The organism is Microbacterium sp. NPDC089186, assembly GCF_040685115.1.
GTDB classification, from domain to species: Bacteria; Actinomycetota; Actinomycetes; order Actinomycetales; family Microbacteriaceae; genus Microbacterium; species Microbacterium galbum.
Map to the genome: position 1 here is coordinate 481,982 of NZ_JBFBHJ010000001.1, position 114,520 is coordinate 596,501.

At 71.6% G+C, this 114,520-nt stretch carries 105 protein-coding genes (1 of these 105 only partly in view); 53 read left to right on the forward strand and 52 right to left on the reverse strand.

Features of this window, described 5'->3' with window-relative positions; all coding sequences use genetic code 11:
• The 3 genes from AB0N82_RS02280 to AB0N82_RS02290 form a co-directional block, all read right to left on the reverse strand.
• Positions 1-302: the 5' end (the start) of a DHA2 family efflux MFS transporter permease subunit gene (locus AB0N82_RS02280; protein ID WP_363387600.1), read on the reverse strand. Its footprint begins 1,276 nt before the window's first position; the window shows 302 of its 1,578 coding nt (coding positions 1-302); it begins with the start codon at positions 300-302; its stop codon lies beyond the left edge, outside the window.
• Positions 299-919, reverse strand: coding sequence for a helix-turn-helix transcriptional regulator (locus AB0N82_RS02285; RefSeq protein WP_363387603.1), 621 nt, complete (start codon positions 917-919; stop codon positions 299-301). Before AB0N82_RS02285 ends, AB0N82_RS02280 begins: the two co-directional genes overlap by 4 nt.
• Positions 920-1,173: 254 nt before the next feature.
• Positions 1,174-2,940 carry a BCCT family transporter gene (locus AB0N82_RS02290; RefSeq protein ID WP_363387606.1) on the reverse strand — a complete coding sequence of 589 codons (1,767 nt, stop codon included), beginning with the start codon at positions 2,938-2,940 and terminating at the stop codon, positions 1,174-1,176.
• Positions 2,941-3,061: 121 nt separating this feature from the next.
• Here AB0N82_RS02290 and AB0N82_RS02295 point away from each other — a divergent pair, with 121 nt between their 5' ends.
• The 3 genes from AB0N82_RS02295 to nhaA all read left to right on the forward strand — a co-directional run bounded on the left by AB0N82_RS02295 (position 3,062) and on the right by nhaA (position 7,019).
• The gene (locus AB0N82_RS02295; RefSeq protein WP_363387609.1) at positions 3,062-3,994 is read left to right on the forward strand and encodes a phosphoribosylaminoimidazolesuccinocarboxamide synthase; all 933 of its coding nucleotides are present in this window, start codon (positions 3,062-3,064) and stop codon (positions 3,992-3,994) included.
• A 139-nt stretch (positions 3,995-4,133) separates the two neighbouring features.
• Positions 4,134-5,471, forward strand: coding sequence for a solute carrier family 23 protein (locus AB0N82_RS02300; RefSeq protein WP_363387612.1), 1,338 nt, complete (start codon positions 4,134-4,136; stop codon positions 5,469-5,471).
• 216 nt (positions 5,472-5,687) lie between these two features.
• Positions 5,688-7,019: a Na+/H+ antiporter NhaA gene (nhaA, locus tag AB0N82_RS02305; RefSeq protein ID WP_315993839.1), complete on the forward strand. Its 1,332-nt coding sequence runs from the start codon at positions 5,688-5,690 to the stop codon at positions 7,017-7,019.
• 10 nt (positions 7,020-7,029) lie between these two features.
• Here nhaA and AB0N82_RS02310 read toward each other — a convergent pair whose 3' ends face one another.
• Both AB0N82_RS02310 and AB0N82_RS02315 read right to left on the reverse strand, forming a co-directional pair.
• The gene (locus AB0N82_RS02310; RefSeq protein WP_363387617.1) at positions 7,030-7,161 is read right to left on the reverse strand and encodes a hypothetical protein; all 132 of its coding nucleotides are present in this window, start codon (positions 7,159-7,161) and stop codon (positions 7,030-7,032) included.
• A gap of 45 nt (positions 7,162-7,206) precedes the next feature.
• The gene (locus tag AB0N82_RS02315) at positions 7,207-7,635 is read right to left on the reverse strand and encodes a hypothetical protein (protein WP_363387620.1); all 429 of its coding nucleotides are present in this window, start codon (positions 7,633-7,635) and stop codon (positions 7,207-7,209) included.
• 129 nt (positions 7,636-7,764) lie between these two features.
• Here AB0N82_RS02315 and AB0N82_RS02320 point away from each other — a divergent pair, with 129 nt between their 5' ends.
• Both AB0N82_RS02320 and AB0N82_RS02325 read left to right on the forward strand, forming a co-directional pair.
• Positions 7,765-8,277, forward strand: a complete 513-nt coding sequence (locus AB0N82_RS02320; RefSeq protein WP_363387623.1) for a VOC family protein — start codon at positions 7,765-7,767, stop codon at positions 8,275-8,277.
• A complete protein-coding gene (locus AB0N82_RS02325; RefSeq protein WP_363387626.1) occupies positions 8,270-9,061 on the forward strand; it encodes a MerR family transcriptional regulator in 792 nt (263 codons plus the stop codon). Before AB0N82_RS02320 ends, AB0N82_RS02325 begins: the two co-directional genes overlap by 8 nt.
• On the opposite strand, the gene AB0N82_RS02330 is transcribed toward AB0N82_RS02325, so the two are convergent.
• The 5 genes from AB0N82_RS02330 to AB0N82_RS02350 all read right to left on the reverse strand — a co-directional run bounded on the left by AB0N82_RS02330 (position 9,062) and on the right by AB0N82_RS02350 (position 15,006).
• Positions 9,062-10,075 (reverse strand): LacI family DNA-binding transcriptional regulator, encoded by a 1,014-nt coding sequence (locus AB0N82_RS02330; RefSeq protein WP_363387629.1) that lies wholly within the window; start codon positions 10,073-10,075, stop codon positions 9,062-9,064.
• A gap of 34 nt (positions 10,076-10,109) precedes the next feature.
• Entirely contained in the window at positions 10,110-11,564 is a 1,455-nt protein-coding gene (locus AB0N82_RS02335) for a family 1 glycosylhydrolase (protein ID WP_363387632.1), read from the reverse strand.
• A 29-nt stretch (positions 11,565-11,593) separates the two neighbouring features.
• Complete coding sequence (locus tag AB0N82_RS02340; RefSeq protein ID WP_315993845.1) at positions 11,594-12,499, reverse strand: carbohydrate ABC transporter permease; 906 nt, start codon at positions 12,497-12,499, stop codon at positions 11,594-11,596.
• On the reverse strand, positions 12,496-13,581 hold the full coding sequence (locus AB0N82_RS02345; protein WP_363387636.1) for a sugar ABC transporter permease: 1,086 nt from the start codon (positions 13,579-13,581) through the stop codon (positions 12,496-12,498). Before AB0N82_RS02345 ends, AB0N82_RS02340 begins: the two co-directional genes overlap by 4 nt.
• A gap of 150 nt (positions 13,582-13,731) precedes the next feature.
• Positions 13,732-15,006, reverse strand: coding sequence for an extracellular solute-binding protein (locus tag AB0N82_RS02350; protein ID WP_315993847.1), 1,275 nt, complete (start codon positions 15,004-15,006; stop codon positions 13,732-13,734).
• A 390-nt stretch (positions 15,007-15,396) separates the two neighbouring features.
• On the opposite strand from AB0N82_RS02350, the gene purS reads away from it, so the two are divergent.
• From purS to AB0N82_RS02380, 6 genes are all read left to right on the forward strand, one after another.
• Positions 15,397-15,648, forward strand: a complete 252-nt coding sequence (gene purS, locus AB0N82_RS02355) for a phosphoribosylformylglycinamidine synthase subunit PurS (RefSeq protein WP_076673305.1) — start codon at positions 15,397-15,399, stop codon at positions 15,646-15,648.
• The gene (gene purQ, locus AB0N82_RS02360; protein ID WP_315993848.1) at positions 15,645-16,352 is read left to right on the forward strand and encodes a phosphoribosylformylglycinamidine synthase subunit PurQ; all 708 of its coding nucleotides are present in this window, start codon (positions 15,645-15,647) and stop codon (positions 16,350-16,352) included. Before purS ends, purQ begins: the two co-directional genes overlap by 4 nt.
• Positions 16,353-16,364: 12 nt before the next feature.
• Complete coding sequence (locus tag AB0N82_RS02365) at positions 16,365-17,078, forward strand: GntR family transcriptional regulator (protein WP_363387641.1); 714 nt, start codon at positions 16,365-16,367, stop codon at positions 17,076-17,078.
• A gap of 102 nt (positions 17,079-17,180) precedes the next feature.
• A complete protein-coding gene (locus AB0N82_RS02370) occupies positions 17,181-17,675 on the forward strand; it encodes an ureidoglycolate lyase (protein ID WP_363387644.1) in 495 nt (164 codons plus the stop codon).
• 2 nt (positions 17,676-17,677) lie between these two features.
• Positions 17,678-19,150, forward strand: coding sequence for an FAD-dependent oxidoreductase (locus tag AB0N82_RS02375; protein ID WP_363387647.1), 1,473 nt, complete (start codon positions 17,678-17,680; stop codon positions 19,148-19,150).
• Positions 19,147-20,076: a 2-hydroxyacid dehydrogenase gene (locus AB0N82_RS02380; protein ID WP_315993852.1), complete on the forward strand. Its 930-nt coding sequence runs from the start codon at positions 19,147-19,149 to the stop codon at positions 20,074-20,076. The genes AB0N82_RS02375 and AB0N82_RS02380 overlap by 4 nt, the downstream gene beginning before the upstream one ends.
• A gap of 150 nt (positions 20,077-20,226) precedes the next feature.
• Here the strand turns inward: AB0N82_RS02380 and AB0N82_RS02385 are convergent, their stop codons facing one another.
• The 5 genes from AB0N82_RS02385 to AB0N82_RS02405 form a co-directional block, all read right to left on the reverse strand.
• Positions 20,227-21,438: an ROK family transcriptional regulator gene (locus AB0N82_RS02385; protein WP_363387650.1), complete on the reverse strand. Its 1,212-nt coding sequence runs from the start codon at positions 21,436-21,438 to the stop codon at positions 20,227-20,229.
• 123 nt (positions 21,439-21,561) lie between these two features.
• Positions 21,562-22,782 carry a multiple monosaccharide ABC transporter permease gene (mmsB, locus tag AB0N82_RS02390; RefSeq protein WP_315993854.1) on the reverse strand — a complete coding sequence of 407 codons (1,221 nt, stop codon included), beginning with the start codon at positions 22,780-22,782 and terminating at the stop codon, positions 21,562-21,564.
• 5 nt (positions 22,783-22,787) lie between these two features.
• A complete protein-coding gene (gene mmsA / locus AB0N82_RS02395) occupies positions 22,788-24,317 on the reverse strand; it encodes a multiple monosaccharide ABC transporter ATP-binding protein (protein WP_315993855.1) in 1,530 nt (509 codons plus the stop codon).
• A gap of 117 nt (positions 24,318-24,434) precedes the next feature.
• Entirely contained in the window at positions 24,435-25,553 is a 1,119-nt protein-coding gene (gene chvE, locus AB0N82_RS02400) for a multiple monosaccharide ABC transporter substrate-binding protein (RefSeq protein ID WP_315993856.1), read from the reverse strand.
• Positions 25,554-25,787: 234 nt separating this feature from the next.
• Entirely contained in the window at positions 25,788-26,357 is a 570-nt protein-coding gene (locus tag AB0N82_RS02405) for an NTP transferase domain-containing protein (RefSeq protein ID WP_363387655.1), read from the reverse strand.
• Between the two features lie 50 nt (positions 26,358-26,407).
• Here AB0N82_RS02405 and AB0N82_RS02410 point away from each other — a divergent pair, with 50 nt between their 5' ends.
• Genes AB0N82_RS02410 through AB0N82_RS02425 form a run of 4 tightly spaced genes read left to right on the forward strand, consistent with a single transcriptional unit; the run spans position 26,408 to position 30,333 of the window.
• Positions 26,408-27,427: an XdhC family protein gene (locus tag AB0N82_RS02410; protein WP_315993858.1), complete on the forward strand. Its 1,020-nt coding sequence runs from the start codon at positions 26,408-26,410 to the stop codon at positions 27,425-27,427.
• Entirely contained in the window at positions 27,424-28,722 is a 1,299-nt protein-coding gene (locus AB0N82_RS02415) for an amidohydrolase family protein (RefSeq protein ID WP_363387659.1), read from the forward strand. Before AB0N82_RS02410 ends, AB0N82_RS02415 begins: the two co-directional genes overlap by 4 nt.
• Entirely contained in the window at positions 28,719-29,369 is a 651-nt protein-coding gene (locus tag AB0N82_RS02420) for an XRE family transcriptional regulator (protein WP_363387662.1), read from the forward strand. Before AB0N82_RS02415 ends, AB0N82_RS02420 begins: the two co-directional genes overlap by 4 nt.
• 16 nt (positions 29,370-29,385) lie before the next feature.
• Positions 29,386-30,333: a PDR/VanB family oxidoreductase gene (locus AB0N82_RS02425; protein ID WP_315993861.1), complete on the forward strand. Its 948-nt coding sequence runs from the start codon at positions 29,386-29,388 to the stop codon at positions 30,331-30,333.
• Positions 30,334-30,386: 53 nt separating this feature from the next.
• Here the strand turns inward: AB0N82_RS02425 and AB0N82_RS02430 are convergent, their stop codons facing one another.
• Together AB0N82_RS02430 and AB0N82_RS02435 are read right to left on the reverse strand one after the other, a co-directional pair.
• Positions 30,387-31,403, reverse strand: a complete 1,017-nt coding sequence (locus AB0N82_RS02430; RefSeq protein WP_363387665.1) for a glycosyltransferase — start codon at positions 31,401-31,403, stop codon at positions 30,387-30,389.
• 4 nt (positions 31,404-31,407) lie between these two features.
• Positions 31,408-32,655, reverse strand: a complete 1,248-nt coding sequence (locus AB0N82_RS02435) for a glycosyltransferase (RefSeq protein ID WP_363387668.1) — start codon at positions 32,653-32,655, stop codon at positions 31,408-31,410.
• A 233-nt stretch (positions 32,656-32,888) separates the two neighbouring features.
• Here AB0N82_RS02435 and AB0N82_RS02440 point away from each other — a divergent pair, with 233 nt between their 5' ends.
• The 8 genes from AB0N82_RS02440 (at position 32,889) to AB0N82_RS02475 (ending at position 42,195) form a co-directional block, all read left to right on the forward strand.
• The gene (locus AB0N82_RS02440) at positions 32,889-34,082 is read left to right on the forward strand and encodes a glycosyltransferase (RefSeq protein WP_363387671.1); all 1,194 of its coding nucleotides are present in this window, start codon (positions 32,889-32,891) and stop codon (positions 34,080-34,082) included.
• Between the two features lie 282 nt (positions 34,083-34,364).
• The gene (locus AB0N82_RS02445) at positions 34,365-35,630 is read left to right on the forward strand and encodes an amidohydrolase family protein (protein ID WP_363387674.1); all 1,266 of its coding nucleotides are present in this window, start codon (positions 34,365-34,367) and stop codon (positions 35,628-35,630) included.
• Between the two features lie 28 nt (positions 35,631-35,658).
• On the forward strand, positions 35,659-36,435 hold the full coding sequence (locus AB0N82_RS02450) for an ABC transporter ATP-binding protein (RefSeq protein WP_167494159.1): 777 nt from the start codon (positions 35,659-35,661) through the stop codon (positions 36,433-36,435).
• Positions 36,432-37,322: an ABC transporter permease gene (locus AB0N82_RS02455; RefSeq protein ID WP_315993866.1), complete on the forward strand. Its 891-nt coding sequence runs from the start codon at positions 36,432-36,434 to the stop codon at positions 37,320-37,322. Before AB0N82_RS02450 ends, AB0N82_RS02455 begins: the two co-directional genes overlap by 4 nt.
• A 125-nt stretch (positions 37,323-37,447) precedes the next feature.
• Positions 37,448-38,629 (forward strand): ABC transporter substrate-binding protein, encoded by a 1,182-nt coding sequence (locus tag AB0N82_RS02460; protein ID WP_363387679.1) that lies wholly within the window; start codon positions 37,448-37,450, stop codon positions 38,627-38,629.
• 212 nt (positions 38,630-38,841) lie between these two features.
• Positions 38,842-40,173 carry an FAD-binding oxidoreductase gene (locus AB0N82_RS02465; RefSeq protein ID WP_315993868.1) on the forward strand — a complete coding sequence of 444 codons (1,332 nt, stop codon included), beginning with the start codon at positions 38,842-38,844 and terminating at the stop codon, positions 40,171-40,173.
• A complete protein-coding gene (locus AB0N82_RS02470) occupies positions 40,170-40,949 on the forward strand; it encodes a creatininase family protein (protein ID WP_315993869.1) in 780 nt (259 codons plus the stop codon). Before AB0N82_RS02465 ends, AB0N82_RS02470 begins: the two co-directional genes overlap by 4 nt.
• A 34-nt stretch (positions 40,950-40,983) precedes the next feature.
• The gene (locus tag AB0N82_RS02475) at positions 40,984-42,195 is read left to right on the forward strand and encodes an MFS transporter (RefSeq protein ID WP_363387683.1); all 1,212 of its coding nucleotides are present in this window, start codon (positions 40,984-40,986) and stop codon (positions 42,193-42,195) included.
• A gap of 84 nt (positions 42,196-42,279) precedes the next feature.
• Here the strand turns inward: AB0N82_RS02475 and AB0N82_RS02480 are convergent, their stop codons facing one another.
• The gene (locus tag AB0N82_RS02480) at positions 42,280-42,864 is read right to left on the reverse strand and encodes a TetR family transcriptional regulator (RefSeq protein WP_363387686.1); all 585 of its coding nucleotides are present in this window, start codon (positions 42,862-42,864) and stop codon (positions 42,280-42,282) included.
• Positions 42,865-42,932: 68 nt separating this feature from the next.
• On the opposite strand from AB0N82_RS02480, the gene AB0N82_RS02485 reads away from it, so the two are divergent.
• Positions 42,933-43,691: an SDR family NAD(P)-dependent oxidoreductase gene (locus tag AB0N82_RS02485; RefSeq protein ID WP_363387689.1), complete on the forward strand. Its 759-nt coding sequence runs from the start codon at positions 42,933-42,935 to the stop codon at positions 43,689-43,691.
• A gap of 141 nt (positions 43,692-43,832) precedes the next feature.
• Positions 43,833-44,204 (forward strand): hypothetical protein, encoded by a 372-nt coding sequence (locus AB0N82_RS02490; protein WP_363387692.1) that lies wholly within the window; start codon positions 43,833-43,835, stop codon positions 44,202-44,204.
• A 147-nt stretch (positions 44,205-44,351) separates the two neighbouring features.
• Here the strand turns inward: AB0N82_RS02490 and AB0N82_RS02495 are convergent, their stop codons facing one another.
• The gene (locus AB0N82_RS02495) at positions 44,352-45,728 is read right to left on the reverse strand and encodes an amidohydrolase family protein (RefSeq protein ID WP_363387695.1); all 1,377 of its coding nucleotides are present in this window, start codon (positions 45,726-45,728) and stop codon (positions 44,352-44,354) included.
• 269 nt (positions 45,729-45,997) lie between these two features.
• Positions 45,998-47,029 (reverse strand): alpha/beta hydrolase, encoded by a 1,032-nt coding sequence (locus tag AB0N82_RS02500; RefSeq protein WP_363387697.1) that lies wholly within the window; start codon positions 47,027-47,029, stop codon positions 45,998-46,000.
• A gap of 231 nt (positions 47,030-47,260) precedes the next feature.
• Here AB0N82_RS02500 and AB0N82_RS02505 point away from each other — a divergent pair, with 231 nt between their 5' ends.
• The 7 genes from AB0N82_RS02505 (at position 47,261) to AB0N82_RS02535 (ending at position 53,682) form a co-directional block, all read left to right on the forward strand.
• Positions 47,261-47,968, forward strand: a complete 708-nt coding sequence (locus tag AB0N82_RS02505) for an SDR family oxidoreductase (protein ID WP_363387699.1) — start codon at positions 47,261-47,263, stop codon at positions 47,966-47,968.
• A 122-nt stretch (positions 47,969-48,090) separates the two neighbouring features.
• The gene (locus AB0N82_RS02510) at positions 48,091-48,441 is read left to right on the forward strand and encodes a carboxymuconolactone decarboxylase family protein (protein WP_363387702.1); all 351 of its coding nucleotides are present in this window, start codon (positions 48,091-48,093) and stop codon (positions 48,439-48,441) included.
• Positions 48,442-48,453: 12 nt separating this feature from the next.
• Positions 48,454-49,779 carry a M20/M25/M40 family metallo-hydrolase gene (locus AB0N82_RS02515; protein ID WP_363387705.1) on the forward strand — a complete coding sequence of 442 codons (1,326 nt, stop codon included), beginning with the start codon at positions 48,454-48,456 and terminating at the stop codon, positions 49,777-49,779.
• 311 nt (positions 49,780-50,090) lie between these two features.
• A complete protein-coding gene (locus AB0N82_RS02520) occupies positions 50,091-51,119 on the forward strand; it encodes an amino acid ABC transporter permease (protein WP_363387708.1) in 1,029 nt (342 codons plus the stop codon).
• Positions 51,116-51,898: an amino acid ABC transporter ATP-binding protein gene (locus AB0N82_RS02525; protein WP_363387711.1), complete on the forward strand. Its 783-nt coding sequence runs from the start codon at positions 51,116-51,118 to the stop codon at positions 51,896-51,898. Before AB0N82_RS02520 ends, AB0N82_RS02525 begins: the two co-directional genes overlap by 4 nt.
• Positions 51,899-52,097: 199 nt before the next feature.
• Positions 52,098-53,099 (forward strand): ABC transporter substrate-binding protein, encoded by a 1,002-nt coding sequence (locus tag AB0N82_RS02530; protein WP_363387714.1) that lies wholly within the window; start codon positions 52,098-52,100, stop codon positions 53,097-53,099.
• 67 nt (positions 53,100-53,166) lie between these two features.
• Positions 53,167-53,682, forward strand: a complete 516-nt coding sequence (locus tag AB0N82_RS02535) for a GNAT family N-acetyltransferase (protein WP_363387718.1) — start codon at positions 53,167-53,169, stop codon at positions 53,680-53,682.
• A 16-nt stretch (positions 53,683-53,698) separates the two neighbouring features.
• Here the strand turns inward: AB0N82_RS02535 and AB0N82_RS02540 are convergent, their stop codons facing one another.
• A complete protein-coding gene (locus tag AB0N82_RS02540; RefSeq protein WP_363387726.1) occupies positions 53,699-54,997 on the reverse strand; it encodes a SpoIIE family protein phosphatase in 1,299 nt (432 codons plus the stop codon).
• 99 nt (positions 54,998-55,096) lie between these two features.
• Positions 55,097-55,597, reverse strand: a complete 501-nt coding sequence (locus AB0N82_RS02545) for a GNAT family N-acetyltransferase (RefSeq protein ID WP_315993884.1) — start codon at positions 55,595-55,597, stop codon at positions 55,097-55,099.
• 169 nt (positions 55,598-55,766) lie between these two features.
• On the opposite strand from AB0N82_RS02545, the gene AB0N82_RS02550 reads away from it, so the two are divergent.
• Complete coding sequence (locus AB0N82_RS02550; protein WP_315993885.1) at positions 55,767-56,483, forward strand: GNAT family N-acetyltransferase; 717 nt, start codon at positions 55,767-55,769, stop codon at positions 56,481-56,483.
• A 206-nt stretch (positions 56,484-56,689) separates the two neighbouring features.
• Here AB0N82_RS02550 and fbaA read toward each other — a convergent pair whose 3' ends face one another.
• Together fbaA and AB0N82_RS02560 are read right to left on the reverse strand one after the other, a co-directional pair.
• Positions 56,690-57,712, reverse strand: a complete 1,023-nt coding sequence (gene fbaA, locus AB0N82_RS02555) for a class II fructose-bisphosphate aldolase (RefSeq protein ID WP_363387731.1) — start codon at positions 57,710-57,712, stop codon at positions 56,690-56,692.
• Between the two features lie 81 nt (positions 57,713-57,793).
• The gene (locus AB0N82_RS02560) at positions 57,794-58,795 is read right to left on the reverse strand and encodes a LacI family DNA-binding transcriptional regulator (RefSeq protein WP_363387734.1); all 1,002 of its coding nucleotides are present in this window, start codon (positions 58,793-58,795) and stop codon (positions 57,794-57,796) included.
• A 195-nt stretch (positions 58,796-58,990) separates the two neighbouring features.
• Between AB0N82_RS02560 and AB0N82_RS02565 the strand changes: the two genes are divergently transcribed.
• The 5 genes from AB0N82_RS02565 (at position 58,991) to AB0N82_RS02585 (ending at position 63,509) form a co-directional block, all read left to right on the forward strand.
• Complete coding sequence (locus AB0N82_RS02565) at positions 58,991-60,001, forward strand: substrate-binding domain-containing protein (protein WP_363387737.1); 1,011 nt, start codon at positions 58,991-58,993, stop codon at positions 59,999-60,001.
• Between the two features lie 104 nt (positions 60,002-60,105).
• Complete coding sequence (locus AB0N82_RS02570) at positions 60,106-61,104, forward strand: ABC transporter permease (RefSeq protein WP_363387740.1); 999 nt, start codon at positions 60,106-60,108, stop codon at positions 61,102-61,104.
• Positions 61,101-61,910, forward strand: coding sequence for an ATP-binding cassette domain-containing protein (locus tag AB0N82_RS02575; RefSeq protein WP_116537706.1), 810 nt, complete (start codon positions 61,101-61,103; stop codon positions 61,908-61,910). The genes AB0N82_RS02570 and AB0N82_RS02575 overlap by 4 nt, the downstream gene beginning before the upstream one ends.
• Positions 61,903-62,853 (forward strand): PfkB family carbohydrate kinase, encoded by a 951-nt coding sequence (locus AB0N82_RS02580; RefSeq protein ID WP_363387744.1) that lies wholly within the window; start codon positions 61,903-61,905, stop codon positions 62,851-62,853. The genes AB0N82_RS02575 and AB0N82_RS02580 overlap by 8 nt, the downstream gene beginning before the upstream one ends.
• The gene (locus tag AB0N82_RS02585; protein WP_363387747.1) at positions 62,850-63,509 is read left to right on the forward strand and encodes a nucleoside/nucleotide kinase family protein; all 660 of its coding nucleotides are present in this window, start codon (positions 62,850-62,852) and stop codon (positions 63,507-63,509) included. Before AB0N82_RS02580 ends, AB0N82_RS02585 begins: the two co-directional genes overlap by 4 nt.
• A gap of 221 nt (positions 63,510-63,730) precedes the next feature.
• On the opposite strand, the gene AB0N82_RS02590 is transcribed toward AB0N82_RS02585, so the two are convergent.
• The 6 genes from AB0N82_RS02590 to AB0N82_RS02615 are packed head-to-tail and all read right to left on the reverse strand — an operon-like array spanning position 63,731 to position 70,704.
• A complete protein-coding gene (locus AB0N82_RS02590; RefSeq protein ID WP_363387750.1) occupies positions 63,731-64,585 on the reverse strand; it encodes a DeoR/GlpR family DNA-binding transcription regulator in 855 nt (284 codons plus the stop codon).
• Positions 64,586-64,595: 10 nt separating this feature from the next.
• Entirely contained in the window at positions 64,596-65,588 is a 993-nt protein-coding gene (gene pdxA / locus AB0N82_RS02595) for a 4-hydroxythreonine-4-phosphate dehydrogenase PdxA (RefSeq protein WP_363387753.1), read from the reverse strand.
• The gene (locus tag AB0N82_RS02600; RefSeq protein WP_363387756.1) at positions 65,585-66,868 is read right to left on the reverse strand and encodes a four-carbon acid sugar kinase family protein; all 1,284 of its coding nucleotides are present in this window, start codon (positions 66,866-66,868) and stop codon (positions 65,585-65,587) included. Before AB0N82_RS02600 ends, pdxA begins: the two co-directional genes overlap by 4 nt.
• Positions 66,868-68,331, reverse strand: coding sequence for an aldehyde dehydrogenase family protein (locus tag AB0N82_RS02605; protein ID WP_363387759.1), 1,464 nt, complete (start codon positions 68,329-68,331; stop codon positions 66,868-66,870). Before AB0N82_RS02605 ends, AB0N82_RS02600 begins: the two co-directional genes overlap by 1 nt.
• A 37-nt stretch (positions 68,332-68,368) precedes the next feature.
• On the reverse strand, positions 68,369-69,382 hold the full coding sequence (locus AB0N82_RS02610) for a hypothetical protein (RefSeq protein ID WP_363387762.1): 1,014 nt from the start codon (positions 69,380-69,382) through the stop codon (positions 68,369-68,371).
• A 47-nt stretch (positions 69,383-69,429) separates the two neighbouring features.
• Positions 69,430-70,704: an ADP-dependent glucokinase/phosphofructokinase gene (locus AB0N82_RS02615; RefSeq protein WP_363387765.1), complete on the reverse strand. Its 1,275-nt coding sequence runs from the start codon at positions 70,702-70,704 to the stop codon at positions 69,430-69,432.
• Positions 70,705-70,917: 213 nt separating this feature from the next.
• Between AB0N82_RS02615 and AB0N82_RS02620 the strand changes: the two genes are divergently transcribed.
• Positions 70,918-71,928 carry an LLM class flavin-dependent oxidoreductase gene (locus AB0N82_RS02620; RefSeq protein WP_363387768.1) on the forward strand — a complete coding sequence of 337 codons (1,011 nt, stop codon included), beginning with the start codon at positions 70,918-70,920 and terminating at the stop codon, positions 71,926-71,928.
• 136 nt (positions 71,929-72,064) lie between these two features.
• Here AB0N82_RS02620 and AB0N82_RS02625 read toward each other — a convergent pair whose 3' ends face one another.
• The 6 genes from AB0N82_RS02625 to AB0N82_RS02650 are packed head-to-tail and all read right to left on the reverse strand — an operon-like array spanning position 72,065 to position 79,950.
• On the reverse strand, positions 72,065-73,249 hold the full coding sequence (locus AB0N82_RS02625; protein ID WP_363387771.1) for a PLP-dependent aminotransferase family protein: 1,185 nt from the start codon (positions 73,247-73,249) through the stop codon (positions 72,065-72,067).
• Positions 73,246-74,892 carry an ABC transporter ATP-binding protein gene (locus AB0N82_RS02630; RefSeq protein ID WP_363387774.1) on the reverse strand — a complete coding sequence of 549 codons (1,647 nt, stop codon included), beginning with the start codon at positions 74,890-74,892 and terminating at the stop codon, positions 73,246-73,248. Before AB0N82_RS02630 ends, AB0N82_RS02625 begins: the two co-directional genes overlap by 4 nt.
• Positions 74,889-75,797, reverse strand: a complete 909-nt coding sequence (locus AB0N82_RS02635) for an ABC transporter permease (RefSeq protein WP_363387777.1) — start codon at positions 75,795-75,797, stop codon at positions 74,889-74,891. Before AB0N82_RS02635 ends, AB0N82_RS02630 begins: the two co-directional genes overlap by 4 nt.
• Positions 75,794-76,810, reverse strand: a complete 1,017-nt coding sequence (locus AB0N82_RS02640) for an ABC transporter permease (RefSeq protein WP_363387780.1) — start codon at positions 76,808-76,810, stop codon at positions 75,794-75,796. Before AB0N82_RS02640 ends, AB0N82_RS02635 begins: the two co-directional genes overlap by 4 nt.
• 35 nt (positions 76,811-76,845) lie before the next feature.
• Positions 76,846-78,492 (reverse strand): ABC transporter substrate-binding protein, encoded by a 1,647-nt coding sequence (locus AB0N82_RS02645; RefSeq protein WP_363387783.1) that lies wholly within the window; start codon positions 78,490-78,492, stop codon positions 76,846-76,848.
• Between the two features lie 42 nt (positions 78,493-78,534).
• Positions 78,535-79,950 carry an FAD-linked oxidase C-terminal domain-containing protein gene (locus tag AB0N82_RS02650; protein WP_363387786.1) on the reverse strand — a complete coding sequence of 472 codons (1,416 nt, stop codon included), beginning with the start codon at positions 79,948-79,950 and terminating at the stop codon, positions 78,535-78,537.
• Between the two features lie 315 nt (positions 79,951-80,265).
• Between AB0N82_RS02650 and AB0N82_RS02655 the strand changes: the two genes are divergently transcribed.
• The 4 genes from AB0N82_RS02655 to AB0N82_RS02670 all read left to right on the forward strand — a co-directional run bounded on the left by AB0N82_RS02655 (position 80,266) and on the right by AB0N82_RS02670 (position 86,377).
• Positions 80,266-81,471, forward strand: a complete 1,206-nt coding sequence (locus AB0N82_RS02655; RefSeq protein WP_363387789.1) for an LLM class flavin-dependent oxidoreductase — start codon at positions 80,266-80,268, stop codon at positions 81,469-81,471.
• The gene (locus AB0N82_RS02660; protein ID WP_363387792.1) at positions 81,468-82,820 is read left to right on the forward strand and encodes an NtaA/DmoA family FMN-dependent monooxygenase; all 1,353 of its coding nucleotides are present in this window, start codon (positions 81,468-81,470) and stop codon (positions 82,818-82,820) included. Before AB0N82_RS02655 ends, AB0N82_RS02660 begins: the two co-directional genes overlap by 4 nt.
• Complete coding sequence (locus AB0N82_RS02665) at positions 82,817-84,703, forward strand: FAD/NAD(P)-binding protein (protein WP_363387795.1); 1,887 nt, start codon at positions 82,817-82,819, stop codon at positions 84,701-84,703. Before AB0N82_RS02660 ends, AB0N82_RS02665 begins: the two co-directional genes overlap by 4 nt.
• Before the next feature lie 204 nt (positions 84,704-84,907).
• A complete protein-coding gene (locus AB0N82_RS02670; protein WP_315993896.1) occupies positions 84,908-86,377 on the forward strand; it encodes a hypothetical protein in 1,470 nt (489 codons plus the stop codon).
• Between the two features lie 113 nt (positions 86,378-86,490).
• Here the strand turns inward: AB0N82_RS02670 and AB0N82_RS02675 are convergent, their stop codons facing one another.
• The 4 genes from AB0N82_RS02675 to AB0N82_RS02690 are packed head-to-tail and all read right to left on the reverse strand — an operon-like array spanning position 86,491 to position 90,477.
• Positions 86,491-87,531: an ABC transporter ATP-binding protein gene (locus AB0N82_RS02675; RefSeq protein WP_315993897.1), complete on the reverse strand. Its 1,041-nt coding sequence runs from the start codon at positions 87,529-87,531 to the stop codon at positions 86,491-86,493.
• Complete coding sequence (locus AB0N82_RS02680) at positions 87,528-88,364, reverse strand: ABC transporter permease subunit (protein WP_315994594.1); 837 nt, start codon at positions 88,362-88,364, stop codon at positions 87,528-87,530. The genes AB0N82_RS02675 and AB0N82_RS02680 overlap by 4 nt, the downstream gene beginning before the upstream one ends.
• Positions 88,361-89,236 (reverse strand): ABC transporter permease subunit, encoded by an 876-nt coding sequence (locus tag AB0N82_RS02685; RefSeq protein WP_363387800.1) that lies wholly within the window; start codon positions 89,234-89,236, stop codon positions 88,361-88,363. Before AB0N82_RS02685 ends, AB0N82_RS02680 begins: the two co-directional genes overlap by 4 nt.
• A complete protein-coding gene (locus tag AB0N82_RS02690) occupies positions 89,233-90,477 on the reverse strand; it encodes an ABC transporter substrate-binding protein (protein WP_363387803.1) in 1,245 nt (414 codons plus the stop codon). Before AB0N82_RS02690 ends, AB0N82_RS02685 begins: the two co-directional genes overlap by 4 nt.
• Before the next feature lie 73 nt (positions 90,478-90,550).
• On the opposite strand from AB0N82_RS02690, the gene AB0N82_RS02695 reads away from it, so the two are divergent.
• Both AB0N82_RS02695 and AB0N82_RS02700 read left to right on the forward strand, forming a co-directional pair.
• Positions 90,551-91,246: a TVP38/TMEM64 family protein gene (locus AB0N82_RS02695; protein WP_363387806.1), complete on the forward strand. Its 696-nt coding sequence runs from the start codon at positions 90,551-90,553 to the stop codon at positions 91,244-91,246.
• Entirely contained in the window at positions 91,239-91,865 is a 627-nt protein-coding gene (locus AB0N82_RS02700) for a CDP-alcohol phosphatidyltransferase family protein (protein WP_363387809.1), read from the forward strand. Before AB0N82_RS02695 ends, AB0N82_RS02700 begins: the two co-directional genes overlap by 8 nt.
• A gap of 51 nt (positions 91,866-91,916) precedes the next feature.
• Here AB0N82_RS02700 and AB0N82_RS02705 read toward each other — a convergent pair whose 3' ends face one another.
• Positions 91,917-93,374, reverse strand: coding sequence for an NAD(P)/FAD-dependent oxidoreductase (locus AB0N82_RS02705; protein WP_363387812.1), 1,458 nt, complete (start codon positions 93,372-93,374; stop codon positions 91,917-91,919).
• A 38-nt stretch (positions 93,375-93,412) separates the two neighbouring features.
• On the opposite strand from AB0N82_RS02705, the gene AB0N82_RS02710 reads away from it, so the two are divergent.
• Positions 93,413-94,078 carry a methyltransferase domain-containing protein gene (locus AB0N82_RS02710; protein WP_315993903.1) on the forward strand — a complete coding sequence of 222 codons (666 nt, stop codon included), beginning with the start codon at positions 93,413-93,415 and terminating at the stop codon, positions 94,076-94,078.
• Positions 94,079-94,254: 176 nt separating this feature from the next.
• Here the strand turns inward: AB0N82_RS02710 and AB0N82_RS02715 are convergent, their stop codons facing one another.
• The gene (locus tag AB0N82_RS02715) at positions 94,255-95,277 is read right to left on the reverse strand and encodes a methylenetetrahydrofolate reductase C-terminal domain-containing protein (RefSeq protein WP_363387816.1); all 1,023 of its coding nucleotides are present in this window, start codon (positions 95,275-95,277) and stop codon (positions 94,255-94,257) included.
• Positions 95,278-95,385: 108 nt separating this feature from the next.
• Here AB0N82_RS02715 and AB0N82_RS02720 point away from each other — a divergent pair, with 108 nt between their 5' ends.
• The 3 genes from AB0N82_RS02720 to AB0N82_RS02730 all read left to right on the forward strand — a co-directional run bounded on the left by AB0N82_RS02720 (position 95,386) and on the right by AB0N82_RS02730 (position 99,945).
• Positions 95,386-96,000, forward strand: coding sequence for a pyridoxamine 5'-phosphate oxidase family protein (locus AB0N82_RS02720; RefSeq protein WP_363387819.1), 615 nt, complete (start codon positions 95,386-95,388; stop codon positions 95,998-96,000).
• Positions 96,001-96,002: 2 nt separating this feature from the next.
• Complete coding sequence (locus AB0N82_RS02725) at positions 96,003-96,836, forward strand: FAD binding domain-containing protein (protein ID WP_363387822.1); 834 nt, start codon at positions 96,003-96,005, stop codon at positions 96,834-96,836.
• Between the two features lie 85 nt (positions 96,837-96,921).
• Positions 96,922-99,945, forward strand: coding sequence for a molybdopterin cofactor-binding domain-containing protein (locus AB0N82_RS02730; RefSeq protein WP_363387825.1), 3,024 nt, complete (start codon positions 96,922-96,924; stop codon positions 99,943-99,945).
• A gap of 240 nt (positions 99,946-100,185) precedes the next feature.
• On the opposite strand, the gene AB0N82_RS02735 is transcribed toward AB0N82_RS02730, so the two are convergent.
• The 10 genes from AB0N82_RS02735 to AB0N82_RS02780 all read right to left on the reverse strand — a co-directional run bounded on the left by AB0N82_RS02735 (position 100,186) and on the right by AB0N82_RS02780 (position 111,405).
• Positions 100,186-101,046, reverse strand: coding sequence for a PhzF family phenazine biosynthesis isomerase (locus AB0N82_RS02735; protein ID WP_363387828.1), 861 nt, complete (start codon positions 101,044-101,046; stop codon positions 100,186-100,188).
• A 137-nt stretch (positions 101,047-101,183) separates the two neighbouring features.
• Complete coding sequence (locus tag AB0N82_RS02740; protein WP_363387831.1) at positions 101,184-101,390, reverse strand: hypothetical protein; 207 nt, start codon at positions 101,388-101,390, stop codon at positions 101,184-101,186.
• A 104-nt stretch (positions 101,391-101,494) separates the two neighbouring features.
• A complete protein-coding gene (locus AB0N82_RS02745; RefSeq protein ID WP_363387834.1) occupies positions 101,495-102,778 on the reverse strand; it encodes an allantoate amidohydrolase in 1,284 nt (427 codons plus the stop codon).
• Between the two features lie 43 nt (positions 102,779-102,821).
• Positions 102,822-104,054: an alanine--glyoxylate aminotransferase family protein gene (locus AB0N82_RS02750; RefSeq protein ID WP_363387837.1), complete on the reverse strand. Its 1,233-nt coding sequence runs from the start codon at positions 104,052-104,054 to the stop codon at positions 102,822-102,824.
• Positions 104,055-104,286: 232 nt separating this feature from the next.
• Entirely contained in the window at positions 104,287-105,957 is a 1,671-nt protein-coding gene (locus AB0N82_RS02755; protein ID WP_363387840.1) for an AtzH-like domain-containing protein, read from the reverse strand.
• Positions 105,958-105,980: 23 nt separating this feature from the next.
• On the reverse strand, positions 105,981-106,166 hold the full coding sequence (locus AB0N82_RS02760; RefSeq protein ID WP_363387843.1) for a hypothetical protein: 186 nt from the start codon (positions 106,164-106,166) through the stop codon (positions 105,981-105,983).
• Positions 106,163-107,284 (reverse strand): acetamidase/formamidase family protein, encoded by a 1,122-nt coding sequence (locus AB0N82_RS02765; RefSeq protein ID WP_363389416.1) that lies wholly within the window; start codon positions 107,282-107,284, stop codon positions 106,163-106,165. Before AB0N82_RS02765 ends, AB0N82_RS02760 begins: the two co-directional genes overlap by 4 nt.
• 104 nt (positions 107,285-107,388) lie before the next feature.
• Entirely contained in the window at positions 107,389-108,723 is a 1,335-nt protein-coding gene (gene allB / locus AB0N82_RS02770) for an allantoinase AllB (protein ID WP_363387846.1), read from the reverse strand.
• A 10-nt stretch (positions 108,724-108,733) separates the two neighbouring features.
• Entirely contained in the window at positions 108,734-109,720 is a 987-nt protein-coding gene (locus AB0N82_RS02775; protein ID WP_315993913.1) for an aspartate/glutamate racemase family protein, read from the reverse strand.
• Complete coding sequence (locus AB0N82_RS02780) at positions 109,717-111,405, reverse strand: NCS1 family nucleobase:cation symporter-1 (RefSeq protein WP_315993914.1); 1,689 nt, start codon at positions 111,403-111,405, stop codon at positions 109,717-109,719. The genes AB0N82_RS02775 and AB0N82_RS02780 overlap by 4 nt, the downstream gene beginning before the upstream one ends.
• Before the next feature lie 160 nt (positions 111,406-111,565).
• Here AB0N82_RS02780 and AB0N82_RS02785 point away from each other — a divergent pair, with 160 nt between their 5' ends.
• From AB0N82_RS02785 to hpxO, 4 genes are all read left to right on the forward strand, one after another.
• Positions 111,566-112,192, forward strand: coding sequence for an XRE family transcriptional regulator (locus AB0N82_RS02785; protein ID WP_315993915.1), 627 nt, complete (start codon positions 111,566-111,568; stop codon positions 112,190-112,192).
• 214 nt (positions 112,193-112,406) lie between these two features.
• Positions 112,407-112,934 (forward strand): 2-oxo-4-hydroxy-4-carboxy-5-ureidoimidazoline decarboxylase, encoded by a 528-nt coding sequence (gene uraD / locus AB0N82_RS02790; protein ID WP_363387851.1) that lies wholly within the window; start codon positions 112,407-112,409, stop codon positions 112,932-112,934.
• 46 nt (positions 112,935-112,980) lie between these two features.
• Positions 112,981-113,301, forward strand: coding sequence for a hydroxyisourate hydrolase (gene uraH / locus AB0N82_RS02795; protein ID WP_315993917.1), 321 nt, complete (start codon positions 112,981-112,983; stop codon positions 113,299-113,301).
• 8 nt (positions 113,302-113,309) lie between these two features.
• The gene (gene hpxO / locus AB0N82_RS02800; protein WP_363387855.1) at positions 113,310-114,494 is read left to right on the forward strand and encodes an FAD-dependent urate hydroxylase HpxO; all 1,185 of its coding nucleotides are present in this window, start codon (positions 113,310-113,312) and stop codon (positions 114,492-114,494) included.
• Positions 114,495-114,520 lie beyond the last annotated feature (26 nt).

A 114,520-nucleotide genomic window follows, 5' to 3' on the forward strand; every position in this document is an offset into this window, starting at 1 on the left:
ATGTTCTTGGGGCCGAAGCGGTCGCCGAGGCGGCCGGTGATCAGCAGCGGCACCGCGTACGTGAGCAGGTAGGCGCTGGTGACCCACACGACGTTGTCGAGATTGTTGGTGTCCGGATCGAGGGCCGCCTTGATGGCCGGGTTGGCCACCGAGACGATCGTGGTGTCGACCAGGATCATGAAGAAGCCGATGACCAGGGCCCACAGGGCGGGCCAGGGGCTGCGGGCAGGGGTGCCGTGCGACCCGGTGCGGGTCGATCCGGTGGAAGAGGATGCCGCGGATGCGGCGCGGGAATCGGTCATGGGGTGGTCTCCTTCGAGACGCGTTCTTTCGTGAAGTGTTCCGGGATCTCGTCGGGGCCCCAGGCGAGGGAGCCGTCAGCGAGGCGCGCGCGCAGGGCGTCCTGCCACGCGAGTTCGGCGTCGAGGAGCGCGGCCTGCCGTTGGACCTCGACCATGAACTGTTCGGGGACGCCGCGATGGGCCGCCCCGTCCAGGCCCGTGCGGTGCTCGTGCGCCGAGGCGACGAGCAGGGCACGGCGTCGATCGAGCAGGGCGACCACGTCGTCGCGCTCGAGATTGTGCGCCTCGGAGAGCGCGACGCGGAAGTCGGTCGAGCGCTCGATCTGCGGCAGTTCGGTGCGCACCCACTCCTCGACCGCGCGGCGACCGGCGTCGAGCAGCGTGTAGGTGGTGCGTTCGGGACGGTTCCCCTCGCGGTCGACGCCCGCTTCGGCGAGCAGACCGTCGCGCTCGAGCCGGGCGACCGTGTGGTAGATCGTGCCCTTCTGAAGGGGCACGAGCCGGTCGTCCTTTCGCTCGCGCAACAGGCGCACGAGTTCGTAGGTGTGCATGTCCGCCTCGCGGAGGGTGGCGAGGATCATGACCGCGACGGGCGTGAGGCGAGTGCTTTCCGGCATCCGTCTTCTCCTTCGCTCATGTGGTCCGTCTCGACTAGTCCACATGGACTATACGCCTCACGCGCCCGCCGCGCGAGTCCACGCAAGTGAACGTCGAGTGTCCAGAACACGCCGACCCCGCACGCGCGGTGCGGCGTGTCGGGGACAGTCAACGCCCGGCGGTTGCCGTGGCCGGTGGGCTTGCGCACCGCCCACTCACGACGAAGACGCCGCGCCGGCGGACCGGGGCGGCGTCTTCCTGTCGAACAGTCGACTCAGCCTGACGAGGACGGCCCGGACACCGTCTCGGGGGCGTCCTTGTCGGCGACGGGCGCGCCGGCGGCGCCCTCGCCCGGCGCCGCGGCGGACCGGCGGTGGCGCCAGCGGGCCGGCAGGCCGAAGATGCCCCGCTGGTTGGGCTCCTCGACCTCGAGGCCGTAGTGCTGCCCGATCGCGTCGCGCAACTGCGCACGCTCGGCCCTGTCGTACGCCTTCATCTCGCGGCGGAAGGCGACGACCGTCGCCCAGCAGATCGCGAGGAGCACGACGCTGAAGGGCAGCGCGATGCTGATCGCCGCCGTCTGCAGCGCCTGGAGTCCACCCGCGATGAGGAGGGCGAAGGCGATCACGGCGGTGGCGAGGGCGAAGAACACGCGCACCCATTTCTTGGGCTCCTCCTCGCCGCCGGTGGCGATCATGCTCATCACCAGAGCTCCCGAGTCCGCCGAGGTCACGAAGAACACGGCGATGAGGATGAGGAAGCCGATGATCAGCACGGCCGAACCCGGAACCCCCTCGAGCATCTGGAACAGCGCCGTCGAGACATCGACCGACCCGTCCGCACCGGTGTACGAGGCCGTACCGGTCAGTTCGCCGTAGATCGCGGTCCCGCCGAGCACGGTGAACCACAGGATGCCGACGAGCGTGGGCACGAGGATCACACCGACCACGAACTCGCGTACGGTGCGCCCGCGCGAGATGCGCGCGATGAAGATGCCCACGAAGGGGGCCCACGAGATCCACCAGCCCCAGTAGAACGCCGTCCACGCGCCCTGCCAGGCCACGCCGTCGTCGCCCGCGTAGGCGCTGACGGTGAACGACAGGCCGACGAAGCTCTGGATGTAGTTGCCGATGGACTGCACGACGTCGCGGAGCAGGAACTCGGTGGGGCCGACGAAGAGCAGGAAGAGCATCAGCAGCCCGGCGAGCACGAGGTTGATGTTCGAGAGCCACTTCATGCCCTTGCCGACGCCGGACAGCAGCGAGAACAGGACGAAGCCGGTGATGATGCCGATGATCACGGCCTGGCTGATGATGCTGGGCGGTACGACCCCGAGGAAGTCGAGCCCCGCACTGATCTGGATGACGCCGAGACCGAGGGAGGTCGCCACGCCGAAGAGCGTGCCGACGAGGGCGGCGACGTCGACCGCGTTGCCCCAGCCGCCCTGCACGAGGCGCGCACCGAGGATCGGTTCGAGCGCCCACCGGATGGTGCGGGGACGCTTGCGACGGTGGAAGGCGTAGGCCAGCGCGAGACCCAGCACGACGTAGATCGACCACGCGTGCACGCCCCAGTGCAGGAACGTCTGCGACATGGCCTGCTGCGCGAGTTCGCCGGGGGTACCCGTGACGCCGGGGCGAGGAGAGACGAAGTGACTGAGCGGCTCGCTCACGCCGTAGAAGACGAGGCCGATCCCCATGCCGGCGGCGAAGAGGAGCGCGAACCACGACATCGTCGAGAACTCGGGCTCGTCGTCATCCTGGCCGAGCTTGATGTTGCCGAAGCGGCTGAAGCCCATCGCGAGGGCGAAGACGACGAAGAACGCCGCGATCAGCACGTAGTACCAATTGAACGTCGAGACGATGGCCGTCTGCACACTGGTGAAGGTGGCCTCGGCCGCCGCGGGGAAGAACAGCGCGAAAGCGATGAACGCGAGCGCGATCGCAGCGGCGGGCCAGAACACCCAGCCGCGGATGGTCTTGTGCCGGCTGCCCGCGTGAGGATCGATGGCTACCGCGGGTCCGGAGGTGTCATCGGTCATTCCTCCGAGGGTAGTGAACGCCCCCTCCTCGCCCGGGGGGCAGGCGCCGTGAGAGACGTTGTGCGACAATCCGCGCGAGCGCGCCGTGTGGACGCGAGCGTGCACCCGCGATAATGAGCGGGTGACCTCCGCCTCCCCCCTCGAGCTCGCCGGCTGGCGCCACGTCTACTCCGGCAAGGTGCGCGACCTCTACGTGCCCGCCGAGACGGCTCCCGACGCCACTCCCGCACACCTCCTCGTCGTCGCGAGCGACCGCGTGAGCGCCTTCGACCACGTGCTCGAACCCGGCATCCCCGACAAGGGCGAGCTGTTGACGACCCTCAGCCTGTGGTGGTTCGACCAGCTCGCCGGCGGCGACGGCGGGCCGTCGATTCCGAACCACCTCGTCTCCGACCGCCGCCTCGAAGGCGAAGAGACGGTGAGCCTGATCCCGGATGCCGTACAGGGGCGCGCGATGCTCGTGCGCTCCCTCGACATGCAGCCGATCGAGTGCGTCGTGCGCGGCTACCTCACCGGGTCGGGATGGGCCGAGTACCGCGCGTCGGGCACGGTGTGCGGCATCCCCCTCCCCGAGGGCCTGAACGACGGCGACCGCCTCCCTGAGCCGCTCTACACACCGGCGTGGAAGGCTCCGATGGGCGAGCACGACGAGAACATCACGTTCGAACGCTCCGTCGAGCTCGTCGGCGCCGACACCGCGACCGCCCTGCGTGATCTGTCGCTCGAGATCTACCACCGCGCCTCCGCGACCGCCGAGGCCCACGGGCTGATCCTCGCCGACACGAAGTTCGAATTCGGCTTCGACGCCGACGACGTGCTGACCCTGGCCGACGAGGTTCTGACCTCCGACTCGTCCCGGTACTGGGATGCCGAGGCCTGGCGCACCGGCACCACCCCCACCGAGCGCATGGCGAGCTTCGACAAGCAGATCGTGCGCGACTGGTTGTCGGCGAATTGGGACAAGCAGGGCGAGCCCCCCGTCCTCCCCGCCGAGATCGTCGAGCGCACGCGCGAGCGCTACGCGACCCTCCTGCGCCTGCTCACGGCGTCCTGACCCGCCCGCGGAGGCCTCGACGAGTTCAGCCACCGCCCCTGCCGCACGAGGCCCCCGAGCCCCACCCCACCCGGTCCCTGAGCACCACCACACGAGGTCCCTGAGCCTGTCGAAGGGACCGCCCCTCGCAAGGAGACACATGTTCCGCTGGAAGCTGCACGGCGACGGCCGCACCGTCGCACCCGGAGCCGTCGTCGCCCCGGGCGAACGCCTGAACTGGGGCGCGACGGTCGCGATCGGCCTCCAGCACGTCATCGCGATGTTCGGCGCGACCTTCCTCGTGCCGGTGCTCACCGGGTTCCCGGTGTCGACGACGCTGCTGTTCTCGGGCGTGGGAACCCTGCTGTTCCTGCTCGTGACGAAGAACCGCCTCCCCAGCTACCTGGGGTCGTCGTTCGCGTTCATCGCGCCGATCACCGCCGCCACGGCCACCGCCGGCACGGGTTCCGCCCTCGCGGGCATCGTCGCGGTCGGCGTGCTGCTCACGGCGATCGGCTTCGTCGTGCAGTTCGCGGGCCTCGGGTGGGTCGACAAGGTCATGCCGCCGGTCGTCGCGGGCGCCATCGTCGCCCTCATCGGCTTCAACCTCGCCCCGGTGGCGTGGTCGAACTTCCAGGTGCAGCCCCTGCCCGGCACCATCACGCTCGTCGCCGTCATCCTGTTCAGCGTGCTGTTCCGCGGCTTCCTCGGCCGCATCTCGATCTTCCTCGGCGTGATCGTGGGCTACGTCGCGACCGTCATCATCCAGCTGACGACGGGTGAGGTCCTCATCGACTTCTCCGTCGTGGAGCAGGCCCCCTGGGTCGGGCTCCCGACCTTCGAGATCGCCGACTTCACGAAGCCGGCCACCTGGTCGGTCATCGCGATGTTCCTGCCGGTCGTCCTGGTGCTCGTCGCCGAGAACGTCGGACACGTGCGCGGGGTCGCGGCGATGACGGATGCCACCGCCAACCGCTCCACCGGGCGCGCCCTCATCGCCGACGGCGTCGCCACGACGCTCGCGGGAACCTTCGGCGGCTCGGGCACGACGACGTACGGCGAGAACATCGGGGTGATGGCCGCGACCCGCGTGTACTCGACCGCGGTCTACTGGGTCGCGGGTCTCGCCGCGATCGTGCTGAGCCTCTCGCCCAAGGTGGGCGCGGTGTTCAACACCATCCCGCCGGGCGTCCTCGGCGGCGTGACCACAGCCCTGTACGGGCTCATCGGCATCATCGGCATCAAGATCTGGGTCGACAACCGCGTCGACTTCTCACGTCCGGTCAACCAGTACACCGGCGCGGTGGCCCTGGTGCTCGCGATCGCCGGGTTCACGATGCAGTGGGGCGACTTCCAGCTCGGCGCCATCGTGCTCGGCTCGGTCGCGGCCCTGGTGATCTACCACCTCGGCAACGCGATCGCCCGCGCCCGCAAGACCGGCGCCGACGACGGCGGCCCGATCCCCGCGGTCGGCCCGCTGGGCGGCGACCCGAGCTGAGCCGCCGGGGTCGCGGCATCCGGTGCCGAGATCATCCGATGCGCACGAGCGCACACGTTCCGAACCTGCCGGGGCGTGTGCGTTCGTCCGTGACCTGCGATCTCGCGGATGGTCCGGCCCCAGGCGAATGCCGCCCGCACGGCCGATAGAATGGTCGAGGCGTGTCGGGAAGTCTGGTCGACGATCTGTCGATCGACCCCGGAAGGGACCTCCTCCATGACCGAAACCCACACGCGCGCGCCGAGCTGGCCGGGCTACCGCGAAGTCCACCGCGTCACCACACTGCTCCGTCAGGAGTCCGTGGGCGGAATGCTGCTCGTGGTCGCCGCGATCATCGCGATCATCTGGGCCAACTCCCCCGCCGCCGACGCGTACTTCGCGCTGCGCGACTTCCGCTTCGGCTACGAGCCCTGGCACCTCGAGCTGAGCGTCGGGTCGTGGGCGGCCGACGGCCTGCTCGCCGTCTTCTTCTTCATGGTCGGCCTCGAGCTCAAGCGCGAGATCGTCTCGGGCAGCCTCCGCCGATTCGGCACCGCGATCGTCCCCGTGACGGCGGCCTTCGCCGGTGTCGCCGTGCCCGCCCTCATCTACGTCGCGATCGTGCACACGCAGCCGAGTCTGCTGGCGGGGTGGGCCATCCCCACGGCCACCGACATCGCGTTCGCCGTCGCCGTCCTCGCCCTCGTCGGCTCGCACCTGCCCGGTCCGCTGCGCATCTTCCTGCTGACGCTCGCGGTCGTCGACGACCTGATCGCGATCGCGATCATCGCGATCTTCTACACGACCGACATCCAGCTCCTCCCCCTCGGCGTCTTCGCCGTGCTCGTCGTCGTCTATGGCGTCATCGCCCACCGCGCCCGCGCGTGGTTCTCGCGCAACGCGTGGGGTGCCTGGGTCGTGCTGCTGCCGATCGGCTTCGCCGCGTGGGCGTTCCTGCACGCCTCGGGCGTGCACGCCACGATCGCCGGTGTGGCACTGGCGTTCACCATCCCCGTTGCCGCGTCCAAGCGCCAACCGGAGCACCACGGCATGGACCTCGCCGAGCAGTTCGAGCACCGCTTCCGTCCGCTCTCCAGCGGCATCGCCGTGCCGATCTTCGCGTTCTTCGCCGCGGGTGTCGCCGTGGGCGGCGGCGAGGGGATCGTCCGCGCCCTGATGGACCCCGTGACCATCGGCGTCGTCGCCGGCCTCGTGCTCGGCAAGCCGGTCGGCATCCTGCTCGGCGTGCGCCTGCTCACGCTCGTGACGAAGGTGCGCCTCGACCCGGCCCTGAAGTGGATCGACCTCGCCGGGGTGGGGCTGCTCGCGGGCATCGGCTTCACGGTGTCGCTGCTGATCGCCGAGCTCAGCTTCCCGGCCGGCTCCCCGCACACCGACGACGCGAAGATCGCGATCATGGCGGCCTCGCTGCTCGCATCCGTCCTCGCCGCGGCCGTGCTGCTCGTGCGCAACCGGCGCTACAAGCAGCTCGCCCTCGCCGAAGAGGTGGATGCCGACGGAGACGACGTCCCCGACGTGTACCAGCAGCCGGAGCAGCCGCGACGCTGAGGCGTCACCGTCAGCCGAAGATCTGCGACGAGATCTCCGACAGCCACGCGCGCGCGTCGACGTTGACGGTCTCGAGAGAGATCCACACGCCGTCTCGAGCGACCACGACGTCTTCGGTCTGCGCCGTGCCGCCGGCCTTCACGCAGTACTGGGCGCCGAAGTCCTCCGCGGCCTGGCACTCGTACCCCTAGGCGTCGAGCCCGTCGACCCCGGTGGAGACCTCGGCGGCGGACGCGGTGCTGATGAGGAGCAGAACGCCGGCCGACTCCTCCTGGATCCAGTTGCACGACAGCTCGGTCGTCGCGTTCGCGGGTGCCGGCCGCACGAACCCGTCGGCGTGCTGGGCGGTCAGGCCCCCCACCGTCTGCTGCCGTGTCGCCGCCGCGCCGAGATCGTCGCAGGATTTCGGGATGCCGGTCGGGGCGGTCGGCGCGGCCGTCGGGGTCGGGGTCGGGGTCGATGCGGAGCCCGTCGGCGAGGCGCTCGGGGCGGTCGCCGACGGCGAGTCGACGGTCGCGGTCGACGCCGGCGAGGGGGGCTCGGGGACGCACCCCGTCAGAAGGGCCGCGGCGGCGATCAGCAGCGCGCCCGACACGGCGATGAATGCACGGTTCATGGCGAGACCCCCTCCGCGTGACGGCGCTGTCCCGCACCGACCGCTCTCTGCGCTCACCATAGCCCCGAGAGCAGCGCTGCCTCATCACGCTCTTGACCCTCACGCGGCGTGAGGGCCGACGCTGGTGCCATGGACGAGAATTTCGAGGCCTTCGCGGTCAGCCCCGTGCCCCCTCCCGGACCGGATGCCGTCGCGCCCCCGTTGTACCGCGGCATCTACGGCATGCCCATGTTCGTCACCCTCTCGACCGCCGACCTGCCGGCATCCGTGGACTTCTGGACGCGGGGCCTCGGTTTCTTCGAGCTGTTCGCGATCCCCGGGCAGATGGTCCATCTTCGACGATGGGCCTTCCAGGACGTGCTGCTCGTGGTCGGCGAGAAGAGCTCGAGCGCCCCGCCCGCCAGCGTGAGCTTCGCCTGCGTCCTCGACGAGATCGACACCGTCGTCTCGTCGGTGCGCGCCCTCGGCGCCGTTCCCGAGGTGCGCGAGACCCCGTGGAACACCCGGGACGTCGAGGTGATCACCCCCGAGAAGGCGCGGGTCGTCTTCACCGCGGCCAAGGTGTTCGACCCGGCGACCGTCGAAGGCCGCAACCTGCAGTCGGTGGGGATCGGGCGCGACGACAATGGGTCCCATGAGTGAGCAGGGGATGCCGGTGGGCGAGACGGCCGCTCGGCTCGGTCTCACCGTGCGCACGCTCCATCACTGGGACGAGATCGGTCTCGCGCGCCCGGCCGCACGCTCGAGCGCCGGCTATCGGCTCTACACGGACGAGGACCTCGAGCGCCTCCGCCGCATCGTGGTCTACCGCGAGCTCGGTCTCGACCTGGATGCCATCCGCGCGGTGATCGACGAGCCCGGAGGAGACGTCGCCGCACAGCTCCGGGTCCAGCGGGCCCACGTCGCTCAGCGCATCGCGCAGCTGCAGATCGTCGACGACGACCTCGAGCGCATGATCGCGGCGCAGGAGCGCGGCATCCTCCTCTCCGAAGACGAGCAGCACGAGACGTTCGGGCCCGGCTGGGACACGAGCTGGCCCGCCGAGGCGCGAGACGCCTATGGCGGATCACCGCAATGGCAGCAGTACGCCGAGCGCTCGGCATCCCGTTCCGTCGACGACTGGGCGGAGGTGACGCGGGCGGTCTCCGCCGTCGAGGAGGAGCTCGCGGACGCCGTCGCCTCCGGCGTCGAGCCCGGTGACGCGCTGGCCGACGCGCTCGTCGAGCGGCACCGCACGGTGTTCTCGCAGTACTTCCCCCTCACCCGGCAGATGCAGGTGCACCTCGGCCGCATGTACGCAGCCGACCCGCGCTTCGCCGCGCACTACGACGCGATCCGCCCCGGGCTCGCCACGTGGCTGCGCGACGCGATCGAGGCGAGCGCCCGCGCACACGGCATCGACCCCGACACCGCACGCTGGGAGTGATCAGGCGGAGCCGCGCTCGATGACCTCGGTGGGCAGGATCGTCGCGTGCGCAGCCGGCCGCCCGGCGAGGATGTCGAGCAGCACGGATGCCATGTACCGCCCCTGCGTGAGCGAGGGCTGCCGCACCGTGGTCAGGGCGGGGCTGAGGGCCGTCGACACCGCGGAGTCGTCGAAACCCATCACGGCGACGTCGCGCCCGGGCTCCAGGCCCTTTTCGCGCAGCACCGTGTAGGCACCGCGCGCCATGAGATCGCTCGCCACGAAGACCGCGTCGGGGCGCTCGCCCGCAGCGAGCACGCGGGCCATCGCCAGCGCCCCGCCCACCTCGGTGAAATCGCCGTTCTCGACGGCCACGGGCTGCAGCCCCGCCTCGGCCATCGCGTCGCGGAAGCCCTGCAGACGGTCGATGCCGGCGGGCATGTCGGTCGGACCCGACACCGTGGCGATGCGGCGGTGTCCTCGGGCCAGCAGGTACGAGGTCGCGACCCGGCCGCCCTCGACGTTGTCGACGTCGACGTAGTAGTCGTCGGCGCGCACCCGGGCGGGGCGCCCGCCGTAGACGACGGGCACCACGTCGGCGACGCGGTCGAGGAAGGTGTCGCTGGTGTGGTGCGAGGCCACGATCGCCCCGTCGACGCTGCCGCCGCGCAGATAAGCGAGCGCCTTCGCGCTGGCGTCGTCGCTGGCGATCAGCATGTTCATGATGTAGTCGCTGTCGCCGATCACCTCGCCGATTCCGGCCACGATCGAGGCGAAGAACGGATCGCCGAAGAAGCGGTCGGTCTGCTCGGGGATGACCAGTGCGATCGCCCGCGTCTGCCGGCTGGCCAGGGAGCGCGCCGCGCGATTCGGAACGTATTGCAGTTCGTCGATCGCGCGGCGCACGGCCTCGAGCGCGGCAGGAGAGACGGCCGTGGAACCGTTGACCACGCGTGACACCGTCGAGCGGGAGACACCGGCCCGCGCCGCGACCTCTTCGATCGTGGCGGTACCGCGAACGGGTGCGATCTCCATAGCCCTGCCTCCTGGCGTACCCGGCGAGCGAGCTCTAGACCGCGGGGACCGCGGCCAGAGCACGCTCGGCGATGATGCGAGCGTACTGCCGGCCCGAGTCCTTGAGAACGCGCTCCTGGGTCCGGTAGTCGACGTACACGATGCCGAAACGCTTGGCGTAGCCCCAGGCCCACTCGAAGTTGTCCATGAGCGACCAGTAGAAGTAGCCGCGCACGTCGACGCCGCGCTCGACGGCGTCGAGGACGGCCCCGAGGTGGGCCTCGACGAACTCGACGCGGTCGATGTCGTGGACGCGCTCGTCGCCGTCGTCGGCCACCACCTCGTCGTCGTACGCCGCGCCGTTCTCGGTGACGTACAGAGCCACGTCGGCGGGGGCGGCGTACTCCTCGCTCACCCGCTCCAGCAGGCGCGTCAGGCCCTCGGGCTGCACCTCCCAGCCCATGTTGGTGCGAGGGAGGCCGCGGTCGTGCCAGTAGAGCTTCTCGTGCGCCGGGAACGGCACACCGATCGGACGCGTGGTGGGTGCGTCGCCCGCGGGCGGGTCGACCTCGGGCGGCGTGCCGCCCACGAACTCGCCGTGGTAGTAATTCACGCCCAGCGAGTCGATGGGGGTCGAGATGACCTCGAGGTCGCCCGGGTGGACGGCCTCCTGCCAGCGCGCCACGGCCTCGGCGTCGGTGTCGCGGAAGTCCTTGATGATGTCGGCCGGGTACGAGCCGCGGAAGATCGGGTCGAGGAACCACCGGTTGAACTGCCCGTCCACGCGCCGTGCGGCGTCGAGGTCGGCGGGGTCGGCCGGATTCACGGCATCCGCCACCGTGAGGTTCAGCGTGATGCCGAGGTTGAGCGAGGAGTCGCGCGCCCGCAGCTCGCGCACGGTCTGCCCATGACCGAGGAGCAGGTGGTGGGCTGCGAGCATCCCCTCGGCCTGCGAGTAGTGCCCCGGGGCGTGGATGCCCGCGGTGTAGCTGAGGAACGACGAGCACCAGGGCTCGTTCAGCGTGGTCCACACGTCGACGCGGTCGCCGAGGGCGTCGTGCATGTCGAGCGCGTACTCGGTGAAGCGGTCGCTCGTCTCGCGCACGGTCCACCCGCCCCGCTCCTGCAGGGCCTGCGGGAGGTCCCAGTGGTACAGGGTGAGCCAGGGCAGGATGCCGGCATCGAGCAGTTCGTCGACGAGGCGCTTGTAGAAGTCGACGCCCTTCGCGTTGAGCGCGCCGCCGTCGGGGCGCACGCGCGACCACGAGGTCGAGAAGCGGTACGTCTGCAGGCCGAGCTGCTTCATCAGCTGCACGTCGTCGGCGTAGCGGTGGTAGTGATCGCACGCGACATCGCCGTTGTCGGCGTTGATGACGGCATCGGGGACGCGGCTGAACGCGTCCCAGATCGACGCGGTGCGGCCGTCTTCGAAAGCGGCGCCCTCGATCTGGTAGGCGGCGGTCGCGGCGCCGAAGAGGAAGCCGTCGGGGAACGAACGGGTGGTGGACATGGATCGGGTTCCTTCCGTGGGCGCGAGGGTCATCCCTTGACCGCCCCTTGCATGATGCCACTGACCAGCTGCTTGCCCGCGAAGACGAACAGCAGCAGCAGCGGGATCGTCGACAGGAGCACGCCCGCGAGGACGATCGAGTAGTCGACGAAGTAGTTGGACTGCAGCAGCGACAGGGCCACCGGCAGGGTCGGGTTCTGGCGGTCGAGCACGATGAACGGCCAGAAGAAGTTGTTCCAGGCGCTCACGAACGTGAACAGGCCGAGCATCGCCGCCGCAGGGCGCGCGGCGGGCACGCCCACCGTGAGGAAGGTGCGGAACGAACTCGCCCCGTCGACACGGGCCGCCTCGATGAGCTCGTCGGGCACGGCCTGACGCAGATACTGCGTCATCCAGAACACCCCGAACGCACTCGTGAGGGCGGGGATGATGATCGCGCCGAGCTGCCCGGTCCACCCGAGCTCGCTGAAGAGGATGTAGAGCGGGACCACGCCCAGCTGCATCGGCACCGCCATCGTCCCGACGACGAAGACCAGCAGCCACGGCCCGCCGCGGAAACGCAGCTTCGCGAACGCCCATCCCGCCAGGGTGGAGAAGAAGACGACGGATGCCGCGATCAGGCCGGAGCTGATGATCGAGTTCAGCAGCGCGGGCCAGAAGTTGACCGCGGAGTCGCCGATCACGGCGGCGGCGTTGGTGAAGAAGTTCCCGCCCGGGATCCACGAGCGGTTCGCGTCGCGGATGGTGGAGGAGTCGCCCGAGCCGATCAACAGCGACCAGTAGAAGGGGAAGACACTGGCCAGCAGCACCGCACCGAGGCTCGCGTAGACGATCCAGCCGGGGCGCGATCCGCGCACCGGACGCGGGCGGCGGCGCGAAGGCGACGGGGTGTCGCGTTCCACGATCGGGACGGGTGCGGCGTTCACGGCGGTCATCGACGCGTCTCCTCTCCGCGGATGCCGACCGACGCGGCATCCGCCCTCAATCGTTCTTCGGCGGCCCGGGCCTGCGCCCGCCGCTCGCGGCGGCTGCGGGGATCGCGGCTGCCGTCGTCGCGCACGAGCGAACGCGTGACGACCATGTTGATCGCGCCGATGGCGAGGATGATCAGGAACAGGATCCACGCGAGGGCCGCGGCGCGGCCGAAGTTCCACTCCCCCCAGCCGACGTTGTAGAGCCACAGGGTCACGGTGAGCCACTGGTTGTCGGCTCCGCCCGTGCCGTACTGGTCGTACATGCGCGGCTCGTCGAAGATCTGCAGTCCGCCGATCGTCGCGGTGATGATGACGAAGATCAGGGTGGGCTTGAGGCTGGGCAACGTGATGGAGAAGAACTGGCGGATCTTGCCGGCGCCGTCGACCGTCGCGGCCTCGTAGTACTCGCGCGGGATCGCCTGCATCGCGGCGAGCAGGATGAGGGTGTTGTACCCGGTCCACCGGAAGTTGACCATCGTCGCGATGGCGATGTGGCTCGCGAACGCGTCGGAATGCCACGGCACCGCGGGCAGGCCCAGGTTCTGCAGGGTGGTGTTCACGACGCCGTACTGGTCGCCGAACATGTTGCTGAAGATGAGGGCGACGGCCACCGGCGCCATCACGTAGGGGATCAGCACGCTCATGCGCCAGAAGGTCTTGGCGCGGATGTTCTGGTCGAGCATCGCGGCGATGAAGATGGCGATGATCAGCTGCGGGACGCTGGAGAGCAGGAAGATGCTGAAGGTGTTGCGCAGCGCGATCCAGAACTTGGGCTGCGAGAGCACCCACGCGTACTGGTCGAAGCCGATGAACTCGCCGGAGTTGCGCACCAGGTCCCAGTCCATGAACGAGATCACGGCGGTGTACGCGATGGGGAAGAGCCCCGTGATCGCGAACAGGATGAAGAACGGCGAGATGTAGAGGTAGGGCGAGAGCTTGAGGTCCCACGTGCTGCGGCGCGTGCTGAATCCCACGCGTCGGGGTTCGCGGGCGCGCGTCTGCGGCGCCGCGCCCCCCGTGGGGCGTTCGAGTGTGCTGGTCACGATCTGTGCTCCGTTTCCGTTGCGCGAGGGGCCGGAAGCCGTCGCCCGCGACGATGCGGGAGCGACGGGTCTCGACCCCTCACGCGAGAAGGGGACGGGCGACGGATGCCAGGGGCGCGAGGCCGCGGCCCCTGGCATCCGATCGCGGGGTCAGGACAGGGCGTCGACCTCGGTCGCCCACTGCTTCCACGAGTCGGCGGCGCTCTGCGTTCCGTCCTCGACGCGGGTCAGGGCCTTCTGCATCGCGTCGTTGATCTGGAAGTAGAACTGGCCCTTGAAGGGAGAGACCTTCACGGCCTGGGCGCGCTCGGAGAGCATCTCGCCGACCGGAGCGTCGTTGAAGTACGCGTTGACGCTGCCGGTGAGGGCGTCGGCCTTCAGCGCGTCGGTCTGGCTCGGGAACGTGCCGGCGTTCTCGAACGCCTTCACCTGGGTCTCGGGGTCGGTCAGCCAGTCGGCGAGCTCCTGCGCGGCTTCGACGTTCTTGCCGTTGCCGGGGACGGTCAGGTACGAACCGCCCCAGTTGCCCGCGCCGCCGGGGAAGACGTTCGCGATGTCCCAGCCCTTCACCTCGGGGGCGTTGCCCTCGATCACGCCGAGCATCCAGCCGGGGCAGAGCATCGTGGCGAACGCGCCGTTCGACAGGCCCGCGAACCAGTCGTCGGACCACTGACCGAGGTGGGCGGACTGCGTGGCGCTGGCGGCGAGCACTTGGTCGTAGATCTTCTTGACCTCGGGGTTGCTCGTGGCGGTGATCGACCCGTCATCCGGGTTCTCGTACGCGGCCTCGACCTGGTTGATCGCGCCCTGGTACGTGCCGCCGGCGGAGTCGAAGAAGGCCTTGCCCGTGGCGGCGACGTACGTGTCGCCCGCCGCGAAGTAGGTCGACCAGTCGCCCTCGAGCATCGCGGCGACCTCGGCGCGGTCGGTGGGCAGCCCCGCCGCGGCGAACAGGTCGGAGCGGTAGCAGACGCCCTCGGGACCGATGTCGGTTCCGTAGCCGACGAGCTTGCCGTCCGCGCTGGTGGCGGCCTCGACCTTGTAGTCGAGCCAACGGCTCTTGAGGTCGTCGGGAACGGGCGCGAGCAGGTCGGCGTACTCCATGACCTCGGGCAGCCAGTCGACCTCGATGGCCTCGATGTCGGCGAGGCCGGTCTTGCCGAGCTTCTGGAAGTAGTTCTCGCGGGCCTCGTTGCTGGTGGCCGCCTTGTTGTGCACGATCTTCACGTTCGGATGCGCGTCCATGTACTCCTGCAGGAGCGCGTCGGTGTAGCCGAAGTCGTTGAAGGTGGCGATGGTGAGGGTCACGTCGCCGTCTCCGCCCGAGGCGGAGCCCCCGGCGCCGGAGCAACCGGCGAGGACGAGGGCGGAGGTGGACGCGACCGCGGCGACGAGCGCGGTCCGGCGCAGGGCATGGGTGTTCACAGATCACTCCTTTGTGGTGGGTGTGAAGCGGTGTGAGCAGTCGCTGTGGGAGGGCTCTCACCGATCGGGTCGAGAGTATGGGATCGCTCCCACGGCGTCAAGGGAGCGCTCCCATACCGTTACCGGCCCGAGACCGGGGAGTGTTCGGGTCAGGAAAAGCCCGCCGTCAGGGGAAACCCCCAGGCGCGGCGTTCATCCCTGCTGCGAGCATTCACACCCGGGGGTGGAGCGGCGCGACGCCCCCTCCCGCCGCACTCCACCCGGCGGCGGTCCGCGGGCCCGTGGCGCGCCCCACCACACCCCCACCACCGCAGCGCACCCCGCACCACGAGGCGTCGGCGCGCTCGCGTAAGATGACTTCCACAACGCCACCCGACTTCTGGAGCTGCAGTGCCCACCATCGTCGTCGACGTCATGCCCAAGGCCGAGCTTCTCGACCCGCAGGGGAAGGCCGTCGCCGGCGCCCTCTCGCGGCTCGGCGAGAACCGCTTCTCCGACGTCCGCATCGGCAAGCGTTTCGAGCTCACCGTCGAGGGCGAGGTCGACGAGGCCACGCTCGCCCGGGCCCGCGAGCTCGCCGACGAGATGCTCTCGAACGCCGTCATCGAAGACGTCGTCAACATCGAGGTCATCGAGCGGTGACCGCACGCATCGGGGTCATCACCTTCCCCGGCTCCCTCGACGACCGCGACGCGCAGCGCGCGATCCGCCTCGCCGGTGGCGAGCCCGTCGCGCTCTGGCACGGTGAGCACGACCTGAAGGGCGTCGACGCCCTCGTGCTGCCCGGCGGCTTCAGCTACGGCGACTACCTGCGCGCCGGCGCCATCGCCGCATTCGCGCCGATCATGGCCGAGGTCAAAGACGCGGCAGCCAAGGGCATGCCCGTCCTGGGCATCTGCAACGGCTTCCAGATGCTGGTCGAGGCGCACCTGCTGCCCGGTGGCCTCATCCGCAACGCCCACCAGCAGTTCATCCGTCGCGACCAGCGCCTGCGCGTCGAGAACGCCTCGACGGCGTGGACCAGCGACTTCTCCGAGGGCGACGAGATCGTCATCCCGCTGAAGAACGCCGACGGCGGATACATCGCGGATGCCGAGACCCTGGCCCGCGTGAACGGGGAGGGCCTCGTCGCCTTCCGCTACGTCGGCGTCAACCCGAACGGCTCCCTCGACGACATCGCCGGCCTCACCAACGAGCGCGGCAACGTCGTGGGACTCATGCCCCACCCCGAGCACGCGGTCGAGCCCGGCTTCGGCCCGGGCACCGCCGCAGCGATGCGCTCGGGCGTCGACGGCCTCGGCTTCTTCACGTCGGCCATCGCCGCCGCGGTGAACGCCGCCGCCTGACCCGGCCCCGCCGTGACCGACAAGCGCGCCCCCGATCAGGACGCGCTGATCGATCGCATCCTGCACCTCTGGCGAGCGGATGCCGACACCCTGCCGTCCGAGCCGCGCCTGGCCGAGCTGACCGGCGCGAGTCGCAACTCGGTGCGCGAGGCGCTGATCCGCCTCGAAGAGCGCGGATACGTCCACCGCACGCAAGGGGCGCGCACCTCGCCGAACCGGCGACTGCCGGGCGTCGGGCGCCGCATCGACCAGCAGTTCGACCATCTCCTGTCGATCCGTTCCGCCGGTTACGACGCGGCCCTCGACCTGGTGTCGTCCGAGCGCGTCATGCTGACTCCCGGCATCGATCGATTCGACGATCTCCCCGACGGCACGAGCGTGCTGCGCACGGTGAAGATGTGGCGCGTCGATGGGGAGCCGTACGCCCTCGCCGAGGACCTCGTGCCCATCACGCGCGAGGGGGAGCTCGACCCCCACAGCCCGGTCTTCGCTCTGGCGGAAGCCGCGAACGGCGTGCGCGTGGCATGGGAGACGCTGTGGATCGAGGCGAGCGGCCTGGATGCCGAACGCGCGGCCCTGCTGTCGTCGACACCCGCGACGCCGGTCATCGAGATGACATACTGCGGGTACGGCGCCGACGACGCCATCGGCTACTGGTCGCGCGAGGTTCAGCTCCCCGCACCCCCGGGGCTGCGCAACGCGCTGATCCGGCGCGTGCGGGCGTGAGCGTTTCGGACGCGTAACAGCACGGTGAACTTGTCCGACAAGCGGTTCAGCGCCTTGTTGGACAAGCGTAACGTCAGGGTCACCCGACGAAAGCGAGCCGTCATGACCGACACCCTGACCGTCCACCCCCTGCGATCCGAGGTCGTCTCCGCCGAGGCCTTCGAGGCCTTCGGCGTCGTCCTGATCCCCCTGGAGGACGGCACTCCGTTCACCGCCGAGGAGGCCGTGCTCGACGTGTCGGGCGGTATCCCGCGCTTCTACCTCATGCACCTCGACGACAAGCCCGCCGAATTCGTGCGGGTGACCCGTCACCTCGAGACGACGCAGACGCTGATGGCCGTCGGCGACGTCGAGTGGACCCTCGCCGTCGCCGCCCCCGGCATCGACGAGCCCGCGCTCGGCGACCTGCGGGCCTTCCGCATCCCGCCGCGCACCGCCGTCACGATGCGCAAGGGCACCTGGCACGCAGGCCCGTTCTTCGCCGACCCGAGCATGGACTTCGTCAACCTCGAGCTCGACGACACCAACGTCTCGGACCACCACAACCACCGTCTCGACGACGCCTACGGTGTGCGCGTCGTGATCGACGGGGAGTGAGGGTGCTCACCCCCCTCCCCGACGCCGCCGCACGCCTGGCGTCGCTCGAACGAGACGCCGCGCACCAGGCGGAGCTGAGCGCCGGGGACGGACGCTCGTGGGCCGGCACCCGCGACGGCGTGCGCCCGGTGGTCATCGTCGGCGCCGGTCAAGCCGGTCTGGTCCTCGCCCGGGGCCTGCGGCGCCGCGGCATCGACGACGTCGTCGTGATCGACGCAGCCCCCGCCGACGCGGCCGGCCCGTGGACCACCTACGCGCGCATGCACACGCTGCGCACCCCGAAGGACATCGCGTGGCCGACATGGGGCACCCCCGCGGTGAGCCCGCGGGCGTGGTTCGAGGCCGTCTACGGCGACGCGGCCTGGGAGGCCATCGAGTACTTCCCGACGGTGGCGTGGCAGGGCTTCCTGCATTGGTACCGCGACGCCTCGGCCGTGACCACGGTCGCATCCACCCGTGTGCGCTCCCTCGTCGTCGGGGGCGCCGACGACCCCCTGACCCTGCACCTCGACGGGCCTGACGGAGAGTGGATGCTGCCCGCCCGGCACGTCGTGCTGGCCACGGGCATCGAGGGCGCGGGCGGTCGGCACCTCCCCCCTCTGCTCGACGGCCTGCCTGCCGATCGCGTCCATCACACGCACGACGACATCGACTTCTCCGCCCTCGCGGGCCTGCGCATCGGCATCCTCGGGGCCGGCACCGGGGCGTTCGACAACGCCGCCACCGCCCTCGAGCACGGGGCGGCGAGCGTCGACGTGCACATGCGCCGCCCGTCGATGCCGCAAGTGAGCCCGTATCGCTGGATGGAGTTCGCCGGACTCATCGAGAATTACGGCTCCTTCACCGACGCGCAGAAATGGGCGTTCAACGTGCACCTCTCCGCCGTCGACCAGCCCGCGACGCAGAACGCGCTGTGGCGGGCGCACGCGTTCGACACGTTCCGCTTCCTCACCTCCTCGCCGTGGGAGAGCGTGTCGTGGACGGGCCGCGACATCGCGGTGGCGACGCCGCACGGCATCCATCACTACGACGTCGTGCTCGCGGCGACGGGGATCGTGGCCGACCTGGAACGGCGCCCCGAGCTGGCGGGCGTCGCCGCGGACGCCGCGCGGTGGAGCGATCGCCTGTCGCCCGCGCAGATCGCGCAGAACCCGGGGCTGGCGGCGTTCCCGTACCTCGACGACGGCTTCGGGCTCGTCAGCCGAAGTGCGCCCGGCCGTTCGGCGCTGTCGCGCATCCACATGTTCAACCACGGTGCGCGGATCAGCCAGGGCATGCTGAGCCATCAGATCCCCGGCCTCGTCGGCGGCGCCACGAAGCTCGCCGCCGCCCTCTCGCGTCGCCTGTTCGAGCGCGACTCCGACCGCCTGCTCGCGGAGTACCTCGCCTACGACGTGCCGGTGGGCGTGCACGTCGGCCGCCGCGCGCAAGACTCCTCCCCGCCGCGGGATCCGCGGGTAGCGTCGATCGGGTGACGACCTCCACCCCTCTTCTCGTGTCCGTGCCCACCCCCCAGCTGCGCGACGACCTGGGCGCACTGCCCGACGGCGTCGAGGTGGTCGTGTGGGACATGCAGGATGCCGCTCCCCGAGAACGCTTCGACATGGTGGTGCCGCCGTACATGTCGATGACCGGCGTGATCGAGCGTCTGCGCGAGATCGAGGTGGGGCTCGTGCAGAGCCAGTCGATCGGGTACGACAACGTCGAGGGACGACTGCCCGAGGGACTCGTCTTCGCCAATGCGGCGAGCGTGCACGAGACGGCGACCTCGGAGCTCGCCGTGGCCCTCACCCTCGCCGCTCGACGTCGGCTGCCCGAGTTCGTGCGCGCCCAGGACCGCGGCGAGTGGACCGGCGGCGGGGCGCCCGGCCTCGCCGACGCCCGCGTCACCCTGCTGGGCTTCGGCGGGGTGGGCCGCGCGATCGCCGCGCGCCTGAAGCCCTTCGAGGTGCACCTGCGCGCCGTCGCCTCACACGGCCGGTTGCAGGACGACGTCGAGGTGTTCCCCCTCGGCAAGCTCGCCGAGGTTCTCGCCGACACCGACATCGTCATCGCCTCGCTCCCCGGCGGCGACTCCACGCGCCACATCCTCGACGACGCGGCACTCTCGGCCCTGCCCGACGGCGCGCTCGTCGTGAACGTCGGACGTGGACCGCTGGTCGACACGGACGCTCTGGTCGACCACGTGCGGCGCGGTCGCATCCGTGCGGCGCTCGACGTCACCGACCCCGAGCCGCTGCCCGAGGGCCACCCGTTGTGGAGCCTTCCGGGCGTGCTCATCGCCCCGCACGTGGGAGGGGCGACGGATGCCATGCGCCCGCGCATCGCGCGCCTGGTCCGCCGTCAGATCGAACGCCTCGCCGCGGGCGAGGAGCCGCTGAACGTCGTGCTCGGCGGCTGACGCCCCCGCCCCCTCACCCGTTGAGTGTCCAGGACACGCCGCCGCCGTCCAGCGGATGCGGCGCGTCCTGGACACTCGACGGGGATTCGCCGGGGCGCGGGCGCGGGGGGACGGGGCGCGAGGCCGCGAGGCGACGGCGGGCCACGGCGGTCAGCCGCGGAAGCCCGCCGGGTTCGACAGCAGGTCGGCGAAGGCGAGTTCCGCCGGGCCGATGAGCATGAGCCGCGACCGCAGGTGCGCACGCTCGAGCCGGATGGTGCGACCCTCGGCACCGAGGGGATGCACGCGGACGGCATCGGCGAGACGCTCACGGCTCACCGAGAGCAGCGCCCCGAGGTACCCGGAGAGCACCACGGTCTCGGGGGCGAAGGCGTTGACGAAGTTGGTCAGGGCGAGCGAGAGCATCTCGACCTGACGCGTGACCTCGGTCATCACGCGCGGGTTGCGGGCGACGCCGAGCTCCACGTCGAGTTCGTCTTCGTCGAGCTTGCGACGGCCCAGCAGCGGTTCGAGGATGTCGAGACTGACCTCGGCCTCGAGGCACCCTCGACGTCCGCACACGCACGCGCGACCCCGCGGGTCGACGACGGTGTGCCCGAGCTCCCCGGCATAGCCGGAGGTGCCGCGCAGCAGGGTGCCGTCGATGATGAGGCCGCCGCCGATGCTGTGCATGGCGCCACCGAGGTAGAGCAGGTTGCCGACGCCCACCCCGACCCCGAAACGCGACTCGGCCAGGGCGCCGATGCTGGCGTCGTTGCCCGCGGTCACCGGCATCCCGAGCTCGTCGCTCAGCCGAGCGGACACCGGATCGCGCCGCCAGCCGAGAGTGGGCGAGACGAGCACGGAGCCGTTGGCGTTGACGAGCCCGGGCACGGCGAGACCCGCCCCCACCACGCGGTAGTGCCGGTCGATGTCGGCGCGCATCGCCTCGACCGACGACGCGACGATCTGCACGAAGCGGCGGGGCGAGGGCGCCGAGGCCGTGTCGTGTCGGAGTCGGGCGTGGACCACTCCCCCGAGACCGACGAGCGCGACGGTGACCGCGTGGGGTTCGGCCCGCACACTGAGGGCGGCGACGTGGTCGTCCGGCTCGAGGTCGAGGGTCGGGCGCCCGACCTTGCCGGTGCGCTCCCCGCTCGGCGCCTCGCGCACGAGGCCGAGCTCGGTGAGCTCCATGATGAGCCCGGTGACGGTGGAGCGGTTCAGCCCCGTCATCGCCCCCAGCTGCGCGCGTGAGAGCGCTCCCCGAGAGTGGAGCAGCGCGAGCACCGACGCGAGGTTCTGCTGCCGGATCAGGTCGTTCGTCGTACGACCGGCCGGGGGCGCGAGCGGGGTCGCGGGCTCGAACACGGCAGGGGTCATGAGGGGAGCACCTCCCCCATCATCCCATCGGAGTCACACGGACGAGAAACGCAGCGGAGCACGCGGCGGGTGAAGCGGCGACGCGGATGGGGAGCGGGCCCCGGGGCCGCGCTCCCCATCCGGTCAGACACCGCCGTTGCGGCGCTTGTTGAAGATGTCGAAGGCGACCGCCAGGAGCAGCACGATGCCCTTGATGGCCATCTGCCAGGCGGCGTCCACGCTCAGGATCGACAGGCCCATGTTCAGCACGCCCATGACGAGGCCACCGACGACCGCGCCCACGACCGTTCCGATGCCGCCCTGCACGGCGGCGCCGCCGATGAACACCGCGGCGATGGCATCCAGTTCGTAGTTCTGACCGGCGGATGCCACGGCGCCACCGGCGCGAGCGGTGCTGACCACCGCGGCGAGGCCCGCGAGCACGCCCATGTTCACGAAGATGAAGAAGTTGACCCACTTCGTCTTCACGCCGCTCATCACGGCGGCGAAGAGATTGCCGCCCATCGCGTAGATGTGGCGACCGAACGTGGTGCGGTTAAGCACGAACGTGTATGCCAGCACGAGCACGGCGAGGATGATCAGCACGATCGGGGTGCCGTTGTAGGCGGCGATCGTGAAGGCGACCGCCATGATCGCGACGACCGCGATGGCGTTCTTGAGCCAGAACGACCACGCGAGCTCGCGGGGCAGTTCGAGGCGGCGCAGTGTGGCCCGGGTACGCAGCTGCTGGACGATCAGCAGCACGCACGCGATCGCGCCCAGCACGAGGGTCAGGGAGTCCCAGTTGCCGAGGTAGCCCAGGAACGGCGGCAGCCAGCCGGCGCCGATCGCGGTGAAGCCGTCGGGGAGGCCGCTGATCGTGCCACCGGTGAGGAGCACGAGCGTGAGGCCGCGGAAGAGCAGCATGCCGGCCAGGGTGACGATGAACGCCGGGATGCCGACGAAAGCGACCCAGAAGCCCTGCCACGCACCGACCACGGCACCGACGACGAGCGAGAGCAGTACGGCGACGAACCAGGGCAGACCCCATTGATTCATCGCGATCGCGGCGATGGCGCCGACCATCGCGACGACCGAACCGACCGACAAATCGATGTGGCCGGCGATGATCACCATCACCATGCCGATCGCGAGGATCAGCACATAGGCGTTCTGCTGGATGAGGTTGTTGACGTTGCCCGGCATGAGCAGGCGCCCGCCCGTGAGCACCTGGAACAACACGATGATGATGACGAGAGCGGCGAGGATGCCGAACTGACGGAAGTTGATGCGCGACAGGATGCCGCGGCGGCGCGGACCCGGTTGCGTCGGCGCCTCGACCGTCTGGGTGGATGCGGTGGCCATTGCTGTCAGTTCCTTCCGGCGGTCATGTGCCGCATGAGGGTCTCCTGCGTCGCGTCGTCGCGGCTGACCTCGGCCGTGATGCGTCCCTCGGAGATGGTGTAGATGCGGTCGGAGAGGCCGATGACCTCGGGCAGCTCCGACGAGATGACGATGACGGCCTTGCCCTGGGCCGCGAGCTCGTTGATGATCCCGTAGATCTCGTACTTGGCCCCGACGTCGATGCCGCGGGTGGGCTCGTCGAGGATCAGCACGTCGGGTCCGGTGAACATCCACTTCGACAGGACCACCTTCTGCTGGTTCCCGCCGGAGAGGCGCCCGGTGATCGCGGCGACGCTGGGCGCCTTGATGTTCATCTTGTAGCGGTAGGAGTCGGCGACCTTGTACTCGCGATAGCGGTCGACCACGCCCAGGCGGGCGAGGCGGGCCAGAGCGGATGCCGACACGTTGACCTGGATGTCGCCGATGAGGTTGAGACCGTACTTCTTGCGGTCCTCCGTCGCGTAGGCGATGCCGTGCTTGATCGCCGCGTCGACGGTGCGCACGTCGATCTGCTGACCGTTCTTGTAGACCTCGCCCGAGATGCCGGTGCCGTACATGCGACCGAAGATGCTCATCGCGAGTTCGGTGCGACCGGCGCCCATGAGACCGGCGAAGCCGACGATCTCGCCCGCGCGCACCATGAACGACGCGTCCTGGATGACGACGCGCTCGGTGTCGACGGGGTGGTGCACGGTCCAGTTCTCGACGCGGAACAGCTCTTCGCCGATGTCGGGTTCGCGCGGCGGGAACAGGCTGTTGAGGTCGCGGCCGACCATGGCGCGGATGATGCGCCCCTCGTCGGTGTCGGGGTCGGAGCGGTGCATCGTCTCGATGGTGCGGCCGTCGCGGATGATCGTGATGCGATCCGCGATGCGCAGCACCTCTTTGAGCTTGTGGCTGATGATGATGCACGTGATGCCCTGCGTGCGCAGCTGGTCGATGAGGTCGAGCAGGTGCGCCGAGTCGTCGTCGTTGAGGGCGGCGGTCGGCTCGTCGAGGATGAGGAGCTTGACCTCCTTGGCCAGTGCCTTCGCGATCTCCACCAGCTGCTGCTTGCCGACGCCGAGCTCGTAGATCTTGGTGGCCGGGTTCTCGCGGAGCCCCACGCGCTTGAGCAGGTCGGCGGCGGCGGTGTTGGTGGCGTTCCAATCGATGACGCCGCGCTTGGACTTCTCGTTGCCGAGGAAGATGTTCTCGGCGATCGAGAGGTAGGGGCTCAGCGCCAGCTCCTGGTGGATGATGACGATGCCGGCGGCCTCGCTGTCGTTGATCGAGCGGAACTCCATCCGCTCGCCCTCAAGGGTGATGGTGCCCTCGAAGGAGCCCGCCGGGTAGACGCCGCTGAGCACCTTCATCAGGGTCGACTTGCCGGCGCCGTTCTCGCCGCAGATCGCGTGGACCTCACCGCGGTACACGTCGATCGACACGTCGGCCAGGGCCGGCACGCCGTTGAACGACTTCGAGATCCCCGCCATGCGCAGGATCGGTTCGGTCATGGTGTGTTTCCTCCGTCAGCTCCCTCGCTGCGATGGCGAGGATCGAGCGGCGGAGCGGGCGAACCCGCCCCGCCGCGAGAGGGCCGGGGCGGGCGAGCCCGCCCCGGCCGATGGGGATCAGAGCCCGACGTCGGAGGCCTTCAGGAAGCCCGAGTCGATGAGCTTGGACTGCACGTCGTCCTTGACGACGACCTCGGGGGTCAGCAGGTAGGACGGGACGACCTTCTTGCCGTTGTCGTAGGTCTTGGTGTCGTTGACCTCGACCTCCTTGCCGTCCTTGATCTCCTGGATCATCGTGAAGACGCGGTCGCCGAGGGCACGGGTGTCCTTCCAGACCGTCATCGACTGCGTGCCGTCGAGGATCGCCTTGACGTTGGCCTTGTCGGCATCCTGACCCGTGATGATCGGGTACTCGGCGCCGGCGGTGTAGCCGGCCGACTTCAGCGACGCCTCGATGCCGATGGCGAGGCTGTCGTTGGGCGAGAGCACGACGTTGACCTTCTTGCCGTCGCCGTAGAACGACGAAAGACGGTTGTCCATCTCGGCCTGCGCCTTGTCGGACGCCCAGCCCTGAATGCCGATCGACGCCCATGCGTCGTCGTTGGCGGGCGACTTGCCGCTGGGGACCACCAGCTGGCCCTTCTCGACGTAGGGCTGGAGCACGTCCCAGGCACCGGCGAAGAAGAACTTGGCGTTGTTGTCGTCGGGGCTGCCGGCGAAGGGCTCGAGGTTGAACGGGCCCTTGCCGTCCTTCAGGCCCAGCTGCTCCTCGATGTACTGGCCCTGCAGGGTGCCGACCTTGTAGTTGTCGAAGGTGGCGTAGTAGTCGACGTTCTCGCTGCCGTTGATCAGGCGGTCGTAGGCGATGACGGTGGCATTCTGCGACTTGGCCTCTTCGAGGACCGGGCCGAGCGTCGAACCGTCGATGGCGGCGATGACGAGGATCTTCGCGCCACCCGAGATCTGGTTCTGGATCTGGCTGATCTGCTGGTCGGTCTTGTTGTCGGCGTACTGCAGGTCGACCGTGCACCCGGCATCCTGCAGCTTCTTCTGCAGCTGCTCGCCGTCGTTGATCCAGCGCTCGAGGCTGCGGGTCGGCATCGCGATGCCGACGTTGCAGTCGCCGCTCGCGCCGGCGGCGTCTCCGCCGCCCTCGGCGGGGCGCGTCGAGCTGCAGGCTCCGAGGCCCACCGCGAGTGCGGCGATGGCCGCACCGGTCAGGATTTTCTTCAGCATGTGATCTGCGTTCCTCTCTGAACAGCAGGGACCGTGTGGTCCGTACCCGCGCCCTCCCCGGCGTCGGATCGGGTACGTCATCGTCCCGGCACTCTGGTCCGTCGAATTATGACGGCTCCGAAAAAATATCCACCGCGGGGGGTTTTGTCTATAGGCACGTCAAAATTGCCCACGCCGTGATCAGACCGTGACCGAACGTGCCGGATCCCCGGAAAGACGCGGCCGAGACAGTCCTCAGCGGGTGTCGCGGTCGGCGCCCGACCACAGATCGCCGCACTCGATAAGCGACGCGCCCTGCGCGACGAGGTACGGCCGCGCGCCCACGTCACCCCGGGCGGCGTCCGCGACGGCGGCCCAATGCGATCGGCCGAGCAGCACGGGATGACCCGGGGCCCCGGCGTACGCCGCTTGCGCGAGCGCTTCCCGATCCGCGTGCCGGAGCATGCGCGCCACCGCCGCGGGCGGCATCCCCGGGGTGTCGACGGGGACGACGACAGCGGCGATCCCCGCCCCGGATCCCAGCGCGCCGAGGCCGGCCCGCAGGGAGGCCGCCATCCCCGACTCCCAGTCGGCCACGGTCACGATCGTCGCGACAGGAGGAACGAGAGCGACGGCCTCATCAGCCCCGGCTCCCAGCGCGACCGTGACGTCGCGGCATCCGCCCTCCGTCAGCGCGCGGACGGCGAGGGCGATCCACGGCGTTCCCGCGGGGGTGCGCGCGAGAGCCTTGGGACCGCCGAAACGACGACCCGCACCCGCGGCCAGCACGAGCCCCGAGACGGCGACGGGAGGCGCGGCGGGCATGGTCACGACAGCGTAGCGTGCGCGAAACACGCCCCGATTACCGTCGTCCCATGCTCGATCTGGCCGCCGACCTGGTGCCTCTGATGGATGCCGGGGTGCCGCTCGCGGCCGTCACGGTGACCGCCGTGGTGCGCAGCGCCCCGCGCGGCGTGGGCGCGACCCTCGTCGTCACGCGCGACGCGCGCGTCATCGGATCGATCTCCGGAGGCTGTGTCGAGAACGACGCCGTGATGCTCGGTCTCGACGCCCTGCGCACCGGACACGTGCGTCGCGCGCGCTTCGGGTTCACCGACGACGGCACCGTCACCCCGATCGCGGCGGGCCTCGCGTGCGGGGGTGCGGTCGACGTCGTGGCCTACCCGCTCGACGACAGCGTCCGCCCGGCGCTCGAAGCAGCCCGCGCCGGACGGAAGGCGACCGTGCGCCTCGATCTCGACGGAGGACCGGTCGTGCTCGAGCGGCCCGCGGCCCCGCGCCTGATCGTCCTCGGCGCCGGCGAGCACGCGGCGGCGCTGTGCCGGCTCGGCTCGGCCGCCGGATTCCGGGTCACGGTGTGCGACGACTGGGCGCTCCTGGCCACGCGCGAGCGCTTCCCCGACGCCGCCGAGGTCGTCGTCGCCGCTCCGCACGAGTACCTCGCGACCGTCGACGACGCCGACGAGCGCACCGCGGTGTGCGTCCTGACGCACGACGAGCGGCTCGACATCCCTGCCCTGCGCACGGCACTGCGGATGCCGGTGGGCTTCGTCGGCGCGATGGGCGCGCGGGCGACCGTCGCGCGCCGCGCGCAACTGCTGCGGAACGCGGGAGTGACGGATGCCGAGCTCTCGAGGCTCCACTCCCCTCTCGGCCTCGACCTCGGAGGCGCCTCTGCCGAAGAGACCGCCCTGTCGGTGATCGCCGAGATCGTGGCATCCCGCAACGCGGCGAGCGCACGACCCCTGCGCGAGAAGGCGGGGGCGAGGCTGCACGGACCGGGTGCCGCGGGACACGGCCCCTCCTCGGGAGCGCGCGCCCGGGTCTCGGCCGCGGACGACGCCGGCCTCGCGTGCGGCGTGAGGACCGCATGAGCGCGCTCGTGGTGCGCGGCGCCGTGGCCGTCGTCGAGGCGGCGGGCCGCGTGCGCACGGGCGACGTCGTGATCGCCGACGGGCGGGTCGTCGACGCGGCCGACCTCACCGGAGCGCGGGTCGTCGACGCGAGCGGGTGCGTCGTGACGCCGGGCCTGGTCAACGCCCACCACCACCTGCTGCAGACCGCGTTCCGTACGCTCCCCGGCACCCGCGGCATCCCGATGCGCGAGTGGCTTCCGGCGATGGCATCGGCATACGGCGAAGCGGGCGTCGACCCCGACCTGACGCTGCTCGCCGCGCGTGCCGGCCTCGCCGAAGCGCTGCTGAGCGGGGTGACGACGGTCGCCGATCACCATCTGACCTGGCCGAGCGGTGCCGACACCGTCGGGATGGCGCGGGCCGCGGCCGACGCCTCCGCGCGGCTCGGTGCACGCCTCGCGTTCGTGCGGGGAACCGCGCGCGACGACCCGCAGGAGGCCGCCGCCTCGGCCGAGGCGATCGTCTCGGCGCTCGTGCCCGAGGGCGCCGGCGGCGTCTCGGTCGACGGGATGCTGCAGGTCGCGGTCGGGCCCGCCGGGGTGCACAGCGATCCCCGCGAGACGTTCGAGCTGCTGGGCGAGGTGGCCCGACGCCACGGGCTCCGACGACGCACGCAGGCCAACGAGGTGGTCGACGTCGCGATCGCGCTCGAGCGCTACGGACGACGACCCCTCGATCTGCTCGAGGAGTGGGGCTGGCTCGCTCCCGACGTGACGCTCGCTCACCTCTGCGACGTCGCCCCCGACGAGATCGCCCGCCTCGCGGCATCCGGGGCCACCGCCACCCATGCGCCCGGCTGCGACGTGCCGATGGGCTGGGGAGTCGCCCCGGTTCGGCGTCTCCTCGACGCGGAGATCGCGGTGGGCCTGGGAACCAGCGGCGGCGGCAGCAACGACGCGGGCCATCTCCTCGCGGACGCGCGTCTGGCGATGCAGGTCTCGGCGCTGGTGGGGCCGCAGCTGCCGGCATCCGAGGTGCTGTCGATGGCCACGGAGGGCTCCGCCGACGGTCTCGGTCGCCCCGAACTCGGACGCCTGACGCCGGGCTCGGCCGGCGACCTGTGCCTGTGGGACGTCTCGGGCGTGGCCGATGCGGGCGTCGCGGATCCCGTCGCGGGGCTGCTCTGGGCCTCGCCCGGCCGGCGCCCGCGCACGGTCGTCGTGGGCGGGCGGATCGTGGTCGACGAGGGCCGCCTCGCGACGGCCGACGAGGGCGAGATCGTCGCCCGCCTCTTCGAGAGGGTGGCACGATGACGTCCATGGCTCCACCGGCGGTCCCCCTCTCCGCGCTTCCGACCCCCGACGCGCACACCCCCACGAGCGACGAGCGCCTCGGCGCGCACCTGCGCAGCCTGCGGAAGGCGCGCGGGCTCACGCTCACCCAGCTCGCCGAGGCGGCCGAGCTGTCGCATCCGTTCCTCAGCCAGCTGGAGCGCGGGCTCGCCCGGCCGAGCATGGCGAGTCTCGAGCGGCTCGCACGGGCCCTGGGTACGAGCCGGGTCGAGCTGATCGCGGGCTCCGAGCCCCCGCGTGCCGACGCCGATGCGCAGCCGTCGTTCGTCGCGGCCGGAGAGGGCGTGACCGGTCCGTACGCGGAGGGCACCGCGCGCCTGCTCGCGGAGGGCCCGCGCCGCTTCGAGCCGCTGGAGTTCACGGGGTCCAACCCGCAGCCGGGCGATCACTACGTGCACGACGAGGACGAGTTCCTCACGGTGCTCGAGGGCTCGATCGTGATCTCGTTCGGCGCCTTCGGCGAGCGCACGCTGCACGTCGGCGACTCGGTGTACTGCCGCTCGGGCACGCCGCACCGCTGGCACTCGCCCGACGGCACGCCCTATCGCCTGCTGATCGTCAAGGAGGTCGTCCACGGCGACGGCGCCGACGATCCGACCGACGTCTGACCGAGGAGGAGAACGCGTGAGCGCAGGGGTGAGCTTCGATGCCGTGGTGCGGGAGCGACGGGATGCCGCCGACGGGATCGTCGTGCTGGACCTCGAGCGCGCGACGGGGACGCTGCCGCACTGGTCACCGGGGGCGCACATCGACGTGGTGCTGCCCGACGGACTCGAGCGGCAATACTCGCTGTGCGGCTCGCCGAGCGCGCGCGGCACGTGGCGCATCGGGGTGCTCCGCGAGCGCGAGGGCTCGGTGTGGTTGCACGAGAACGCGCACGTCGGGGCCACGCTGCGGGTCCGGGGCCCCGCGAACCACTTCCTCTTCGCCCCGACCGCGGGGCGCTCGTACGTGTTCGTCGCCGGCGGCATCGGGATCACGCCGATCGTGCCCATGATCGAGGCCGCGGAGGCGGCGGGGGCCGCCTGGACCCTGCTCTACGTCGGACGGTCGCGTGCGACGATGGCCTTCGTCGATGAGCTCGAGCAGCGCCACGGCGACCGCGTCGAGGTGTTCGCCGCAGACGAGGGGCGCCGACTCGACATCCCCCGACGCCTGGGCACGCCCGTCGCCCGCACGGTCGTGTACGCGTGCGGACCCGCGCGTCTGCTCGAGGCCCTCGACGCCACGATGGCGGTCTGGCCGCGCGGGAGCCTGCACGTCGAACGCTTCGAGGCGAAGGTACTGGGTCCGCCGGTGTGGACGGAGCCCTTCGAGGTCGACCTCATGATGTCGGGCCTGACCGTGACCGTTCCGCCGGAGCGGTCGATCCTCGACGTGGTCGAGGAGAACGGCATCGTCGTGCCCTCGAGCTGCCGCGTGGGCACGTGCGGCACCTGCGAGGTCGCGGTCGTCGACGGCGACGTCGAGCACCGCGACTCCGTGCTGTCTCCGGAAGAGCAGGAGGCCAACCGCACGATGATGCCGTGCGTCTCGCGAGCCGCGTGCGATCGGATCACCCTCGAGCTCTAGGGCTTCACCCTCACGATCACCCGCTGGTCGCAGGACCCCTCGCGCACGGCGGCTCAGAACTCGACGCGGCGACCCAAACGGCCGGCCCGCGCATCGGCAGCCGCCCGACGGAGCACGCGCAGCTTCCCGGGACGCCCCGTCAGCACCGTACAGCCGAGGCACAGGGCCCAGAACAGGGCGGCATTCACCGAGCGGGCGGGACTGCGCCGACGACCGGTGCGCAGCTCACGGTGGATGCGATTGCGGACCGAGTAGTACAGCAGGGCGTCGTTCGTGGACCGGAACATCGCCAGGACCTCGAACCCGGGCGGCATCCATCGCTCGCCGCGCGGATCGACCACGACGGCGTCGCGAGACAGACGGATGAGCCCGCCCGCCGCGACGATGCGCGAGGTGTACTCCAGGTCGTCGCCGTAGAGCACGAGAGCGGTGTCGGGGAAGCCGATGCGCCGGATGACGTCCGCCCCCACGAGGAGCCCCCCATACGGGGCGTAGGCCAGATCCGCCCCGCTCGCAGCCGCCGCCGGACGCCGCAGCCCCAGGCGCTCCCCCGCGCGGCGGGCGAAGAGGGTCAGCTCGACGCCGGCGAACGACCGGTCTTCGCGCGGCTGCTCCCGCGCCTGCTCCACCCGGATCGCCTCGGCGACCTCGGCGGGCGCGGCTCCCGGGGCCCGGGTCGGGGCGACCGCGCACAGCCCATGTCCCGCCGCGCGAAGAGCCCGCTCCTCGCGCAGGAGCGCCGCCAGCGCGTCGCCGGCGGGAAGGTTGTCGTCATCGAGCACCCACACATGGTCGGCCCCCGCCTCGACGGCCCGGGCGAGGGCGATCCCGAACGCGAGCGCCGATCCCTCGTTGCGTTCCAGGTGGTGCAGGTGCACCCGCGGAGCGTGCTCGCGCGCATACTCGACAAGCGCCTGCCGGGACGACGGGGTCGAGCCGTTGTCGACCACGACGACCTCCCTCACCCCCGCGGCGAGGAACGCGTCGACGGTCGCCAGACATGACGCCGATCGCGCGCCGTAGGTGACGGTGGCCCCGACCACGCGGGGGAGAGGAGAAGAAGAGGTCACGAGCTCAGCTTTCGTCGGAGGCGGGGGCGTAGACATCGGCCAGCGTGCGCCGGAAGCGCTCCACGGAGAACTCGGCAGCCGCCGCGGGCTGCACCGCGCGAGCCTGGCGGCGCGCGCCGGCAGGCTCGTCGAGCGCAGCGCAGACGCCGTCCGCCAGACCCGCGGCGTCGTCGGCGACGGCGAAGGCCGAGAGGACGTCGTCGACGATGCCCTCGACGCCGATCGAGGTCGACACGACGGGGATGGCGCGCACCATGGCATCCACCGTCTTGAACTTCACGCCGGCACCCGATCGCAGCGGGATGAGGACCAGGGCGGCGTCGGCGTAGTACTCCTCGAGGGAGTCGACGCGACCGGTCACCGTGACGGTGTCGGGCACGAGCTCCGCCTCCCGCCGCATCTCGTCGGTGGGGTTCGCGCCCGCGAAGACGAACCGCGCGCCCGGGTGCCGCCGGTGGACGCGGGGAGCGATCTCGCGCAGGGTCCACAGGGCAGCGTCGGCGTTGACGGAGCGGTCGAACGCCCCCACGAACAGCACCGTTCCCCCACCCGTGGCCGTCGCGACGGCCGACGCGGCACCGGAGGCGGCACCCGGCGCGGCCGGCTCGGCAAGGGGCGGCCGCACGACGCGGACCGGGGCCGCGGAACGCGCCGCGCGGTGCACCACCGCGGCATCCTTCGCGCTGAAGACGAGAACCGTGTCGACGTCGGTGTACACCCGCCGCTCGTCACGGCGCACGGTGGCGAGTCGCACGCGGGCGACGAGGCCCCGGGGAGACCACCGCGATCCGGCCGCGGCGAGGAAGCGTTCCGCGCTCTGCAGCATGACGTCGTGCGCGAAGACGAGGCGTCGGGCCGGAGCCCCCACCCAGCGGGCGAACCACCCCATCTGCGTCCACTGGAACTCCACGGCATCGGCCGCGGCGAAGAGCGCGCGCACCTCGGCCGACTGGGCGAAGGCGCGGCGCACGCGCCTCACCGGGCGGACGGGGAAGAACCGCCGCTGCTGCCGTTCGTCGAGAGCGGTAAGGCGCCGCAGGCCGCGTCGGGGGGCGGGGAGAGGCACGAGGACGATGGTCGCGGTCACCGTGGATCGCGCGCGGGCCGCGCGATTGTCGTCGGAGTCGGGGGCGACGACGGTGACCTCGTGTCCGTCATCGGCGAGCGCCCGCAGGTGGCGGAGGTAGTACTGGCCTCCGGCGTGCGGAATGCCGTCGAACGGCACCACCGGCGCGACACTGACGATCCTCACGTGCTTCCTCCCCGGCGCCGACGGCGCGGCGCTCGAGCCCACTCTGCGGATATCGCTCGCGCACTCCCCCGGCCGCGCTCCCGCACAGGGCGGGTGAAGCAGCCGGTCGCGGCGAGTTCCGCCAGCGGGTGAGAACGGGGACGGTGCGCGCTCACGATGCCGCGCGGCCACGCGAGGCCGGGGGCGTCGACGCTTCCACCGACGCGTAGTGTCCGCCCGGGAAAGGAGCCGAGGTGAGGATCACGCACGTCCAGAGCAGCTTCGTCGCACCGCTGGGCGGGGCCGAGTCGTACGTGCTCGCCCTGGCCTCCGAGCAGGCCCGGCGAGGTGACGAGGTCGAGATCCTCACCGCGTGGACCGACCCCGACACCGTCGAGCGGGCGCGTCGAGCCAGCGTGGCCGTGCGCGTGCGCGCGACCTATCGCCCCTATCGCCCCGACCAGCACGGAGCGGGCACCGCCGCCAAGGTCGCGTTCCACGCGCTCGACGTGCTCGGCACCCTCGGACCGGCGACCTGGATGCCGGAGGAGGCGCGGTCCGACGCAGTGGTGCACGTCCACCGCTTCCAAGGCGTGGGCGCTCAGGTGCTCCGGGCTCGACACGGCGCGGTGGTGCACACCGCGCACGACTACTGCCTCGTCGACACGACGTCCACCTCCATCCGCGACGGACACGAGCCCGCGCGTCTCGGCGGCGTGCAGCGGCTGCGCGCTCGCGCCAACTGGCTCGCGGCCCGACGCGCCAGCATCCTGGTGTTCCCGAGCGAGCGCGCACTGGCCCGTCACCATGCCCTGGGCATGCCCGCCGAGGGTGTCGAGCAGCGGGTCGTTCCGCACGGGTGGCCGGCACCCGCCGTCTCACCCGCCCGCATCGAGACCGAGGGACGCACCCGTCCGCGCTTCGTGTTCCTCGGCAGGCTCCAGGCGACCAAGGGCATCGACCTGCTGCTGCGGGCGTGGGAGCAGGCCGACATCGACGCAGAGCTGGTCGTCGCCGGCGACGGCCCCGAGCGGCCGACCATCGAACGCGCGGCGGCGACGGGGCGGATCACCTACGCCGGATGGGTCGACGCCCAGCAGAAGGCCGACCTGATCGCCTCCGCGACGGCGCTGGTGTTCCCCTCGCTCTGGCCCGAGACGTTCGGGCTCGTGATCGCCGAGAGCCTGCTCATGCGGTGCCCGGTGATCGCGACCCCCCAGGCCGCCGGCGCTTTCGTGCGAGACGGCGAGAACGGACTCGTGACGAAGGACGCCACACCGGGGTCGCTGGCCCGCGCCCTGCGTCGCCTCGCGCACGATGCGACGCTGCGGGAGGGCCTGGCCCGGGGGGCCGCCGCGAGCGCCGCGGCGCTCGACTTCGGTCGCCATGTCGACCGTGTGCAGGCGGTTTACGCCGACGCGCGCGGGATCTTCGCTCGGGCGCGCTGAGCCGACGTCGATCACCCTCGCGAGAGGCGGGGGGCGCGCGTCGTCCGCGACGAACGCATGGACGCTGTCGGCATCCCGCGTTCACGCACCGAACCGCAGCCTGTCCGACATGTTTGTCATGAGGGTCACGCGGGAGAAATACGGCGGAAACGCACGCTTCCTAGCATCGGATCACCGCCGGATGTTGCTCACACCAACACTGACGCAGCCGCCCCGAGCGGCTCGCCCCATCGCCGTGGCGCTCGTCTCGACTCCTGCCTTCCCGACTCTCCGGAGGTCTTCGTGTCCGCCGTTCCACCCGTCTCGATCGCCGCTCTGCGGGGTGTGCGACTCGCCTCCGGCGACGTCGTCGACATCGCGCTCGACGGCGACACGGTGCTCGCGGTGGTCCCGGCCGGCACCCCGCTGCCCGAGACCGACGGCGTCGTGCTCGACCTCCCCGGCTACCTCGTCACCGCCGCCGGCGCCGAGCCGCACGCCCACCTCGACAAGTCGCAGTCGTGGGATGCCATCCGGCCCCCGTTCGGCGACCTCGAGCGCGCCATCGATAGCTGGCACGCCTTCGCCCTGACCCTGGACGAGGACGACACGCTGCGCCGGGCCCGTTTTACGGCGCTGCGGATGCTGGCATCCGGGATCACCTCCGTCCGCACCCACGTCGACCTCCTGCGCGGAGAGGACGCCCTCACCGGTGTCCGCGCCCTGGTCCGGTTGCGGGCGGAGCTCGCGGGAGTCATGGACCTCGAGCTCGTGGCCCTCGGCGGCCCCACGGTCGCCGACGAGGTCTTCGAGGCCGCGCTCGACGCGGGCGTCGACCTGGTGGGCGGTGCGCCGCATCTCGCCGACGACCCGGTCGCCGACCTCGAACGCCTCGTCGCCCTCGCCCGGCGCCGCGACGTCGGCCTCGACCTGCACACCGACGAGAGCCTCGCGGGAGCCGACACCCTGGCCGCCTACGCCCGAGCCGTCACCGGCTGGCACCGGCCACGGACCGCGGGCCACTGCGTGCGGCTGAGCATGGTGCCCGCGGCCGACCTCACCGCCCTCGCCGAGCAGGTCCGCACCGCCGACATCGGCGTCATCGCCCTGCCGATCACCAACCTGTACCTGCAGGGATGGGATGCCGAGCACGCCGTGCCCCGCGGGATCGCGCCGATCGGACGGCTCAAGACCGCCGGCGTCCGCGTCGCGGCCGGAGCCGACAACGTGCGCGACCCCTTCAACCCGGTGGGGCGCTGCGACCACCTCGAGACCGCCTCGCTGCTCGTCAGCGCCGGGCACCTCGCCCCGGAGGACGCCCTGGAGGCCGTCACCGTCGGCGCGCGAGACGTGATGGGGCTGCCGTTCGCGGGACCGGTCGCCGGCGCGCGGGCGGAACTGGTGGCGATCCAGGCGGACTCCCTCGGCGAAGCCGTCGCCTTCGCCACTGCCGACCGCGTCGTCATCCATCGGGGACGTCTCGTCAGCCGCACCCGCGTCGCGACCGAGACCGCCGCCCTCTCCTCGTCCGTCCCCACCCGCACCGCCGCACCCGCGACGGCGTCGTAACCCGACCCCACGGAAAGTGAGCGCCCCCGTGACCCTGGCCTCCCCCGCCCCGGCATCCGTCGCGGATCCCACCGCGCCGATCCTGGACTTCCGCAACGTCGCCATGACGTTCCCCAACGGCACCACCGCCCTCTCGGGCGTCGACCTCACTGTCGAGCGCGGCGAGTTCGTCAGCGTCGTCGGCCCCTCGGGCTGCGGTAAATCCACGCTGCTGCGCATCGCCTCGGGTCTCGAATCCGCCAGCGAGGGCACCGCGACCGTCAACACCGACCGCATCGGCTACGTCTTCCAGGACGCGACCCTGCTGCCGTGGCGCGACGTGCAGGCCAACGTCGAGCTGCTCGCCGAGCTCAACTGGCAGCCCAAGCGCGTGCGCACCCCGAAGGCCCAGTGGGCGATCGACCTCGTCGGCCTGAAGGGGTTCGAGAAGCACCTCCCCAAGCAGATGTCGGGCGGCATGAAGATGCGCGCCTCGCTCGCCCGCTCCCTCACGCTCGACCCCGAGCTCTTCCTCTTCGACGAGCCCTTCGGTGCGCTCGACGAGATCACCCGCGAACGCCTGAACGACGAGCTCATCAAGATCTTCGTCGAGCAGAAGTTCGGCGGGCTCTTCATCACCCACTCGGTCTCGGAGGCCATCTACCTCTCCACGAAGGTCGTCGTGATGTCGGGTCGCCCCGGCCACCTCGTCGACACGTTCGAGGTCCCCTTCGACATGCCGCGCGACCCTGAGATCCGCTACACCGCCGAGTTCGCGAAGCTCGTCGGCGAGGTCTCCCACGCCCTCCGGGAAGGACACTCATGAGCACCACCTCCGCTGAGCCCGTCGTCGACGAGGCGGCCGTACCCCCGGCATCCACTCCCCCGGTCGAGCCGCCCCGCACCCGCACGGCACCGCGGCGTCGGGGCTTCGGATCCCGCGCCGCCGTCATCGGTCCCCCGCTCGCGGTCCTCGTCGTGCTGCTCGGCGGCTGGTACGCCGTGTCGATCGCCCTGGCCGCGTCGGGCAAGGGCTTCCTCATGCCGATGCCGCACGAGATGTTCACGCTGGGGTTCTTCGACCCGCAGGTGGGCGCCGACATCTGGATCGCCCTGTTCCGGACGACCGGCGTCGCGCTCACCGGCCTCGCGGTGGCGATGATCCTCGGCATCGGCTGGGCGATCGCGATGTCGCTGGCGCGGTGGGTCGAGCGTTCGACCTACGCCTACGCGGTGATGCTGCAGTGCATCCCGATCCTCGCGCTCGTGCCGCTGGTCGGCTTCTGGTTCGGGTACGAGTTCACCGCCCGCGTGATCGTCTGCGTGCTGATCGCCCTGTTCCCGATGGTCTCGAACACGCTGTTCGGCCTGCAGTCGGTCGACAAGTCGCAGCGCGAGCTGTTCCGCCTGCAGAAGGCGAACAAGTGGACGGTGCTGACCAAGCTCACCCTCCCCGCCGCCCTGCCCTCGATCTTCGTCGGCATGCGCACCTCGGCGGGCCTGTCGGTCATCGGCGCGATCGTCGGTGACTACTTCTTCCGCCGCGGCGAGCCGGGCATCGGCTCACTCATCGCCAACTACCAGTCGCGCCTGCAGAGCGCCGAGCTGTTCGCCGCCATCCTCGCGGCCTGCCTGCTCGGCGTCGCGATCTTCGCGTTCTTCGGCTGGCTGTCGAAGGTGGCCGTCGGCCGCTGGTACGAAAGCGCCCTCTAGACCCCGGATGCCACCGCACCGCCCTCCCGCGCGCAGGCGCCGGAGGCGGCATCCGGCGTACCCGAAATACCGCAGCTCCCCCTCCCGCACCCGAGCACCACCGACGTCACAGAAAGCGAACCAGCATGCAGCGCTCCACCCTTCTCCGCGGCACCGCCGTCACCGGCGCCGTCGCGATCGCCCTGACCCTCACCTCCTGCGCCGGCAGCGCGGCGGAGAGTGCGCCGGCCGCCTCCTCCGACATGGAGATCGGTTCGGTCGACCTCTCGACCGACTGCCCCTCGACGATCGTCGTCCAGACCGACTGGAACCCCGAGGCCGAGCACGGTCACCTCTACGAGATGATCAAGGACGACTACACGATCGACGCCAACACCAAGGCGGTCACGGGTCCCCTCATGTCGGACGGCGAATACACCGGCGTCAACCTCGAGATCCGCGCCGGCGGCCCGGCCATCGGCTTCCAGACGGTCTCGGCGCAGATGTACCAGGACGACGCGATCACCCTCGGCTACATCAGCACCGACGAGGCGATCCAGCTCTCGTCGACCACGCCCACCAAGGCCGTCTTCGCCCCTCTCGACATCAGCCCGACGATGGTCATGTGGGACCCGGAGACCTACCCCGACGTCAAGACGATCGATGACGTCAAGGCCGCCCTCACGGCGAAGGGCGGCGTCTGGCGCTACTTCGACGGCTCCGCCTACATCGAGTACCTCAAGAGCGCCGGTCTCGCCGACTCGGCGATCCTCGACGGCTCGTACGACGGCACGCCCTCGAACTTCGTCGCCGCCGGCGGCAAGGACATGCAGCAGGGCTTCGCCTCGGCCGAGCCGTACGTCTACCAGAACGAGGTGTCGGCCTGGGGCAAGCCGGTCGACTTCGCCCTGATCCACGACGCCGGGTGGCAGACCTACCAGTCGTCGGTCTCGGTCAAGTCCGACTCCTTCAACGAGCTGTCGCCGTGCCTGTCGAAGCTCGTGCCCGTGCTGCAGAAGGCCGGCGTCGCGTACTACAAGGACCCCTCCGCCGCGAACGACCTCATCCTGAAGCTCGTCGACGAGTACGCCACCGGCTGGACCTACACGCAGGGCGTGGCCGACTACTCCGTGAAGACGCAGGTCGACCTCGGCCTCGTGGGCGACGGCCCCGACTCCACCTACGGCAACTTCGACGACGACCGCTTCGCGGACTTCTTCGACAAGGCCGGCAAGGTCTACACCGACCTCGGCACCCCGCCCGCGTCGGGCTACACCCCGGCCGACCTCTACACGAACGAGTTCATCGACACCTCGATCTCGTTCTGACCCGCTCGGCCCGGCCCGCCTCGTGCGGGCCGGGCCGTTCGGCTCCCTCTCGCGCCCCGGGCCCCTGAGCTCGTCGAAGGGACCGGAGCCCCCGACACCCCCGGTGGCTTCGACAGGCTCAGCCACCTCCGCCCCACCGCACCACCGGTGACGACGACGAGCTCGGCCGCACCGCGGCATCCACCCCACCCGCCCCACCCGGAGAAACACCCATGAGCGACACCGCCACCCGCGTCCTCTCCCTCGAGGACGAACTGCTCGACCTGCTCGGCCCCGCCGCCGTCAGCACCGAACCGCGCGTGCGCGAGCGCGCCAGCGTCGACGGCTCCCCGATGTCGCCGATCATCGCCGCGAAGCTCCCCCTGGGCCTCGCCGACCTCGTCGTGTTCGCCGCCGACGCCGAGCAGATCGCCACGGCCGTGGCCGCGGCATCCCGTCACGGGGTACCGATCACCGTGCGCGGCAAGGGCACCGGCAATTACGGTCAGGCCATCCCGATGCAGGGCGGCCTCGTGATCGACACCACGCGCGCCAAGGCCATCGTCGAGGTCGGCGACGGGTACATCACCGCCGAGGCCGGGACTCCGATGGTGCTGCTCGAGCAGGCCGCGTGGGCCGCCGGCCAGGCGCTGTGGATGTACCCGTCGACCGCGCAGTCCACGATCGGCGGTTTCCTCTCGGGCGGCTCCGGGGGCACCGGGTCGATCGCACACGGCTCCAACGACCGGGGCTTCGTCGCCGCCCTCGACGTCGTGCACGCCGACGGCAGCGACCAGATCATCCACGTCGAGGGCGACGAGGCCCAGAAGTACGTGCACAACTACGGCACCGCCGGGGTCATCGTGCGCGCGACGGTCCGCCTCGAACCGCTGCGCGAGTGGCGTGGGCTGTGGGCGAGCTTCCCCGACTTCGCCGGCACCCTCGCCGTGCTGCAGACCATCGGCAATCTCGAGCCCACCCCGCGGCTCGTGTCGGGCGACGGGCCCGAGATCTCGGCATCCCTCCCCTCCGACGAGGCGATCCCCGAGGGCCGATCGAGCCTGCGCGCGATCGTCGACGCGTCGCTGATCGAGGAGATCACCGCGATCGTCGAGGGCGCGGGCGGACGTGTCGAGGCGGTGCGCGAGGGGCCGCAGGCCAGCATCCGCCTGTCGATGCTCAGCTACAACCACCCGATCGAGTGGTACCAGAAGAGCCAGCCGCACGAGGTGTTCCACCTCGAGGTCGCGGGTGCGCCGCTCGCGGACGACATCGAGGCCGTCGAGAGCGTGTTCGCCGGCGGCAAGCTGCACATCGAGTCGACCAAGGCGTTCCCGATCGGCATGCTGGCAGCCCCCTACGTCAGCGAGGACGACGTCTACCGCGGCATCGCCGCGCTCAACGCCATCGGCGTGGGCGTGCACAACCCCCACCAGTGGAACGTCGACTTCAACGTCGAGCAGACGGTCGAGACCGCGCGCCTCACCGACCCGAACGGCCTGCTGAACCCCGGCAAGCTGAACCCCGACTACACCGGCGCGCGCAAGGGAGCGATCATCTCATGACCCGTCTTCTCGCCGAGCTGAGCGGTTCCGCCGCCGCCGAGGCCCTCACCGAGGACTCGATCCTGGTGCTGCCCACCGGGGCGATCGAGCACCACGGACCGCACCTGCCCCTGGCGACGGATGCCATCGTCGCCGAGGCGTCCGCCACGGCCGCCGTCGCGCGCGCCGCCGCCCAGGGGCTCGACGTGTGGCAGCTGCCGACGCTGTCGATCACGAAGTCGGACGAGCACTCGTGGGCCCCCGGGACGCTGTGGCTCACGCCCGAGACCATGCTGCAGACCATCGTCGACATCGGCCGCTCGATCCTCACGACCCGGGCGCGCACGCTCGTGTTCCTCAACGGCCACGGCGGCAACGTCGCGCTGCTGAACGTCGCGAACCGTGAGCTGCGGCGCCGCTTCGGACTGCGCACGTTCTTCATGCCCGCCGCGCGCGTGCCCTCGTTCGACGGCACCGACGGGGGCCCCGACGAGCACGGAACCGGCATCCACGCCGGTCACGGCGAGACGAGCATGATCATGCACCTGCGCCCCGAGCTCGTGGACGCCACGAAATTCGAGGCCACGGTTCCGGCGCACATCGGCGACTTCCGGCACATCGGCTTCAACGGCAAGCCCGTGACCTTCGGGTGGCTCTCGAACGACTTCGGCCCCACCGGCGTGCTCGGCGACCCGACGGGGGCGAACGCCGCCCACGGCGCGGAGCTGTTCGAGGACAGCGTCTCGTTCGTCGTCGAGGCGCTCGAGGAGATCAGCCGATTCGACTACACGGCGTGACGAATCCGGATGCCGGAATCCGAGGGATGACGACGTGAGCGTCACGGCCGCCCCGGCCACCGGCGTCCGCGCCTACGGACAGGTGCTCGGCCTGCCCGGGGCCCGCAGCTTCGTGGCCGCCGGCATCCTCGCGCGCTTCCCGCGCGCGACGCTGTCGCTCGGCATCATCCTGCTCGTGTCGGCCACGACCGGGAGCTTCGCCTCGGCGGGGCTCGTCGTGGCGCCGCTCGTGGGCGGCATGGCCGTGGCCGCACCCCTCTGGTCGTCGCGGATGGACCGGCACGGCCAGGCCCGCGTCATCCTGATCTCGCTCGGATGCCTCGTGCTCGCGGCATCCGGTCTGCTCGCGCTCGTGCTGACGGGCGCGCCGTTCTGGACGTGGCTTGTCGCGGCGTTCGCGACGGGAGCAGCCACCCCTGACCTGACCTCCGCGGTGCGTGCGCGATGGACCGTGCTCGCGCCGGAGTCCCAGCGGACCCCGGCGCTGGCGCTCGAGACGATCGCCGATCAGATGGTGTTCATCGCGGGTCCGCCCGCGATCACGGCGGTGGCCGCCGCCCTGGATCCGGCGGTGGCGATGCTGGGATCGCTCGGGCTCGGAGTGGTCGGCGGCGTATGGCTCGCCGCCCAGCGCGCAACGCAGCCTCCCCCGCAGCCGGGCGGGGCGCGCCGCGGGCTCGTCCTCCCGCCCGCGGGCGTCGTGCCGATCGCCCTGGCCTGCGTCGCGCTCGGCGGCGTCTTCGGGGCGTTCGACGTCAGCCTCGTCGGGTGGGCCGACGTCGGCGACCGTCCCTGGCTCGCCGGGCCCGCCTTCAGCGCCCTCGCGGTGGCCATCGCGATCGGATCGGTCGTGACCGGGGCGCGGACGTGGCGACTGTCCCCCGCCGCGCGGTACATCGGCTTCGCCGCCCTGGCCGCCGTCGTCGCCGCAGGGCTCCCGTTCGCCCAGGGCTCGGTTCCGCTGCTCTTCGGCGTCATCCTGCTGCTCGGTCTCGCGGTGTCGCCGGTGATGGTCTCCGGCATCCTCGTGGCATCCGCCCGCGCCCCCGAGGGCCGCGTGACCGAGACGCTCGCCTACCCGACCGCCGCGATGTCGCTCGGCGTGCCGATCGGCGGCGTGATCGCCGGAGCGGCTCTGGATGCCACGGGGCCCGCGACCGCTCTGATCACCATCGCGGTGTCGCTGGCGCTGGCCGCGGGCATCGCGGCTGCGGGTGAGGCGTTGTTGCGGGTGGCGCGGCGGTGACCACGGGCGCAGCGGCGCTGCACGAGCGAGGTCTTCGAGTCCGTCGAGGGGCCGGGACGCTCGCGCGAGACCCGGCCCTCGAGATCAGATCGCGATCTCCCGGAGCGCTCGCCCCGCCACACTCCGCGGAGTCTCCTCGCCCCCGTGGAGCGCCCACCAGACCACGGACGCATCGACCGCCGCGGCGAGCACGTGCACGCGGACGACGATCGAGAAGTCGTCGGGTCGCGCGTGCGTCCGTTCTGCGGCGAAGAGCGCCGCGGCATCCGTCATCGTCCCGATCGTCGGGGCACCGAGCTGCGCGAGGGACGGGTTCGCACGGATGACGCGAAGCCGGTGGCGCGTGACTTCGATCGACTCGGCGGGGATGGCCGCGCTGGCCTCGAAGGCGCGGCGGATCACCTCCCAGGCCGGGTCTTCCTTCGCGCTCTCGGTCAGAGCGGCCTGAAAGCGCTCGAGCGACTCCTCCAACCCGTCCCAGACGAGAGCGGCCTTGCTCGGGAACAGGCGGAACAGTGACCGCCTGCTCACTCCCGCCGCGGCTGCGACGTCGTCCATCGACACCGCGTCGAACCCCTGCTCATCGAAGAGACGGAGCGCGACGAGGGAGACGCGGCCGGGATCGATCGTGCGCGGTCGCCCCGCGGCACGCTCGTTCGGATGTTCCATGGACACCTTTCGGCACTGAGTGCTAAAACCGGGAGTGGCGCACTCGCGCCCTCACGGAGGAGAAGATCATGACCGCGTCGACCGTCGCACGATTCGCAGACAAGACCATCATCGTCACCGGCGCCGGGTCCGGCATCGGGCGCGCCACGGCGACGCGGATCGCGCACGAAGGCGGCCGCGTCATCGCGACCGACGTCGTCGCCGAGCGGCTGGACGCCCTGCGCGAGGAGCTGAGCAGCCTCGCCGTCGAGACGGTGGTCGGAGACGTCTCGGCACCCGACACCATCGCCGCCCTCATCGAGGCGGCGGGGGATCACGTCGACGGACTGGCGAACGTCGCCGGGATCATGGATGCCTTCCTGCCGCCGAGCGAGGTGGACGACGCCACCTGGGACCGGGTCCTGAGCGTCAACCTGACCGGCCCGATGCGCCTGACGCGCGCCGTGCTCCCCCTCATGATCGCGGCCGGAGGGGGCGCGATCGTCAACGTCGCCTCGGAGGCGGCGCTGCGCGGGTCCGCCGCCGGTGTGGCGTACACCTCGTCGAAGCACGCGATCGCCGGATACACCAAGAGCGTCGCGTTCTTCCACGGACCGCAGGGCATCCGCGCGAACGCCGTCGCCCCGGGAGCGGTCGCGACGAACATCGAGGCTCCGATGGGGAGCGCCTACGCCGCGGGACGCGTCGGCCCTCTCCTGCAGGTCGTCGTCCCGCCCGTCGCCCAGCCCGAACAGCTCGCCGCCGCCATCACCTGGCTGCTGAGCGACGACTCCGCCAACGTCAACGGCGCGCTGCTGCCGAGCGACGGGGGATGGTCGGTGATCTGACGGCCATTCACCGCCGCGCGCTCGGCCGGACGCTCCGGCGAGCTCAAGCGCCTCCGCCGCGCCCGCGAGCGAGGACTCTGAGCTTGTCGAGCGGACGGGAATCCTCTCGGCGGCGATCACGTGACGCGTAGCGTGGTTCTCATGGAGCCCGAGACCGAGGAGCAGCGATCGCGCCTGGCTCACCGGAGCTGGCAGGAACGGTCCCTGCGATCCACCCAGCCGCCGCGGCTCGAGGACGGTCGTCGGCTCATCCGCGTCTTCCCGGAGTGGGTCAGTTGCCTTCCCCTGTGGGAGAGCTGCACCGAGAACTATCCCTTCGAGCGCGACGTCCTGCCGCTCTCGCCCGAGTTGCAGGACGCGCTCGAGGCCTGGAACGAGCACTGGCAGGACCGAGACCTCGACGAGGAGATCCCCGACCGGGATCGATGGGTCGCCGAGGGCGGGGAGCTCGTCGCGCGGCTCCGGGACGAGCTCGGAGACATCGCCGAGGTGCGGGCCGAGTTCGGGGGGTGACGCACGCGTCCCCGTGGTTGAGTGTCCGGAACACCCGGGCGCCTGCCACGGCACGTCCGGGTGTTCTGGACGCTCGGGGCGATAGGAACCGCCGCGCGCGCGAGGCGCGGGGCAGAACGGAGCGGCAGGGCTGGCGGAACCGTCGGACTAGAGGATGACGCCGAACTCGTCCGCCAGGGCGGGCAGCTGCGTGTGCAGCACCTCGGACGCCTCGACCGCGAGCGGGTTCGTCGAGACGCCGTTCTCGTTCACGAGCTTCCCGCCGACGTAGACCTGCGTCAGGTTGCGCAGGCCGCACGCGAGCACGTAGCTGCGCACCGGGTTCCACAGCGGGCCGACGTCGGGCTTGCGCGGATCAACGACCACGAAGTCGGCGAACTTGCCCACCTCGAGGCTGCCGACCCGGTCGTCGACACCCATGATCTCCGCTCCCCCGAGGGTGTGCAGGCGCAGCACGCGCTCGGGCATCATCGACAGCGGGTCGTGGGTGCGGGCGCGCTGCATGAACATGCCCATGCGCATGTTCTGCCACGGGTCCGCGACGTCGGTGCACGCCTGGTCGTCGAGGCCCATGCCGACCTTCATGCCCTGCTCCAGCATCTCGGGCACGTGCGCGATGCCGGACGCCAGACGCCCGTTGGATGCCGGCTGCCACGACATCGATGCGCCGCCCGCGGCGGCATCCGCGATGATCTCCGGCGTCGTCTGGATGAAGTGACCGAACATCATGCCGGGGCGGAGGGCGCCGGCGTTCTTGTACAGCTGGAACTTCGTCTGCTGGTGCTCGATCGCCTCGTACGTCTCGAGGAAGTGCGCCTGGTTGGTGACGCCGAAGCGGTCCATGACGGCGACCTCGATCTCGGCGGCGTCGGGGCGGGTCGACCACTGCACCTGGCCCATGATCGAGGCACCGAGCGCGATGTCGGGGTCCATGGCCAGGACGTGATCGAGGGAGGCCTCGAACCGGGCGAAGATCTCGTCGTCGGTGCCGACGGTCGCGTCGAGCGCGATGGAGTCGACGAAGCGGAGCCCGGCGTCATGGCATCCGTCGGCCTGTCGGGTGTGCCAGGCGTGATCGCGCAGGATGCCGCCGCCGTCGGCGCGCTTGCCCTCGACCATCGGCTCCCACGGCAGGAGCGGGTCGGTGAAGTTGTAGGCGGTCGTCACGCCGTTGGCGAGGAAGTCGAGCGAACCGTGCAGCGTCGCCCAATAGATCTGGTCGGGCGAGGCGTTGTTGAGCACGCTGAACATGGAGGTGCACCAGCCGTACAGCGTCTGGTCGACGCCGAGTCCGCGCGAACCGCTCGTGAAGAGGTGGCTGTGGCTCGAGACGAAGCCGGGGGCGACGAACTTGCCGTCGACGTCGAGGACCTCGTCGGCGGTGAGTCCCGGATCGGGGTCGCCCGCGCCGATCGCGGCGATACGGCCGTCCCGCACCAGCATGTACCCGCGCTCGATGTAGCCGGGGTCGTCGGTGCCCGCGGGGACCGTGATGAGACGTGCGTTCGTGACGAGGAGCGACATGTTGATGACGGTAACAATGGCGTGTTTCCGCGGTGTTCCGGGCCGGTGGCGGGGGTTTTGCAGGGAGCCTCGTCCCACTTATGTCGGTGCATGTCCCAGAAACGGCCGGTGCAGCGCCCCTCAACCCACCACAAGCGGGACAGGGGTGCGCAGCGCAGCGCGAAGGCAGCGCCCCAGCAGAGCCTCGTCCCACTTCTGGCGGTGCGTGTCCCAGAAACGGCCGGTGCAGCGCCCTCAACCCACCACAAGTGGGACGAGGGTCGAGCGGGTCAGGCGAACGCCGCCCGCACCGCCGGTGCGATCTGCGCGAGCACCTCGTCGCGCGCGGGCGTGGACGGGAACACGAGGAACAGGTGCGGCACGCCCTCGCGCCGCACGAATTCGACGGGGGTTCCGGATGCCGCCAACCGCGCGGCGTACTCCTCGGCTTCGTCCGAGAGCGGGTCGACGGCCGCCGCGACGATCACCGCCGGCGCGGAGCCGGCGAGCTCCGGCGCCCGCAGCGGTGCGGCCTCCACGGGAACCTCAGCCGCGCCGCTCCCCGACGTGCCGCCCGGCGCCGCACCGGCCGCATCCGGCCGCGGCAGCGACGCGGCCGGATGCGCCCCGCCGCCGTCATCCTGCAGGTACAGCCCCCAGTACCACTGCATCCCCTTCGCGGTCAGCGGCAGGTTCTCGGTGTGGGCGCGGTAGCTGGGACGGTCGAGATCGGGGGCGTCGAGAACGGGGCACAGCAGCACCTGCACCCGGATGCCGGGAGCGCGGCCGTCCCGCGCACGCAGGGCGAGGGCGGCCGCAAGGTTCCCGCCCGCGCTGTGCCCGGCGACTCCGAGCAGCGCGGGGTCGATCAGCCCCTCCGCTCCGGACGCCGCGAAGCGCAGCGCGCTCTCGATGTCGTCGAGTCCGGCCGGGAAGGGATGCTCGGGCGCCAGTCGATAGTCGACGCTGAGCACCTGCGTCCCGGCGGCGAGCGCCAGCGCGCGGCACAGCGCGTCGTTGTTGTCGAGGTCCCCGGCGACCCATCCCCCGCCGTGAGCGAACACGAGCGTGCCGCGGTGACCGGCGCGTGGCCGGTACAGGCGCAGGGTGAGGCCGTCGGCATCCAGGTCGAACGACTCGAGGTCGTGGTCGTCGGGCAGACGCACCCACGACGGGTTCGCGCGCAACTCGGCGATCCGCGTGGCGTCGTCGCCGTCGGCATCCGTCGCCCCGGACGGGATCGTCCCTGCCTGAGCGGCGAGGCGCGCGAGGTGCGCACGCACGGGCGGATCGGTGATGGCCGGGTGCACGGCGTCGGTCACGGGGGTCCTTCCGGTGGGGTTCGGGATGCCGCTGATCACACGACGCCCCGAGCGTAGACCGCCGGATGCCGCCGTCGCCGCCGTCATGACGAAGCTTCACGCCGCCGAAACATCGGCGCCTCCCCACCCCTCGACGCCTGTTACCGCCGCGAAACAGCGCCGTCTCCGCGGCGTACGGGGCCGGGCGTACCGTGACCGCCAGGGCGACCCGATGCCCGCGGGAGGAACCTCATGTCGCAGCGCGTCATCGTCACGGGAGGCTCGGGCGGCATCGGCGCCGCCATCGTGGCCCGGTTCACCGCCGACGGGGACCGGGTCGCGGTGCTCGATCGCCGCGCCCCGGCCGAGGATGCGGCATCCGCGTTCTTCGCCGTCGACCTGCGGGATCCCCTCGACACGCGACGAGCGGTCGGAGAAGCCGTCGAGGCGCTCGGCGGGATCGACGTGCTCGTGAACTGCGCGGGGGTGTTCCAGCACGCATCGCTGCTCGACATCACCGTCGACGACTGGGATCTCGTCCTCGACATCAACGCCCGAGCGACGCTCGTGACGATGCAGGCCGTCGCCCCCCGGATGCTCGAGGCGCGAGGCGGCACGATCGTCAACATCGCGAGCATGGCCGCCAAACAAGGTGGCGGCGGCGAGGGGCACTACGCCGCCTCGAAGGCGGCGGTCGTCGCCCTCACGCGCGCCGGCGCACAGGAATGGGGATGCCACGGCGTCCGCGTCAACGCCGTGTGCCCCGGCTACGTGCTCACCGACATGGGCGCCGACACGCGTTCGGAGGACGACGTGAGGGCGTGGAGCGCGAAGTCACCGCTCGGCCGACTCGGCGTGCCCGAGGACGTCGCCGGGGTCACGCACTTCCTCGCCTCCCCCGCGGGCGGTTACCTCACGGGGCAGGCGATCAACGTCACCGGCGGGATGATCATGCACTGAGGCGGGGGCGCGGTGAACAGCGGCGTGTGACCGCGCGTGACGGCGGCCCCGCGGCGCGCCGGAGGGCGGTGGTTACGGTGGGGCTCTGGCATCCGTCCCGCCGTTCCCGACCTGGAGAGCACATGTCCGAGTACTTCGACCGCACCGCCGACAAGACCTACACGAAGGTCTACAAGAACGAGACGCCCGACATCCTCGCGGCATTCGCCGCGTTCGATCAGGCGGTCTTCGCTCCCGAGGGGCGCGCGATCCCGCTGAAGTACCGCGAGCTGATCGCCCTCGCCGTCGGCATCACCACGCAGTGCGTCTACTGCATCGACGGGCACTCGCAGAACGCGGTCAAGGCGGGTGCGACCGAGGCCGAGCTGGCCGAGGCCGCCTGGGTCGCCACCGCCATCCGCGCGGGCGGCGGGTACGCGCACGGCCGCCTGGCGTTCAAGCTCGGCGAGGACGCCCGTCCCCACGAGCACTGACGGCTCCTCCCCGTGGACGACGAGACCGGGGCCGGGTCGCCGCAGCCGGGCGGCCCGCAGCCCGACGCCCTCGAGGCGGAGGCGCTGGAGTTCATCCGCGCCCTGATCCGCATCGACAGCGTCAACACCGGCGACCCCGCGACGATCGGCGACGGCGAGACCCGGGCGGCGCGGTTCGTGCAGGCCCAGCTCGAAGACGCCGGGTACGACACGACGCTGGTCGAGCCCGTTCCCGGGCGGGCGAGCGTGATCGCACGCCTGGCCGGGTCGGATCCGGATGCCGGTGCCCTCGTCGCCCACGCGCACCTCGACGTGGTGCCGGTGGATGCCGCCGACTGGACGCATCCGCCGTTCGGCGCCGAGATCCACGACGGCATGCTGTACGGCCGGGGAGCCGTCGACATGAAGGACTTCGCCGGCATGCTGCTGGCGATCGCGCGGACATTCCGGCGCGAGGGGATCGTGCCGCGCCGCGACCTCATCTTCGCGTTCTTCGCCGACGAGGAGGCCGGAGGCGTGTGGGGTGCGCGATGGATCGTGCGGAACCGCCCCGAGCTGTTCGCCGGGGCGACCGAGGCGATCAGCGAGGTGGGCGGGTTCTCGCTGCCACTGCCCGGTGACCGGCGCGCGTACCTCGTCGCCACAGCCGAGAAGGGGGTCTCGACCGCGACCCTCACCGCCCGTGGCCGCGCCGCGCACGGCTCGCGTCCGACCGCCGACAACGCCGTCGTGCGCCTGGCGCAGGCCGTCGCCGCGGTCGGTGCGCACACGTTCCCCGTGGTCCGCACGGCGACGCTCGAACGGTTCGTCGAGACCTGGGAGCGCGCGGGCGGGCGGATCGACGACCTCGGGTTCGCGGCATCCCTCCTCGACGCGGGGCAGCGCAACACCGCGTCGCCCACGGTGCTGACCGCGGGCGGCAAGCCCAACGTCATCCCCGGTTCGGCGAGCGCCGTCCTCGACGTGCGGATCGTCCCCGGGCAGCACGACGCGGTGCGCGCGGCGCTGGCCGCCGTCGTCGGCGACGACGTCGAGGTGACGTGGGCGCGCGACATCGCGGCGATCGAGTCGCCCGTCGACGCACCGCTGGTCGGGGTGCTGCAGCGCGCGATCAGCGCGGAGGATGCCGACGGGGTGGTCGTGCCGTACCTGCTGCCGGCGAGCACCGACAACAAGCACCTGAGCCGGCTCGGCATCCGCGGGTACGGGTTCGTGCCGTTGCGCGTGCCCGCCGATTTCGACGTGTTCGGACAATTCCACGCCGCCGACGAGCGGGTTCCCGTCGAGGCGCTCGCGTTCGGCACGCGGGTGACGGCGCGGATCCTGCGCGAGGCCTGAAACACCGCCCGGGAGCCCGGTCCGCACCGCGAGCCGCGCCGGACTCCGGCGAGGTCGGGTCACCACCGTGGGAAGCCTTCCGGATGCCGGTGTCTCAGCGCGCCTCTCCGGACCGCGGCACCCCGGTCCGCACCGCTAGCGCGCCGCCCTTCTGCCGTCGAGCGCATTACCGCCCGTGACACCGGGTTTCGGCGCGTGGCGGAGCGTTTCGACCCGTGAATCCGCGCCTCGCGGAGCTCTCCGAGGCGGTCGTACCGTGACCCTCACCCACCGACGCCCCCGCGTCGTTCCGGAGTCTCGAGGAGCACGCCATGACCACCACCGCGCCGGCACCCGCCGACCGCACGGCACCGCCTGCCGCGTCGACCGCCGAGGTCGACCTCGGCACGATCGCCGTGGTCCCCACCCGCCACTGGTGGCGCTGGATCTTCAGCGCCCTGCTCTTGTTCGTCGTCGCCCAGTTCGCCTGGAGCCTCGTGACGAACGACCGCTACATGTGGGGCACCTTCGCGCAGTACTTCTTCGCGGAGCCGGTGCTGATCGGCATCGGGTACACGCTCGGGCTCACCGCGATCTCGGCCGTCGTCGGCTTCGCGCTCGGGACCCTGCTGGCCCTCGGCCGCCTGTCGGCCTCCCCTCTGCTGAACGCCGTCGCGTGGGGCTACATCTGGTTCTTCCGGTCGGTGCCGCTCGTGGTGCAGATCATCGTCTGGTACAACCTCGGCTACCTCTACCCGACGCTCGGCCTCGGCACCCCGTTCACGACCGACTTCTGGATCGTCGAGTTCCCCACCGTGCAGCTCGTGAGCGCCTTCGCCGCGGCGATCCTCGGCCTGGGCCTTCACCAGGCGGCGTACTCCGCCGAGATCATCCGCGGAGGGCTCGTCTCGGTCGACCCGGGCCAGCACGAAGCGGCTGCGGCCCTCGGGATCCCGGCATCCCGTCGCCTGTTCCGCATCATCCTCCCGCAGGCGATGCGCTCGATCGTGCCGAACGCCACGAACGAGGTGATCGGGCTCGTGAAGGGCGCGTCGGTGGTGTTCGTCATCGCGATCCCCGAGCTGTTCTACGCCGTGCAGGTCATCTACAACCGCAACAGTCGCGTGATCCCGCTGCTGCTGGTCGCGGTGGTCTGGTACACGCTCATCACCACGATCCTCAGCGTCGCGCAGTACTACATCGAGCGGCACTACGCCCGCGGTTCGGCCCGCGCTCTTCCGCCGACGCCGGTGCAGCGCACCCGCCGCTGGGTCAGCGCGCAATGGGCACGGCTCGGCGACGCCCCTCCCGGCGGAACGGATGCCGACGGCCCCGCCGCCGCGAAGGGGGTGCGCGCATGAGCGCCATCGCCCCCACTCGCGGACTCGTCGAGGTCCGCAACGTCCACAAGGCGTTCCACGGCACCGAGGTGCTGAAAGGCATCGACCTGACGGTGCACCCCGGCGAAGTCGTGGCGCTGCTCGGCCCGAGCGGCTCGGGGAAGTCGACGCTGCTGCGCACGATCAACCACCTCGAGACCGTGGATGCCGGCTCGGTCACCGTCGACGGGGAATTCATCGGCTACGAGCTCCGCCACGGCAGACTGCACGAACTGCGCGAGCGCGAGGTGCTGCGACGTCGCACCCAGGTGGGCATCGTCTTCCAGAACTTCCACCTGTTCCCGCACCTGACCGCGCTCGAGAACGTCACCGAAGCACCCCTGGCCCTGAGACGCCTCGGCAGGGATGACGCCGCCGAGCTCGCGCGCGGATTGCTCGACCGCGTCGGGCTCGCGCACAAGGCCGACGCCTACCCGCGGCAGCTGTCGGGCGGCCAGCAGCAGCGCGTCGCGATCGCCCGCGCCCTGGCACTGCAACCGAAGGTGCTGCTGTTCGACGAACCGACGAGCGCCCTCGACCCGGAGCTCGTGGGCGAGGTGCTCGACGTCATCCGCGACCTGGCGAAGCTCGGGACGACGCTGGTCATCGTCACGCACGAGATCGGCTTCGCCCGCGAGGTCGCCGACCGCGTGGTGTTCCTCGACCAGGGGCGCATCGTCGAGCAGGGCACGCCCGACGACGTGCTCGTGCGCCCGCAGCACCCGCGCACGCGCGAGTTCCTCGCGAAGGTGCTCGGTTGACGCGCACCCCCGACACAGGTCTTCGAGCCCGTCGAAGGGACCGGGACCGGCGAAGCGCCCGGTGCAACCCAGGTCCCTGAGCCCGTCGAAGGGACCGACACCCACGATGCGCCCGGTGGCTTCGACAGGCTCAGCCACCTCCGACCCCGCGCCGCGACCCCGCGCCGCGGCACCCCACCCTCACAAGGAGACACACATCATGGCCCTCAGCAAGAAACAGGGGATCGCCCTCGGCGTGATCGCCGCCGCCCTCGTCGCCGTCGTCGGCGTGGGCGTCACGATCGGCCTCACCCGCCCCGTCGAGGCGGAGGCCGCGGCCGCCCCCACGGCCACCGCCGGCGCGAACCCCGTCACGGGCGACATCCCCCGCATCACGGGCACGGCCGTGCCCGAGGCCGTCGCCGCCCTGAAGGCGAGCGGCTTCACCCCGATCGAACCCGGCAAACTCACCGTGGCGGTCGGCGCCTTCGTCCCGCCGCTCAGCTACCAGCCCGAGGGCACGACAGCCGCGACCGATGTCGCCGGCACGGAGCCGAACATCGGTGAGCTCATCGCCGAGGGTCTCGGCCTGGAGTACAACCCGGTCGTGGTCGCGTGGGCCGACTGGCCGCTCGGCATCCAATCGGGTAAGTACGACCTGATCACCGCGAACGTCACCGTCACCGACGAGCGAAAGGAGCTGTACGACTTCGCCAGCTACCGCCAGGACCTGCTCGGCTTCTACGTGCGCTCCGACAGCGCGATCTCGAAGATCGAGGAGGCCGATGACATCTCGGGCCTGAAGATCGTCGTGGGCTCCGGCACCAACCAGGAGAAGGTGCTGCTGAAGTGGAACGAAGAGCTGACCGCCGCGGGCAAGGCCCCCGCCGAGCTGAACTACTACGACGACACCGCCGCCGCGACCCTCGCGCTGCAGTCGGGCCGCGTCGACGCCACCTTCGGCCCGAACGCGACCGCCGCCTGGGCCGCGCGCGAGACCGGCCAGACGAAGCTCGTCGGCATCATCCCCGGCGGCTGGCCGCTCGCGGCCGACATCGCCGCGGCGACGAAGAAGGGCAACGGCCTCATCGAGCCGGTCGGCATCGTGCTGAACGCCTACATCGCCGACGGCACCTACGCGAAGGTGCTCGACGCCTGGGGCCTGACGTCGGAGGGCGTCGACGAGAGCGAGATCAACCCTCCCGGACTCCCGAAGTCCTGACCCTCCGGCGGGGCCCGGTCGTCCGCGACCGGGCCCCGCTGCCTGTCCTGCGAGAAGAATGGATTCCATGACCCCCACGCCCCCATCGACCGTGACGATCCGTCTCGTCGAAGCGCACGAGTACGCCGAGGCCGGTCGCGTCACCGCCGACGCCTACCGTCACAGCTACGACGGCCTGTCCGAGGCGTATCTCGACTCGCTCGCCGACGTCGCAGGCCGCGTCTCGCAGGGCGAGGTCTGGGTCGCGGTGGACGGCGGCGAGATCCTGGGCACGGTGTGGACGCCCCGACCCGGCGAGCGCCTGTCACCGCTCGCCGAGGACGGCGAACTCGATTTCCGTCAGCTGGCCGTGGCACCGTCGGCGCGCGGTCGTGGCATCGGGGAGCTGCTCACGCGGCACGTGCTGGCGATCGCGCGCGAGCGCGGGGCGGCGCGCGTCGTCATGAACAGCGGGCCCGAGATGCTCGGCGCCCACGCGCTCTACGGCAAGCTGGGGTTCCGCCGGCTCACGGAACGCGAGAACCCCGTCGAGGTGGAACCGGGGCGTTTCCTCGACCTGAAGGCCTTCGGATACGACCTCTGAGACGTTCCGGATCCGCTCAGCGTGGCGACCACGTGACGGCGAGCACCGTGACGTCGTCGTCCTGCTCCTGGGCGCCGGCGCGGGTGATGAGGTCGTCCACGAGGGCGTCGATGTCGTGGTGCGCGGCGACCAGGGCGGCGTAGCGGTCGATCGAGTCGAGGGAGCCCCCGAACAGGTCGAGCACTCCGTCGCTCACGCTGACGAGGCTGTCGCCGGGATGCAGAGCCGCGTCGAAGCTGGACCAGCTGGTGCCGACACCGACGGGCAGGTGACCGGACCGGAGGAACTCGACAGCGCCGTCACTGCGCCGCAGCACGGTCAGACCGTGACCGGCGTCGACCCACCGGATCGTGCCGTCGGGGGCGATGCGCGCATGGAAGCACGTGCTGAACTGCGCGCCGACCATATCGGTCGGCCCTGTGCTCAGGCCGACCGCCGTCCGTTCGAAGGCCACGGCCGGATCCGCATCGTCGCGACCGCTGCGGATGACCGTGCGCACCGCGGCGGCGATCATGCCGGCGCCCGCGCCCTTGCCCATCACATCGCCGAGGGTGACGGCCGCGCCCCCGTCGGGCGTCGGATACCAGTCGAAGAAGTCGCCGCCCACCGTTCGAGCCGGAACGCACGCACCCGCGACCCGGAACGCGTCCGGCAGATCCGAGCCGTCGGCGGGTTGGAGCGAGCGCTGCACGAAAGCGGCTTCCGACACCTCCGCCTCGGCGAGCCGTCGACGGTGCTGCGAAAGCGAGAGCTTGAGCAGGGACCGACGCGACAACTCGTTCACCACCCCGCCGACCGCGGCGTACACGAGCATCGCGATGGAGAGGCGGACGAGCTCGCTGGGTGTCAGGCCGCGCTCCGAAGAGAGCAGCAGCGGCAGCAGGAGCGCCGCGCAGACCCCGAGCAGCGGGACGAGGATCCGCCACCGGCCGCGTCCGGCTGCGATCCAGATGACCGGGAGCACGACGATGACGAAGAAGACCGATTGGCTGTCGCCGGTGCCGTACCGCAGCAACCCGATCGCGAGGAAGTCACCGAGCGGGACCACGATCTCGGCCCGGCGAAGGGCGGGCCATCGCGCCATGAGCAGCGTCACCACGACCAGGGCGAGTGCCACACCCACGCCCTGCCACATGCGCGCGGCATCGGTGACGAGCAGCCAGGGGATCGCCCCGCTCGCGACGCCCGCCACCACGACCAGAGCCGCCACGACGGCTTGCTTCGCGAGAGGTTCCCACGAGGTCTGCACGGCGGGCAGAAGCCTCGCCCCCGCGCTCAACGGCCGGACACGGGTGCGCGGAAGCTCCTGGGTCACCCTCCCAGTCAACAGCGGATGCCGGGATGGCGGCCGATCTGGTCCGGAACCGCACAGAATTCGGCCGCGTCGCGCAAGCGTCGGGTGCCCCGCGCTCGGTCAGCGCAGCGGCTTGGCGAAGCACCTCGACGACGGGAACCGCTGGTACGGCGGGAAGACCTCGACCGCCCGGTACCCGATGCTCTCGTAGAGCGCGATCGCCTCGGGCTGACGATCGCCGGTCTGCAGGATCAGTCTGTCGGCGCCGCGCCCGCGCGCCAGGCGCTCCAGCTCCGCCATCAGCGCGCGACTGGCGCCCCGGCCCCGCGCCCTCGGGTCGACGTACACCCGCTTGACCTCCAGCTCGTCGCCGAGGGCACGAAGCGCCGCATGCCCGACGGGCTCCCCCGACGCGTCGATCACCAGCACCGCGTCGACGATGCTCGCGGGATCGACCGCGAAGTCCTCGGCGAGAAGCGCGGCGACCTCGGCATCGAAGGCGGCGAAGACCTCGGCATAGCGTGGGGAGACCTCGGCATCCATCGCCTCGCGCAGCGCGACCGCGCGGCGGTCGTCCCAGTCGACGCTCTCGAGGACCCATGTCGCGTGCGAAGCCGTCATCTGGTCAGTATCGCCTTCGTCCCGGAGGACGGAACGAGACGGCGAAACGACCGGTAACACGCCTCTCAGCGTCGCTCGGGACACGAAATGGCAGCCCTCCTCGCGGCTCCGGGTTGCGCGTGATGACCGACGAGTTGCACCGCGCCCGCGACCGGCGCAGAGTGTCCCGGTGACCTCCGCCTCGACCCTGCCTCTCCCCCACGCCGACGCCACCGTCCTCGACAACGCCGCGTGGCATTCGCTCGCCGGCCCGCACGCCTCGTTCGCGATCGGGGGCGACCTCGCGCGGCGCTATCCGGCCGACGTCGCACCCTTCGTCGCCGTGCGCTCGTGGGACGAGCCCGGGGTGTGGGACGCCCTGCACGAGCTCGTCGGACCCGGCGCCGAGGTCGGCCTGTCGGGCTACGAGGGCGAGCTCCCGGCGGGCTGGGAGTACCTCGGCGGCGGCGAGGGCGTGCAGCTCGTCGAGACCGACGCCCTGCACACGCGCCCTTTCGAGGAGGCGATCGAGCTCGGGGCCGATGACGCCGCCGACATGATCGCGCTCGTCGAGCGCAACCAGCCGGGCCCGTTCCGACCCCGCACGTACGAGCTCGGCCGGTACATCGGCATCCGTCGGGAGGGTCGTCTCGTCGCCATGGCGGGCGAGCGTCTGCATCCCGCCGGCTGGACCGAGATCAGTGCGGTGGCGGTGGATGCCGACCACCGGCGCCAGGGGTTCGCCTCGCGCCTCGTGCTCGACGTCGCCTTCCACATCCAGCAGCGCGGCGATCGCGCGATGATGCACGCCGCCGCGACGAACGTCAACGCGATCGCCGCGTACGAGAAGCTCGGCTTCGCGCTGCGGCGGCGCAACCGCTTCGCGGCGGTGCGTACGCCGGCGTAGACCGCCCCACGCGGCGGATCCCGCCTGGGGAATCACCCGTTGGAGCGGTCGAATCGCCCGCCCGTCAGGGGCCGATCGTGACGGGAGTGCCGAGCGGGAGGAGCTGCGCGAGCTCGGTGATGTCGGTGAACAGTCATGCGCTCAGCCCGGGCCTGCGCCGTGGACGCGCCAGCCTGCTTTCCTCCGCCGCTCCCGGCGTCGTCTCCTCAGCGCGCGGTGCGACCGGCCGACCCCAGGCTCTCAGCAGCCTCGACCACGCGGCGGGCCATCGCCGACTCTGCGGGCTTGCCCCAGCTTCGCGGGTCGTAGGCCTTCTTGTCGCCGTACCGGCCGTCGATCTTGAGCACCCTGTCGTAGTTGCCGATCATGTGGCCGGCGATCGATCGGGTGAAGGCGTACTGGGTATCGGTGTCGATGTTCATCTTGATCACGCCGTGCGCCACCGCAGCGGCGATGTCCGCTTCGGACGAGCCCGAACCACCGTGAAAGACGAGGTCGAACGGCTTCTCCCGGCCCACCTCGGCACCGATCACCGATTGGATCTCGCCGAGGATCTCCGGCCGCAGGTGCACCGAAGCCGGGTTGTAGACGCCGTGCACATTCCCGAAGGTCAGCGCGGTGAGATAACGACCGGCCTCTCCTGCACCGAGGGCGGCGACCGTTTCGCGCGCATCCTCGACGGTGCTGTAAAGCTTGTCGTCGATCTCGTGCTCGACGCCGTCCTCTTCGCCGCCGACGACGCCGACCTCGATCTCGAGAAGCGTGTCCGCCTTCACCGACTCGTCGAGGAGCTCGCGAGCGACGGCGAGGTTGTGTGCGAGGGGCAGCGCCGAGCCGTCCCACATGTGGGATTGGTAGAGCGGCTCGAGACCGCGGGAGCGCCGCTCGATCGAGTCGCGCAGGAGCGGCCGCACCCAGTCGTCGAGGTTTTCGAAGGCGCAGTGATCGGTGTGCAGGGCGACGTTGACGCCGTAGTCGGCTGCGACCTCGTGCGCGTAGAGAGCGAGCGCCTTCGACCCCCGCGCCCGGTTCTGCACGCGGTTGCCCGACAGATAGAGAGCGGTGCCGACCGACACCTGGATGATCCCGTCGCTCTCCGCCTCGGCGAACCCCTGCAGAGCGGCGTTCAGGGTCTGCGAACTCGTGACGTTGATCGACGGGTACGCGAACCCGCCCTCACGCGCCCGGTCGAGCATGTCGCGGTAGACGTCGGGGGTGGCGATGGGCATCGTGATCTCCTTCGAACTGATGGTGAGGGCGGCAGGATACGCGGACGGCGTCGCCGCAGGACAGGGTGAGTGGGCGACGCGCTAACGACATCCGCAGGAGTGGCGGTGACGGAACGTCGTCGGCACCTGGACGCGCCGCGACGGAGCGTCGTTCCCGGCGATCCGCTGGAAGAGCAGCTCGACGGCTCGCTGGCCCATCTCCTCGACGTTCTGCGCGACCGTGGTCAGCTGCGGTTCGAACAGATCCGCCCACTCGAAGTCGTCGTACCCGCAGAACGCCACGTCGTCGGGGATGGCGAGATGGAGCGAGCGCAGACCGCGGATGGCTCCGATCGACATCGCGTTGTTCATGACGACGAGGGCGGTCGGCCGCCCGTGCGGTTCCTGGAATCTGCGGATGACGGCATCCTGCGCGACCTCCGCCTTGGAGGCTCCGTTGAGCACGAGGGTCTCGTCGACCTCGATCTCGAAGTCGGCCAGGGCGCGGACGTAGCCCTGATACCGCTCCGAGGTCGACCCCAGTCCAGCCAGACCGGTGACGACCGCGACCCGACGGTGCCCTTTTTCAAGGAGGTGGCGGGTGAGCAAGTACGCCGAGTCGATGTTCTCGGGCGTGATCTGGTCGCAGTCGACCGGCGCGTTGCGGTCGATGAGGATCAGCGGCGTCCCGGAGGCGGTGATCTGCGGGATCGTCCGATATTCCGCGCCCACCGACGGGGCCATGATGATGCCGTCGACCCGGCGGTCGAGGAACGATTCGACGACGCGCTTCTCCATGGTTGCGTCATCGTGCGAGTCGCCCGAGACGAGCATGTAGCCGGCCTCGGTCACCTGCTTCTCGATGGCGTGCACAAGGGACCCGAAGTAGGGGTTGGTCAGGGCGGAGATGGACAGCCCGATCGTCTGCGTGCGGCCGGCAGCGAGGGCGCGCGCCGCCATGTTGTGGCGGTATCCGAGTTCGGCGATCGCCGCCTCGACTTTCGCCCGCGTGGCGTCGCTCACGTAGCGCGTGCCGTTCAGGACGTGCGAAACCGTCGTCCCCGAGACGCCGGCACGCGCGGCGACATCGTCCATGGTTGCCATCGGGTAACTCCATCGTCTTGAACCCGCCCGAGCGCCTGACACCGGGTGTGCTGCTCGGCGGGATCCGCCCCACCGTACCCCCACGATAGCGAGGGAGAATTAAATAGCAAGCGCTTGCGCAAGCCCTTGCGTGGCCTTACGGTAAGCGGGCCGGACAAAGTTGCCCGGTTCACAGAGGCCAAGGGAGTCCCCGAGATGTTCAAGCGATCCAAGAGGATGGTGGCGCTCGGAGCCGCCGTCATCGCCGGTTCCATGATCTTCACCGCCTGCAGCGGCGGTTCCGGCAGTGGCGGTTCGGGTGGCGGCGACGCCATCAAGATCGGCGTCGTCACCAAGACCGACTCGAACCCGTTCTTCGTCAAGATCCGCGAGTCGGCGAAGGCCGCCGCGGAGTCCGAGGGTGCCGAACTCATCGCCCTCGCGGGCGCCTTCGACGGCGACAACGAGGGTCAGGTCGCCGCGATCGAGAACCTGGTCGGTCAGGGTGTCAAGGGCATCCTGATCACGCCCAACTCGTCATCCGGCATCCTGAACGCGATCAAGCAGGCGCGTGACGCCGGCGTCATCGTCATCGCCCTCGACACCGCGACCGACCCGGAGGATGCCGTCGACGCGACCTTCGCGACCGACAACAAGCAGGCCGGTGTCCTGCAGGGGAAGTGGGTGCGCGCCGCGCTCGGCGACAAGGCTCCGCAGTTGGCGATGCTCGACGGCACGCCCGGCGGCACCGTCGACACCTTCCGCCACGACGGCTTCCTCGAGGGGGCGGGCATCACCGAGGGATCGAGCGAGATCGTCGGTCAGGCCGACACCAACGGCGACCAGACCAAGGCGCAGACGGCGATGGAGAACCTCCTCCAGCGCGCGCCCGGCATCAACGCCCTCTACACGATCAACGAGCCCGCCGCGGCCGGCGGCTACGAGGCCATCAAGTCGGCCGGGCTCACCGACCAGGTCACGATCGGCTCGATCGACGGCAGCTGCACGGGCATCGAGAACGTCAAGAAGGGCATCATCGGCGCCACGGTCCTGCAGTTCCCGGCCAAGATGGCCGAGCAGGGCGTGCAGGCGGTCGTGCAGTACGCGAAGGACGGCACGAAGCCGTCCGGCTTCAACGACACCGGTTCGCAGCTCGTCACCGACAAGCCGGTCGACGGCGTGGAGTCGAAGGACACCGCCTGGGGAGCCGAGAACTGCTGGGGTTGATCAGCCCCCGCTGACCAGCACACGTGCCGGGGGCGATCGCCTGAGCTGATCGCCCCCGGGCCGCGTCTCCCCTACACAGCCACGTTCGACACGTGAAGGACACCATGAACTCCACCCCGACCTCAGCGGTCATCACCCCGGGGCAGAAGTCACGCTCGATGCTCGAGCGCGTCATCCGCGAACCCCTGCTGGGCCCCATCGGCGCCCTCCTGCTGGCGATCCTCATCTTCAGCATCATCACCCCGACGTTCCTGAACCCGAACAACGTCTCGCTGATCCTTCAGCAGTCGGTGGTCGTCGGCATCCTCGCCGTCGGCCAGACCCTCATCATCCTGACGTCGGGTATCGACCTGTCGATCGGCTCCGTCGCGGTGCTCGGCACGCTCGTCGCGGCACAAGCCCTCGGCACCACCGGCCCCTTCGTCGCCCTCGGAGCCACCCTCCTGGTGTGCATGGCCCTCGGCGCCGTCAACGGCGGGCTGGTCACGGTGCTGCGCCTGCCCCCCTTCATCGTGACGCTCGGCACGTTCACGGCCATCCAGGCGGCGACACGCCTGTTCGCCGGGTCGCAGACGTACCAGGTGCCGGAGGGGCCCCTGACGTTCCTCGGCACCTCCTTCCGCATCGGATCCTTCTCCACCACCTACGGCGTCGTCGCCATGCTGCTGGTCTACGCGGTGGTCTGGTACGCGCTCTCCCAGACCGCGTGGGGGAAGCACGTCTACGCCGTCGGCGGGAACATGACCGCCGCGAAACTCTCGGGCATCAAGTCCGACCGCACGCTCTTCTCGGTCTACCTGGTGACCGGCATCATCGCGATGATCGCGGCGTGGGCGGCGCTCGGACGCATCCCGAACGCCGATCCCAACGCGTACCAGAACGCCAACCTCGAAACGATCACCGCCGTCGTGATCGGCGGCACGAGCCTCTTCGGCGGACGCGGCAGCGTCATCGGCACGCTCATCGGCACGCTCATCGTCGGCGTGCTGCGCAACGGCCTCACTCAGGCGGGCGTCGACAGCCTGTACCAGAACATCGCCACCGGAATCCTGGTCATCATCGCCGTGGCCGTCGACCAGTTCGCTCGTAGGAGGACCTCATGACCGGTTCTGCACAGGGGCAGACCCCCTCGCCGTACGCTCTCGAGGCGCGCGGACTCGTCAAGCGGTACGGCAGCGTCACCGCCATCAACGGAGCGGACTTCGAGCTGCGCCACGGCGAGATCCTCGCCGTGGTCGGCGACAATGGCGCGGGAAAGTCGAGCCTGATCAAGGCCCTCGCGGGTGCCATCGTCCCCGACGCGGGGGAGATCCGCATGAACGGCGAGCGCGTGGTGTTCCACAACACCCGCGACGCCCGCGCCAAGGGCATCGAGACGGTCTATCAGGACCTCGCGGTCATCCCGGCGCTCGACATCGCCTCCAACGTCTTCCTGGGCCGCGAGGTGCGGCGCAAGGGCATCCGGGGCTCGCTGTTCCGCCAGCTCGACATGCCGCGGATGCGCAAGGAGTCGTCGGCGCACCTGGCCGACCTGAAGATCGGCATCAAGTCCGTGAACCAGGCCGTCGAGACCCTGTCCGGAGGACAGCGGCAGGGCGTCGCCGTCGTCCGCGCGGCTGCCTTCGGGCGCGGCGTCATCATCATGGACGAACCGACGGCCGCTCTCGGCGTGAAGGAGTCCGGACAGGTCATCGACCTCATCCGCTCCATCAAGGACCGCGGCATCCCCGTGATCCTCATCAGCCACGACATGCCGCACGTGTTCGAGATCGCGGATCGCATCCACGTCCACCGACTCGGCCAGCGCGCGGGCGTGGTCGATCCGAAGCAGCGCAGCATGTCGGAGGTCGTGGCCCTCATGACCGGTGCCGAGCGGCCCACCGACGACGAGCGCGCGGGACGTGTCTGAACCGCGAGGCGTCTTCGTCGGGCTGACGACGCTGGACGTGGTCCATGTCGTGGACCGCGCTCCGGCGCCGAACGAGAAGGTCACCGCCACGGCGCAGTTCCTCGCGGCGGGAGGACCCGCGGCGAACGCGGCGGTGACCTTCGCCGCGCTGGGTGGAGAGGCGACGCTGGTCACGGCCATCGGGCGCGGCTCCGTCGCAGAGGTCATCGTCGCGGACCTCGAACGACACGGCGTGCGCATCGTCGACCTCACGCCCGACGACCAGGATCGGGCGCCGGTGTCGGCCGTCAGCGTGAACCCCGCGGAGGCCCAGCGCAGCGTCGTCTCGATCGACGCGACCGGCGCGTCCGTGTCCGCACCGACCGACGCCCGAGCTCTCGTCGGCGACGCCGCCGTCGTGCTGATCGACGGCCATCATCCCGCCCTCGCCGTGGCCGTCGCCGAGGCCGCGCGGCAAGCCGGGCGGCCCGTCGTCGTCGACGCCGGGCGATGGAAGCCGGTGATGGCCGATCTGATCGATCTCGACCCGCACATGCTCTGCTCGGACGACTTCCGCCTGCCGGGCACGGACACCGCCGACGACAGCGCGCGGGAGCTGCGCGGCCGCGTCGGCACCGTCGTGACGACGCACGGCGGGGCCCCCGTCGACTACGCGGAGCGGGGCAGCCCGGAGGGCCGGATCAAGGTGCCGCCTGTGAAGGCGGTCGATACGCTCGGAGCCGGCGACGTCTTCCACGGCGCCTACGCGTTCGCGCTCGCCGCAGCGGAGGCGGACATCCGGAAGCGCATCGCCTTCGCCGCCCGCATCGCCGGTCGGCGGGTGGCGACGATGGGGCCGCGGGAGTGGCTCTCCACCCTCGACACCCCGCCCTCCCCCTCCCCGTCCGTCCCCTCGAAGTCCGGCCCGTCCTCCTCAGGCGCCGAGAAACAGGTTCGACCATGACCACGTCCTTCCACCCGACCGTCGAGGAGCTCACCCTCGCCGACGTCGTCGACCGGGCCCGCTCGCTCGCCGTGCCCGGGACGCGCCGCATCCTCGGCCTCACCGGAGCCCCGGGAGCAGGGAAGTCGACGGTGGCGGCGCACATCGTCGACGCCCTGGGTCCGGAGAGCGCCGTCCTCGTCCCGATGGACGGCTTCCATCTCGCGAACGAGGTCCTGCTCTCCCTCGAACGCCGCGATCGCAAGGGAGCCCACGACACGTTCGACGATGACGGGTACGCCCACCTGATCGAGCGCATCCACGCGCAGAGGCCGACGGATGCCGTGATCTACGCACCGGTCTTCCGGCGCGAGATCGAGGAACCGATCGGCTCGAGCATCGGCATCCATCCCGAGACGCCGCTGGTCGTCACGGAGGGCAACTACCTCCTGCTCGACGAGGACGCGTGGCCGAAGGCGCGGGCGGCCGTCGATGCCGTGTGGTTCCTCGCCCCGGCGGAGGACCTGCGCCACGAGCGCCTCATCCGACGCCATCAGGCCTTCGGGAAGTCCATCGACGACGCGCGGTTCTGGACCCTCGGTTCCGACCAGGTGAACGCCGACCTCATCCACTCGACCGCGCGCCACGCCGATCGGGTGATCCGGATCATCGACTGACCGAGCACGCAAGCCCCGGGCCTCGCGGAACACCCGTTCCGCACGGTCCGGGGCTTCGTCGTTCCACCGACTCCTCGACGGGGGTGAGCGCGGCGGCGCGGCTCCCCTCGCGAGCGGAGGGACGAGGGATGCCGGGAGCCTCATGGCACGGCTCGAGCCGGGGCCCGCGGGTGCGCACGCCGCTGTATGGATGCGGACGCGGGGGATCCCGGCCCCGCGGCTCAGACGGACGGGCCGGAAGGTCGCTTCGCCGGGGCGGCCGGCACGACGACCACCTCGGCGCCGGCATCTTGCTCGAAGGGACGCAGCTGCTCGGCCGTGGCGCCGTCGTCGGTGATGAGCGTGTAGCCCCCGGACAGCACAGCCCACGCGGTGAAGGGAGCGCTGCCGAGTTTGGACGAGTCGGCGAGCACGTGCGTGCGCAGGGCGTTGCGCGACATCGTCTCCTTGATGATGGTCTGCGTGAGGTCGGCCTCGCAGATGCCTCGGCCCGCCACGATGCCGTCGGCCCCGAGGAAGGCGTGATCGGCGCTGAGCCGACGCAGCGCCTCTTCGGAGAGCGGACCCACCGTGCTCTGGCTCGGTCGGCGCAGTTCTCCGCCGAGGAAGATCACCGTGAACGGCGCCTGCATGAGCGTCGGCAGCTCAGTGAGCGAGTTCGTGATGACCGTCAGGTTGCGGAACGACGTCAGACCGGGCACCAGCTGACCGACCGTGGTCCCGCCGTCGAGGAAGACCGTGTCTCCATCGGCGACGAGCTCGAGGGCACGCCGCGCGATGGCGTGCTTCTGTTCCCAGGCCTGACCGTCGCGTTCGTCGACCGTCGACTCGTACCCGTGTCCAGTGAGGAGGGCTCCGCCGTAGGTACGGGTGATGCGACCGTCTCGCCGAAGCTCGGCCAGGTCGCGCCGGATGGTCGACGGCGAGACGGCGAGCACCGCACTGAGGCTCTCGACCGCCGTCTCCCCCGACTGCACCATGGTGACGATGCGTTCGCGGCGAGCCCGGGTGGCGCCGCGGGCCCCCGGCGAGGCCGGGGCGGCGTCCGCGGACGACGGTGACGCGCTGTGTGGCATGAGAACGTGTCTATCGCACGCGGGCCAGCAGCACAGCCTGGCGGAGCGCTTCGGTCATGCCCGCCCCGTCGGCGATCCCCTTGCCCGCGATGTCGAAAGCCGTCCCGTGGTCGACCGAGGTGCGCACGACGGGGAGCCCCACCGTGATGTTGACGCCGGCGTCGATGCCGAGCACCTTCACGGGGCAGTGTCCCTGATCGTGGTACATCGCGACGACGATGTCGAAGTCGCCGCGCACCGCGCGGAAGAACGCGGTGTCGGCGGGCACGGGGCCCTGCGCGTCGATGCCCTGCTCGCGCGCCTTCTCGATCCCTGGCGTGATCTTGAGCTCTTCCTCGGCGTAGCCGAAGAGGCCGTTCTCACCCCCGTGCGGGTTGATCGCGCAGACCGCGATGCGGGGCTCGTCGACGCCCGCGTCGACGAGGGTCCGGTGGGCGCGTTCGATGGTGCGGGTCACCAGGCCCGGCTCGATGCGGTCGATCGCGTCGATGAGCCCGAGGTGGGTCGTCACATGGATGACGCGCAACGACCGCGCGCTGAGCATCATCGACACCTCCTCGGTCCCGGTCAGGTCGGCGAGCAGTTCGGTGTGCCCCGGGTAGATGTGCCCCGCCAGGTGCAGCGCCTGCTTGTTCAAAGGCGCCGTGCAGATGGCATCCACGGATCCATCGACCGCCAGGTCGACCGCGCGCGCGATGTATCGATACGCGGCGTCGCCCGCGGCGGCGGAGAGCTGACCGAAGGCGACCTCGGGGGTGACGTTGGCGAGGTCGATCACGGGCACGGCCGAGCCGTCGAAGTCCGCCTCGTCGGGGTGCGCGACCGGGGTGAACTCCACGTCCGAGCCGAGGGCGGAGGCGACGTCGCGCAGCCACGCGAGGTCTCCGACGACGACGGCGCGCGTGCTCTCGCGCACGGTCGGGTCCGCGAGGGCCTTCACGATGATCTCGGGGCCGACGCCCGCGGGGTCTCCCATGGTGATGGCGATGCGTGGACTGGTCATTGTGCTCCTTCGAGTTGCCGCTGCAGATGGATGACGGCGCGGATCAGGGCTTCGTCGTCGCCGAACGATCCGGCTTTCGAGACGAAGGGGAATGCCGCCTGGGGAGCGTTCAGCCCGGGCTCGGCGAGTCCTGCGGCCATGCCGCCGTCGAGGGACGCTGTCACGTGCAACGTGAGGACGCCGAGTTGTTTGAAGCTCTGGCGAGAGGTCTCGCCACCGACGACCACGATCCCGTCGACGTAGCCGCGGAGTTCCGAGACCACGGCGGCGATGACGCGGGCGTGCTTCGGGTCGAGCGGGAGCGTCTCGTCGACGGGACGCCGCACCCCGATCGCCGCGACGGCGCCGGTGGCGAGGGCCGCGCGCAGCTCTCGAATGAGGCGCGAGACGTCGCTGGGGTCTTCGGCATAACAGGCGACCGCTCCGTCTGCGACGAGCGCCTCGAGCTGGGCCGACGAGCGCGCGGACGCGCTCCCGGACACGACAAGGATGCGCGGATCGCGCTGCGTCGTGAGCGTGGGGAGGGCGGGCGCCGACCGGTCATCCTCCCCCGTCCCGTGCTGCGAAGACAGCTCGAGCGCGAGCTGGTGGAACAGACCGGCCGAACCGACCCAGAGAGCGACGGAGGACGCCACTCCGATCTCGACGATGCGGCGGAGGTCGGCATCCGTCTCCGCGTCGAAGACGTAGATGACCGGCCGCGGGTGCGGTGTCCCGACGACCTGGCCGCCGAAACCGTCGGAGCGGAGCTCGTCGAGGCCCACCACGCGAACGGCGAATCCCGTCTGCTCGGCCAGCGCGCGCACGGTCGGCGCCGCGAACCGCACGTAGCTCTCCGTGTCGTCGAGATCCACCCCATCCACGACGACCCGCGAATCCCGGGTGATCCTGCCCTGTTCCGGTAGCGCCGGGGCGAGGAAGATCGGACCGGCCTGCTCGAGCCGCGCGACGACCGCTCGGATGTCGGCAGCGACGGAGCCGCGAAGGAGCGAGTCGATCTTCAGGCCCAGGCGCATCGCCGGGGTCTCGAGGACGAGATCGATGCAGCGGTCCCTCTTGTCCGCCGCGGCGAACGGCGAGAGGTCGCGGGTGTCGGAGCACAGGATGCGGACGTCTGCCCCGTGACCGGAGCGGGCATCGATCGCGGACGACGGGATGACCTGGGTCGTGAAGCCGTGTGCGGAGAAGGGGGCGGCCGCGTCGAGAGCCCCGGTGAGGTCGTCGGCGATCACCGCCACCCCTCGCCGTGTCTCCGGCTCGCCGTCGATGAGCGCCGGCATCAGGGTCGTTGCGAGGTGTGTCGGACGTAGGTGGTCTGACGGCGGAAGAACTGGTCGAACCCGTGCGGGCCGTCGTCGCCGCCCAGCCCGCTCTCGCGGAAGCCGGTGTGGAATCCGTTCATCTCCTCGGGACCCGTGCGATTGACGTACACCTCACCGAAGCTGAGGTCGTCGCTCGCACGGAACGCGGTGTCGAGGCTCGCGGTGAACACGTAGGCCGACAGTCCGTAGTTCGTGTCGTTCGCCCGCGCCACGACCTCGTCCCATGTGTCGAACGAGCTGATCGCGGAGACCGGCCCGAACACCTCGTGCGTGAACACCGCCATCTCGTCGGTGACGTCGGCGAGCACGACCGGGTTCATCCAGTACCCGGCTCGGAACGCCTCGGCATCCGGAAGGTCCGCGCCGAGAACGACGCGAGCGCCCTGCGCGATGGACTCCGCGACCAGAGCCTGCGTCTTCTCGAGTTCGGCACGACTGACCTTGGGACCGAGCTGAGTGGCCTCCGACAGGGGATCGCCCACCACCAGCTCGCCCACGGCCGCGACGTAGCGCCCGACGAAGTCGTCGTACACGTCGCGATGCACGTAGATCCGCTCGGCGCAGATGCAGACCTGGCCGTTGTTCGCGTGTCGCGACGCGACCGTCTCGGCCACGGCGTGATCGAGGTCGGCGTCGGGCATGACGATCAGCGGGGCGTTGCCGCCCAGCTCGAGCGAGACGGGCTTCACCTGAGATGCCGCCGCGGCGAGGATCGCTTTGCCGGCGAACGTGCTGCCGGTCATCGAGATCATCTGCGTGGTCCGGCTCGTGACGAGAGCGGATCCGATGATCTCGCCCGGTCCCGTCACAACGTTGACGAGGCCGGGAGGCAGCAGGCCGCTGTCGTGGATGATGCGTGCGACGGCGAGCGCCGACAGCGGCGTCTTCTCGTCGGGCTTGACCACGATCGCGTTGCCCGCGGCGACCGCGGGAGCGACCTTGCGCGAGGTCAGCGCGGAGGGGTAGTTCCACGGGATGATCGCTCCGACCACGCCGTGCGGCCGGCGGCGGACCCACAGGCTCTCGCCCTTGTTGGGGGTGTAGCCCATCTCGTCCGTGAGCGTCTCCAGCAACGAGGCCGTGTAGCGGAAGTATCCCGACGTGGCGCCCGTCTCACCCCGCGCCTCCGAGATGGGCTTGCCGACCTCGGCGACCAGCAGCTGCGCGAGTTCCTCGGCGTGCTCGTCCAGCAGATCGGCGATGCGGCGCAGGATCGCGGCGCGCTCCCCCGGTGGCGTCGCGGCCCAGGGCTCCCATGCCCGCTCGGCGGCGGCCAGCGCACGCTCGAGATCGTCGACGCTGCCGTCGCGGACGACGGCGACGACCTCTTCCGTCGCGGGGTTGCGCACGTCGCGCGGAGCGCCGCGACCGGCGGCGAACTCGCCGGCGATGAGCAGATCGGTGGTGATGGCGTTCGACATGGTGACCTCTTTGCGTTCTTCTTCGGACGTCGTCGGATCAGACGCGTGCAGCCTCGGCGTGGTACGTCTCGTACCATCCGCTGGAGACGCTCTCCGCGGAGAGCGACGGGCGGTAGGGGCGCGCGTGGGTGCGGGTGATGTCGGTCAGGTCCCGCAGCCGCTGCCGCGCCAGCTCGATGCCGATGTTCCAGGCTTCGTCGGTCGTCGCCGTGCCGGCTTCGCGCCAGATGGACCGCCCCGCGAGCCAGCCGCTGGAGCCCGCCTTCGACGAGAGCTCGACCTGGTCGGCGAATTCGGCGAAGTCGACGCCCGCCGAGAGGATGACCCACGGCACGTCGATAGCGGCATCCAGCCGCGCGAGGGCGTCCTCGGCGCGCGCCACGTCGCCCCCGGCGCCGAGGTAGCCCGGGAACTCGGTCTTGAGAACGTCGGCTCCGAGCTCCACGGCGAGCCTGCCCGACTCGACGATCCCGTCGATGCGCGCCTGCTTCCAGTCCGACGAACGCGGGTCCTCTCCGGCGAGCGGATGCCAGATGGGCTCGACAACGAGGGGCATCGCCCAGTCGGCGGCCTCTTTCGCCAGCGCGGAGACCAGGTCGCGCTGCTGCGCGGCGTACGGGGACTCCGGGCGGTAGAACCACAGGAGCTTCGCGACGTCGGCCCCGGCGAGCTTCGCCTGCCGGACGCTCCAGGTCTCGCGCATCCGCGTGGCGCGCTCCGTGGCGTCGCCGAGGTACCCGTCGTCCTCAAGGCTGACCATGACGCCGATGTCGCTGCCGATGGCATCCGACAGCACCGACTGGGCGTACGAGTACTGCGGATCGACGAGGAAGCCGCTCACCGACTCGCGCAGGCCGTCGATGACCCGGTGCTTGCCCGCGACCGTCTGCTCGAAGGTGACCGCGGAGGGGTCGTCGTCGATCAGGATCTGGAAATCGGAGAGGTGGTCGATCGCGCACAGCGTGAAGAAGCCGTCGGCGGTGGTCGAGCGACGCAGCGATCGGACCTTGCCCACGTCGTGGGGCAGCGGAGCGGAGGTGGAGTGAGACACGGAGGGACCTTCTTGTCGTGGGTGGTCTGTCGAGGTCGGGAGCGGGATCAGCGGGGCGCGAGGGCGAGCAGCATGCCGGCGACGAACGTGTCGCCGAGGCCGAGTGTCACGCGGGGCGACGGCGTGTACGGGGAGGGCACCGCCACGAGGCGGTAGCGCGGATCCGGCGACTCCCGGCGCAGCGACGCGGGCAGGGGGCTGAGAGTGGTTCCGGCAGGCATCTCGCGCGGGAGGACGGGCGCGCCGGTCACCGCCCGGGAGGCGGCGAGCAGACAACCGGCCAGCAGGGCCTCCTCCTCGAGCGCCGGGTCGCCGGTCGTCACGACGAACGCGAAATCGTCGGCGTGCACGCTCACACGGTCCAACCCCAGCTCGTTCGCGATGGCGATCGCCGCCTCGACCGGGTCGGACACGGATGACAGCTGTCCGAGCTCGGAGAGCGACATACCGAGGCTGTTGGCGAATCCGGTCAGCCCGGCGACCGCGGAGCGGGCGTGCTCGTGGCTCTCGTACTCGGCGATCTCGAAGTGGACGAGGCGGGGGCGGTCCGCGAGCCAGGCGAAGCGCTGGAGGAACCAGGCCCGAGTGGGCTCGACCGCGGCGGGCTCGGCCGTCTGGAAGCCGGACAGCAGCACCGTCGTGAGCCGGTGGTCTTCCACGTACGCCGCGAACGCGTCGTCGAGGTCGAGGGGGCGAGCCGGGGCCCGCAGGATGATGCGGGTCGAGCGGCGGGTGACGATCGCTTCGGCGTCGGCATCGGCATCGGCTCCGCGCAGCGGCACACCCTGCGTGAACTGGAAGACAAAGATCGGGTCGTTCGGGCGGACGGGCGACGGTGTGATCTCTCGCGGCGAATGCAGACGACCGTCGTCTCCGACCACCAGGAGGCCGTCGTCCATGGTGTCGAGTTGCGCGGCGGTGCGATCCGACAGAGCCAGTACGCTCTGCACACCGACGGATGCCAGCACGCGCGACACCTGAGCGCCGGTCCCTCCCATGGTGGGCGTGCCCCGGAAGGTGCGCACGATCCAGTCGAACCCACCGCGCGCGGCCAGGACCTCGCCGCCGCGACCCTGCAGGATGCGATCGTGCAACCACCGGGCGAGCTCGCGGACCTGCAGATCGTCGTCATCCTGCGCGTCGACGATCGCAGCGAACTCAGCCTCCCCGATGGAGCAGATGTGGTCGTTGCACACCGAGAACCCGGTCGCGATGAGCGGCGCGGTCCGAACGAGCCCGTCGAGTCCTTCGAGAACCGCGGCGTACTTCGCGCGCGCCTCGTCGACCTCGCGGAGGTCGTCGCCCGACAGCGTCTTGCTCATCCCTGTGCCACTCCCTCGCGACCTCGTCGTCGATGCCGCTTCGCACCACATGCCGCTTCGCCGCGGGAGAGTGGGTCGGGTGACCTCGTGGTTCGACACTAAGTGAGTCGCGCACATTGCGCAACTAAAAAAGCAAGTCGCGCGATACGCGCATATTGCTCAGGGTGTCGACGTGTGGCCCGCCCCGAACGCACCACCCTTTATCGTCGATGCGTGACCCGCCGCCTGCGCTCCCTCGGCTTCCTCACCATCGGCCTGTTCGACCGCGACGATCCGCGGGCCGGACACGAGACGACGCTGTCGATCATCGAGCGGGGCGAGGACCTCGGCTTCGACAGCGCATGGCTGCGCGATCGCCACGTGCAGTACGGCATCTCGTCTCCCGTCGCGGTGCTCGCCGCGGCGACTCAGCGCACGAGCCGCATCCGTCTGGGAACCGCGGTCATCCCGCTCGGGTGGGAGAACCCGCTGCGGCTGGCCGAGGACCTCGCCACCGTCGACGTCCTCTCCGGCGGTCGCCTGGAGCCGGGTTTCTCGGTGGGCCCTCCCCCGCGTCTCGACGATGTCGCCGCCGCCCTGTACCCCGACACCGTCGAGCACGAGGAGTTCGGGTACGAACGCCTCGCGCGGTTGCGCCGCTTCATCTCCGGCGAACCCGTGAGCACCCGCGCCGGCATCGAGGGGATCGAGGAGTTCTCCGAGCGCGTCGAGCCGCACTCCCCCGGCCTGGCCGAACGCCTCTGGTACGGGGCGGGAAGCGCCCGGTCGGCGGCCTGGGCGGCCGAGAACGACTTCCACCTGCTGACCAGCAGCGTCGTGCAGGCGGGCGAGAGCACCGACTTCGACCAGGAGCAGCACGCGCAGATCCGGCTGTACCGCGAGTCGCATCCCGCGGGCGAGCACGCCCGCGTCTCGCAGGGACTCGTCGTCATCCCCACCGACTCGGCGACTCCCGAACAGCGCCGGCGCTACGAGGCCTATGCCGATGCGCGGCGTGGGCGGGTCGGCATCCCCCAGGGCCCGCGCGGGCTGCTCTTCGCCGAAGACCTCGTCGGCACCGCGGAGCAGATCGCGGAGCAGCTGCTGTCGTCGCGGGCGTTCCCGGAGGTCGACGAGGTGGCCTTCGCGCTGCCGTTCGACTTCGCGGCCGATGACTACGCGCAGATCCTGGACGACATCGCGGGGCGTCTCGGGCCGCTGCTGGGATGGGCGCCTGCCACCTGACGCCCGTCGCGGCGTGAGACCGGCGATCACTGACCGGGCGCCGCTCACCGCAACCGCGCAGAACGCGGGGTCGCGCGGCTCGCGAGAGCCGCGAACCGCCCAGCCTGCGCGAGTGCGGTCGGTCCCGCCGTGCGATTCAGCGCTGCCGCGCCACCGCCCGCTCCAACCGCGCCGCCGCCTCGCGCAGACGCTCCTCGTCGACGTCGCCGTAAGCGAGGCGCAGGTGCCGGTCGGCATCCGTCCCCGGCCCCGAGGGGAAGAACGAGCCGCGCTGGTACTCCACGCCCTCGGCGCTCGCGTCGGCGGCGAGGCGATCGGCATCCACCCGGTCGTCGACGAGTCGCGGCCAGAGGAACAGTCCGCCGTCGGGCACCGTGACGTCGAAGGAACCGGATGCTGAGAGCACCTCGGCCAGGGCGTGCGCCCGCGACCGGTACAGCTCCCGCGCGCCCGTGAGGACCCGGTCGAACAGCCCCGCGTCGCTCGTCAGCAGCTCGGCGACCACGGCCTGCACGAGGGTCGACGAGTGCGAGTCCTGGCGGCTGCGCAGGGCCACGGCATCCCGGACCAGGCGTTCGGGAAGCACGACCCAGCCCAGGCGCAGACCCGGGCCGAGGGTCTTGGTGAAGGTGTTGACGTGGATGACGTGGTCGGAGTCGTGGAACGGGGCGAGCGACTCGGGCTCGCCGTGGAAACGCAGTTCGCGGTAGGGGTCGTCGGCGAAGACGATGAAGCCGTACTTCTCGGCCAAGTCGACGAGCTCGCGGCGGCGAGCCGTGGGCAGCGACGACTGCGACGGGTTGTGGAACTCGGGCACCGTGTAGACCGCGGCGGGCCGGGCTCCGGCGCGCAACTCCGCGGCGAGCGCATCGACATCGAGTCCCTCGGCCCCCACGCGGATGGGCAGCGCGCGCGCGTCGACGAGCTCGAGCCCGCGCAGGAACAGCGGGAACACCGGGTTGTCGACCGCGACGAGGTCGCCGCGCTCCAGCACCGTCTGCACCGCGATGGCGAGCCCGTGGAATCCGCCGTTGGTGACGAGCACCCGCTCCACGGCCACGCCCTCGTGGGCGGCGATCCACTCGCGCAGCGCCGGGATGCCCTCGGTCCGCGAGTACTGCAGCGACGGCGCGCCGGGCCGGGCGAGCACGCGGGCCGTGGCCTCGGTGAGTTCGGCGGTCGGCAGCACGGACGGATCCGGGATGCCGCCGAGCAGCTCGATCGCGTCCGGACGGCGATCGCGCAGGGTCTGATCGCCGAACCCCTTCGGCGCGCTGAAGGCCCGGACGAGCGCGGGACGGGAGGGGGCGAGAACGGTCATCGGGAGCTCCGGAGATCGGGGGACGGGATCGCGTCGACGAGGGCGCGCGTGTACTCCTCGCGCGGGTGCGAGAGCACGTCGGCCACGCGTCCGGCCTCGACCACGCGTCCGCCCTGGAGCACGGAGACGGTGTCGGCGATCTGCCGCACGAGCGCCAGGTCGTGCGAGACGAACAGGTAAGTGAGGCCGCGCTCGCGCTGCAGGCGGCGGAGGACGTCGAACACCCCCGCCTGCACGGTGACGTCGAGGGCCGAGGTCGGCTCGTCGAGCACGATGACGTCGGGCTCGAGCACCAGGGCCCGGGCGATCGCGACGCGCTGACGCTGGCCGCCCGACAGCGCGTCGGGGCGGCGGCGAGCGAGCTGCGGCGGCAGGCCCACGGCATCCAGGGCTTCGGCGACCTTGGCGGACCTCTCGGCGCGCGTGCCGACGCGATACCGGTCGAGCGGTTCGCGGATGATCCGCCCGACGCTCCACGTGGGATCGAGGGAGGTGAAGGGGTTCTGGTACACGAGCTGGAGGTGACGACGGATGCCGCGGAGCTCCGCCTCGGTGCGCCCGGTCACCGCCGCGCCGTCGACGAGGATCTCGCCGGCGTCGGGGGTCTCGAGCCCCAGCAGCAGGCGCACGGTGGTGGTCTTCCCCGAGCCCGACTCGCCCACGAGCGCGTGGGTCGTGCCCGGCGGGACGCGGAAGGAGACCCCGGCCACGGCGGCGCGAGCGGTGCCGTCGACGACGAAGCTCTTCGAGATCTCGCGCACCTCGATGCGGGCGGCGGTGGTGTCGGTGGTCCACGCGTCGACCCCGCGCCCGTCGGCGTGACGGTAGCGGTCGGGGTTGAGGGCCGGGGCGTCGGCCTGCAGCTGCCGGGTGTAATCCGACGTCGGCGCGGCGAAGACGTCTCCGGTGGCGCCCGCCTCCTGGACCCGCCCGTCCTTGAGCACCACGATCTCGTCGGTGCGCTCGGCGGCGATCGCGAGATCGTGGGTGATCAGCAGCAGACCGATTCCGAGCTCGCCGCGCAGCTCGTCGAGGAGGTCGAGGATGCGCTTCTGGATCGTGACGTCGAGGGCGCTCGTGGGCTCGTCGGCCACGAGCAGATCGGGCCGCGGCAGCACCGCGAGGCCGATCAGCACGCGTTGCAGCATGCCGCCGGAGAGCTGGTGCGGGTAGGAGTCGTAGACGCGGGCCGGGTCGGGCAGACCCACCCGGGCGAAGATGTCGAGGACGGCCGCGCGGCGGCCGGGGGCGTCGGTCAGCGCCGCCGCCTCGAGCGCCTGCGCGCCGACCGTGCGCACGGGGTTGAGCGCGTGCGAGGGGTCCTGCGGGACGAAACCGATGCGGCGGCCGCGGAACGGCCGGAACCGCGTCTCGGAAAGCCCCAGCACCTCGTCGCCGGCGAACTCCACGCGCCCGCTCGCCCGACCGGTGTCGCGCGGCAGAAGCCGCAGCACCGACCGTGCGATCGTCGACTTCCCCGACCCGGATTCGCCGATGAGCGCGAGGCTGCCGCCGCGCGGGATCGAGAACGACACGTCGTGCACCACGGGGGTGCGCCCGTAAGCGACCGAGAGGTTCTGCACGTGCAGCAGGGGCGCGGGCGTCGCGCCCGCCTCCTCGCGGAGGGGAAGGGTGACGGTCATGACGTCCTCCTCAGCCACCGGCTGATGCGGTTGATCGAGAGCACGGTGGCCACGGTCACCAGGGCCGGCCACACGACGAGCCACGGCGCGCGCGGGTAGTCCTTACCCGCCGAGATGAGCAGACCCCAGTCGGATGCCGGGGGCGGATCGCCGTAGCCGAGGAAGGCGAGCCCCGCGATGACGAGGATCGACAGCCCGAACTGCAGCACGGCGAGCGGGATGAGCGAGCGCGAGGCGTTGGGGAGCACGTGCCGGAACAGCACGTGCAGGGTCGATCCGCCCTGCAACCGCGCCGCCTCCACGAACACCGACGAGCGCACGCGCAGCACCTCGGACCGCATGACCCGCGCGAAGACCGCCACGGCCGAGACGCCCGTCGCGATCGCGGCGTTGATCGTCTGGAAGCCGAGCGAGCTGACGATCACGACGGCGAGCAGGAACGCCGGGATCGCCAACAGCACGTCGACGAAGCGTGCGAGCACGGTGTCGGTCCACGAGCCGAGGAACCCGGCGAGCAGGCCGATGAGGCCCCCGACGACGACCCCGATCGCAACGGCGACCAGGGCGCTCGTCACCGACGACTGCGCGCCGAAGACGATGCGGGCGAACAGGTCGCGACCGAGGTGGTCGGTGCCCAGCAGATGCGCCGCGCTCGGCGGCTGCAGCTTGTCGGCGGGCACGCCCTGCGCCGGATTCTGCGCGGTGAAGAGCCACGGCGCGAGCGAGAACGCCACGACCACGGCGACGACCCCGAACGAGACGATCACGTCGATCGGAACGGACAGACGGATGCCACGGTTGCGGGCGAGCGGCCCGCCCGGGGCGGATCCCGACACCGATCCCGGCGACGGGTCGGCCGCGGGCGGCACCGGGGCCGCGACCGGGGACAGGGGTGCGGCGGTCATACGATGCTCACCTCTTCACGCAGCGCCGGTGCGGGTGCATCGGCCGCGGGGGTGGCGACGGTGCGCCCGCGCGAGCCGATCGACACCCGCGGGTCGAGGAGCGGGTAGGCCAGGTCGGCGACGAGGTTGACCACGACGAACACGATCGCCGCGAGAGAGACCACCGCCTGCAGCACCGGAAGGTCCTGGCTCGCGACGGCCTGCTCCACGAGGGTCCCGATGCCCACGCGACCGAAGATCGCCTCCGTGATGAGCGCGCCGCCCAGCAGCTCGCCGACGATCAGCGCGAGCACGGTCACCGTCGGCAGCGCGGAGGGCTTCACGAGGTGACGCAGGAACAGCGCGCCTTGACCGAGGCCGCGTGAGCGCGCCACCGCGACGTACTCCTGCCGCGACTCGTGGTCGAGCGAGGCGATGAGCACCTCGGCGAGCTGCGCCGAGACCGGGATGCCGAGGGCCACCGCCGCGAAGAACGTTCCCCAGGGCGTCTCGGTGTCGATCATGCTGAACAGCCCGAGCCCGAGGGCGAACGCGTGGATCAGCAGCAGGCCGATCACGAAGTTCGGCACGGACAGGAAGAGCGACGGCAGCGAGCGCAGCACTCCCTGACCGAACCGGGGCGGGAGGAACTGCGTGCCGTACGCGATCGCGACGGCCAGCACCACGGCGACCAGCAGGGCGGCCCCCGCGAGACTGAGCGTCGAGCCGAGCGCGTCGAGCACGAGGGTTCCGACCGGCAGGTTCGAGCGCAGGGAGACGCCGAGGTCACCGACGACGAAGCGGCCGAGCGACGACCCCAGCTGCACCCACCACGGCTGGTCGAGGCCGTAGTACGACACGATGCGGGCGATGTCGTCTTCGGTGAAGCCGTTGTCGGGGTTGCGCAGGGTGCTCGTGATCGGGTCGCCGGGCAGGATGCTGATCACGAAGAACGTGAACAGGTACGCCAGCAGCACGACGACGAGCGCCTGGCCCGTGCGCCGCAGCGCGAAGCGGCCGTAGGTGCCGAGCATGCTCTCTCCTTTCGTTCGCGAAGGTCGGGAGGACGTCAGCGGGTGAGCCAGGCGTCCAGGTAGTACGCGTAGGCGAGGCCGTTGTACGAGACGCCGTTCACCTCGGGCGCCTGAACGTAGACGCGCTGCACGATCTGGGTGAGCGGCACGAAGTAGCCCTGCTGAAGGATGTAGCCCTGCAGCTCGTCGGCCACCTTCGCGCGGGCGTCGCGGTCGGTGGCCGTGGCGATGCGCGTCGACAGGTCGTTCAGCGTGGCATCCGAGGTGCCGACCTTGAACCAGTCCTCGTCGCCCTTCTTCTGCGAGGTCAGGACGCCGGCCACGGTCCCGACGTCGACGAAGCTGCGGGTGATCTCGTTCGCGGGGACCGCGGCGTTGCCGATGACCTTCTGCCCGTAGGTCGGAACGTCGTAGGTCTCGAGGTTCACCTCGAAGCCGAGGTTCGTCAGCTGCTGGTCGACGAGCTCATCGACGGACTGCGACGCCTGGAGGTAGGGGTTGGGGTAGAGCGTGAACGACAGCTTCTGGCCGTTCTTCGTGCGGACGCCGTCGGCGCCCTTCGTCCAGCCCGCCTCGTCGAGCAGGGCCGCGGCCTTGTCGGGGTCGTACGCGAAGTCGGCCGTGTGGTCGGTGGCCTCGGGCACCGTGCTCTGGAACAGCGACTCGGCCGCGAACCAGTCGGGGGTGTAGACCGTCGAGAGGATCTCGTCACGGTCGATGCCGTGCTGCACGGCCTGGCGCACCGTGATGTCGTCGAAGGGAGCCACCGAGGTGTTCAGGGCGTACCCGTTGACGAACCCGAGGTAGCGGGGCGTCTCGACGGTCAGTCCCTCGCCCTTGAGCGCCTCGAGATCTTGAGGGCTGGCGTTGTACGCCACCTGCGCCTGGCCCGACTCGACCGAGGCGGTGCGCAGGGTGGGCTCGGCGACCTGCTTGTAGGTGATCGTGTCGAGGTAGGCCGGGCCCTCGTGGCCGACGGCCTCGGGGCCCCAGTCGTAGTCGTCGCGCTTCTTCAGCACGACGCTGTCGCCCTCGGCGACCTTCTCGACGACGAACGGGCCGCTGCCGATGTCTTTCGTGAGGTCGGCCTGCTGCGCGGCGGGGAGGGCGAGGGTCGCCGGCGAGATGAGGATCGAGCCGTGGTAGGCCAGGGTCGGGAGGAAGCTCAGGGTCGGAGCCGAGAACGACACCGTCACCGTCGTGGCATCCACCGCTTCGGCGCCCACGTAGTTCGCCGAGGGGAACAGGCCGATGCGGTTGATGCCGTCGTCGGGGCGCCCCTTGGCCCAGATGTCGATGTTCGCGACGACCGCGGCGGCATCCAGGGGCGTGCCGTCCGAGAAGGTGACGCCATCCTTGAGGTGCAGGGTGAACTGCGTCTTGTCGGCGTTCTCGTCCCAGCTCTCGGCGATCCACGGGCTGAGGGTGCCCTCGGCGTCGACGTAGATCAGCTTGTCGGTGAGGTTGCCCCAGATCTGGCCCTGGTAGCTCGAGATCGCGCTGTTGTTCGGGATCCAGGTCGCGCCGAGCGAGTCGATGAGGAAGACGAGGTCGCCGCCGGGCTTCGGCGTGGAGCCTTCGGCCGGGCCGGCTGCGGTACCGGCGCCGCATCCGCTGAGCAGGACGGCCCCGACGGTGAGGGCGGAGGCGACGCCGAGGAGGCGTCGGAAGCGAGTGATCATGAGGGTCCTTGTGCTGTGGGGAGGTGCTGTGGGGAACGGGTTTCAGAGGGCTTTTCCGGGGTTGAAGAGTCCGGTCGGATCGAGCGCGTCCTTGATCGCGAGCTGGGCCACGCGCACGCGTTCCGCGAGCTCTGCAGCCGCGAGCTCGCGCTTGACTGTGCCGATGCCGTGCTCTCCGCTGACCGTGCCGCCGACGGCGAGGGCCGCGCGAACGAGGTCGTCGGCCGCGTCGTGCAGGACCGCGGGAGAGGCGGCGGGATCGGCGCCGGCGGGGATGGGCAGGGTGATCACGGGGTGCAGGTTGCCGTCTCCGGCGTGAGCGACGGCGCTCACGGCGACGCCATAGCGCTCCTCGAGGGCGGGGAAGCCCGCGAAGACCTCGGCGATGCGCGACTTCGGCACGGCGACATCTCCACCGACGAACCACGAGTCGTCGTCGAACCGGCGCCCGGACCGTCGCAGCTCCCACAGCGTCTCGGCATCCGCGTCGCTCTCGACGCGCACGCGAGCGCCGGCGCTCTCGAGGGCGACGGTGAGCTCGGCGGTCTGCTCGTCGATACCGAAGCCGTCGAGTTCGATGAGCAGCAGGGCCGCGCCCCGGGCACGGAGTCCCGACTCCTGCGCGGCGTCGATGCCGACGAGGGTGGGCTCGTCGAGGAACTCGATGACGCTCGGGCGCACGCGCGACGCGGTGATGGCGCCGATGCCGGCGGCCCCCGCCGCGGTGGAGTCGAAGAACGCCGTCACCGTGCGGCGGGCGACGGGGAGGGGTCGGATGCGGACGGTCGCCCCGACGACGATGCCGAGCACCCCCTCGGATCCGACGAAGAGCGAGACGAGGTCGAGGCCGGTGACGCCCTTGATCGAGCGGTGGCCGATCGAGACGAGACTCCCGTCGGCGAGGACGACGTCGAGGGCGAGCACCGACTCGCGGGTGACGCCGTACTTGGCGCAGCGCAGGCCCCCGGCGTTGGTGGCGATGTTGCCGCCGATGGTCGAGATGCGCCAGCTCGCGGGGTCGGGGGCGTAGAACAGGCCGAGGGGCGCGAGCCTCTCGTTGAGGGCGGCGTTGAGGACGCCGGGTTCGACGACCGCGACCTCGTCGGCGGGCGAGACCTCGACGATGCGGTCGAGACGGTCCGTCGACACCACGAGCTGATGACGGGTCGCCGAGGCGCCTCCCGACAACCCGCTGCCGGCACCGCGCGCAACGATGCTCACCCCGTGCCGCCCGGCGAGGCGCACGAGCTGCTGCACCTCGGAGACGGTGGAGGGGAAGGCGACCGCGGGCCCGTCCTCGTCCGCCTCCCCGTGACGGGGAGCGGTTCCGGCGTCGAAGGCAAAGGGGGCCGTCGCGGCCGAGGGCGCGCGCACGTCGAGGTGCGGGGCGACCTCGCGCACGGCGTCGAGCAGGGCGGGCAGACCGGTGAGCGGGGCGACGACGGCGGAAGTGCTCATGGGCGAACCTCTTTCCGGGATGCGATGGGCGACGGGACTCCGGCCGAAGGTAGGCCCCGGTGCCGCCGCCCTCACCTCGGCCGACACGGGCCGTAGCGCCCCGTCACCGTCGGAAACGCCGCGTCGCGCGGCGTCACAGACCGCTCCGAGGAGTGCGTCGTCCGGCGGGAAGCGCTAAGTTCCGCGGCCTCGTCGGCGAACGTGTCGCTGCGAGGCGTTGCGTTACGTCACCGATTGAGGCCCGCGCCACCCTCGCGCGACAGTGAAGACGATCCGCCGCCCGCTGATCCGCCGCCCGCAGAACAAGGAGCCTCGATGCCGGACCGCATCCACCTCGCCGTCGCCCTGGACGGGGCCGGCTGGCATCCCGCCGCCTGGCGCGAGCCCGGCGCCCACCCCACCGCACTGACATCGGCCGCGTACTGGCGCGATCTGATCCGCACCGCCGAAGGCGCCGGGGTGCTCTTCGCCACGATCGAGGATGCGCTCAGCCTCGGCGGCCGTTCGAGCGAACCGGATGCCGAGACGCGGCGCGACCGCGTCCGCGGGCGCCTCGACGCGGTGCTGCTGGCGTCGTTCCTGGCCCCGGTCACGGGCCGGATCGGCCTCGTGCCCACGGTGACGACGGCGCACCCGGAGCCCTTCCACGTCGCGACCGGGCTGCAGACGCTCGATCACGCGAGCCGCGGACGCGGGGGCGTGCGGCTCGTGGCCGGATCGACGGAGCAGGAGCGAGCCAACTTCGGACGCCGCACCGGCGGCCCTGCGGGCCTGCCCGCGTCGGGTCGGGTCGAGGACGATCCGGCGCTGCTCGCTGCGTTCCGCGAGGCGGGCGAGGTCGCCGAGGTGATCCGCCGGCTCGCCGACTCGTGGGAGGACGAGGCGATCGTGCGCGACCTCGAGACGGGCAGATTCCTCGACCGCGACCGCGTGCACAACATCGACTACGCGGGAGAGTTCTTCTCGATCACCGGCGCCTCGATCGTGCCGCGCTCCCCGCAGGGCCAGCCGCTGATCACCGCCCTCGCGCACCAGAGCGTGCCCTACCGCTTCGCCGCGGAGCACGCCGACCTGGTGTTCATCACCCCCTCCGACGCGGCGTCGGCGACCGGCATCCTCAATGAGCTGCGGGATGCCGCGGACGCGGTGCGCACGCTCGACGAGCCGCTGCGCGTGTTCGCCGATGTGCTCGTGCTCGTCGAGGAGACGCGCGAGGCCGCCTCCGCCGTGTGGGACCGCCTGCAGGATCGGGCGACGCTCACCACCGACGCCCGCGTGGTCGTCGGCACCGCCGACGATGTCGTGGACGAGCTGCGGGCCCTGGCCGCGGCCGGGGTCGACGGCATCCGCCTGCGTCCGGCCCGCCTGCCCGCCGACCTCGAGGCCATCGCCGCGAGCGTCGTCCCGCGGGCGGCGGAGGCCGGCATCCTGCGGCCCGACGACGCAGCGGCGACGCTGCGCGAACGTCTCGGACTCCCCCGCCCCGCCAGTCGCTACGCCCGTCAGGAGGTCGGCGCATGACCCGTCGGCAGATCCACCTCGCCGCCCATTTCCCCGGTGTGAACAACACCACGGTGTGGACCGACCCGGCCGCGGGCAGCCAGATCGATTTCTCGTCGTTCGAGTACTTCGCCCGCACCGCCGAGCGCGGCCTGTTCGACTATCTCTTCCTCGCCGAGGGGCTCCGCCTGCGCGAGCACCGCGGGCAGCTGCACGACCTCGACGTCGCCGGGCGCCCGAACACCCTCGCGATCCTCACGGCGCTGGCCGCGGTCACCGAGCACATCGGGCTCGTCGGCACGCTCAACACCACCTTCAACGAACCGTACGAGCTCGCGCGTCAGCTCGGCACCCTCGACCTGTTGTCGAACGGCCGTGCCGGATGGAACGCCGTGACCAGCTCCGACGCCTTCCACGGCGCCAACTTCCGCCGCGGCGGATACCTCGACCACGCCGACCGCTACGTGCGGGCCTCGGAGTTCGCCGAGCTGTCGAAGTCGCTGTGGTCTTCGTGGCGCGACGACGCGATCGAGGCGGATGCCGAGACCGGAACGTTCCTGCGGGCCGGGGCGATCGCGCGGGTGCGGCACGCGTCGCGCCTGTTCGACGTGGACGCCGTTTTCGACGTGCCCCGCTCGCCGCAGGGGCGGTCGGTCATCGTGCAGGCGGGCGACTCGGCCGACGGTCGCGACTTCGCCACCGCGCACGCGGACGTGATCTTCTCGCTGCACACGGAGTTCGCCGACGCGCAGCAGTTCTACCGAGACGTGAAGGGGCGGCTGACCGCGCACGGCCGCGACGAGGACTCCCTGAAGATCCTGCCCGCCGCGACCTTCGTGCTCGGCGACACCGCCGCGGAAGCCCGCGAGCGCTCGCGCGAGATCGCCCTCGCCCAAGTGCGCCCGCAGACGGCGATCACGTATCTCGAGCAGATCTGGAACCGCGACCTCAGCGACTACGACGCCGACGGGCCTCTCCCCGACGTCGAGCCCGACACGGGCGTCGAGACCGCACAGGGCTTCGCGGGTCGGCACGCCGCGATCCGTGCCCGGGTCGGGCAGCTGCGCGACCAGGCCGCGGCCGAGAACCTCAGCATCCGCGAGCTCGTCATCCGCCTGACGGCGAACCACACCTTCGTCGGGACGCCGGAGCACGTGGCATCCGAGATCGACCGCTACGTGCAGGAGCGGGCGACCGACGGGTTCACCGTGGTCGGTCACGTCACCCCGCACGGTCTCGACGAGTTCGCCGACCGGGTCGTGCCGCTGCTGCAGGAGCGGGGCTCGTACCGCCGCTCGTACGACGAGGGGGCGACGCTGCACGACCTGCTGGGGCTGCCGGCGGTTCGCGAACGGGTCACCGCGCCGTGAGCGACGTCGTGATCGTGGGGGCGGGACCTCGGGCGGTGATGCTCGTGGAGCGCCTGCTCGCACGGCGCACGCGCGCCACGGCCGCGCCCCTGCGCATCACGCTCGTCGACCCGTTCCCGCCCGGGGGCGGCCGCATCTGGCGGTACGAACAGTCACCGCTGCTGAAACTCAACTCCATGGCGCGCGACGTGACGGTCTTCACCGACGACAGCTGTGTGATCTCCGGTCCGGTGCGCTCGGGCCCCTCCCTCATCGAGTGGGCGGAGCGCGTGCGCGACGGGCGCCTGCCCGATGTGCGGATCGACGATCCCGCGCTGACCGACGAGGTGCACGGTCTGCGCGGCGACAGCTTTCCGACACGCCGCCTGCAGAGCCTGTACCTCGACTGGTTTTGGCGTCGCACGGTCGCCATCGCCCCGCCCGGCGTCGAGGTGCGATGGCATCCGGGCAGCGTGCAGTGGGTCGACGACACCCCCGAAGGGTGGGAGGTCGCACTCGCCGACGGCACGCGCCTGAGCGCCGACGTCGTCGTCTACGCGGTCGGACACAACGGACGCGAGCCCGAGGGCACCGCCCTCGACGTGAGCGCCGCAGCCGCCGCCGCCGGTTTCGTCTACCTCGAGCCGGCCTTCACCGCCGACGCCGACCTGTCGCGCCTCGCACCCGGCGCCGACGTCATCGTGCGGGGGATGGGACTGGCGTCGGTGGATGCCGTCGTGCTCCTGACCCAGGGACGCGGGGGCCGCTTCTCGCGCCGCGCCGACGGCAAGCTCGCCTACACCGCCTCGGGGCGCGAGCCGCGTCTGCACCTCGGGTCGCGGCGCGGTGTGCCGTACCGGTCGAAGGTGGCGTCCCAGGTGCAGGGCGATGCACCCGAGCGCGAAGTGCTCACGCCCGCGGCCATCGCCGAGCTGCTGGATCGACCGGGCAGCATCGACTTCGTCGACGACGTGTGGCCGCTCATCGCGCGGGAGCTCGTGTGGGCGCACTATCGCGAGCTCTTCACCGGGCATCCCGAACGGGTCGGCACCACGTGGGAGGCGTTCCGCGCGACGCTGCGGGCCGTCGACGGCGACACGGCGGCGCTGCGTCGCGCCGTCGCCGAGGTGGTGCCGGGTCCCCTCGACCGTTTCGACGTGCGCACCCTCGACGTCCCGCTGGGCGAGGACACCTTCCTCGATGAGCGGGCGGTGCACGCGCGTGTCCGCCGGCACATCGCCGACGATTTGCTGCTGCGCACCTCGGCGGAGCACAGCACGACGCAGGCACTCTTCCTCACGATCCTCGGGTCGTTCCTCGCGCTCGGCGACATCCCGGTCGATCGATGGAGCGCACGCTCGCGCGCGGTCGACCTGCCCGTCACCTGGCACACCTTCTTCAGCTACGTCGCGTCGGGACCGCCGCCGCACCGGTTGGAGGAGCTGCTCGCGCTCGCCGACGCGGGCGTCGTGCGCTTCCTCGGCCCCGACCTGGCGGTGCACCTCGACCCGCCCCGGGGCTTCGTCGCGACCTCCCCCCGCCGCGGGGGCGAGGTCGTCGCCGCCGCTCTCGTCGACGCGTGGCTGCCCGCACCCGCCGCGGCAGCGAGCGACAACCCGGCCCTGCGCGAGCTCGCGACCCGGCACGGGCGGGAGGTGCACGTGGCCGACGAGCAGTTCGCCGGCTCCCTCGGCCGCATCGACGTCGACCCCGACGGGCGGGTGGTCTCGCGCGACGGCATCGCGCAGGAGACGCTCTTCGCGCTGGGTCCTTTCACCGCGGGGCTCGAGGCCGGGGCCTTCACCCGACCGAACTCCAACGCCCTTTCGCTCCGCCACACCGACCGCGTCGCGGGGGCGGTCACGGCCGCCGTCACGACACGTCGGGTCGCCGGCATCCGCTGATTCGATCGGGAACCCGCGCGGAGGCCCGGAGGCCACTGTGCGTCCCGACCTCCGGCAGGACCGCATCCACGGGATTCTTCGGCGCCGATCAGCCCCGGCGCGCCGCATCGACGCCGCGTGGGGGCAGGATGGAGCCCTGCGCAATCCGAACCCGGGCGCGCGGCGAAGACTTCTCGTAGTGCGACGACGCCACGAAAGGACGACATGCGACTGGCGACGACCCTCCGGCGGTTCGAACTCGACACCCGCCCCATCCACCCCGAGACGCGCCGCGCCCTCGACCGGCGGTGGGCGGAACTGCCTGAACACGCCAAGACGCCGAGTCAATTGCTCGGGCGCAGCGCCGTCGGGTGCGAGGGGACGCACGGCGTCTTCCCCAAGTGCAACCTCACATGTTCGCCCTGCTACCACTCGGCGGACGCCAACAAGGTGCGCATCGACGGCGACCACACCGTCGACAACGTCACCCGCCAGATGGACTATCTGCGCGAGGTGCGCGGACCACGCGCCCACGCCCAGCTCATCGGCGGCGAGGTGAGCCTGCTCAGCGCCGAGGACCACGCCCGCTCCCTGCTCGCCATGCGCGCCGTCGGCCGTGAGCCCATGTCGATGACGCACGGCGACTTCGACTACGACTACCTGCTCGACGTCGTCCTCGACGAGGACGGCAAGCCGCGCTTCGACAAGGTGTCGTTCGCGGCGCACTTCGACTCGCTCATGCGCGGCCGTCGCGGTGCCGTGCGCCCCCGCGGCGAGGCGGAGCTCAACCCGTTCCGCGAGAAGTTCGCCCGCATGTTCGTCGACCTCAAGCGCGACCACGGCGTGAGCAGCTACCTCGCGCACAACATGACGGTCACCCCCTCGAACGTCGCGGAGGTCGAGCAGGTCACGCGCGACGTGCTCGAGATGCCGTTCGACATGATGTCGTTCCAGCCGGCGGCGTTCATCGGCGACGACCGCCGCTGGCGCGAGGACTTCGGCGAGGTCACGATCGACGCGGTGTGGGAGAAGATCGAGGCCGGCGCGGGGCAGAAGCTGCCGTGGCAGGCGACGCAGTTCGGCGACCCGCGCTGCAACCGCTCGACCGTGGGTGTGCGCGTCGGAAAGACCTTCGCCCCCGTGCTCGACCCCGAGGACCCGAAGGACATCGCGGCCCGCGACAGGTTCCTGTCGCACTTCGGCGGCATGATCTTCGGCGGCATCCCCCGTCACGTGTTGGCCGTCAAGGTCGTGCGCGCTCTCGCGTCGCATCCGCGCGACATCCCTCCGCTGATCGGCCTGATGGCGCGCGTGCTGCGCCGCGCGGGTGGGCTGCGACAGGTCGTGTCGGCGGCCCGCCGCGGCAAGGTGTCGTTCAAGACCTTCGTGATCCACAACTTCATGGATGCCGAGCAGGTCGCGCCCGCGTGGAAGCTCATGGAAGAGGGCGTCGTCGCCGACGACCCGCTGCTGCGCGAGACGCAGGAGCGCCTGGGCGCGTGCATGTACGCGATGGCGCACCCCGAGGACGGCCGTCTGGTGCCCGCGTGCGTGCAGCACTCCGTGCTCGACCCGGGAGAGAACGAGGAGCTCCGCCGCATCCTGCCGTTGCCGACGGTGCGTCCGGGCGCCACGGTGACCGCGCGCCCCTCGGGTCTGACCGCGGTGCGCGAGACGGGCGCGCGTACGGCCTGAGCCGCGTGCGGGAAGCCGCGGGTCGGAGGATCCCGGCTCGCGGCGCATGCTGCCGGCACGGGCTGATCAGGTGCGCTCTGCGCGCCCCGTCGGCCGGGCCGCCCCGCTCGACGTCAGCCCGCGACGACGTGCGCGAGCTCGGCCGCGATCGACACGGCGACCTCATCGCCGGGCCGCAGGCCCGACACCGATGGCACCTCCGCGTGCAGCGTCAGCGCGCCCGCGCGCACCGTCACCTCGCTGCGCGCACCCACCGGCCGCCGCGCCCCGACCGTTCCGACGACGCCGAGGGAGGCGGCATCCGGTCGGTCGCCCACCCGCACGTCCTCCTGGCGGAAGACGAGGGTCGCCGCTCCGTCGGCGAGGCCCGTCGCGGCGAGCTCACCGAGCGCACTGCGATGGATGCCGCGGCGCACCTCGCCGGGGACGGCGTTGCGCGTGCCCATGAGCTCGGCCGCGCGCAGACTCCCCGGGCGGCGGTAGGCCTCGACGACCGTGCCCTCGTGCAGCAGCCGGCCGTGCTCGACGAGCGCGATGCGGTCGGCGACCCGTGCGGCTTCGTCGCGGTCGTGCGTGACGAGCAGGATCGTCGGGGCGACGTCGGCGCGCACCGCTTCGAGCAGGTCGTGCATGTCGGCCCGCAGCGCCGAGTCGAGCGCGCTGAACGGTTCGTCCAGCAGCAGCACGGCGGGCTCGGCGGCGAGGGCGCGCGCGATCGCGACGCGCTGCTCCTGCCCGCCCGACAGCTCCCCGACCCGGCGTCGGCCGTAGCCGGCGAGGCGCACGGTGTCGAGGTACCGCTCTGCGCGCTCGCGGGCGCGGGCACGCGGCATCCCGGACACCCGGTCCGAGAATGCGACGTTGTCGAGCACCGACAGGTGCGGGAACAGCAGCGACCGTTGAAAGACCATGCCGACGCCGCGCTGCTCGGCGGGGATGGGGGCGACGTCCCGATCGGCGATGGCGACCGTCCCTCGATCCGGGGTCTCGAGGCCGGCGATCACGCGCAGCAGGGTCGATTTACCCGAGCCGCTGGGTCCGAGCACCGCGGTGCAGCTTCCCGCGGCGACCGTCAGCGACAGGTCGTCGAGAGCGGGGGCCGTCGAGGCGGGGAAGGTCTTGGTCAGGCCCGTCAGGACCAGGTCGGCGCTCACGCGACCACCTCTTTCCGGGTGCGGGGGTGCCGACGATGCCCCAGAGCGAGGACGCCGACGAGCAGGATCACGGGGGGCACGATCGCCGACAGCGACATCAGCGCCACGGCGGCGTCGTTACCGAGGCCCGCGGCCGCCGACGCCACGACGAGAGGCAGGGTGACCACCTCTCCCCCGCCGACGATGAGCGTGACGATGTAGTCGCTCCACGCCACGAGGAAGGCGAGGAACGCGGCGCGCGCGAGCGCCGGCGCGATCAGCGGCAGCTGCACGCGCCGCAGCACCTGCAGGCGCCCGGCACCGAGCAGACGCGCCTCCTCTTCGTACGAGCGGTCGTAGGCGCCGTAGGCGGTGCGCATCACGAACGCCGTGTAGGGGAGCGCCATGACCGTCAGCACCATCGCCACCCCGACGAGCGAGGGCACGTGCGCGCGCAGCAGCACGACGTTGACGCCGAGCACCGCGGCGAAGGGCGGGAGCGCGATCGGCGCGAGCAGCAGCACCGAGACGAACCGCGCCCCGGGCACGGCCCCGAAGGTGAGCGCGCGGGCGGCCAGCGCACCCAGCAGCGTCGCCGTGATCGCGACGACGATCCCGAGCACGAGCGAGCGGCCCAGCGCCGGCACCGCGCCGAACGCGATCGCCTGGTCGATCGAGCGGATGCCGAGGGCGGTGGGGAGCACGGACGGGAAGCTCCAGCGGTCGGCGAACGACCACAGCACGAGCGGCAGCAGGGGCAGAGCGAACCACACCGCGAGGACGACGGCGAGCAGTCGCCGCAGAGCCTTGCCGGCGCCGCGCGAGCGGGTGAGGGGGCTGTCGACGGCGGTCATCGCCACGCCGCCGTCCGCCGGAGCGCGGCGAAGGTCAGGGCCACCGCGGCCAGGGCGAGCGCGCTCGTCACCAGCGCCACTGCGGCCGCCTCGGGTCGCGAGTCGAGCGACACACCCTGGAACAGGCGCACCGCGAGCACGGGCAGCGGCTCGGGCGAGGTGCGTCCCAGCAACCACAGCACCTCGTAGGAGCCGAGAGCGTAGACGAAACTGATCGCCGCTCCGATGAGGATCGTCGGCGCCGTCAACGGCAGCAGCACGTGGCGGAAGCGCTGCGCGCGGCCCGCGCCGAGCAGCGCCGCGGTCTCGTCGTAGGTCTGGATGCGGGTCGCAAGCGTGCCCGTGACGATGAGGGCGATGAACGCCGACTCCTTCCACGCCAGTTCGACGATCGCGGCGCCCCACAGCGGGCCGCCGACCCACGGCGCCCACGATTCGGGAGGGATGCCGAGCAGGCGTGGCAGCACGCCGGCGTCCGACAGCAGCAGCCCCACGGTGGCCGCGGCGATGAGGTGCGGGATGGTGACGGTGAGGGTGCCGAGGGCGGCCACCGCGCGGCTGCTGCGCGTGCGCGAGACGATCACGATCGCCGCGAGCGTGCCGATGATCACCGCCAGCACGGTGCTGACCGCGGCCACGCTGAGCGAGACGCCGACGGCGGCGAACAGCTCGCCCGGACGCGCGGTGAAGGCCGCGACCCCCGGGGTGGGCCGCCCCACCACCGGCAGCAGCCCGAACGCCTGCAGCGCCGTCGCCCCGATGCCGCCGCCCAGCACCACGAGCGAGAGCACGGCGGCGGGCAGCACCAGCAGCGCCCCGCGCAGCTTCTCGCGGGGCGAGCCGGCGCGCCGGGCGACGGGCGCCCAGGTCACCGCGACAGCACGTTCTGCCGCCAGCCGTCGTCGAGCGCGGGGACCCATTCGGCGGCGAGCTCGCCGTGCGCGTTGCGCGAGATCTCGTCGTACGGCGGCACCACGGGAGAGGCCGGCAGGGCGTCGAAGAGGGCGCGGTCCTCGGCCGACAGGGCGTTCAGGTCGAGCACGGGGAACTGCCCCCACACGTCGGGCTCGGCCTTCTTCGCCTGCTGCTCGGCCGAGAGGGCCACGTTCGCGACGACCATCGCGCCCGCTGCGGCGTCGGAGTTGACGGGCAGGCCGAGGAAGCTGGCGTTGCCGACCGTTCCGTCCTCGAGCGTCAGCACCTTCGTCTGCGCGGGGTAGGTGCCGTCAGCCACGAGGCCCGTGAGTGTCGCCGGGCCGTAGGTCATGGTCATGTCGACCTGACGATCGGCGAACAGCTGGCCGAGCTCGGTCTCGTTGGCGGGGTACGTGTCGCCGCCGCGCCAGAGGTTCGGCGCGAGCGTATCGAGCCGGCTCCACAGGGCCGGTGCGAGCTCGTCGAAGGCGTCTTCGGAGAAAGCCGTGGGCACCTCGTCGGCTCCGCCCGACACGCTCGCCAGGGCTTCGCGCACGAACACCGAGCCGGTGAAATCCGGCGGCGCGGGATACGTGAACCGGCCGGGGTGGGCGTCGGCCCAGTCGAGCACCCCGGCGAGGGTGGTCGGCGGGTCGGGGATCGCCTCGGCGTTGTACGCCAGGGTGAACTGCGCCTTGTGCCACGGCGCCTCGCACCCGTCGACGGGGGTGCCGAAGTCGGACTGCAGCAGCGGGTCGTCGGCCGAGGTGTTCGCCATCGAGGGCAGCATCCCGGTCCAGCCGCAGCGCCACGCCCCGGCATCCTTGCCCGTGCGGAAGTTGTCGCCGTTGACCCACACCAGGTCGACGCTGCCGTCGTCGCGGCCGGCCTGCAGCTCGGTGAAGACGCGGTTCAGCGCGTCACGGGTGTCGGTGACGGGAACGCGCTCGAGCGTCACGCCGTACTCCGCGACCGCGGGCGCGAGCACGTCGTCGATGTAGGCGTTGCCCTGGTCGTCGCCGCCGTACATCCACAGCTGCACGGTCTGACCCTTCGCGGCCGACAGCACGGCATCCCAGTCGGCGAACTCCGCCGTGTCGGGGGCCGCGGGCGCGGCGCAGCCGGTGAGGGCGAACAGGGCGGATGCCGCGGCCACGGTGATCGCGGCGAGACGACGTCGGTGTCGAAGGGGGGTCATGGGGCTCCTCGGTCGGGACCGGCGACCGCAGGTCGCGTGCGGACTTAGGGTATGGGGAAGCGGAGGGTGATCGATGGAACCGAACCGAACCGACGCACCCGCGGGCGGTGCGATGCGCCGACCCCTTCTCCGCCTGGTGCTTCTCGGTGTCTTCGTCGCCGTCGTCGCAACGGTTGGTTTCGTCTTCGTCCCGCACGACGTCGAACAGATCCGCGCGTGGTCGACCCAAGTCGGCTGGACGGGCGTCGTGCTCTTCACGCTGCTGTACGCGGCGCTGACGTTGAGCCCCGCCCCCAAGAACGTGCTGGGGATCGCCGCCGGTCTGGTGTGGGGCTTTCCGGTGGCGTTCGCGATGGTCTACGTCGGCGCCCTGCTCGGGGCCGCGGCATCCTTCCTGATCGGTCGCGCCCTCGGCCGCGAGGCCGTCGAACGCTTCACGGGGGCGCGGGTGGCCCGCCTGGATGCCGCGCTCGGACGCCGCGGTCTCCTCGCGGTGCTGAGCGCCCGGCTCATCCCCGTCATCCCGTTCACGCTGATCAACTACGGCGCCGGCCTGACCTCGGTGCGGCGCTGCGACTACGCCATCGGCACCGCGGTGGGCGTCCTCCCGGGGTCGGCCGCGTACGTGGCCCTCGGCGCGTTCGGGTGGGAGCTGGGCCCCGGCTTCTGGACCGCGTTGGCCGCGATCGGCGTGCTCGTGATCGGCGGACTCGTCGCCGGGGCGATCGTGCGCCGCCGCCGGGATCAGCGGGGAGCCCCCGGTGCTTGACCGCACGATGCGCGCGGCGCTCTCGGGCCCCCTGGATGCCGCGGCCGCGGCCCTCGACCGTCCCGGGATCACGCCCGACCGGCTCACCGTCGCCGGCCTCGTGCTCGCCCTGGCCTCGGCCGGTGCGGCCGCTGCGCAATGGTGGGTCGTCGCCGCCGTGCTGTGGCTGCTGTCGCGGGTGGCCGACGGGCTCGACGGCACGCTCGCGCGGCGGCGCCGGGCGGAAGGCGACGGCGGGGAGAGCGAGGCGGGCGGCTTCCTCGACATCGCGGCCGACTTCATCGCCTACGGCGCCGGCGTCTTCGGCGTCGCGTGGGGCGCGACGGCGGCGTTCGGCATCCCGTGGTGGCCCTTCCTGCTCGTGCTGCTGACCTATTACGTCAACGGCACGGCCTTCCTGGCGTTCTCGTCGATCGCCGAACGCACCGGGCGCCGCATCGACGACGGGCGATCGCTGTCGTTCCTGGGGCGCATCGCCGAGGGCACCGAGACGATCATCGTGCACGCGCTCTGGCTGCTGCTGCCGTTCTGGGCGGGGTGGATCGCGCTGGCGTGGGCGCTCTTCGTCGGGGTGAGCGCCGTGCAGCGCGTCGTGGTCGGGTACCGCCTGCTGCGGTGACCGCCGGGGAGCGGCGACCCCGGGAGGCGCCGCGCGGGTCCGGGCCGCGAGTCAGCCCCGGCGCCGCCGCACGCGCCGCAGCAGCCGGATCACCGCCGCGACCGCGCCCGTGCGCAGGGCGCCCTGGGCGTCGCGCACGGCGGCGTTCCAGCCGGCATCCGAGTACGTCGGGTAGGCGTGCAGCACGCCGGCCAGGTCGCGCACCGAGAGCCCGCGCGACACCGCCGTCGAGAGCTCCCCGAGCGACTCCCCGGCGCGCGGACCCACGATCGTCGCGCCCACCACACGTCCCTTCCGGTCGACCGCGAGCCGCGTGAACCCCGCGGTGCGGCCCTCGGCGATCGCGCGGTCGAGGTCGTGGTGCGGGGTCTCGACGATGCGCACGTCCGAGTCCGCCGTATCCACCGTCGACGTCCCCACCGCCGCCACCTCGGGAGAGGTGAACGTCACGCGCGGAACGTCGTCGAGACGCACGCGACGCGACAGGCCGAGCACCGCGTTGGTGGCGGCGATGCTGCCGAACATCCCCGCGGTGTGGGTGAAGTGCGGCAGCGGCGTCGCGTCGCCGGCGGCGCGGATGCGCGGGTTGCTCGTGGCGAGGGTGCGGTCCACCGCGATCGCGCCCGAGCGGTCGAGGTCGACGCCCGCGGCCTCCACCCCCAGTCCCGTCGTGTCGACACGGCGGCCGAGGGCAGCGAGCACGCGGTCGACGACCACCGTCGTGCCGTCAGCGAGCCGCGCGGTCGTGCCCCCCACGCCGCGGGAGGCCTCGGCGAGCGTCATCCCCAGGCGCACGTCGACGCCGTCGGCGCGCAGGGCCGACAGCACCAGGGCGCTCGCGGCGGGATCCTCCTTCGGCAGCAGCCGGTCACCGCGGTGCACGAGGGTCACGCGCGAGCCGAGGCGGACGAAGGCCTGGGCCATCTCGCATCCGATCGCTCCCCCGCCCAGCACGAGCAGGGTCGCGGGCAGCTCGTCGAGGTCCCACAGCGTCTCGTTCGTGAGCACGTCGACGCCCTCCGGCACGATCGGCGTGCTGCCGGTCGCGACGAGGGCATCGCGGAAGCGGATGCCGACTCCCTCGACGACCAGCGAGCGGGGACCGTCGAACCGCGCACGGCCGCGCAGCGTGTACACGCCGGTCTCGGCGAGCGTCTCGGGCGAATCGACGGGTTCGATCGCGGCGATCGCGCCCTTCACGTGGGCCATCACGGCGGCGAAGTCCACTCGCACCCCGTCGACGTGGATGCCCATCCGCGCCGCGACGCGTGCGTCGTGCGCGGCGTCGGCCGCGGCGATGAGCGCTTTCGACGGGACGCAGCCGGTGAACAGGCACTCCCCGCCGAACCCGTTCGCCTCGACGAGCAGCACCCTCGCCCCGAGCACGGCCGCGGTGCGGGCTCCGACCAGTCCCGCGCTCCCGGCCCCGACCACGACGAGGTCCCACTCCGCCCGACCCGCTTCGACGGCGGTCAGCGGACGGGCGCGGCGACGCGAGACGGAGGTCATCCCCGAAGCCTAGGGTGGTCGGAAGAGGGGGTGGCGCGATGACGACACCGATGCGCCGCTACGGCGTCGGCGCACGCTGGTACGACGTGCTCTCGGGCGAACGCTGGGTGTACCGGGCGGGCCGAGAGGCCGGCATCCGCCTTCTCGACCCGAGACCCGGCGACACCGTGATCGACCTCGGCTGCGGCACCGGTCTGAACTTCGCCGGGCTCGTCGCGGCCGTGGGACCGACGGGACGCGTGGTCGGTGTCGACCGCAGCTCCGACATGCTCGCCGTGGCCCGTCGTCGGGTCGCCGCGTCGGGGTGGAACGATTCGGTGACCCTGGTGTCGGCGGATGCCGCGACCCTCGACCCCTCCACGATCGTCGCGGCGAACGGGGGGCGCGCGGCGGATGCCGTGTTCTCGACCTACGCGCTGAGCGTGATCCCCGCGCGCGACGAGGCCTGGCGCCGTGCGTGCGCCGCGGTGCGCCCGGGCGGTCGCGCGGGCATCGTCGACATGCAGCGCCCGCGGGGCCGCTGGCGCGTGCTCGAGCCCCTCGCCCTGCTGGCGTGCGCGACCGGGGGCGCCGACATCGACGCGCACCCGTGGCGGCTGCTCGAGCGCGACGCCGCGGACTCCCGCGGCATCGCCCGCGCCGAGCGCAAGGGCGGCCATCTCGTCGCGGTGGCGGCCGACCTCTCCCCCGCCGTCACGCGCTGACACGGCGCTGCCCCGCGTCGCCGGACACCGCGCCCCGCGACATCGCCCCACCCGCATCGCCGCGGCGCCGCGCCCCCGGCACCGCCCAGTCGTCGAGCGCCCCGGACACGTCGCATCCCCGCGACGCGCGCGGCGCCCCCGGACACCCGCCGGGGGCCGCGGCCTCCCCCGCGCGCTCAGCGCAGGCGCCGCCCGATCTCGGCGAGAGCCTCGGCGAACGACTCCTCCGCACCCTCGCGTCCGCCCGACAGGTTGACGCCGACGACGCCGGGGAGCGCGAGCATCTCCTGCGCCATCGCCACCGCGAGGGCGATCCCCTCGGCGCGGGGGTCGCGAGCACGCCGCACGCGCGCGAGGAAGTCCTCGGGCAGCACGAGCGTCGTGAACGACTCCAGCAGATCGGCCGACGCGTGGTCGACCACCACCGGCACGCAGGGGAGGAATCGGATGCCGTCCCCGACCTCGTCGATGAAACGGCGCACGGGTTCCGCCCCACCGGCGTGGTTGACGAAGCACACGTCGGCGCCGGCGCGGAGCTTCTCGCGCAGCCGCGCCGCGCGCCGGTCGACGGGAGGGGCGGCCGGAGAGGCGGCGACCGAAACGACGTGCCCGGCGGCGCGGGCCAGGGCGGCGGCCTCGGTGGAGTCGAGGTCGAACACGGGTGCGGCGTCGGGGCGGTGCCCCGTCTGCGTGTGATCGCCCGTCACGCAGTGCACCCCGGCGACGCCCTCGACCGCGAGGGCGGCGAGCTCGCCCTCGATCGCCACCCGGTTGCGGTCGCGCATGTTGAGCCCCGTCCACACGCGCAGGCCGCGCCGCTGCAGCAGGTGCGCGCGGTACGCGGGAGGGAACTGCACCCGGGCGCTTCCCGCGTCGCCGGCCAGGACGGCATCCACTTCTCCCGTGAGGATTCCGGCGCACGCGTCGATGGATGCCACGCTCAGCGCCCGCGCCGGCAGATCGGCCACGATCCAGGGGCGTGTGCCGAGCGCGTCGAGGGTCGCGGTCGCGGCGGCGGTGCGCGGTGCGGGCCGTACCGCCGTGGTGCGGTCCAGGCCCGTCCACGGCACGGTCGGACGGTGGACGAACGCGCACCGGTGCGCCGCGTCGACCTCGCAGGAGCCATCGAAGCCGACCCCGCCGCACGGGCCGTACTCCATGCGCTTGGGACACGAGTCGATGAGGGGCAGCACGCTCATGCGGGGAGTGTACGAACGCCGTGTTTCGACGAATGTTCATGGCGGCAACATCGCCGAAACGCGCGCTGCCTACGCTCGTCGGTACCCGCAGCATCCTCGGAGGTCGCCATGATCACGGCCGGCACCACGTTCGGTTCCGACGTCGACGACGTCGACACGCTCGTCGACGATCCGCTGACGCTGCTCGTGCGCTGGCTGCCGCCGCACGACAGCGAGCTCCGCCCCCTCGCCGCGCTGGCGACGATGGGCCGCGACGGCCTGCCCTCGCTGCGGCACGTGCTGGTCAGCGATCGCGACCTCACCGGGCTGTACTTCCACACCGATGCCGCGAGCGCGAAGGTGGCGCAGATCGCGGCGAACCCGGTCGCGGCCATGTCGGTCGCCTGGCCTGACGTGGGGCGCCAGCTCGTCGTGCGGGGGATCGTCGAGCGGGTCGGCACCGCCGACGCCGCCGAGGTGTACCGCCGGCGCTCGCGCTACCTGCAGCTGCTCGCGTGGCTGAACACCGACGAGAACGCCCACCTGCACGTGCTCGAACGCCGGCACCTGTGGGCGGAGTTCGACGCCGCGCATCCCGAGCTCGACCCGCCGGAGCGATGGGTGGGCTTCCGCGTGCGCCCCGTGACGCTCACGTTCTGGAGGGGCGACGCCCTCGGGCAGAGCACGCGCCAGCACTACGCGCTCGCCGACGGGCGCTGGACCGGCCGGATCCTGGCGGGCTGAGCATGGACATCACCAGCGTCACCTCGTACCGCGTCGCCCGGACGCGCGCCGACCTCGCGCTGCGCGACGGCGAGGTCGTCATCGCCGGCGGAACCTGGCTCATGAGCGAGCCGCAGCCGGGCACGACCGGCTTCGTCGACCTGACCGGCCTCGACTGGCCCGACCTCGAAGTGACCGACGAGGGCCTGCGGATCGGTGCGACCTGCACCATCGCGCGCCTGCTGGCGTGGGTCGAGCACGAGGCCCCGCTCGCGTGGACCTCCCTCGCCCTCGCCCGCCCCGCCGCCGACGCCCTGCTGGCGTCGTTCAAGATCTGGAACACCGCGACCGTCGGCGGCAACGTCTGCCAGGCGTTCGCGGCCGGCGCGATGATCGCGCTGCTGTCGACCCTGGATGCCACGGCACTGGTGTGGACGCCCGACGGCGGCGAGCGCCGCATCGCTGTGGCCGACCTCGTCGTCGACAACGCCGCGACCTCGCTCGCGCCGGGAGAGGTCGTGCGCGCGCTCGACATCCCGCTGCGTGCCCTCACCGCCCAGGTCGGCCTGCGCAAGATCGCCCTCGCCGAGCTCGGCCGCTCCGGTGCGGTGGTCACCGCGCGAGTCGACCCCGACGGATCGAGCGTGTTCGTCGTGACGGCGGCGGTGCGCCGCCCGCGCGTGCTGCGCTTCGCACGGGTGCCGGGAGCCGGGGAACTGCGGGATGCCGTGGCCGGCGCCACCGACTTCTACACCGACCCGCTCGGCAGCGCCGACTGGCGCCGCGGAGTGAGCATCGTGCTCGCCGAGCGCCTGCGCGCGGAGTTCCAGCGCGAGCCGCAGCGGGGTGCGGCATGACGGCGGCATCCCTCCCGGGCCGAGGGGGAGCGCACCCGTCCGCCTCGCCGAGGGGCCGGGCGACGACCGCCGGGGAGGCAGCCGGATGAGGTTCCACGTCAACGGCTCCCCCGTCGAGGTGGAGCCGCGGGCCGGTCAGTGCGCCCGAACGCTGCTGCGCGAGACGGGGCACGTCGAGGTGAAGAAGGGGTGCGACGCCGGAGACTGCGGCGCCTGTTCCGTGCTGCTCGACGGCACGCCCACCCACTCGTGCATCGTGCCCGCCGTGCGCCTCGAGGGGCGCGCGGTCACCACGGCCGCGGGCCTCGCCCCCGGCGACGACCTGCACCCCGTGCAGGAGGCGCTCGCGAGCGGCTTCGGGTTCCAGTGCGGCTTCTGCTCCCCCGGCATGAGCGTCACGGCATCCACCCTCACCGCCGACGACCTCGACGACCTCGACCGCCGCATGAAGGGCAACCTGTGCCGGTGCACCGGGTACCGACCGATCCGCGAAGCGATCCGGGCCTCGGTGCTCGGTCCGGTGCGCGAGACCGGAAGCGGGGCGGATGCGGGCGGCGCGGACACCGACACTGCCGCGTGCGGCGCCGGCTGCGGCGGCCATCACCGCACTCCGGGCGACGCGGGGCACGCCCTGATCGCGCGCACTCCTCCTGCGGAGCGGTTCGACCGACCTTCGTCCGCCCTCGCAGGAACCGATCTGCAGGAGTCGTACGCGCCCGCCGCCTCCCCCACCGCGGGCGTCGGCACCTCGGTCATCCCCGAGGCGGCGCGCCGCATCGTGCAGGGACGCGAACCGTTCACCCTCGACGAGCCCGTGCCCGGCGGCCCCGCCCTCGTGCTGCGGGTCGTGACCTCGCCGCACGCCCACGCCCGCGTGCGCGCGATCGACACGTCCGAGGCGCTTGCGGTACCGGGGGTCGTCGCCGTGCTCACCCACGCCGACGTGCCCGACGTGCGCTACTCCACGGGCCGGCACGAGCACCGCACCGACGACCCCGACGACACCCGCATGCTCGACGACGTCGTGCGACACGTCGGCCAGCGCGTGGTCGCTGTCGTCGCCGAGACGGCGGAGGCGGCGGATGCCGGCTGCCGCGCGGTGCGCATCGACTACGACGTGCTGCCCGCCGTCTACGATCCCGAGCAGGCCCGGCGCCCCGGGGCGCCCCTCCTGCACCCCGACCGCACCCCCGCGGACCGCGTGATGGATGCGGGACGCAACGTCGTGGCCGGGTTCCACACCGGGCACGGCGGCGACATCGACGCGGCCCTCGCGACCAGTCACGCGACGGTGACCGGCGAGTGGCGCTCCTCGCGCGTCACGCACGCGGCGCTCGAGACGCATGCGGCCGTGGGATGGCTCGACGACGACGGGCGCCTCGTCATCCGCTCATCGACGCAGGTGCCGTTCCTCGCCCGCAACGAACTCGCGCACGTCTTCGGCCTCGAGCGCGACCGCGTGCGCGTCTACGCCACGCGGGTCGGCGGCGGCTTCGGCGGCAAGCAGGAGCTCTTCACCGAAGACCTCACGGCCCTGGCCGTGCTGAAGCTCGGGCGCCCGGTGGCGTACGAGTTCTCGCGCACCGACCAGTTCGTGCGGGCCTCGCTGCGGCATCCGATGCGCGTGCGCGCGACGCTGGGGGCGGATGCCGCGGGGCGGCTGACCGCGATGAAGATCGACGTGCTGAGCGACACCGGCGCCTACGGCAACCACGCGATCGGTGTGCTGTTCCACTCGTGCGCGGAGTCGACGACCCTCTACCGGGTTCCGACAAAGTGGATCGACGCCGAAGCGGTCTATACCAACAACCCGCCGTCGGGGGCGTTCCGCGGATACGGCCTCGGACAGGTGGTGTTCGCCGTCGAATCGGCGATGGACGCCCTCGCCCAGGAACTCGACATCGACCCCTTCGACCTGCGTCGCATCAACGCCGTGCGCGAGGGCGATCCGCTGCACCCCGACGACGGCGAGACGCACGAGGAAGACCTGATCTGGGGCAGTTACGGCCTCGACCAGTGCCTCGACCTGGCTCAGGACGCGCTGCGCCGCGGCAACGGCGTCGAGGCCCCCGAGGGATGGCTCGTCGGCGAGGGCATGGCGACGGCGATGATCGCCACGATGGCACCGCGCGGCCACATCGCCCACACCACCGCCACCCTGCGCGGCGACGGCACGTACCTGCTGCGCGTGGGCACGGCCGAGTTCGGCAACGGCACCTCGACCGTGCACCGGCAGATCGCCGCGACCGTACTCGACGCCGCTCCCGAGCGCCTCGAGCTGTGGGCCGCCGACACCGACGCCGTCCGCCACGACACCGGGGCCTTCGCCTCGGCCGGCACCGTGGTCGCGGGCAAGGCCCTCTTCGGCGCCTGCACGGCGCTGCGGCGGCGGATGGTCGACATCGCCCGGGAACTCGCGACCGGAGATGCCGCTGAACTCGCGGTCGCGGCATCCGCCGTCGGGTCGAGGACGCCGATCGGACGCCCCGCGGCGGCGTACGGGGATGACGCGCCCCTCGCGGACTCGGCATCCGGGAGGGACGACATGGAGTTCACGGCATCCGGGATCCGGGTGGGCCGAGAGGTCGTCTCGTGGGGACGGATCGTCGCGGCCGGGGGCGGGGACGAGCTCACCGCGGACGGCGCGGAGTTCGGCGACCTGCGCTCTCTCGCCTTCAACGTGCACGCGGCCCGGGTCGCGGTGGACCCCGAGACGGGGACCGTGAAGGTGCTGCAGTCGATCCAGTCGGCCGACGCCGGGGTCGTCATCAACCCTGCGCAGTGCCGCGGGCAGATCGAGGGCGGGGCCGCGCAGGCGCTCGGCGGAGCACTGTACGAGGAGGTGCTCCTCGAGGACGGCGTGGTGCAGAACCCGGTGTTCCGCACCTACCGGGTTCCGCAGTTCGCCGACGTGCCCGACACCGAGGTGTACTTCGCCGAGACCGACGACAGCCTCGGCCCCTTCGGCGCGAAGTCGATGAGCGAATCGCCGTACAACCCGGTGGGCGCGGCGATCGGCAACGCCGTCTCGCGCGCGCTCGGTCGTCGCGGCTACGAGCTGCCGTTCTCGCGCGATCGGGTGTGGAGGCTGGCGGGCGGGGCCGACTGACCGCGCTCTCCGTGAAGGCGGGAACGCTCGTCCCACACACGGCTGGTGCATGTCCCAAAAATGGCCACTCCACAAGGGCTGAACCCACCACAAGTGGGACATGGGGCTGATGTGCCAGGCGCGAGAGGCGAAAGGCGAGGCAGGAACGCTCGTCCCACTCATGGCTGGTGCATGTCCCACAAATGGCCACTCCGCGACCGCTCGACCGGCCAGAGGGGGGACATGCTCCCGGCGACAGGCTCAGCGCTCCAGCGGCACCGCCGTTCCCGACACCTGGATGCCACCGGATGCCGGCACCTCGACCTCGATCACGCTCGGCCGGCCGATGTGTCGCCCCTGCCGGACGGTGAAGGCGAACGGTGCGGGCAGACCGACCCGCTCGCGCAGGTAGGCGCCGAGCGAGGCGGCGGCGGAGCCGGTGGCGGGGTCTTCGGTGATCTCGCCGACCGGGAAGAGGTTGCGGGCTTCGACGACGAGTCCGTCGGCGAGCTCGCCGTCGACGTGCACGACGATCACGGTGCCCTTCCAGCCCCGCTCGTCCATGAGCTCGCGCACAGAAGCGGGGTGGAACGCGAAAGCGTCGAATCTCTCGCGCGCGGCGACCGCGACCACCGGGTGCAGGTTGCCGGCGAAGGCCTGGGCGAGGGGCATCCGTTCGTCGAGGTCGGCGCGGGTGAGGCCCAGGAGCGCGATCAGGCGGTCGGCGACCGCGGGCTCCAGCTCGCCGACGGACGGTTCCACGCTCCGGAAACCCGCGACCGTGCGACCGTGGTCGACACGCGTGTCCACCTCGATCGCCCCCGCGGGGGTGTCGAAGACGAAGGGGCCGGCGCCCTCCGCGTCGGCGAGAGCGACCGCCGTGGCGATCGTGGCGTGTCCGCAGAACGGCACCTCGGCCCCGGGCGAGAAATAGCGCACGGATACGCGGCGCCCCTCACGGCCGACGACGAAGGCCGTCTCGGGGTGGCCGAGGTCGGTCGCGATGCGCTGCATGCGCGCGTCGTCGAGGGCCGTGGCATCCAGCACGACCCCCGCCGGGTTGCCGCCGCCGGGTTCGGCGGCGAAGGCGAGCAGCTGCAGGATGCCGGGAGTCGCGGTCATGCAGCGATTCTCGCTCAGGTCAACGCGCGGCGCCGGTGGCCGGTCGATGGTGCGTGGACCGCTGGGCGCGCCGCCGTTCGAGGTTCGGGTTCCGGGCGGGCTACCGCGCCGATCGAACCCTCGAGCCGCGCAGGGGTTCACTTCTCGAGATGCTGACCACGCAGTCCGGCGATCACGCCCCAGACCATGAGGCCCGGCCCCATGATGAGGCAAGCGAATCTCCATCGGTCCGCCTGGTAGCCGTCGACCGTCAGTAGCAGCAGGCCCACCCCGAGCACGAGCACGCCGACCGGCACCAGCCACCAGGCCGAAGGCGCCGAGCGGTCGCGTTTGATGAAGACCACCCACTGACCGTACCGGTGTCACATCGCAGGGCAGACCGTCTTGACGGCGCTCCGTCGCCCACCTCCGTTCGTCGTCGAACGAGCAGGGTCGGCGAGGGCGCTCGTCACCGCGGCTCCGCTCCCAGGTGCAGCACCGCCTCGGCGAGCGCCCGGAGTCCGGCCGCGACGTCGGCCCCGGTGACCGCCTCATCGGGGTGGTGGCTGATGCCGTCGGGGTTGCGCAGGAACAGCATTCCGACCCCGGTGATCGCGCCGATCGACATGGCGTCGTGACCGGCGCGACTGAAGAGGGTCGGGGCATCGGCCCCGATACCCGCGCGGACGACGTCTTGCAGCAGCGGTGCGCAGAACACCGCGGGAGCGCTGTGCACCTCTCGGGCGCGCCACCGCAGGCCCCGACGTCCCATGATCGCGTCGAGCTCGCTCGAGATCTCCGCCCACGTGTGATCGCGCGTGTCGTCGAACTCCCCGCGCAGGTCGAGGGAGAAGTGCGCCTCCCCGGGCACGACGTTCACGGCGCCCGGGAAGGCCTCGAGCTGCCCGACCGTCCCGATGATGTGATGCTCGCCCCGGCAGATGCGTTCGACCGCGAGGGCGGCCTCGCTCGCCCCGAGCAGAGCGTCGCGCCGCATGTCGTAGGGCGTGCCGCCGGCGTGCCGGGCCTCGCCCTCGACGACGAGCTGGAACCTCCGGGCCGAGGCGATCGACGACACCGCGGCGAGCGCCTGCCCGCTGCGGTGCAGCTCGGGTCCCTGTTCGATGTGCGCCTCGAGGTAGGCGACGAGCTCGTCAGGTCGCCGCGCGGCCTCGCCCACGCGGCCCGGGTCGAGCCCGAAGTCGCGGAACGCTTCGCGCAGCGTGATGCCATCGGCGTCGGCGAGGTCCCACCACGCGGCATCCCATCGCCCGGCGACCGCTGACGAGCCCAGCAGGGCCTTGCCGAAGCGCGTCCCCTCTTCGTCGCTGAAAGCGATGACCTCGAGGGCGAAGGGGAAGGGACTGGATGCCGCGCCGTCATCGTCGACACGGCGCAGAAGCCGCACGACCTCCAGCGCCATCAGCACCCCGACGATGCCGTCGAAGCGTCCGGCGTCCGGGACGGTGTCCAGGTGCGACCCGAGCAGGAGAGCGGGGGCGTCGGGGGATCCCGCGGGGGCGAGGCGCCCCACCTGATTGCCGGCGGCGTCCTGGCGAGTCGTCATGCCGAGCTCGCGCATCCACTCCGCCGCGAGGCGGTTGACGCGTGCATGCTCGGGCGAGAGGTAGACGCGCGTGATGCTCCCGGGCGTCGCCGTGACCCGCGCGAGCTCCTCGCAGCGGCCCATGACACGGCGCGATGCCGCCGCGATGCGTTCGGGGGCGACCTGCAGGCGTGTGGCGGCGGTCATGCGCGGCGTCCCGTCGACGTCTCTCGGTGGGCGACGCTGCGCATCACGCGCCCGCCCCCGCGTACACGCCCTGCGCCGCCTCGACACCTCCACCTGCCGACACCGTCGCCCCGTGACGGCGCAGCACCGCCTCGAGGGCGGCCAGCGTCGTCAGCACGGCGTCCTTCCGAGCGTTGTACCCCATCGTCCCGATACGCCAGACGCGTCCGTGCAACGGACCGAACGAGGTGCCGATCTCGATGCCGAAGTCGCTCAGCAGCTCGCTCCGCACGGCGTCTCCGACCACGGCATCCGGGATCTCGACCGCGACGACGTTCGTCATCTTGTGCGCGACGTCGCCGAAGACGGTGAGCCCGAGCCCCTCGACACCCGCGAGCATGGCGTCGCCGTGCAGCCGGTGCCGCGCGATGACCTCGTCGCGGCCCTCGAGCAGCAGCACGCGCGCGCACTCCCGCGCGCCGTAGAGCATGGTGGTCGCCTCGGTGTGGTGGTTGAGGCGGCGCGGTCCCCAGTAGTCGAGGATCATCGCGAGGTCGAAGTAGTTCGAGCGGATGAAGTCGGATGCCACGGCATCGCCCTCCTCGCGGATGCCGGCCTCGACGCGGGCACGCGAGCGGACGACCTCGACCGCGCGCGCGGACAGGCTGATCGGCGCCGATCCGGAGGGGCCGCCGAGGCATTTCTGCAGTCCCGCGGTCGCGGCATCCAGGCCCCAGGCATCCATCTCGAAGGGGTTGCCGCCGAGCGAGGCCGTGGCGTCGGTGTAGAACAGCGCGCCGTGCGCACGGCAGATCTCGCCGATCTCGTCGAGCGGCTGGAGCATCGTGGTGGAGGTGTCGCCCTGCACGCACGCCACGAGGTGCGGCTGCACCCGCTCGATCGCCTCGCGGATCGTCGACACCGGGAACACCTGCCCCCACGGCACCTCGATCGTGTGCACCTCGGCGAGGGCCCGCTCGGCGATCTCGGCGAGCAGGTGGCCGAACCGCCCGAAGACGGGCACCAGCACGCGGTCCCCGGGGCGGATGAGCGAGACCATGGCCGCCTCGATACCGGCACGGCTCGTGCCGTCGATGAGCAGCGTGGCGTCGTTGTCGGTGCCCCAGACCCGCCGATAGAGCTCCTGCGTCTCGGTCATCGTCGCCGTCATGAACGGGTCGTACTGGCCGACGAGCGGGGCGCCCATCGCGCGCAGCACGCTCGGGTACGCCGAGATGGGGCCAGGGCCCATGAGCAGGCGGGCGGGCGGGTCGATCGGGCCGGGGAGGTGGGTCATCGGGACTCCATGGTGCGGGTGGGGCGGGAGGCGGGGTGGAGCGACGCGGGGCGGGCTGCGACGCGGATCGGCACGGGGCGAGCGGTGCCGCGGGTCGGCACGACATCGGCAATCCGGGCGATCGAGGCGTCGGATGCCGCCGAACGGCGCAACTGCAGGGGTTGTGTCGGCGCAGAGCGAGGCGCCGTTGGAACGGAGCGGGCCGCCGACCGAGTCGGGGCCGGCCGGCGGCTCATCGCCCGTCCCCCGCCCCGATCAGCGCAGCCAGCCGACGGGCGAGGCGGACGAGCGCGATGTCGGTGCCGGCGCGCGACACCAGGCACACGCCCACCGGCGCACCCCCGACCGTCAGGAGCGGCACCGAGATCGCGGGCAGGCCCGCCGCCGCCGCGGGGGCGGTCATGCGCAGGGTCGCCGCGCGGACGGCATCCACGTCGGCGGTGCGCAACGGCGCGGGGCCGGGGACGGTCGGGAAGATCAGCACGGCGCCGTCGACGAGCTCCGCCAGGTGCGCGGCGATCGGTTCGAGGTCGGCGCGGGCGCGGGACTCCTCGGCGGCGGTGATCTGCGACGCGGCGCGGAAGCGCTCGGCCACCGCCTCCCCCACGGCCCCGGGGTGCGCGCGCAGCCACTCGCCGTCGTTGCGCCAGGCCTCGGCGCCTTGCACGGTGCGGAACGCGGTGAAGGCGGCATCCACCTCGCCCGTGTGCACGGCGCGGAACGACGGCGGATCGTCGGATGCCGCGAGCGCCGCCAGCAACCGCGAGAAGGCCTCGCGCGTGTCGGGGTCGGCGCAGTCGAGGATCTCTTCCGGCACGAGGAAGCGCCACGGCAGGTCATCGCCCGAGGCTCCGTAGACGCTCTCGGTCGAGGCCGAGCCGTCGTAGCTGAGGCACCAGTCGGCCACGCGCTGCAGCGTGTCGCCGTCGCGGGTGAGCCAGCCGATCGTGTCGAACGACTGCGCGAGGGGCAGCATGCCCTGGCGCGGAACGAGGTCGTGGGTCGTTCTCAGCCCCCACAGACCCTGGTACGACGCGGGCACGCGGATGGAACCGGCCGTGTCGGTCGCGAGGCCGATGTCGGCGTGGCCCAGGGCGACGGCCGACGCCGGTCCACTCGAGGACCCGCCGGGGAGGGCTCCGACGACGGCACCGTTGGGCGGGGTGCCGTAGTGCACGTTGTCGCCCGCGATCGAGTAGGCGAACTCGTCGGTGCGCGCGATGCCGCGCAGTGAGGCACCCCCTCTCAGCAGATCCGCGACGGCGGGGGCCGTGGCCTTCTCGGGGCGTGCCTCTTCGAGATAGGCGGGATTGCCGGCCCCGATGCGGAAGCCCGCGATCGCGAACAGGTCTTTCACCGCGACCGTGAGGCCCGCGAGCGGTCCCTCCCACGCGCCCTGCAGGAACGGGTCGCCGACGCTGCGCCAGATCGTGCGGTCGAGCGCGGGAGTCCGCGGGGTGACGTGGGCGGCCGTGATGAGCCATCGCCCGTCGATGCGCTGCCAGATCTGCGTCTGCAGACCGCGCCCACCGCCTCGGAACGCCGAGACCGAGACGAGAAGGGCCACATCGCCGTCGCCGCCGCCTGCCGGGGTGCCCGGGGCGCCGGCATCGTCACGGACGTCGTCCGAGGCGACGGGTGCGGCCCGGCGTCCCGAGGAGAGAGGGCGGTAGTGGATTTCGGCGATCTCGCGCGGCGGAACGCCGCCGCGCAGAGCCCGGAAACCGCTGATCGCGTCGTGCCCGACCAGCAGACCCGCGGTGTCGCCTCGGAGGGTCCGCGTCCCGGGCGCGAAGAAGGCGTCGAGAGCGTCGAGGTCGTTCGCGACGATCGCGCTCTCGTAGGCGTCGAAGGCTGCGCGCAGGTCGTCCGGCATCGCCGCGTCGTCTGCGGGAACGGCCACGGCCGGTCCCTGTTCGGCATCCGTCACGAGCGTCGCCCGCCTTTCTGCTGCGTCGGGTGTCCGCGGAAGACCGACAGCCGAGGGATTCGTCCGGGACTCCCGGACACGCGATTCGCGGGCGGCAGCGGCGCGGCGACGTCGGTCGCCGACTCGACGCACACGTCAGCCGCTTCGGCGCGGGCCAGGGCTGCGGCCAGGATCGGGCTCACGCGACGCCTCCCTCGTGAGCGGATGCGAGCGGCACGGGCTCCACGGACGGGATCTCGGCGAAATCCACCTCGCGGATCCGCGCGTGCACGCCCGAGACGATGTCGACCACCTGCGAGATGTCGAAGTCGGTGGCGGCGCTCAGATAGGCGTAGGCGAGGTGCTCGTCCATGCCCCACCGTCCCCCGATGAGCGCCAGCGATGCACGGACGCACGCGCGCATCGCGGCGTCGAGGTCGGGGTCCATGCCGGTGGGAACGAGGTATTCGGGCGTTCGCACGAGCGGGCCGGTCACCTCGCCGAACGCCGCGCGGGCGGCATCCGCGGGGATCACCTCGAAGCGCAGCGTCGCGCGCAACGAGGCCTCGAGCGCGGTGAGCGCGACCTCGCCGTCGCCCTGGGCGAAGTGGGGATCGCCGACATACGCGAGGGCCCCGTCGACCTGCACCGGCAGGAACAGCGTGGTGCCCTCGACGAGGAGGTTGATGTCGATGTTGCCGCCGTGCGTGCCCGGCGGCACCGAGTGCGGTCGCTCGTCGGCCGCGACGGCCACGCCCATCGTGCCGAGGAACGGGGCGAGCGGGAAAGCGACGATCGGGTCTCCGCCCTCGACGATCGGCAGGGTGCCGTGCAGCACGCCCTCGCGCTCGGCGACGGCGGCGAAGACGCTGACGTTGTGCTCGCCGCGCGGCAGCTCGCCCACCAGCGCCCCCTTGCCGTGGCGGTTCGAGATCACGCCGTACGGGACGCGCGGGGTCAGGGTCTCGACGGTGATCTTCAACAGATCGCCGGGGCGGGCCCCGCGCACGTGCACGGGCCCCACCACGACGTGCGGTCCGTCGGCGAAGGGATCCCGAGCGACGGATGCCGCGATCTCGATCGCGTCGTCGAGCACGTGATCGGCGGGCACGCCGTGGGCCGCGAAGAAGGCGAGGGGGTCTTTGCCCTGGTCGTCGAGGATGCCCTCGTGACTGACGGTGTCGAACGTCACGCTCTCGCCCGAGCCGATCTCGAGCGCGGGCGCATCGGCCGCGCACGGAAGGCGCCCCCACATCACGGTGGCGGGTGTGGCGGGAAGGTAGTGGTCGCCGGGGACGAACCCGACGCCCGGCTGGAGGATGGGGACGGGTGTCGACGTGCGGGCGTGAGAGCCGGTCCCTTCGACGGGCTCAGGGACCTCCGTTCCGGCGGAGGCGACGGGCTCGTGGGCCTCGGGCGCGGGAGTCACGCCTGCACCGCCGCGGCCTCGCGCAGGAGCTCGCGCCCCTCCCGCTCGCTGACGGGCGCCCCTCGGCGATAGACCGACGAACCGCGCACCCAGGTCTCGCGTACGACGCCGGTCAGCGTCTTGCCGTGCCACGGCGACACCGGATTGCGGTACTCGAGACTCGCCGCGTCGACCACGACCTGCTCGTCGGGGGCGAAGGCCACGAGGTGCGCCGGAGCGCCGGGCTCGATCACTCCGAGGCCTGCGAGACCGGCGATGCGCGCGGGCCCCGTGGTCATGAGCGGCAGGAGGGTCTCGAACGCGAGCCCCCGCTCGCGCGCGGTCGTGTGGATGGCCGAGAGACCGGTCTGCAGGCCCGCGATGCCGCCCCAGGCGAGGCCGAAGTCGGGGTTGCTCTTCAGCTCGACCGTCGCGGGCGAGTGATCGCTCACGATGGCGTCGATCGTCCCGTCGACGACTCCGGCCCACAGGAGATCGCGGTTGCCCGCGCCGCGGATGGGCGGGCAGCACTTGAACGCCCCCGCGCCGTCGGGCACCTCCTCGGCATCGAGCGTGAGGTAGTGCGGGCACGTCTCGACCGTGAGGCGCACGCCCTCGGCCTTGGCCGCCCGCACCGCGTCGAGCGCGCCGCCGTCGGAGACGTGGACGATGTGCGCGCGGGCGCCCGTTCGGCGGGCGGCACCGATCACGCGCTCGATCGCCGCGCGCTCGCTCAGAGGCGGGCGGCTGACCTCGAAGTCGCGGTACCGGGGTCCGAGCGCGCCGTGCGCGGGCAGATGAGCGGGGTCTTCGGCGTGCACGATGAGGAGGCCGTCGAAGACCGCGAGCTCCGCGAGGCACTGCTCGAGCTGAACAGCGTCGAGGTGGCCGAACTCGTCGATGCCGCTCGGCGAGAGGAAGCACTTGAAACCGACGACGCCGGCGTCGGAGAGGGCGCGCAACGACCCGAGGTTCTCGGGCACCGCGCCGCCCCAGTACGCCACGTCGACGGCGAGCTTGCCGCGCGCGGCCGCTCGCTTGGCATCCAACGCCTCCACCGAGGTCGTCACGGGGACGCTGTTCAGCGGCATGTCGACCACCGTCGTGACGCCGCCCGCTGCCGCGGCCGCCGTTCCCGTCGCGAAGCCCTCCCACTCGGTGCGGCCGGGCTCGTCGAAGTGCACGTGCGAGTCGACCAGGCCCGGCAGCAGCGTCGCGTCCTGCGGGAGGACCGTGTCGGCGGTGGCGTCGAAGGACTCGAGCGCCGCGATGTGACCGTCGTCGATCACGAGGGTGGCGGGCGCGAAGGCGCCGTCGAGGAAGACCCGACGCGCGGCGATCCGTGTGCTCATGCCGTTCACGCTAAGCGCCCTGCGTTTCACGAATGTAACCGTCATCAACATCTGTGGGAACACCCGGAATTGCGCCACCTGGGGAGGAGTCGCGCCGGTGTCCGGAGCCCCCGCGCGGGATCTCGCAGCCGGATGCCGCCGGTGGCCCCGGGGCGTGCGCAGTGGCCCCGGGGCCACCCGCGAACGCCGCACCCCCGACACCGGGCACGACCGACGCCCCGGGGCCACCCGCGAACGCCGCCTCCCGACGCTCCGGCCCCACCGTCGCCGCGAAGCCGCTCCCCGCGCGCACCGGCTCGCGAACCGGCGGCGCCGCATACTCGTCGCGCTTGCTCGTCCCCAAGCCCATCCGCACCATCCCGGATGCCATCCCCACCGCCGCCGCCACCCCGTCGACGACCGGTACCCCGACGCGGGCCGTGAGCTCGGCGCACAGATCCGCCATTCCCGCGCAGCCGAGCACGATCACGTCGGCGCCGGAGGCCGCGGCATCCGCGCTGTAGCGGGCGATGGTCTCCACCGCCACGGAGCCCGTGTCCTCGAGATCGAGCACCGGGATGCCGGTGGCCGCGAGCGAGGCGCAGGCACGATCCATGCCGTACCGCGCGACGAGGTCGCGAGCCCGGCCGAGGGTGCGGCTCAGCGTCGTCACGACGCCGAAGTGCCGCCCCGACACCGCAGCCAGATGCATGGCTGCTTCGGCGATCCCGATCACGGGTACCTCGACCAGCTCGCGCGCCGCGTCGAGCCCCGGGTCGCCGAAGCACGCGATCACATAGGCGTCCGCCGGGTCGACGCCGTCGCGATCGGCCACGATCAGCTCCACGACCGCCGCCGCCGCCGCGATCTCGTCGACGTGGCTCTCGATGGCCGGCGCTCCGGTCGCCGGGCATACGGCGTCGATGACCACGTCGGGCCCCGCCACCCCCCGAGCGGCATCCGCGATCTTCGCGGTCATCGCCCGGGAGGTGTTGGGGTTCAGGAGCAGGATCCTCACGCGAGCGCCTCACGCCCACCGGCGACGCCCGGCGCCCGCTGCGGCGACGGCGCGCCCGAGGGGGCGTCGGTGGCGTCCGCAGCCGTCCGCGCGAGCACGAGGGCATCGGCCTCGGCGGGGGCCTCGACGGCATCCGTCGTCCCGTCGGAGATCCCCTCGGTCTCGCCGTCGAAGGTCGGGACGCGGGGATCGAGCCGCTCGAAGAGGAGGAAGAGCACCAGGCCCAACGCGCAACCGATGAACCAGCTGTAGTCGCTGACCGCCGAGACGTCGAACATCCCCAGGTCGGCGAAGAGCTTCGGGAAGATCGCGATCGCCACCGTCGGCACGCCCGCGGCGATGACGGCCTTCACCGCGTTCGGGTTGAATCCGTTGCGGTACCAGTAGGGGCCCGCGGCATCCATCGTGAACATCGCGTCGACGTTCACGCGCTGACGCGCCGCGAAGTAGTAGCCGGCGATCAGGATGCCGAAGAGCGGGCCGATCAGCGCACCCAGCACGCCGAGCGAGTAGTGGATGGCGTCGCTGTTGGAGTACCAGTTCCAGGGCATGAGGAACGTGGAGCCGACCGCCGCGATCATGCCGCCCGCGCGCCACGAGATCTTCTTCGGGGCGACGTTGGAGAAATCGAACGCGGGGGAGATGAAGTTGGCGACGATGTTGATGCCGACCGTGGCGGTGACGAAGGTGAGTCCGCCCAGCAGGATCGCGAACGGGGTGTCGATGCGTTCGACGGTCGCGATCGGGTCGGTGATGAGGTCGCCGAACACCGGCACCGTGGCCGACGCCGTGATGACGGTCAGCAGAGAGAAGAAGAGGAAGTTGATCGGCAGACCCCAGAAGTTGCCCTTCTTCACCGCGGCGAAGCTCTTGCCGTAGCGGGCGAAGTCACCGAAGTTGAGCATCGGGCCCGAGAAGTACGACACGACCAGCGCGATCGCGGCGAACATCACCGGGATCGAGGCCCAGAAGTCGAGCTGGGTGGTCGAGAGGGTGAACGAGATGTTCTCGATGCCGGCCTGCGACACGAGGTAGACGGCGAGCACGATCATCACCAGGTAGACCGCCGGACCCGCCCAGTCGATGAAGCGGCGGATGACCTCCATGCCGTTCCAGAACAGCAGGAACTGCGCGGTCCACAGGATCGCGTACGAGATCCAGCCGAGCGCCGACAGGCCCGCGAACGACACGTCGAGCAGGGCCGCCGAACCCGGGATGAACTTCAGGAACACGATGTTCAGCGACTCGGCCGCGAGGAACGTCTGCACCCCGTACCAGGCGATCGCGATGAGACCGCGGATGATCGCGGGGATGTTCGCACCCCGGATGCCGAACACGACGCGGTTGATCACCGGGTAGGGGACGCCGGTCTTCTGGCTCGGCTTGGCGACGAGGTTCGCGAACACCTGCACGATGACGATTCCGGCGATCAGCGCCACGAGCACCTGCCACGACTGCAGGCCGAGGGCGAAGAGCGAGCCGGCGGTGACGTAGCCGCCGACGGAGTGCACGTCGCTCATCCAGAACGCGAAGATGTTGTAGCTCGACCACTTCTGCTTCCGCAGCGGAGCGAGGTCTTCGTTGGCGAGCCGGTCGTCGTAGTGCGGCTTCATGTTGCCGCCCCCGTGGGGGTGGCCGGCGGCCTCCACGAGATCGTGGGGGCCGGTGAGCGGGGTGGATGTCATGTCATTCCTCTCAGGACGGATGAATGCCACGACGTGGAGTCCGCGGCCGGAGTGGAGCTCTGATGTGAAGTTATGGGTTCACACGACCGTGACGGTTTCGCTCATGTAACGAGCATGTGAAGTCGCTCCTTCACACTCGGCGGCTGCCTAGACTCGGGGCATGACGCAGCCGCCCCTCGCCGACGCCGTCGAACACGACGCGGCCGTGGCGGCCGAGCCGTCGGCATCCGTCGGGGCGCGCATCCGCGACCTCCGTCAGGCCCGCGGCATCTCCGCACGCGCGCTGGCCGCGACCCTCGGCATCTCCCCCAGCGCCGTCTCGCAGATCGAGCGCGGCGTGATGCAGCCGAGCGTCTCGCGGCTCATCGCCATCACCGACGCCCTCGGCGTGCCGCTCGTCGCGGCGTTCGATCCGGCATCCGATCGTCCCGTCGATCCCGTCGGGCCCTCGGGCTTCACCCTGCAGCGCGCGGGGCAATCGCCCGACATCGTGCTCGACAGCGGCGTCTCGTTCCGTCGCCTGACCCCGGGCTCCTCCCCCGGCGTCGACTACTTCGAGTCGATCTACCCGCCCGGGGCCTCCGCGCACGGCGCCGACGGTCTCTTCCACCACGAGGGATACGAGGTCGGCACCGTCGTCGCAGGCGAGCTCACCATCGATTTCGAGGCCGAGCGCGTCATCCTGCGCGCCGGCGACGCGATCAGCTATCCCTGTTCGGTCCCCCACCGTCTGCACAACACCGGCGGGACGGATGCCGTGGCGCACTGGCTGATCGTGCACGCCTGACGCGCGCGATCGTCACCGGCGGTTCCCGCCGCGCACCCGCCACGTCATGAGAACAGGCGCCGGCACGAGAACAGGCCGGACTCCGCCGAATTGGTCTGTTCCGGTGGCATCCCCTGTTCTCGTGACGCCGCACACGCCCGAAATGTTCCCCACAGCAACATCGCCGACACATCGCGCCACAGCCCCGTAACGCGGCCCGCCTAGCCTGGCCCGCATGCTCCTGCGCCACTTCCACGCCCTCGACGACGCGGAGGCCTCGGCCGTGGTCCGCGTGTGGGCCGACGTCCCCGGATGGGTCGACGCCATCGTCGACGGCCGGCCGTACGCCGACGTCGACGCCCTCGCGGCCTACGCCGGGGACCTCGCGTCGGCGTGGTCGTCCGACGACCTCGCCACCGCCCTGCACGCGCACCCCCGCATCGGCGCGAAGGTGTCGGGCGAGGGGGCCGAGGCCGCGGCATCCCGTCGCGAGCAGGGATCCATGGCATCCGCCGCCGACGACGACGTGGCGGCCATCGCCGCCGGCAACGCCGCGTACGAGGAGCGTTTCGGCCGTGTCTTCCTCATCCGCGCCGCCGGACGCACGCCGGGCGAGATGCGGGCCGAGCTCGAGCGTCGGCTGACGAACGACCCGGCGGCCGAGACGATCGAGGCGACGCGACAGCTCGCCGAGATCGCCCTGCTGCGCCTGCGAACCACGTTCGCCGACGACGCGCCCGCCGAACCGGAGGACGCGGAGTGACCCGCAGCGCCCTCACCCCCGCACGAGCCGCCCGAGGAGTCTTGCGATGACGCACCTGACCACCCACATCCTGGATGCCACGGCCGGCACCCCCGCGGCCGGCGTCACCGTCACGCTGGCCCACCTCGACGGCGCGACGATCGACTCCGCGACCACCGACGCCGACGGTCGCCTCGCCCTCGGCCCCGACGTGCTCGGCGACGGCGACTACGCCCTCACCTTCGGTACGGGGGCCTACTTCCGCGGGCGCGGCGTCGCGTCGTTCCACCCCGTGGCGGTGGTCGCGTTCACCGTCGCCGGTGAGGCTCATCTGCACGTGCCGTTGCTGCTGAGCCCGTTCGCCTACTCGACCTACCGCGGCAGCTGAGGAGAGTCATGAAGGTCATCGTCATCGGCGCGGGTGTCGGCGGAACCTCGGCCGCCCTCGCCCTGCAGAAGCTCGGCCACGAGGTCGTGGTCTACGACCGCATGCGCGAGAACCGCCCGGTGGGAGCCGCCCTGTCGCTGTGGTCGAACGGCGTGAAGGTGCTCAACTGGCTCGGCCTCGGTCCGCAGGTCGCCGCCCTCGGCGGGCGGATGGACGACATGGCCTACTACGACGGCCACACCGGCGACGAGCTCTGCCGCTTCAGCCTCGCTCCCGTGACCGCGCAGACGGGCCAGCGCCCCTATCCCGTCGCCCGCGCCGACCTGCAGGCCCTGATGATGGATGCCGTCGGCCCGGCGAACATCCGCCTCGGGATGCAGCTGGTCGCCGTGGCCGACGACGGCGAGACCGTCACCGCGACCTTCGCCGACGGGTCGACCGACACCGCCGACCTGCTCATCGGCGCCGACGGGGCGCGCTCGATCGTGCGGGACTACGTGACGGAGCCCACCGGCATCCGTCCGGAGCGGTCCTACTCCGGATACGTCAACTACAACGGTCTTGTCGCCGCGGACGAGCGCATCGGACCGCTCGACCAGTGGACGACGTACGTGGGCGACGGAAAACGGTGCGCGGTGATGCCCGTCGCGGGCGACCGCTTCTACTTCTTCGTCGACGTGCCGGGGCCCTCGGGGGTGCTCGAGGACCGCATGGCCGCGCTCGAGGAGGCGTTCGGCGCGTGGGGCGCCCCCGGTGTGCGGGCCCTGCTCGACGGCATCGACCCCGACGAGTCGCTCAACCGCGTGGAGATCTGGGACATCGACCCCTTCGACACCTGGGTGCGCGGGAGGGTCGCGATCCTCGGCGACGCCGCGCACAACACCGCGCCCGACATCGGCCAGGGCGCCTGCTCGGCCCTGGAGGACAGCTTCGCCCTCGGCATCGTCTTTGCCACCTCGACCCTGGGCGTCGAGGACTCGCTGAAGCGCTATGAGCGCATCCGCACCGAGCGCGCGGGCGACCTCGTGCTGCGCGCCCGGAAGCGGGCGTTCGAGACCCACGCCTTCGACGTCGACGCGACGCAGGCCTGGTACGAGGGCCTGCGCCGCGAGGACGGGACGGGTGTCATCCGGGGGATCGTCGGCAACATCGAGGGCAGCCCGGTGGAGCTGGGCGCGAGCGTCCTGGGCTGAGGGCGCCGATACCGGACGACCGTCGC

Coding starts and splice junctions, on each gene's coding strand:
- AB0N82_RS02285 (WP_363387603.1), bottom strand. CDS start 919: ATGCCGGAAAGCACTCGCCTCACGCCCGTCGCGGTCATGATCCTCGCC.
- AB0N82_RS02290 (WP_363387606.1), bottom strand. CDS start 2,940: ATGACCGATGACACCTCCGGACCCGCGGTAGCCATCGATCCTCACGCG.
- AB0N82_RS02300 (WP_363387612.1), top strand. CDS start 4,134: ATGTTCCGCTGGAAGCTGCACGGCGACGGCCGCACCGTCGCACCCGGA.
- nhaA (WP_315993839.1), top strand. CDS start 5,688: ATGACCGAAACCCACACGCGCGCGCCGAGCTGGCCGGGCTACCGCGAA.
- AB0N82_RS02315 (WP_363387620.1), bottom strand. CDS start 7,635: ATGAACCGTGCATTCATCGCCGTGTCGGGCGCGCTGCTGATCGCCGCC.
- AB0N82_RS02320 (WP_363387623.1), top strand. CDS start 7,765: ATGGACGAGAATTTCGAGGCCTTCGCGGTCAGCCCCGTGCCCCCTCCC.
- AB0N82_RS02325 (WP_363387626.1), top strand. CDS start 8,270: ATGAGTGAGCAGGGGATGCCGGTGGGCGAGACGGCCGCTCGGCTCGGT.
- AB0N82_RS02330 (WP_363387629.1), bottom strand. CDS start 10,075: ATGGAGATCGCACCCGTTCGCGGTACCGCCACGATCGAAGAGGTCGCG.
- AB0N82_RS02335 (WP_363387632.1), bottom strand. CDS start 11,564: ATGTCCACCACCCGTTCGTTCCCCGACGGCTTCCTCTTCGGCGCCGCG.
- AB0N82_RS02340 (WP_315993845.1), bottom strand. CDS start 12,499: ATGACCGCCGTGAACGCCGCACCCGTCCCGATCGTGGAACGCGACACC.
- AB0N82_RS02370 (WP_363387644.1), top strand. CDS start 17,181: ATGACCGACACCCTGACCGTCCACCCCCTGCGATCCGAGGTCGTCTCC.
- AB0N82_RS02385 (WP_363387650.1), bottom strand. CDS start 21,438: ATGACCCCTGCCGTGTTCGAGCCCGCGACCCCGCTCGCGCCCCCGGCC.
- mmsB (WP_315993854.1), bottom strand. CDS start 22,782: ATGGCCACCGCATCCACCCAGACGGTCGAGGCGCCGACGCAACCGGGT.
- mmsA (WP_315993855.1), bottom strand. CDS start 24,317: ATGACCGAACCGATCCTGCGCATGGCGGGGATCTCGAAGTCGTTCAAC.
- chvE (WP_315993856.1), bottom strand. CDS start 25,553: ATGCTGAAGAAAATCCTGACCGGTGCGGCCATCGCCGCACTCGCGGTG.
- AB0N82_RS02405 (WP_363387655.1), bottom strand. CDS start 26,357: ATGCCCGCCGCGCCTCCCGTCGCCGTCTCGGGGCTCGTGCTGGCCGCG.
- AB0N82_RS02410 (WP_315993858.1), top strand. CDS start 26,408: ATGCTCGATCTGGCCGCCGACCTGGTGCCTCTGATGGATGCCGGGGTG.
- AB0N82_RS02415 (WP_363387659.1), top strand. CDS start 27,424: ATGAGCGCGCTCGTGGTGCGCGGCGCCGTGGCCGTCGTCGAGGCGGCG.
- AB0N82_RS02420 (WP_363387662.1), top strand. CDS start 28,719: ATGACGTCCATGGCTCCACCGGCGGTCCCCCTCTCCGCGCTTCCGACC.
- AB0N82_RS02455 (WP_315993866.1), top strand. CDS start 36,432: ATGAGCACCACCTCCGCTGAGCCCGTCGTCGACGAGGCGGCCGTACCC.
- AB0N82_RS02460 (WP_363387679.1), top strand. CDS start 37,448: ATGCAGCGCTCCACCCTTCTCCGCGGCACCGCCGTCACCGGCGCCGTC.
- AB0N82_RS02465 (WP_315993868.1), top strand. CDS start 38,842: ATGAGCGACACCGCCACCCGCGTCCTCTCCCTCGAGGACGAACTGCTC.
- AB0N82_RS02470 (WP_315993869.1), top strand. CDS start 40,170: ATGACCCGTCTTCTCGCCGAGCTGAGCGGTTCCGCCGCCGCCGAGGCC.
- AB0N82_RS02480 (WP_363387686.1), bottom strand. CDS start 42,864: ATGGAACATCCGAACGAGCGTGCCGCGGGGCGACCGCGCACGATCGAT.
- AB0N82_RS02485 (WP_363387689.1), top strand. CDS start 42,933: ATGACCGCGTCGACCGTCGCACGATTCGCAGACAAGACCATCATCGTC.
- AB0N82_RS02490 (WP_363387692.1), top strand. CDS start 43,833: ATGGAGCCCGAGACCGAGGAGCAGCGATCGCGCCTGGCTCACCGGAGC.
- AB0N82_RS02495 (WP_363387695.1), bottom strand. CDS start 45,728: ATGTCGCTCCTCGTCACGAACGCACGTCTCATCACGGTCCCCGCGGGC.
- AB0N82_RS02505 (WP_363387699.1), top strand. CDS start 47,261: ATGTCGCAGCGCGTCATCGTCACGGGAGGCTCGGGCGGCATCGGCGCC.
- AB0N82_RS02510 (WP_363387702.1), top strand. CDS start 48,091: ATGTCCGAGTACTTCGACCGCACCGCCGACAAGACCTACACGAAGGTC.
- AB0N82_RS02520 (WP_363387708.1), top strand. CDS start 50,091: ATGACCACCACCGCGCCGGCACCCGCCGACCGCACGGCACCGCCTGCC.
- AB0N82_RS02525 (WP_363387711.1), top strand. CDS start 51,116: ATGAGCGCCATCGCCCCCACTCGCGGACTCGTCGAGGTCCGCAACGTC.
- AB0N82_RS02530 (WP_363387714.1), top strand. CDS start 52,098: ATGGCCCTCAGCAAGAAACAGGGGATCGCCCTCGGCGTGATCGCCGCC.
- AB0N82_RS02535 (WP_363387718.1), top strand. CDS start 53,167: ATGACCCCCACGCCCCCATCGACCGTGACGATCCGTCTCGTCGAAGCG.
- AB0N82_RS02545 (WP_315993884.1), bottom strand. CDS start 55,597: ATGACGGCTTCGCACGCGACATGGGTCCTCGAGAGCGTCGACTGGGAC.
- fbaA (WP_363387731.1), bottom strand. CDS start 57,712: ATGCCCATCGCCACCCCCGACGTCTACCGCGACATGCTCGACCGGGCG.
- AB0N82_RS02560 (WP_363387734.1), bottom strand. CDS start 58,795: ATGGCAACCATGGACGATGTCGCCGCGCGTGCCGGCGTCTCGGGGACG.
- AB0N82_RS02565 (WP_363387737.1), top strand. CDS start 58,991: ATGTTCAAGCGATCCAAGAGGATGGTGGCGCTCGGAGCCGCCGTCATC.
- AB0N82_RS02570 (WP_363387740.1), top strand. CDS start 60,106: ATGAACTCCACCCCGACCTCAGCGGTCATCACCCCGGGGCAGAAGTCA.
- AB0N82_RS02575 (WP_116537706.1), top strand. CDS start 61,101: ATGACCGGTTCTGCACAGGGGCAGACCCCCTCGCCGTACGCTCTCGAG.
- AB0N82_RS02585 (WP_363387747.1), top strand. CDS start 62,850: ATGACCACGTCCTTCCACCCGACCGTCGAGGAGCTCACCCTCGCCGAC.
- AB0N82_RS02590 (WP_363387750.1), bottom strand. CDS start 64,585: ATGCCACACAGCGCGTCACCGTCGTCCGCGGACGCCGCCCCGGCCTCG.
- pdxA (WP_363387753.1), bottom strand. CDS start 65,588: ATGACCAGTCCACGCATCGCCATCACCATGGGAGACCCCGCGGGCGTC.
- AB0N82_RS02600 (WP_363387756.1), bottom strand. CDS start 66,868: ATGCCGGCGCTCATCGACGGCGAGCCGGAGACACGGCGAGGGGTGGCG.
- AB0N82_RS02605 (WP_363387759.1), bottom strand. CDS start 68,331: ATGTCGAACGCCATCACCACCGATCTGCTCATCGCCGGCGAGTTCGCC.
- AB0N82_RS02615 (WP_363387765.1), bottom strand. CDS start 70,704: ATGAGCAAGACGCTGTCGGGCGACGACCTCCGCGAGGTCGACGAGGCG.
- AB0N82_RS02625 (WP_363387771.1), bottom strand. CDS start 73,249: ATGACCGTTCTCGCCCCCTCCCGTCCCGCGCTCGTCCGGGCCTTCAGC.
- AB0N82_RS02630 (WP_363387774.1), bottom strand. CDS start 74,892: ATGACCGTCACCCTTCCCCTCCGCGAGGAGGCGGGCGCGACGCCCGCG.
- AB0N82_RS02635 (WP_363387777.1), bottom strand. CDS start 75,797: ATGACCGCCGCACCCCTGTCCCCGGTCGCGGCCCCGGTGCCGCCCGCG.
- AB0N82_RS02640 (WP_363387780.1), bottom strand. CDS start 76,810: ATGCTCGGCACCTACGGCCGCTTCGCGCTGCGGCGCACGGGCCAGGCG.
- AB0N82_RS02645 (WP_363387783.1), bottom strand. CDS start 78,492: ATGATCACTCGCTTCCGACGCCTCCTCGGCGTCGCCTCCGCCCTCACC.
- AB0N82_RS02650 (WP_363387786.1), bottom strand. CDS start 79,950: ATGAGCACTTCCGCCGTCGTCGCCCCGCTCACCGGTCTGCCCGCCCTG.
- AB0N82_RS02655 (WP_363387789.1), top strand. CDS start 80,266: ATGCCGGACCGCATCCACCTCGCCGTCGCCCTGGACGGGGCCGGCTGG.
- AB0N82_RS02660 (WP_363387792.1), top strand. CDS start 81,468: ATGACCCGTCGGCAGATCCACCTCGCCGCCCATTTCCCCGGTGTGAAC.
- AB0N82_RS02670 (WP_315993896.1), top strand. CDS start 84,908: ATGCGACTGGCGACGACCCTCCGGCGGTTCGAACTCGACACCCGCCCC.
- AB0N82_RS02680 (WP_315994594.1), bottom strand. CDS start 88,364: ATGACCGCCGTCGACAGCCCCCTCACCCGCTCGCGCGGCGCCGGCAAG.
- AB0N82_RS02690 (WP_363387803.1), bottom strand. CDS start 90,477: ATGACCCCCCTTCGACACCGACGTCGTCTCGCCGCGATCACCGTGGCC.
- AB0N82_RS02695 (WP_363387806.1), top strand. CDS start 90,551: ATGGAACCGAACCGAACCGACGCACCCGCGGGCGGTGCGATGCGCCGA.
- AB0N82_RS02705 (WP_363387812.1), bottom strand. CDS start 93,374: ATGACCTCCGTCTCGCGTCGCCGCGCCCGTCCGCTGACCGCCGTCGAA.
- AB0N82_RS02710 (WP_315993903.1), top strand. CDS start 93,413: ATGACGACACCGATGCGCCGCTACGGCGTCGGCGCACGCTGGTACGAC.
- AB0N82_RS02715 (WP_363387816.1), bottom strand. CDS start 95,277: ATGAGCGTGCTGCCCCTCATCGACTCGTGTCCCAAGCGCATGGAGTAC.
- AB0N82_RS02720 (WP_363387819.1), top strand. CDS start 95,386: ATGATCACGGCCGGCACCACGTTCGGTTCCGACGTCGACGACGTCGAC.
- AB0N82_RS02725 (WP_363387822.1), top strand. CDS start 96,003: ATGGACATCACCAGCGTCACCTCGTACCGCGTCGCCCGGACGCGCGCC.
- AB0N82_RS02730 (WP_363387825.1), top strand. CDS start 96,922: ATGAGGTTCCACGTCAACGGCTCCCCCGTCGAGGTGGAGCCGCGGGCC.
- AB0N82_RS02735 (WP_363387828.1), bottom strand. CDS start 101,046: ATGACCGCGACTCCCGGCATCCTGCAGCTGCTCGCCTTCGCCGCCGAA.
- AB0N82_RS02745 (WP_363387834.1), bottom strand. CDS start 102,778: ATGACCGCCGCCACACGCCTGCAGGTCGCCCCCGAACGCATCGCGGCG.
- AB0N82_RS02750 (WP_363387837.1), bottom strand. CDS start 104,054: ATGACCCACCTCCCCGGCCCGATCGACCCGCCCGCCCGCCTGCTCATG.
- allB (WP_363387846.1), bottom strand. CDS start 108,723: ATGAGCACACGGATCGCCGCGCGTCGGGTCTTCCTCGACGGCGCCTTC.
- AB0N82_RS02780 (WP_315993914.1), bottom strand. CDS start 111,405: ATGACATCCACCCCGCTCACCGGCCCCCACGATCTCGTGGAGGCCGCC.
- AB0N82_RS02785 (WP_315993915.1), top strand. CDS start 111,566: ATGACGCAGCCGCCCCTCGCCGACGCCGTCGAACACGACGCGGCCGTG.
- uraD (WP_363387851.1), top strand. CDS start 112,407: ATGCTCCTGCGCCACTTCCACGCCCTCGACGACGCGGAGGCCTCGGCC.
- uraH (WP_315993917.1), top strand. CDS start 112,981: ATGACGCACCTGACCACCCACATCCTGGATGCCACGGCCGGCACCCCC.
- hpxO (WP_363387855.1), top strand. CDS start 113,310: ATGAAGGTCATCGTCATCGGCGCGGGTGTCGGCGGAACCTCGGCCGCC.